We start from the raw sequence: 111,952 nt of genomic DNA on the forward strand, positions 1-111,952 counted from the left end.
GTGAGGTTGTGAACGCGGTCGGCGGGCGTTGATCCGTCGAGTGCGGTGTGGGCGCGATGGTGATTGTAGTGATGGAGCCAGTCGTCGTAGGTGGCTGCGCGGGCGGCGTCTGAGCGGTAGGTCTGGGCGTAGGCCCATTCGGCGGCAAGGGTCCGGTTGAACCGTTCGACCTTGCCGTTGGTTTGCGGCCGGTAGGGCCGAATGCGGACATGGGTGATGTTGTCACCGAGGGCTTGAGCAAACACTCTCGAGCGGTAGCACGAGCCGTTGTCTGTCATCACGGCGGTGACGGTGATGCCATGGTCGGCGAAGAACGCGTTCGCTCGATGCCAGAACGCGGCCGCGGTCTCCTTGCGTTCGTCGGCGAGCTGTTCGGAGTAGACCAACCGGCTGCAGTCATCAACGGCGTGGTGGAGGTAGGCGTAGCCGATGCCGCGTTTGCCACTGTTGTGCCGGCCGGTCTTCTTGCCGACCTTGCGCCAGCCTCCACCGTCGGGGATCCGACCGAGCTTCTTGATGTCGACATGCACGAGTTCGCCCGGGGTGTCCTTGACGTAGTGGACGGGCTTGGGCTTGCGCACCGCCAGCCCGGTGGCCTGGTCCAGGTGATGCAGCAGCGGCATCCGATAGCGGGCCAGCACCCGCCCCACGGTCGAGCGGGGGATCCCCAGGTGATAGCTGATGCGGTGGGGACCCCAACGGCGGTTGAACCGCAGTGCAATGATGCGTCGCTCGCGCCTGAGCGACAACCGGCCCGGACAATGGCCGGGCCGCGACGACCGGTCAATCAGTGCCAGCCCGGCACGATACCTGCCAGCCCACCGCGACGCGGTGGCCGGTGACACCTGGAACCGTTCAGCCGCTCGCCGCACCGTCCAATGGTCATCAACGATCAGTGAAGCAAGCCTGCGACGCCCCTCGGGCGTCAAGGGAGCGTTAGCGTGGGTCACGAAGGCCTCCGTGGAACGAAGTGAGTGTGGTAACCCACATCGTCCCGGAGGTCTTCGCTTACTTCACGCGTTCACAACCTCCCAGGGAAGAACAGCTAAGGCGGGAAAGAGGTGGCGACCTGCGTGCGTGCTGTGCCTCGCGGGGAAGTGCAGGCGACCTGCGCGAGTGCACCTTCGCGCGGGGGTGTTTGGGCGACCTGCGCGCGCGAACCTCCGCGCCGGTAGGTGCTCGTGGCCCTCGAGCGCGCACTCGCAGCGCTCGAGGGCGGCGCGGGGAGCCTCACGGGCTCACGCGTAGACTCGGGACCATGACCGACACCGTCCACGCCACCGATGTCGAGGCCGCCGTCCTCGAGGCCTGCCGCCGCGCCAAGGTCGCCTCGCGCGCGCTCGCGACCGCGACCCGAGCCACCAAGGATCAGGCGCTGCACGCGATGGCGGACGCGCTGGTCGCCCAGTCCGACCGCATCGTCGCCGCGAACGCCGCGGACCTCGAGCGCGGACGAGCGAACGACATGTCGCCCGGGCTGCTGGACCGGCTCGAGCTGACCGCCGAGCGCATCGGCGCCATCGCCGACGCGCTGCGCTTCCTCGCGACGCTGCCCGACCCCGTGGGCGAGGTGCGACGGGGATCGACGCTGCCCAACGGACTGCGCCTGGTGCAGAAGGCGACCCCGATGGGCGTCGTCGGCATGATCTACGAGGCACGCCCGAATGTCACGGTCGACGCTGCTGGTCTCGCGCTGAAGTCCGGGAACGCCGCGGTGCTGCGCGGCGGCTCCGCGGCGGCGAGCTCGAACGAGGTGATCGTCGCCGTCCTGCAGGATGCCCTCGAGACCGCGGGCCTGCCGCGCGATGTGGTGCAGTCGATCGACGCCTACGGCCGCGAAGGCGCCCGCGTGCTGATGAACGCGCGCGGGCTCGTGGACGTGCTCGTCCCTCGCGGTGGCCGTGAGCTGATCCAGGCGGTCGTGCGCGACTCGACGGTGCCCGCGATCGAGACGGGGGAGGGCAACTGCCACGTCTACCTCGACGCCTCCGCACCCGTCGAGCGGTCCGTCGAGATCGTCATGAACTCCAAGACGCAGCGCGTCGGGGTGTGCAACGCGGCCGAGACGCTGCTCGTGCACCGCGACGCGGCGGCGACGGTGCTGCCCGCGGTGCTCGCCGCCCTGAGCGGGGCCGGCGTGACCTTGCACGCCGATGCGCGCGCATCGGCCCTCGCTCCGGAAGGCTCGACGACGGTCCAGGCGACTGAGGAGGACTGGGCGACCGAGTACCTCAGCCTCGACCTGGCGGTGCGCGTCGTCGACTCGCTCGACGAGGCGATCGAGCACATCCAGCGCTACAGCACGGGCCACACCGAGGCGATCGTCACCGAGTCGCTCGCAGCCGCGGACGAGTTCGTCGCGCGCCTCGACACCGCCGCGGTGCTCGTGAACGCCTCGACGCGCTTCACGGACGGCGCTCAGTTCGGGCTGGGCGCGGAGATCGGCATCTCTACCCAGAAGTTGCACGCGCGCGGCCCGATGGGGCTGGGTGAGCTGACCACCACCAAGTGGATCGCCTACGGCGACGGCCACGTCCGCGACTGACGCGCCCCCGAGCGTGGAATAATCGTCAACCAAGTCCGAGGAGAGGATCCCGCGTGATCACCGAAGCCGCTGAGACCACGACCCACGTGGTCAACGAGCTGCCCATCCCCGCCGAGGCCTTCGGCCTGCTGGCCTTCACCGGCCTCATGGCGCTGCTGTTCGTCACCTACGCGTTCCGGAGCATCGGCAGCCGCCACTGACGTGAGCGCACCGCTGTCGCGGATCGGCGTGCTCGGTGGCACGTTCGACCCGGTCCACCACGGCCACCTCGCGGCCGCGTCGGAGGTGTGCGCGGCCCTCGGTCTCGACCAGGTGCTGCTCGCGCCCACGAACGTGCAGCCCTTCAAGGACGGCTTCGACTCCGCGCCCGCGGAGCATCGCCTCGAGATGTGCCGCCTGGCGGTCGCCGGGGACGAGCGGCTCGCGGTGACGCCGGTCGACGTCGAACGTGGCGGCATCACCTACACCGTGGACACCCTGACCGATCTCCGTGGTCAGCTGCCGGGCGCCGAGCTGTACTTCATCACAGGCGCCGATGCGCTCGCGAGGCTTCCCGAGTGGAAGGACTCCGAGCGGCTCACCGAGCTCGCCCGGTTCGTGGGAGTGACTCGGCCGGGCCACGCGTTACCCCAGTTGGATACCGCACACGCGTTGGTGGAAGTTCCCGCCATGGCGGTATCCTCAACCGATGTCCGCCGCCGGGTGAGGGCCGGAGCGCCTGTCCGCTACCTGGTACCTCGCGCCGTCGCCGACTACATCGCGCAGCACGATCTCTACGCCGGAGGATGGGATGACTGACGAGAGCCAGCCGCTCTCGCGCCGGGAGCGCCGCGTTCGCGCCGAGCGCGACGCCAGCCGCCAGGCCGAGGACACGGCCTCTCTCGACCTCGGGCCGATCTCGGACTCGATCCCGACCATCGGGCCCGACGGTCGCGCCCTCAGCCGCCGCGAGCGGCGCCGCATCGAGCGGTCCGAGCGGCCCATGGAGACGTGGACCGCCGAGGAGGAGATGCTCGCCACCGGGCAGATCCCCGCGATGACCCCCGCTCGGATCGCCGAGCAGGAGCAGATCGCTCGCGAGAAGGCCGAAGAGGCGCAGCGGGACGCGATGAGCGCGAGCCAGCAGCTCCCGACCGTCGCCGAGGAGCCCGCAGGGGCCGATGCGCCCGCGACGGCCGCTGAGGACGCCGGGGTGGTCGAGCCGCAGGACGAGCCGTCCGCGCCGAGCGTGCCGCAGCGTGCCTCGCTCATTCCCGGTGCCGCGACCGCGAAGCCGGAGGCCGACGCGCCCGAGGCGGACACTGCGTTCGAGCCCGAGCCCGAGCCCGAGCCCGAGCCCGGCCCTGCCGAAGGTCTCGATGTCAGCGCGGACAGCGCCCAGGAGACCACAGACGTCTCAGAGGACGCTCCCGAGACTGACGGCTTCGGCCCGGCCGATGCGGTCGACGCGCCTGCGGAGCCGGCAGCGCCCGCGACGCAGGGATGGGCGCCGATCTTCGCTCCGGGCGTCGGCGCGGCTGCGGGAGCCGCAGCGAGCGCGCCTGCGGATGCTGCGGAGGCCCAGCCGAGCCCGGTGGTCGAGTCCGCCGCAGACGTCGACGAGCAGGTTGAAGCCGCAGCAGACGCCGCTGATGCCACGCCCGTCGCCGTCGCCGAGCCGGACGTCGCGCAGATCGACGTCGTCGAGGCTGACGCCGCCGAGGACGAGCAGGCGACCGAGCCCGAGCCGGCGGCCGACGCGCAGGCCGACGACGACACTGATGTGACCGACGCTGAGCCGGCCGCCGCTGAGCCTGAGGCATCCGACCAGCCCTCGCCGATGGGCATGCCGCCTGGCATGTCGCCCGAGATGTTCGCCGCGCTGTTCCCCCCGGGTTCTCTGCAGCGCCGCCTCATGGAGCAGCAGAACGCTGCCGCGCAGGAGGCGGAGGCCGCGGCGACCGACGAGGACGTCGACGACGACGAGATCCGTCGCCTGAGCCAGGAGGCGGCCGCGGGCATCGACTCGGTGGCAGCCGCGCCCTCCACCCCGGAGGCCGAGGCCGAGGCCGCACCTCAGCCCGACCAGGAGCCCGAGCCCGAGCCGCCCGCCTCGCCCTGGGACCAGGTCTCGGCGCCGAGCGTGCCGCTGCCCGAGGCGCCCCCGGCGCCCGAGCAGTCCGAGCCGTCCGCCACCTCGGTGGAGCGTCCCTCGGTGTGGGCCTCCCAGCCGTGGGACCGCGCGCCCTCGGCCGCCAGCGCTACCGAGGCCCCCGGATCGGCCCCGTCGTCCGACGCTGGCAGCGCCCCGAGTGCTCCGTCGGCATCCCCGATGACGTGGCGCACCGCACCCAGCGCGACCTCGGCTGGTGCCGATCCTGCGCCGTTCAGCGGACCGATCCAGCTCGACGCGGCGGACTTCCACGAGCGTGCCGCTGCGCGCCAGCCTTCGTTCGACGCGATCCTCGGCACCGCGGACCACGAGCAGACTGCTCTGCTGGACGAGGCATCCCTCGAGAGCGTCGACTCGACCGGCATCGACTTCGACGCCGTCGACCAGACCTCGGAGCCCGCCGCCGAGGCAGCGTCCTCCGCCGCGACGACCGCCACCGGGGGCGCCGACTGGAGCGCGCTGCCGCTCAGCCAGGTCGACCACGCCGCGCGTGAGCTCCCCGAGGTGGCGCCGCAGGACGACATCGAGCACCCCGACCTCAGCTCCGTCGGCCGGCACACCTTCTCGCCGCAGAACGTCGAGCCGGTGCCCACGGGCCAGATCGAGGTGCCCCCGCGAGAGAAGCCGGAGCTCAATCCGGCCGGTGGAGCCAAGCACTTCCGCTGGGTCCACGTCATGGTGATCGGCGCCGTCGCCTTCCTCATCGGCGTCGTCGTGTGGAACGTCTGGCAGGGATCATGAGCGCATCAGAGCACGCCGTCGAGCTGACGAGGGTCGCGGCCCGCGCCGCCGATGACAAGAAGGCCACCGAGCCCGTGGCCCTCGACGTGAGCGCCCGCATGCCGCTCGCGGATGTCTTCCTGGTCCTGTCGGGCTCGAACGAGCGACAGGTCGTCGCGATCGCGGAGGCCGTCGAGGAGGCCCTGCACGAGCAGGGAGCCAAGGCGCTGCGCCGCGAGGGCGTCCGCGAGGGACGCTGGGCGCTGCTCGACTTCAACGACGTCATCGTTCACGTCATGCACCAGGAGGATCGGGCCTACTACGAGCTCGAGCGCCTGTGGAAGGATTGCCCCGTCGTCGCTCTCGACTAGGAGGTCCCCATGCGCGTCTTCGTGGTCCGCCACGGTCAGACCACGTGGAACGTGGAAGGCCTCCTCCAAGGGTCCTCGGACGTCCCCCTGACGGCGCTCGGCCACTCCCAGGCCGTCGCGAGCGCGAAGGTCCTCGGCCGCATCGTCGGCCCGGGCGCGACGATCGCCTCCTCGCCGCTCACGCGCGCTCTGCACACCGCGGAGGCCATCGGCCAGGTGCTCGGAGTCGCGCCGGTGCCGGACGACCGGCTGCGGGAGCGCGCGTACGGGGTGTGGGAGGGGATCACGCCCGAGGCGCGCCTCGCGGGGTGGCCCGACGAGGTGCGCGAGTGGCGCGCGCATGGCAACCCGCACCTCGAGGGCTTCGAGCAGCACGACAGCGTCCGCGCCCGCATGGTCGAGGCGATCGAGGAGTGGGCCGATGCCGCCACGGGCCCCCTGGTCATCGTCACGCACGGCAGCTCCGGCCGCGTGGGGCTCCAGGGGCTGCTCGGGCTGTCCCTTGAGCACCGCACGCTCGGCAACCTCGGCAACGCCGCCTGGTCGCGGCTCGCGCGGCGCGGGCGCGGGGAGTGGACCTTGGAGCGTCACAACGTGACGCCGGACCTGGTGGGCACGGCCGCATGAGCGCCATGCTGCTGTGGCGCCACGCCCACACCGAGTACAACGCCGACGGGCGCCTCCAGGGGTCCCTCGACGTCCCGCTGGGGGAGGAGGGGCGTTCGCAGGCCGAGCGCGCCGCCCGCAGGATCGTCGCGCGTCACGGTGATCAGCTGCGCATCGTCTCGTCGCCGCTGTCTCGCGCCGTGGACACGGCGGACGAGCTCGCGACGCTCGTGGGCACGGACGTCACCGTCGACCCAGGCCTCACGCAGCGTCCCTACGGCGTCTGGGAGGGCCTCACCTGGGCCGACGTGCAGGCGCGCTGGCCCGACGAGTTCGCGGTCCGCCGGCAGGGCCTCGACCCCGACATCCCCGGCTGGGGTCGATCGGCCGACGTCGCCGCCCGGGTCGGTGCTTCGCTGTGCGCTCACTGGGACGACGAGGCGGTGACGGTGATCGTCAGCCACGGCAGCGCCATCCAGCTGGGCCTGCTCGACGTCCTCGGGCTCGACCCGCTGTCGCGCACGTTCGGGTCGCTCGCGCACGCGGCCTGGCACGAGGTGCGTCAGGTGGACTCGAAAGCCTGGCACGTCGACGCCTTCGGGCTCGGGGCGGATTAGCGTGACGGGGCCCGAGTGGGTTATGCTGTCAGTCGCTCTTCGGAGCACCGATGCTCGTCAGAGCATGGGGCTGTGGCGCAGCTGGTAGCGCACCTGCATGGCATGCAGGGGGTCAGGGGTTCGAGTCCCCTCAGCTCCACGATGTGTTGAGACAGCATCACGAAAGCCGCTCCTGAGGGGGCGGCTTTCGGCCTTTCCGGGCGTCGTTCGCGTCGGGTCGCAGAGGCCCTGCCCCGAGCGTTGAGGAGTTCCTGTGTCCGGTCGGCGTCGCTGGTTCGCCCTCATCACCGTGTCGGTCGCGGTCTCGCTCATCATCGTGGACTCGACCATCGTCAACGTCGCGATCCCGTCGATCGTCGACGACCTGGGCATCAACTCGACCCAGGTGCAGTGGGTGCAGGAGTCCTACACCCTCGTCTTCGCGTCGCTCCTGCTCGTCTTCGGCGTCCTCGCCGACCGCGTGGGCAGGCGCCGCATCATGCTCATCGGCGTCGTCATCTTCGCGGTGGCCTCCGTCCTCGCGGCGCTGTCCCCGAACGGCGGCATGCTGATCCTCGCGCGCCTGCTCCAGGGACTCGGCGGCGCGATGATCCTGCCGACCACGCTGTCGATCATCAACGCGACGTTCCGCGGTCGCGAGCGGGGAATCGCGTTCGCCGTCTGGGGATCGACCATCGGCGGCATGGCCGCCATCGGTCCACTGCTGGGCGGATGGCTCACGACGGACTTCTCGTGGCGGTGGGCGTTCGGCATCAACCCGCCCATCGCGGTGGCGATCCTCATCGCCGGCCTGCTGGTGATCGACGAGTCCCGCGCCGAGCACCGCCGCGGCACCGACCCCGTCGCCGCCGTGCTGTCCGTGATCACGTTCGGCGGCATCGTGTTCGGGCTCATCGAGGGGCGGTCGCTCGGCTGGTGGGCGACCCTCGATGATGCGGCGTCATGGTGGCCGTTGCCCATCTCGCCGGTGCCGGTCGCCATCGCCGTCGGTGTGGGCGCCGGCGCGTGGTTCATCCGTCGCAGCCTCGTGCGGGCGCGTCGCCAGCGCCCCACCCTGATCCCGCTCGACCTGTTCACCATCGCGTCCTTCCGCAACGGCAACGTCGCCGCCCTCGTCGTGTCTCTGGGGGAGTTCGGGCTGCTGCTGTCCCTGCCGATCTGGCTCCAGAACGTGCTCGGCTATGACGCGCTCGCGACGGGGTGGATCCTCGTCGGGCTCGCCGCCGGATCCTTCGTCGCGAGCGGCGCCGCGCACGCGCTGACGACCCGCTGGGGAGCGATCACCGTGGTCCGCATCGGCATCGCGGCGGAGATCGTCGGCGTGGTGGGCATCGGCGTCGTCGCGCGGCCCGACTCGACGTGGCCGTCGATCGTCGCGCTGCTGGTCGTGTACGGCTTCGGTGTGGGCCTGGCTACCGCGCAGCTGACCGGGGTGGTGCTTGCCGAGGTGCCCGTCCAGGAGTCGGGCGCTGCGTCCGGGACGCAGAGCACGGCGCGCCAGGTGGGCTCGGCGCTCGGCATCGCGATCCTCGGCACGGTCCTGTTCGTGTCGACCGCGCAGGTGCTCGACTCGCGGCTGGAGACGCAGGGCGTCCCCGCAGAGCAACGTGACCAGGTGGTGACGGCGGTCGTGGACTCCGCCGGGGGAGCGATCGCCGGACTCGACGGCGATCCCGCCACGGCAGAGGCGGCCGACGCCGCGCGTGAGGCGCTCACGGACGGGACACGCTTCGCGGCGTGGACGGCCGGCGGCTTCCTGATGCTCGGCCTCGCCGCCACTCTCACCCTGCGCCGCCGGGAAACCGCGACGACCGCAACGACCGGACGACCTGACGACGTCACGACCTGACGACGGAGGGCCGATGCGGTCGCGACGACCGCATCGGCCCTCCTTCTCAGTGGGGGTGGGGCGTGGCAGCGCTCACGGCGCGGCGAGCGCCGCCACCTCGTCGGGGGTGAGCACCGCGGTGGAGATGAGGAGCTCGTCGACGTCGCCTTGGAACGGGGCGTCCCAGTAGTTCACGCCCAGCGCGAAGGTGGCCGCCGGGCTCGTGAGGACGTCGGGGAACCCGGTGCCGCTGTGGACGGCTGCTCCGTCGAGGTACAGCGTCACGTCGCCCTCGTCGACCGTGAATGCCACGTGGGTCCATTCGTCGAGCGGCAGGGTGGTCCCGGAGAGGCCGTCGTACCAGTGGCTGCCGGTCGCCCACAGCATCGTGTCGCCGTTCCAGCCGCGCGGCACCACGCTGAGCCAGGTGTTCGCGTCGGACGCCGCGAAGAACGCCGTCGTGAACTGCGTGATCGCCGAGGGGCGCAGCCACATGCTCACCGAGTACGTGTCGCCCTGGACGAGGCCGTTGGGCAGTCGGATGCCCGAGGCGCCGTCGAGCCGGACGGCAGAGCCCACTGCGCCGTCGGGGACGTAGGAGACGGCCCCGCCCGTGGTGTCGGCACGGTTGCCCGTGACGGTGGGCGTCGCGAGCGCGCCCGCGTCGTCCGCGAGCGTGTCCTCGAACGACCACGAGCCGACGAGGCCACCGATCGGCCGCGCGACGACCGTCACCTCGAAAGCGACCTGCTCGGAACGCTTGCCGTTCGCGACGGTCGCGGTCAGGGTGACCGTCGCATCGGCCTCGCCGGCGATCGGACGGGTGACCGACCCGTCGGTCGCGAGCACCGACGGGTCGCTCGACTCCCACGCGATCGTCGTGCCCGAGGTGCCGGTCGTCGGCAGCGCGAGGTTCGCGGTGACCGACGAGGTGTCCCCAAGGTCGAGCTCGTCCACGACGGCCTCGACGGCCTTCTTCGGCGCCAGCACGTCGACGGCACGTCCCCACAGGGTGACCCCGCCGTCCGACACGACCGAGAGCGTGGCGGTCCAGTCCTGCGTCTGCTCGTCCCAGCCGCGGGAGATGACCCCCTCGTAGGTGACGCCGTCGATCCTCAGCTCGACCGCATCGGCCCCGCGCAGGCGCCACGTGCCTGAGACCTCGCCGATGACCTTGCCGAGCGCCGTGAGGCGCACGTCCACGGGCAGCGCGGGCTCGGCGGTGATGTCCTTGCCGAGGTCGACCAGCTGCCAGTCGCCGATCATCTGCGTCAGGCGCGCGCGCAGCTCGCCCTCGCCCGCGTAGCGCGTGGGAAGGACGACAGGCCAGCCGTCGCGTGTCATCTCCATCCGGTGGACGCGCACCTCGTGCATCTCGCCCGTGCCGGGGAATCGCGAGTGCAGCACCATGAAGGACTGCCCGGTGTCGGGGTCGTCGTACCAGGAGGTGTGGCCGGGGGAGACGTAGCCGGTGCCGGCGCCGGACCCGGGGTCGCCGAGCTCGCGGGGGAACTGGTAGCCGCCCATGAGCTTGACGCCGTACGGCTGGATCGAGGCGTCGTCGAAGATCGTGCCGGGCGCGCCCTTCACGTCGGCCATGTCGTTGCCCTCGGCGTCGAGGTACGGCCCCTCGGGGCTCGTCGCCCGCGCGACGCGGACGTCGTAGCCGCCGTTCGCGTCGAGCCCCCCGAAGGACAGGAACAGGTAGTAGTAGCCGGTCTCCTCGTCGTACCGGATCGAGGGCGCCTCGATGCGCGAGTGGTTGCCGCCGACGAGGTGGGTGCCGTAGCCCTGGCCGGGCAGCGGCTCACCCGTGGCCTCGTCCATCTCGAGGATGAAGATGCCGCCCGAGTAGGAGCCGTAGACCATCCAGAGGTCGCCCTCGGCGTCGTAGAACGCGTCGGGGTCGACGGCGTTCGGGTGGACGGTCGCGTCGTAGATCTCGCCAGGGTTCTCGGACTCCTCGTCCCACATGCCGGACTTAAGCAGGATGCCCTGGTCCTCGTACGGGCCGTCGACGTCAGCGGAGGTCGCGAGGCCGAGCGCGCTGCGCGGAGAGTCGCCCTTGCAGGCGTTGTAGTACATCGCGAACTGGCCGTTCGGCAGCTGGACCACGTCGGCGGCCCACAGCGTGGAGGTCTGTGCCCACGCGAACGTCTCCGCGAGCTCGGTGTAGATGTCCTCGAACAGCGGGTTGTCGGACTGCTGGGAGAGGTCGACCGAGTGCTGGGTCCAGCTCACGAGGTCCTCGGTGTGTGCTGAGGCGCCGTGCGAGCCGAACACCCACACGTCGTCGCCGTCGGCCACCACAGAGGGGTCGTGCACCGTCACGTCCTCGAAGGTGGGGTCTGCGGGGGTGCGGTAGGGGTCGAGCCAGCGGCTGATCGCGTCCTTGGCTCGGGAATCGCGGGAGTCGTCGCCTGCCTGGGCGGCGGTCGCGCCGGTGATGCCGGCGGTGAGGGCGAGCGCTGCGACCGCTGAGGCGGCGGTGACGCGGCGCGTGCGCGGCGAGAGGGGTGCCACGGAAATCTCCTGTTCGTCGTTGGACAGAGATGAGGACGAGGTGAACGTTCACCTGAGTTCCTCGCGAGCGACTGTACAACGATGTAAACGGCATGCGCAACAGAGGACGCAAGAGCAGTCGCGTGCGACTCGAGCCACGGCGTACCGTGGCGGGCATGAGCACGCGCGACGTCCCCGCCCAGGTGGGCGACCTGCCGCCCATCGGACGCCCGGCGAACAGTGCGCTCATGGCGCTGGGCGTGACGACGCTCGAGGGCGTCGCGTCCCTCGGCAGGACGCGTCTGCTCGCTCTGCATGGCGTCGGGCCCAAGGCCGTGCGCCTCCTCGAGGAGGAGTGCGAGCGCCGGGGCGTCGCCTTCCGGGAGTGACGACTGAGGAGGGCCGATGCGCGAGCCGGCCCGCGCATCGGCCCTCCTCGGCGTGTGGTCAGGCCTCGGGGATCTCGCGCGCCCAGTCGGTGCGGTTCACCGTGGACGGGTCCGGGCCGCCGCGCGTGCCCGTGTCGAGAGCGTCGATGGCCTCGAGCTCGCGCTCCGACAGCTCGAATCCGAAGACGGCGATGTTCTCCGCGATGCGCGCGGGCGTCACGGACTTGGGGATCACCTGGCGCCCCTGCTGCACGTGCCAGCGCAGCATGACCTGGGCCGGCGTCGCGTCGTGGGCGCGGGCGATCTCGCCGATGGTCGCGTCGTCGAGGGTGCTGCGGCCCTTGTCGCCCCAGCCGGGGTAGAAGGTGATGCCGCCAAGCGGCGACCACGCCTGCGACACGATGCCCAGGGCGTCGTGCTTGGACAGCAGCTCGGTGTTGCGGAAGTAGGGGTGGATCTCGACCTGGTTGACGGCGGGGACGACGTCGCGAAGGTCGAGCAGGCGGTCGAGGTGGTGCGGGAGGAAGTTGGAGACTCCGATCGCCCGGACCTTGCCGTCCGCGAGCAGCGTCTCAAGGGCGCGGTAGGCCTCGAGAGCGATGGACTCCTCGTCGCCGTTGAGCGGCTGATGCAGGATCAGCAGGTCGAGTTGGTCCACTCCGAGCTTGCCGGCTGCCTTGTCGAACGCGTGGAGGGTCGCGTCGTAGCCGTAGTCGGTGATCCACACCTTGGTCTCGAGGAACACGTCCTCGCGCGCGACGCCGGAGCGGCGCAGGCCCTCGCCCACGCCTGCCTCGTTCGCGTAGGCCGCGGCCGTGTCGATCATGCGGTAGCCGGCATCGAGCGCGGTGTGCACCGCGGTCGCCGTCTCGTCGGGCGGGGTCTGGAAGACGCCGTAGCCCACGGAGGGCATGGTGACGCCGTTGTTCAGGGTGATGGTGGTGGTCATGCAAGCACCGTAGGCACGGCTCGCCCGCCGGAGACAGGTAGCGCTGGTACCTGTCTCACGCGGAACTCCCGCGGCGGCTGTGCGGTTGACACGATGGCGAGGTACCGAACCCCGATCTCCGAGGAGACGCAGTGAAGAGCACCATCATGTACAAGGCAGGAGATGTCCGCATCGAGGACCGTCCCGCCCCGCGCGTCGAGCTGCCCACGGACGCGATCATCCGCACCGTGCGCGCCTGCATCTGCGGGTCGGACCTGCACCCGTATCACGGGCTGCCCGAGATCGATGGCGGCAACCCCATGGGCCACGAGGCCATCGGCGTGGTCGAGGAGGTGGGCGCGGATGTCGCCCGAGTCAAGCCGGGCGACTTCGTCATCGTTCCCTTCGCCTTCTCCGACAACACCTGCGCGATCTGCCTCGACGGGTTCCAGACCGCGTGCCCGCACGGTGGGTTCTACGGCAACGTGGGTGACCGCAGCGCCCTGCAAGGCGAGTACTCGCTCATTCCTCAGGCGGACGGCTCTCTGGTGAAGGTCCCGGACGTGAACCCCGCGGACGCCTCCGATGAGCTGTTGGCCTCTCTGCTGACCCTGTCCGACGTGTACCTCACGGGATACCACGCGGCCTTCATGGCTGACGTGAAGCCCGGCCAGTCGGTGACCGTGGTCGGTGACGGCGCGGTCGGCCTCGGCGCCGTCCTCGCCGCGAAGCAGATGGGTGCCGAGCAGATCGTCCTCATGGGCCGCCACCAGTCGCGCACCGACCTGGGGCGGGAGTTCGGCGCCACCGACGTGGTCGCCGAGCGCGGCGACGAGGGCATCGCCAAGGTCCTCGAGCTCACCGGTGGGCTCGGCTCGCACGCCGTGCTCGAGGCGGTGGGCCACATGCCCGCGTACGAGCAGTCCTATGGCGTCGTGCGTCCCGGCGGAGTCATCTCGCGTGTGGGCGTGCCGCAGTACGAGAACGCTCCTGTCGGCTTCCGATCCCTGTTCGGCAAGAACGCGCGACTCGCGGGTGGCCCGGCACCGGTGCGCGCGTACCTCGAGGGCGCGATCGAGCAGGTGCTCTCGGGTGAGATCAACCCCGGCAAGGTGTTCGACCTGACGGTGGGCTTCGACGGCGTCCCGGACGGATACAAGGCCATGGACGACCGCGAGGCGCTCAAGGTGATGATCGACCCGAGCCTGTGACAGGCGCCGCCGCAGCTCGCCGGGAGGCGACCGCCACGCGGCGGGTCGAAGAGAGGAGAACCACATGGCACAGGAGTTGAAGCGCGGTGACACGGTTCTGGCCGTCGGCGCCACAGGCTCGATCGGACGCCTCGTCGTGGACGAGCTTCTCGTGCGCGGCTACACCGTTCGCGCGCTCGTGCGGGACGCGGCGCGAGCGCGCGCGACGCTTCCCGAAGCGGTCGACCTCGTCAAGGGCGACCTCGCCGCCGGCGCTGGTCTCGCCGACGCGGTGGCCGGAGTCGACGGCATCGTCCTCACTCACGGGGGCGACGGCCGTACCGTCGACTACGAGGGGGTGAGGAACCTCCTCGAGGCGCTCGGCGGGAGCCGGCCGCGCATCGTCCTGATGACGTCGATGACCACGTCGCGCGGCTCGGATGCCTTCGGAGGCGTGCTGCACTGGAAGCGGCGAGCCGAGCGGCTGGTGCGCGCCCACGGAGCCGAGTGGACCATCGTGCGGCCGGGCTGGTTCGACAACGAGGCTCCCGGCGACACCGGGGTGGTGCTCGAGCAGGGCGACGCGACGGCCTTCAGCGAGCACCGCGGAGTGGCGCGGACCCAGATCGCCGCGACGCTCGTCGCGGCACTCGAGCAGGAGGCCGCAACGCGCGTGACCCTTGAGCTCTTCGCGGCTCCTGGAGACATGCCAGCCGACTGGGCGGCCGCGTTCGGCCGCCTCGACAAGGACGACATCGACGCGAACGCTGGTGCTCACGACGCCGGCATCGTGCTCGCGGACGAGCCAGCCGAGGTGCTGGCAGACATCACGCGGCTGCGCGCTTAACCACATCGAGCCGCGCACACGAGCTCGCCGGGAGGCGACCTCTGTGCAGGCTCACCACACGGATCGACCGCAGGAGGCATCATGCACACCAGGACCCTGGGCCAGGGGCTCGAGGTCTCGGCCATCGGGCTCGGAGCCATGGGCATGTCCATGAGCTACGGCCCCAACCCCGGCGACCGGGACGACATGATCGGCGTGCTGCGCCACGCGATCGATCACGGCACGACGTTCATCGACACCGCGGAGGTCTACGGGCCGTTCGTCAACGAGGAGCTCGTGGGCGAGGCCATCGCGCCGGTCCGCGAGCAGGTGGTGCTCGCGACCAAGTTCGGCTTCGACGTGAGCAGCGGTTCGATGGGCGGCACCGACTCGCGCCCGGCAACCATTCGTGCCGCGGTGGAGGGCTCGCTGCGCCGCTTGAAGGTCGACGCGATCGACCTGCTCTATCAGCACCGCGTCGACCCCGACGTGCCCATCGAGGACGTCGCCGGCACCGTCGGCGAGCTCATCGCAGAGGGCAAGGCGAGGCACTTCGGTCTGTCCGAGCCGGGCGTGGCGACGCTGCGTCGGGCCCACGGCGTCACGCCGGTGACGGCGGTCCAGAACGAGTACTCCCTCTGGACCCGCGACCCCGAGGCGGAGATCCTGCCCGCCTGCCGCGAGCTGGGGATCGGCCTCGTGCCGTTCAGCCCGCTCGGCAAGGGTTTCTTCACCGGCACGGTCAAGCCCGGCGACACCTTCGGCTCGGGCGAGATCCGTGCGAACGTGCCGCGCTTCAGCGAGGCGAACCTGGCAGCGAACTACGGCCTCGTCGAGCACGTGACGGCGCTCGCGGAGTCCAAGGGCGGCACCCCCGCCCAGGTCGCCCTGGCCTGGCTGCTCGCCCAGGACGCGCGCATCGTCCCCATCCCGGGCACCCGCAAGCGCGAGCGGATCGACGAGAACGCGGGCGCCACGGCGCTCGCCCTCAGCGCGGACGAGGTCGCCGACCTCGACGGGATCGTCGACCGCCTGGGCGTCGCGGGCGACCGCTACAACGAGACGCTGATGAGATCGGTGGGCCGCGACGCGGCCGAGAGGAGCACGTCATGAGCACTGAACGCCAGCAGCAGGGGCCGACCGTGAAGGGTCCGGCCGAGTGGTTCACCGGGGACGTGTACTTCAACGCGTACTACGCGGGCCAGGAGCCCTCGCGCGCGAGGCTCAACCTGGTGCGCTTCACGCCCGGCGCGCACACCGCCTGGCACCGCCACGCGGTAGGGCAGACGCTCCATGTGACCGAGGGGCTCGGCTACGTCCAGTCCCGCGGCGAGGAGCTCATCGTCCTGCAACCCGGCGACACCGTGCACACACCCGCAGGGGAGTGGCACTGGCACGGCGCGACTGCCGACCAGTTCATGTGCCACCTCGCACTGTGGGAGGGCAATGGGCCCGACGACGACGAGCCGGAGACCGAATGGGGCGAGCTGCTGACCGATGACGAGTATCCGTCCGGGCCTACGGTGGAGTCATGAGCCCGCGCAATGCCGATGAGGTCAAGGCCTTCCTGTCGTCCCGCCGCGAACGGGTGACGCCGGACGAGGCGGGTTTGCCCGCGTACGGCTCGCGTCGGCGTGTGAAGGGCCTGCGTCGCGAGGAGGTGGCGATGCTCGCGGGCGTCTCGGTCGACTACTACGTGCGCCTAGAGCGCGGCAACCTCTCGGGCGCCTCGGACAGCGTGCTCGACGCGCTCGCGACCGCGCTGAGGCTCAACGAGGCGGAGCGGGAGCACCTGTTCGACCTCGCCCGGGCCGCGGGCCCCGCCCGCGCATCGGCACGCCGCGCGCCCGCGTCAGTGCCGTGGTCCGTCCGGAGCCTGCTCGACGGCATGACCGCGGTCCCCGCGTGGGTGCGCAACGATCGCCACGACATCGTGGCCGCGAACCTGCTGGGCCGCGCGCTCTACTCGCCGGTGTTCGACGGCTCGGACGTGAGACCCGTCAACACCACGCGCTTCACGTTCCTCGATCCCGCCGCGCGGGAGTTCTGGCGCGACTACGACCAGATCGCGCACGACGGCGTCGCGATGCTGCAGATGGAGGCGGGCCGCCATCCTCACGACAAGGCCCTCACGGCCCTCGTGGGCGAGCTGTCGATGCGCTCCGAGACCTTCCGCCAGTACTGGGCGACGCGCGACGTGAGCCTGCACCGCAGCGGGCTCAAGCGCCTGCGCCACCCCGTGGTCGGCGACCTCGACCTGACCTACGAGTCGCTGCCGCTCGCCAGCTCGCCTGGGCTCACGCTCAACGTGTACGTGGCACCCGCGGGCTCGCCGACGTTCGACGCGCTCGCGATGCTCGGGTCCTGGGCGGCGACGCAGGAGGCGGACTTCCTCGAGCTCGACGCGCCCGTGCTGGGGGTCAGCACGGACGCGTGACCGCGGAGCGCCGATGCGCGCTCAGGCGCCGCGCCCGCCTCACCGCGGGTGCGGCGAGGCGGTGTCGCCAGCTTGTGTCGTCAGGTCGTGTCGTCAGGTCGTGTCGGTAGGCGGCGTCGTCAGGCCGCGACGGAGCGTCCCTCGCGGGACCGGGATACGAGGGCGACGAGCTCCGCGTCGCCGACGTTCGCGCCGAAGGCCGGGGTGCCCGGCTGTAGGTGCCGTCCCGATCGCAGGCCGCCGATGTGCACGGGGTCGAAGCCGAGGGCGTCGACGACGCGCGCCACGGTCGCAGCCGCGCCGTCGTCGTCCGACGCGATGGCGATCGCGCGGCGGCCCTGCGCTCCGGCGGGCAGGCCGCCCTCATCGAGGTCGTGGTAGCCCATGTGGTTGAAGGCCTTGACGAGTCGGGCGCCCACGAGGTGGCGCGCGACGATCTCGGAGGACGTCGTGCGCTCGTCCGTGAGGTCGTCGCGCTCGCCGTCGACCTCCCACCAGTAGTTCATCGCATCGACCACGACCGTGTCGCGGAAGGCCTCCGCGGGAAGCTCGAGGTGCCGGCCGAGCGGCAGCGCCAGGATGACGAGGTCGGCGTCGCGGGCGACATCCTCGCCCGTCGCCACGCGCGCCCCGGGGGCCAGGACGTCGACGGTGAGAGCGATGCGCTGCGGGTCGCCCGAGCCGGCGACGACGACGTCGTAGCCCGCGGCGACGGCGATACGCGCGAGCACGGTGCCCAGCTTGCCGGCGCCGAGGATGCCGACGGTCCGCACGGTCTGCGGGGTCATCGCGCGCCTCCGTCCGCGAGGATGTCCTTGACTCGGGGGATCACCTCGGTGCCGAACAGCTCGACGGCGCGCATGCGCGCGCTCGCGGGCATGGCCCCGCCTCCGGTGTAGACCAGGTCGAAGCGCCCGGCGTCGACGGCCGTGATCCCGGCGGCCATCTTGGCCGCGACGGTCTCGGGCGAGCCGACGTACAGCGACCCGTGGTCGATCTCGCCGTCGTAGTCGGCGCGAGACATGGGAGGCCACCCGCGCTCCGCTCCGATCCGGTCGCGCATCGCCTTGTAGCCGGGGAAGTAGACCTCCCGGGCCTCCTCGTCGGTCGGGGCGATGAAGCCGTGGCTGTGCATGCCGACGGGGTGGGCCGTGGTGCCGAGCTGCTCGGTCGCGCGGCGGTAGAGGTCGACGTAGGGGGCGAAGCGCTCGGGTGCACCGCCGATGATCGCGAGCATGAGGCGGAAGCCGTAGTGCGCGGTGCGGATCACCGACTGCGGCGAGCCGCCCACGCCCACCCAGGTCGTGAGGGAGCCCGAGTCGGTCTTGGGGTAGACGTCCGCGTTGGTGAGCGGCGCTCGGGTCGTGCCCTCCCACGTGACGGGCTGCTCGGTCAGCAGGCGAGAGAACAGCTCGATCTTCTCCTCGAACAGCACCTCGTAGTCGGCGAGGTCGAAGCCGAACAGGGGGAAGGACTCGGTGAACGAGCCGCGGCCGAGGATCACCTCGGCGCGCCCGCCGCTGACCGCGTCGAGGGTCGAGAAGCGCTGGAAGACGCGCACGGGGTCGTCGGAGCTGAGCACGGTGACGGCGGACCCGAGGGTCACGTGCTCGGTGCGCGAGGCGATCGCCGCAAGGACCATCTCGGGGGAGGAGATGGCGAAGTCCGCGCGGTGGTGCTCGCCGAGCGCGACCGCGTCGATGCCGATCTGGTCGGCCAGCGCTGCCTCGTCGACCACCTGACGCAGCGAGGCGGCGTGCGACATCGGCTCGCCCGAGTCGTGCAACGGCAGGTCGCCGAACGTCTCGATGCCGAACGTCACGTCTGTCATGGGGTGCTCCTTCGTAGGCTCCAATTCATTGAAGCGTCAACGAAGTAGCGTACGGGATGCCGTGAGTATTCCCGCGCGGGACCGGCGACTCAGGCGGCGAGCGCCGCGCGCACGTCGTCCGCGATGTCCGCGGGCTCGGTGTTGGAGCCGTAGCGCCGGATCACGCGACCGTCGCGGCCCACGAGGAACTTGGTGAAGTTCCACTTCACCGCCTTGCCCAGCGGCGTGGGCGCCTCCTTCTTGAGCCACGAGAACAACGGGTGCGCGTGCTTGCCGTTGACGTCCACCTTCGCGAACATCGGGAACGTCACGCCGTAGTTGGCCTGGCAGAAGTCGCCGATGTCCTCCGCGTCCGCGAGCTCCTGCTTGAACTGGTTCGAGGGGAAGCCCAGCACCACGAAGCCGTCCTCCTTGAACTGCCCGTAGAGCGCCTCGAGCCCCTCGAACTGGGGCGTGAAGCCGCACTTGGACGCCGTGTTCACCACGAGGGCCACCTGACCCGCGTAGGCGGACAACTCGCGCTCCTCGCCCTGGAGGGTGGCCGCGGTGAAGTCGGAGATCGTCGTCATCCCTCCATCCTGACACGGTCGACGTGTGGTGCACCATGGGCTCATGGCGCGCGTGGTGGTGATCGGGGCGACGGGCTCCGTCGGGCGCGTCGTCGTGCCCGCGCTCACCGCGGCCGGCCACCACGTGGTCGCGTACGTGCGCGACCCGGCCCGCGCATCGGCGCTGCTGGGGGAGGTGACGGTCGCCGTGGGCGACCTCGACGACCAGCCGGCGCTGGCCGCGGCCGTGGGTGGGGCCGATGCGGTGGTCATGGTCCACGGCGCGGCGGGCTCCACCCCTCCCGAGGAGGTCGACTACGGGGCCGTGCCCGCGGTGCTGCGGGCCGTCGGCGCTGCGCGACCGCACGTGGTGCTCATGACCTCGATGGCGGTGACCCATGCGTCCGGCAGCTGGCGGGAGGCGATGCACTGGAAGCGACGGGGGGAGCGCCTGCTGCGCGCGAGCGGCCTGCCCGCGACGGTGATTCGGCCCGGGTGGTTCGACCTCGAGCCCGAGGGGCACCGCGCTGTCGCGCTCGAGCAGGGTGACCGCACGCCGGTGGACTCGCGCCGGCCCGTGGCGCGGGCGCAGATCGCCGATGCGGTGGTGGCGTCGCTCGCCTGTCCCGCCGTCGTCGGGGTCACCTTCGAGCTGTTCGCCGCGCCCGGCGAGCCCGAGCGCGACTGGTGCGCGCGCCTCGCGGGCCTGGTGCGCGACGAGCCCGGGTCGCTCGACGCCGCTCTCGACCCGCGAGAGCCCGCCCTGGCCGACGAGCCTGCCCGGCTGCGCCGCGACATGGAGGATCTCAGGCGACGCCGGGGTTAGGCTCGCTCTCATGCGTTTCGCGGCGATCGGTGACAGCTTCACGGAGGGTGTTGGCGACGACCTGCCCGACGGCTCCGTGCGCGGATGGGCGGACCTGGTGGCCGCCGGCCTGGCGGCAGGGCTCGACGAGCCCGTCGACTATGTCAACCTCGCCATCCGCGGCCGACTCATCGAGCCGATCGTCCGCGACCAGCTCGAGGCAGCGCTGGCGTTGGACCCGCTGCCTACGCTCATCAGCTTCAACGGCGGCGGCAACGACATGATGCGGCCAGGCTTCGACCTCGACCGCATCGTCGGGCTGATCGAGCACGCGATCGACCGGTGCGCCGAGTCTGGCGTCGGGTTGCTGCTGCTGTCGGGCGGCGACCCCACCATGCGCTTGCCACGAGGGGCGATGATGTCCGAGCGCGGGAGGATCTACCTCGACGCCATGGACGGCGTGTTCGAGCGTCGCCCCGGACAGCTGTTCGTCGACAACTGGTCGGATCAGGAGCTGCGTCGGGCGCCGTACTGGTCGGCCGATCGGCTGCACCTCGGGCCGCTGGGTCACGAGCGGGTCGCGGCACGCGTGCTCACCGCGCTCGGCGTGGAGACGGCGCTGCCGACGTCCTCGGACACGAGCCCCGAGGCGCGCGGCGCGCTCGTCGAGGCGCGCTACTACGGCCGCTACGTCCTGCCCTGGATCGGGCGGCGCCTGACGCGCCGCTCGTCCGGCGACGGCCGCACGGCCAAGCACCCGGACTGGGTGCGCATCGACCCGACCGCCGTGCACGAGGCTGCCGACTCGGCTCGCTAGCCTGGAGGCATGCCCACCCCTGACTTCGTCCTCGCGCTGCGTGAGCGCATCGGCACCGACCTGCTGTGGCTTCCTGGCGTGACCGCGGTGATCCTTCGCGACGCGAGCGACGGCCAGGAGGTGCTTCTCGTCAAGCGCGCCGACAACGGTGCGTGGACGCCGGTCACGGGCATCATCGACCCCGGCGAGGAGCCCGCGGGCGCGGGCGCGCGCGAGGCGCTCGAGGAGGCAGATGTCGTCGCGGTGCCGGAGGCGCTCGTGCGGGTGCGGGCGCTCGAGCCCATCACCTACGACAACGGCGACCGGTCGCAGTACCTCGACCTGACCTATCGCTTCCGCTGGGTCAGCGGCGAGCCCCACCCCGCCGACGGCGAGAACACCGAGGCTCGGTGGTTCCCGACCACGGACCTGCCCGACATGAGCGCCGAGATGGCCGAGCGCATCGGCGCGGCGCTCAGGGGCGACGACCGAGCGGACTTCCTTCCCGCCTAGACCGCGAAAGTGGACCCACTTTCATCCTCTGCGCACCGTAGGCGATGAGAGTGGGCCCACTTTCGTGGACGGGGAGGGGGCGGGGAGGGTCAGTGAGCAGCCACCGGGGCCGCCCCGTCGACCTTCGCGGGCTGGCGGACCAGCGTCGCGAGGCCGATCCCGAGCGTCGCGAGCACGGCTCCCACCAGGAACGCGGTGCGGATGCCCGCGGCCTCGGCCGCCACCTCGGTGGCGCCGGCGTCGACCTCGGTGATGGCCACCGCCGTCATGGTCGACACGAACAACGCGGTGCCGGCCGCCGCCGCGACCTGCTGCAGCGTCGAGATGGTCGCGGAGCCGTGCGAGTACAGGTGCCGGGGCAGGGAGCCCAGGCTCGCGGTGAACAGCGGCGTGAAGATCAGCGCGAGGCCCGCGCTGAGCGTCATGTGGCACGCGAGGATCATCCACGGCTGCGTCGACTGCGACAGCGTGAGCGCCAGGACCCACAGCGCGGTCGCGACGAGCGCCGTTCCGGGGATCAGCAGCGGGCGCGGGCCGATGCGGTCGTACAGCCGTCCCACCGGCCGCGCCATGAGGCCCATGAGCAGGCCCCCGGGCAGCAGCATCAGGCCGGTCTGCAGCACGCTCAGCTCGAGCACGCCCTGCGTGAACAGCGGGACCAGGATGATGGTGCCGAACAGCGCCATCATGGCCACGACGAACATGGCGGTCGCGACGGAGAAGGTGCGCTCGCGGAACACTCGCAGGTCCAGCAGGGGAGCGTCGCGGCGCTGCAGGGCGATCTGGCGCCAGGCGAACGCGGCAGTCCCGACCACGCCGATGATCACGTAGGTGAGCGCCGCGGCGATCGAGCCCTCGGCGGACTCGCCGATCTGCGACAGCCCGAACACGAGCGACCCGAAGCCGAGCGCGGCCAGGAGCACCGACCAGCCGTCGAGCGGCGCGGGGCGCGTCTCGTTCGTCGAGCGCATCTTCAGGAAGCCGAAGACCAGCACCGTGATGGCGACGGGAAGGACGAAGACGAACAGGTAGCGCCACGGCAGGAACTGCAGGATGATCCCGGAGATCGTCGGCCCGAGCGCGGGCGCGACGGAGATGACGAGGCCGATGGTGCCCATGCGCTTGCCACGCTCGTTCTCGGGCACCAGGCTGATGACGGTCGTCATCAGCAGCGGCAGCATCACGGCCGTGCCGGACGCCTGGATGACGCGCGCGCCGAGCAGGACCTCGAAGCCCGGCGCCACCGCGGCGAGCGCGGTGCCGGCCACGAACGTCGACATCGCCGCGAGGTAGAGCGGGCGGGTCGGGAACCGCTGCAGCAGCCAGCCGGTGATGGGGATGACCACCGCCATGGTCAGCAGGAACGCGGCGGTGAGCCACTGCGCGTCCACCGCCGTGATGTCGAGGTCCTCCATCAGGTGGGGGATCGCGACGCCCATGATCGTCTCGTTGAGGATCACCGTGAACGCGGACACGATGAGCACGAGGATGACGATGTTGTCGCGCCGGCTCGTGGTCTCCGCCTCGGTCGCGGAATCGGTCGCGACGGTGGTCGTCTTGGGCGCAGTGCTATCGGACATGATGCCTCCGGGGGTGCGCGTCAGACGAACAGAACCCTCGCGGCGGGACGGCGCGGTGCACACGCGGGGACGGACCATTGTCGCACCTCGCGAGCGGTCCGGAAAGGGCAACCGCGCGGTCCGGGCGGAGATTCCCTACCGGGCGGTCAGATGAGTCCGACGCGCTCGAACCCCTGGACGAGGCCCGCGTGGTCGGGGCCCGGGACGACGACATCGGCGTTCGCGAGCACGTCCGAGTGTCCGCCCTCGATGCCGATGGCCGTGCCGGCATAGCGGATCATCTCGATGTCGTTGGGCCCGTCTCCCGCGGCCACCACGTCAGCGGCGGTGAGCCCCAGGCGGTCGACGACGGCGCGCATGCCCACCTCCTTGGTGATGTGGGCGAGGTAGAGCTCTCCCGCACCGCGGCCCAGGTCGCGGATGGAGGTGTCGACGGCGGCGACCTCGGGGCCGATCTCGGCCGCGATCTCCGACAGCGGCACGTCCGCGCTGAGCGTGACGACCTTGCAGAACGCGAGCCCGTCGAAGGTCTCGACGACGCGGCGCCCGGCGAGCAGATCCCGCCACACCTCCTCCTGGCTCGAACCCGAGCCCGGGGCGCGGGAGTCCATCGCCTCGCGACCCTCGGTGCGCACGTACATCGCCTCGGTCGCCTCGACGAGGCTCACGGCATGGTGGCGGTCGAGCGCCGCGATGGACTTGGCGGCGACGTCCGCGGGGAAGGTCTCGTCGCGCAGCACCTCGCCATCGAGCTCGGCGTAGGCGCCGGCGCCGGCCACCACCCCGTCGAATCCCGCCGCGAGCAGCCGATCGGAGACCGTGGCGCGGGGACGCCCGGTGCACAGCAGCACCCGGTGGCCGTTCGAGCGCGCGGCGCGGACGGCGTCCACGTGCTCGGGCGGCACCGCGCCGTGGAACGCGTAGGTGCCGTCGATGTCGAGGAAGACGAGGCGGGGGCTGGGCATGCGCCCCAGCCTAGGAGGGATCGGAGACGGCCGATGCGCGCTCGAGCCCGCGCAGCATGACCGTCAGCATCGCGGCGAGCTCGGCGCGGTGAGCCTCGTCGAGCTCGACGGACCAGTCGACGTCCTGCGGCAGCCAGGACATGGCGTACATGAGGTCGCGCACGTCCGTGCCGCCGAAGCCCCAGCGGGTGCGTCCGGGGGAGGGCTCGGTCGAGCCGTCTGCCCACACGCCCATGTGCGCCTCGAACGCGGCGATCGAGGTCTCGAGGACGGCGAACGCCTCCACCGGCTGACGCTGGGCGGAGCTCGCGACGAACACGCGCTCGTCGATCTCCTCGCGGGTGAGCGGCCGGGGCGCGAAGCGCACGCCCGTCGCCGTCAGCTCGCTGAGGCGGTCGAGCCGGAAGGTGCGCCAGTCCTCGCGCTCGAGGTCCCAGGCGACCAGGTACCAGCGTCCGCGCGCGGGGGCGAGGGCGTGGGGCTCGACGCGTCGGCGTGACGCCCGTCCCTGCGCATCCTCGTAGGCGAAGCGCACACGCTCTCGATCGCGGCAGGCGAGCGCCACCTGGCCGAGCACGGCGGGAAGCACGTCCGCGCCGCGACCCTGGGACGGCGCCGTCATCGCCTGCGCGAGCGCGGTCACCTTGCGGCGCAGCTGGGGCTCGAGCACCTGCTCGAGCTTCGCGATCGCCGACAGCGCCGTCGCCGTGCCGTCGACCAGCTGCTCGGCGGCCGCGACGCGCAGCCCGACCGCGATGGCGACGGCCTCGTCCTCGCTCAGCAGCAGCGGGGGCAGGGTGCCGCCGGACTCGAGCCGGTAGCCGCCTTCGCGTCCCGTGGAGGAGCCGATGCGGTAGCCGAGCTCTCGCAGGCGCTCCACGTCGCGGCGGATGGTGCGCTCGGTGGTGCCGAGGCGTTCGGCGAGCTCGGGCCCGCTCCAGTGCCGGTGGCGCTGCAGCAGGTCGAGGAGCGCGAGGGTTCGTGCGGTGGTGTCGGCCATGACTCCACATTCTCATCCATTGCGGACGGAAACTGTCCGCAAAGGGTCGTAACGTGGCCGGCATGACCAACCCGATCATCGAGGCCGAGGGCCTCACCAAGCAGTTCAGTCGCGGCAAGACCACGGTCGATGCCGTCACCGACGTGTCCTTCTCCGTCGACCCTGGAGGGCTCGTCGCCTTCCTCGGGCCCAATGGCGCTGGAAAGTCCACCACCATCCGGATGCTCACCACCCTGATCCCGCCCACCTCGGGCGGAGCGCGGGTGGTCGGGCACGACATCGCGCGAGCGCCGCACGAGGTGAGGGCCCGCATCGGCTACGTCGGCCAGGGCACCTCGGGCTCGTTCGCGCAGCGCGTGCGTGACGAGCTGCTCAGCCAAGGCGCGTTCTACGGCGTGCCCGCCCGCGAGGCCAAGCAGCGCGCGGAGTCGCTCATCGAGTCGCTCGACCTCGCGGGGTTCGCCTCGCGCACCGTGCAGCAGCTGTCGGGCGGCCAGAAGCGGCGCCTCGACATCGCGCTGGGGCTCATGCACGCGCCGCCGCTGATCTTCCTCGACGAGCCGTCGACGGGCCTCGACCCGCAGAGCCGCGCGAACCTCTGGGAGCACATCCTCGACCTGCGCACCCAGCACGGCACGACGGTGTTCCTCACCACGCACTACCTCGATGAGGCGGACCGGTACGCCGAGCGCGTCATGGTCATGGACGCCGGCCGCGTCATCGCCGACGACACGGCGTCCGCGCTCAAGGCGACGCTCGCGGGCGACGCCATCACCCTGGGGTTCGGGTCGGCGGCCGACGCCGACGCCGCGGAGCCGGCGATCGCGCGCCTGGCCGACCGTGCGACCACCCGGCCCGACCCGACCACCGTCGCGGCGAACGTGGAGGACGGCGAGAGCTTGCTGCCGCGACTGATCCGCGAGCTCGACGCCCAGGGCCTCGCCGTGGAGCGGGCGACCGGCGTGCCGCCCACCCTCGACGACGTGTTCCTCGCGCTCACCGGGCGCACCCTGCGGGAGGCCGACGCCGCCCACGACACCACCCCGGCCGCCGAACCGGCCGCCGCGACCGAAGGAGCCCCGTCATGAGCGCCGTCGACACCACCGCCGCATCGAGCCGGGCCGCTGGGCGCTCCGGCGCCCGCGACACCGTCAACGTGATGATCCGCGAGCTGCGGCCCGTGGTCCGCGACCCGTTCTCGGTGATCTTCTCGCTCGTCCAGCCGCTCGTGTTCCTGGGCCTGTTCACGCCGCTGCTCATCGGCACCTCGGGGGAGTCCACCGCGGACACCCTGGCGTGGTTCGTCCCCGGCGTCCTCGCGATGATCGTGCTGTTCGGCACCGGCGCGACGGGCTCGAACCTGCAGTACGAGATGATGACCGGCTCGCACGAGCGCACCCTGGTCGCGCCCCTGTCGCGCGCCTCGCTGCTCGCCGGGCGCGCCCTCAAGGAGGTCGTGCCCATCGTCGTCCAGGTGCTCGTCATCGTCGCGATCGCGTGGCCCTTCGGCTTCCGGCCGAACCTGCTGGGCCTGCTCGCGGGCCTCGTGATCCTCGCGGCGTTCGGTGTGGGACTCGGCTCGTTGTCCTACGCGCTTGCCCTCAAGACCAAGGATCGCGAGTGGGCGTTCTGGGCGGTCCAGCAGACGCTGATCTTCCCGCTGCTGATCCTGTCGGGGATGCTGCTGCCGCTCGACGCCGGACCGCGGTGGATGACCGTGGTGTCCACCTTCAACCCGGTCAACTGGGTCGTGCAGGCCGAGCGCCACCTGATGGCGGGCGACTTCGCGGCAGCCGCGGTCGGGTGGGGCGTGCTGGCCGCGGCCGCGACCGCTGCGGTCGGGCTGGTGGTCGGCATCCGCGCGATGAAGGTCAGCGAGTAGGGCCGATGCGCGCAGGGGCTCCCGCCCGGGCCGTCACCTGACGTACGGTACGGGCGTGAGCCCCGCGCCCCCGCCCTCCCTTCGCACGCTCGGCATCGTGGGCGCCGGGCGAGTAGGTCTGGCGATCGCGAGGCGCGCGGTCGCGGCGGGCCTCGACGTCGGCGTCGCGGCACGGCGCCCGCCGGAGGAGATGCGCGCGGTCATCGAGGCGGGCGCGCCCGGCGCGAGCTCGATCTCGGTCGCCGACGCGGCGCGCAGGGACGCCGTGCTGCTCGCGCTGCCGCTCGGCAAGATCGCGTCCCTCGACGCCGCGCTGTTCGCCGGCGCCCTGGTGATCGACGCCAGCAACCACTGGTGGGAGATCGACGGCCGCCTGCCGCAGTTCGAGGACCTCACGACCTCGACCTCCGAGCAGGTCGGCCGGCACCTGGCGGGGGCCCGGATCGTCAAGTCGCTCAACCACGTGGGCGCCTATGTGCTCGAGGAGCTTCACGCGCCGCCCGGCGACCCCGCCCGCATCGCCGTCGCCGTCGCGGGCGACGGCGCGGACGACGTCGACGCGGTGGCGGGGCTCGTCGATGCGCTCGGCTACGACCCCGTGGTCGCGGGTTCGTTGGCGGAGGGCATGCGGTTCGAGCCGGGGACGGAGCTGTTCGGTGCCGAGGGCGACGCCGCCGAGGCGCGGGCGATGCTCGACAGGTTCTGGGACTCGCAGCGCGGGCGCGTGGTGGCCCGTGCAAGGGCCGCGCTGTAGGCTCCTTCCGTGCCCGATTACAACGATGTAGATCCAGCCCCGGCCGGCCACATGCTGGTCGCCTACGACCGCAAGCCGACCACCGAAGCCGAGGCCAACAACGCGGACATCGCGCTCAGCCTCCACCTCGCGCTCGACGGCGTGCCGCTGTTCGACGGCTATGGCGTGCACTTCGCACGCGTCGCCGCGGTTCCTGGCCCCGACGGCACGTTCGACCCAGACCTGCGCTCGCTCAAGGACCCTCACCTCGCGCGGCTCGCGGACGGGTCGTTCGGCCTCATGGCGACGCGCACGGCGCGCGGCGGCGGTGACGACGGCACGCGAGCCTCGTGCGTGCTGCTCGCCCGCAGCGAGGACCTCGTGGAGTTCGCGGAGCTCGGCATGCTCGACCTCGGCGTCGCCCACGGTGTCAACGATCCCGCCTTCGCCGTGGCTGACGGCGCGTGCATCGTGCGGTGGCGCGACGACGAGGGCGCACCGTGGCACGCGACCCTCGACCGCTTCGCCGCCGACGCGACCGTCGGCGAGCCCGTGCGTGGTGACATCGCCATCCCCGGTGAGCTCGATGCGAACGCTGCGGACGCATCGGCGCTGCCCGACCTCAACACGGGCAGCACGGTCGAGATCGACCCGGCCACGGCATCGGCGCTGCGCGAGCGGTTCGGGCCGGTGACCAACACCGGCACGGCGGACCTGCCCGCGGTCGAGGTGCCGCGCGGAGCCCGCCTGACCGAGGACCTGCTCCCCGGGCGCGTCGGCCTCGAGTACTCGGACGGCTCGCGTGGGTCGCTCGCGCTGGCGTGGGACGCCGCCGCGGTGGCCGCTGTCGACACCGGCGCGCCGGGCGATCACGTGGTGACGGCGACGGTCCGCCAGCCGGTCTACCCCACACCGTTCGCCGACGAGCGCGCGGATCCGAGCATCGTGCCCTTCGACTGGAACGGCCGTCGGGTCTTCCTCATGATCGCGACCAAGGATCTCCGCATGGACCCGATCGCGAACAGCGGCGACCCGATCGGGATGCCTGTTCGCATGGCGGACACCATCGCCGCCCTCGCGGACGCGAACGGCGGCGCCGCGCTCGAGCGGGACCTGCTCGTCGCGGGCGACCGCGACGCGGACGACGACGTCATGACGGGCTGCTTCTGGGCGCCCGAGATCCACACGATCGGCGGCGAGCTGTCGATCCTCTTCATGCCCTGCTACGACGGGGCGGACGGGCGGCCGGACATGTGGACCGGGCGGGCGAGCATCATCCAGCTGCGGCGCGACGCCGATGGACGTCATCTCGACCCGACGGACCCCGCGAGCTGGACGCCCACGCGCCACGTGACCCGCGCGGACGGCTCGGCGCTGAACGACCGGTCCGGGATCTCGCTCGACATGACCTACCTCGAGGACGGTGGGCGGCACCACTACGCCTGGCAGATGCTCGGATCTGTGTTCATCGCGACCATGGACCCCGGGGATCCGACCCGGCTCACGAGCGAGCCGGTGCGGATCATCGCGCCGGAGTACGCGTGGGACAACACCATCGCGGAGGGCCCGAACTTTCACGTGCGCGACGGCCGTGTGCACCTGCTGTACTCGGGATCGACCGTGGGCGACACCTACACGACGGGCCTCGCGACCGCGCCGTCAGGAGCGGACCTCACGGACCCGGCCGTGTGGACGCGACTCGGCATGCCCCTGCAGAAGTCGGGCCCCTTCAACGGCGAGATGCAGCTGGGCACCGGGCACGGGATGTGGTCCTGGGACGAGGACGGCAACCAGCTGTACGTGTTCCACGCCCGCACCGACCACCTGGGCCTCACCGGACGCGACACGTTCGTGCGCCGCGTCCACTGGACGGCCGACGGGCTGCCGCGCCTCGACATGGAGACCGAGGAGGAGCTCGCGCCGGAGCGGCGTCACGTCGCGGTGGTCGTGCGCGTGACGGAGGTGGACGGATGACCGAGCGCTACGGGTACCTCATGGTGCACTTCGTCGAGGATTCGCACGGGTATCGCGAGAAGGTGCACCTGTCGATCTCGCGCGGCGACGACCCGACCGCCTGGGACCGGCTGAACGGCGGCGAGCCCATCCTCGCCTCAAGCATGTCGACCACGGGCGTGCGCGACCCGTTCCTGCTGCACCGCCCCGACACGGGCCGCTACTACCTCATCGCGACGGACCTGCGGGTCTTCGGAGCTGACGAGGCGGGCTGGTCCGTGTGGGGCTCGGAGTACTCCACGAGGATGAACGTCTGGGAGTCGGAGGACCTCGTCACCTGGGGCGAGCAGCGTCAGATCGACGTCGCGCTCGGACCCGACGGGATGCCGGACCCTGCGGCGCCGCACATGGGCATGATGTGGGCGCCCGAGGCGCTGTGGGTGGACGAGTACGACGCCGACGGCGGAGCCTTCGTCGTCTACTGGGCCTCTGCGGGCGCCGACGGGCGGCAGCGGATCATCTGGGGAGCGACCAGGGACTTCACGCAGTCGGGGTGGCTCACCGGCGGGGTGCTCATCGACGCCCCGGGCGACGTCATCGACACGACGATGATCCGCGAAGGGGGCCGGACGTACCGCGTCACCAAGGACAACGGGACCGCGCGCGGCCTGTTCATGGAGCACAGCGACGATGCGCGCTGGTGGCTTCCCGAGGCGACCTGGACGCAGACGCAGATCCACCTTGGCGCGGGCTACGTGGGCGGCGACCCGGGACTCGTCGAGGGGCCCGCGCTTTTTCGCGTCCACCGCGAGGACCTCTGGTACCTGCTCGTCGACGTGATCCCCGACGTCGGGTACCGGCCCATGGTCGCCACCGATCTCGACGCGCCCGAGCCCTGGTCCGAGGTGGCGCAGGCGGACTTCGACCTTGCGCCGGCCACCAAGCATGGCGGGGTCATCCCGCTCACCCGCGAGCGCTACGACGCCCTCCGCCGCGCCGATGCGGCGGCCGTGGTGCAGGTGCACGTCGCCACCGTGCGGGTCGAGGTGGGCGCGGACGAGGCGTCTGTGCGAGCGGCGCTGCCCGCCACCGCGCGGGCGCGGCTCCACGGCGGGGGCGAGAATGACTTCGAGGTCGCGTGGAACCTCGATGGGCTCGACGTCGCGGAGCCCGGCGAGGTGGTCGTCGAGGGGCGGCTCCTGGGTACGCTCGGGGCGAATCGGGACGACTGGGTCGCGGCGGACGGATCGCGCCGGTGGGACGCCGAGGGCAAGGTCCCGAGGGCCTCTCGCGCGCTCGCGGTCACGGCGACCGTACGCGTCGCCTGACGACGGGCGCCACGGCCGGCGGCGTGTCACGTCCGCGCAGCCCAGGCGCCCCAGGGTGCCGCGCGGAGGGTGCTCGGCGTCAGTCGAGCGCGCGCCGTCGTCGAGGCGTCAGGCGCACCGCCGGCAATGGGGGAGCCGGGATGCGCACGCCGTGGGCCTCGGGAACGATCCCGAACCGTTCGTCGTGCGACTCCCAGCCCGCCCGCGCCTCGGCGATCTCGTCGTGGCTGCGTCCCACGAAGTTCCACCACATCACGAGGTCGTCGGGGAACGGCTCCCCGCCGAGGACGAAGACGCGGGCACCGTCGACCGTCCGCAGCGTCACCGCGGACCGGTCGGTGCCGAGGTAGAGGATGGCGCTGTCGCGCGGGGAGCCCAGCGGCGTGCCGTCGTGGTCGATCACCTCGACGTCGCCGTCGATGTGGAGGATGCCGTGCTCCCAGGCGCTGTCGAGCGGCAGGGGCACCGCCGCACCCGGCGGCAGCTCGACCTGCGCTCCGACGATGGGCGTGTGGACGGTCGCGGGGGAGCGCACGCCGGCGAGCTCGCCGAGCACCACCGTGACGTGCGCATCGGAGCCGTCACCGGGCAGCGTGAGCTGAGGCAGCGCGGGGTGAGTCTCGAAGGCCGCGTCGCCGTGGCGCGTCTGTTCGGGAAGCGCGACCCAGAGCTGGATGGCGTCGAGCAGCGAGTCCGGCGTGACGGAGTGCTCGGTGTGGGCGATGCCGTGCCCCGCCGTCATGAGGTTGAGGGCGCCGGGCTGCAGCACGACGTGTGATCCCAGCGAGTCGCGGTGACGGGCCTCGCCGGTGAGCGGCCACGTCACGGTCTGCAGCCCGGTGTGCGGGTGGGAGTCGACCGTCATGGTCGTCACCTGTGGCCCGAATCGGTCCACGAAGCACCACGCGCCGATGGTCGGCAGCGCGCGCTGCGGCAGCGCGCGCCTCACCGTCATCGCGCGCAGGCCGCCGAGCGGCACGTCGCGGGCCTCGAGCAAGATCGCCCGGGGGCCCGGACGGCAGTCGCGGGACGCGGCGTCGTCGGCCACCTCGTCGGTGACGTCGGATCCCGCGTCCAGGCGAGTCATCCCTGCTTGTCCACGAGTTGGAGCCCCGGGACGTCGTTGCGCTCGACGTAGGCGGCGACCGCGCCGCACAGGGGAGCGACCGTCAGATCCTTGGAGGTCGCGTCCTCAAGGGCCGCCCTGATGAGCGGCTTGGACAGCCCCTTGCCCTGGAACTCCTCGCGGACCTCCGTGTGCGTCAGCGCGATGACGTCATCGTTGGTCCGCGTCTCGATCCAGCCGGCGAGCTCGCCGTCGACGCGAAGCTCGTAGCGGCTCGCGTCCTCGTTCCACGTGGTCTCGGCCATGGTCATCCCTTCGTCGTGCGGTCGCCCATGCCAACACGGGCGCCGGGCGTCGTGTTCCTCAGCTGTCGCGCAGGTCGAACGGGTCCGCGGCGGCGTCCCGCAGCGAGCCTCCGGTGGCCAGTCGCATCATGTCCGAGTCGAGGTCGATGTCGAGCTCGGTGCCGCCGGCGGAGCCGTAGGTGTGCTGATAGCGCGCCCATGAGTCGTCGCGGACCTTGCGGGCGAAGCCGGACTCGACCAGGATCGCGAGCTCGGTCGCGGCGCGGTCGATACGGGTCCCGAGCGCCTTGTCGGTCCAGTCCTCGGTCGACGCGAACAGGCCGGTGGGAACGGGCAGCGCGCGCAGGTACGCGAACAGGGAGCGCATCTCCTCGTCCACCACGAGGGCGTGGCGGGCGGTGCCCGCAGTCGCGGCCAGGATCACGGGCTTGCCGATGAGCAGGTCGTTGTCGAGCACCTGGAAGAAGCTCGAGAACAGTCCGGACGCGGCGGCCTTGTAGACCGGGGCGGCGGCGATGATGCCGTCCGCGGCCTGCAGGTGCTCGATCGCCTTCGTGAACCGCGGGCCCATGAGCTGGCTCGACAGCGCCTGGGGGAGCTCCGGCAGGAGCTCGCGCAGGTCGATCGCCGTGACGGTCACGGTGTGGCCGCGGGACTCGAGGATCGCGACCGCGCGCTGGGTGGCGCGGTCGGCCAGCAGTCGCGTCGAGGACGGGTCGGACACGCCCGCGCTGACGACGACGAGACGGTACGTCTCTGGGGTGACGGGGGTGGTCATGATGCCTCCAAGGCAAGCTTGCGTGAGAGCGACTCGAGGAGCGCGAGCTCCTCGTCGGTGAGCGCGGCGGTCATGGTCGCCGCGACGTCGCGCCCGTGGGCGCGGCCCACGCGACGCTGCAGCTGGCGCCCCTCCTCGGTGAGCGAGAGGTGAGCCGCGCGGGCATCGGCCGGATCCGCGCATCGGCCCACGAGGCCCTTGTCGACCAGCCGGTCGACCAGGCGGGATAGGGCGGGCTGGCTCAGCAGGACGTGCCTGCCGACCTCGCCCAACCGCTGCGGCGCGTCGCACTTCGAGAGCGTGTAGAGCACGTCGTACTCGCGCATCGACAGCCCGTGCCACACGTCCTCGGCGCTGAAGCGGCGCATGAGCGCCGCGTGCGCGGCGAGGGAGGCCTCCCACGCATCGTTGGCGAGGTGCGTGCGGGACCTGACCCGCGCATCGGCGCTCGTGGTGGTCATGGCCCGGCTCACATCGACGGGTAGGCGGCGACGCTGGACTCGGAGTCCTGGTACGGGGAGCCGCCCGTGACGTTGTCGCCGCGGTTGGCGTTGGGGCGTGGCTGGCGCGGCTCGGCGTCGCCGTACTTGGCCTTGACAAGGGCGGCGTGCGTGGGAGCCTCGGCGGTGCCGGGCTCGCGCTTGGCGTCGAGCTCCTTGCGCAGGACGGGCACCACCTCGCCGCCGAGCAACTCGAGCTGCTCCAGCACGACGTTGAGCGGCAGGCCCGCGTGGTCGACGAGGAAGAGCTGGCGCTGGTAGTCGCCGAACGCCTCGCGGAACGTGAGGGTCTTGTCGATGACCTCCTGCGGGCTGCCGACGGACAGCGGCGTCATCTCCTCGAAGTCCTCCATGCGGGGGCCGTTGCCGTACACGGGGGCCTCGTTGAAGTAGGGCCGGAACTGGTCGCGCGCGTCCTGGCTGCTCTTGGCGATGAACGCCTGGCCGCCCAGGCCGACGATGGCCTCCTTCTGGGCGCCGTGGCCGTGGGCCTCGAAGCGGCGACGGTAGAAGTCGATGAGGCGCTTGTAGTGCTCCTTGGGCCAGAAGATGTTGTTGGCGAAGTAGCCGTTGCCGTAGTACGCGGCCTGCTCCGCGATCTCCGGGGTGCGGATCGAGCCGTGCCACACGAACGGCGGGACGTCGTCCAGGGGGCGGGGCGTGGACGTGAAGCCCTGGAGCGGGCCGCGGAAGTTGCCCTCCCAGTCGACGACGTCCTCGCGCCAGAGCCGGTGCAGCAGGTTGTAGTTCTCGAGCGCGAGCGGGAGCCCTTGGCGGATGTCCTGACCGAACCACGGGTACACGGGAGCGGTGTTCCCGCGGCCGAGCATGAGGTCCATACGGCCCTTGGTGAGGTGCTGGAGCATCGCGTACTCCTCAGCGATGCGCACCGGGTCGTTGGTCGTGATGAGGGTGGTGCTCGTGGTGAGGATCAGGCGCTCGGTGAGCGCGCCGATGTGCGCGAGCAGCGTGGTCGGGGAGGAGCTGAAGAACGGCGGGTTGTGGTGCTCGCCGATGGCGAAGACGTCGAGGCCCACCTCCTCGGCCTTGACGGCGATCTGCCGGATCGCGTCGATGCGCTCAGCCTCCGACGGGGTGTAGCCGGTGACCGGGTCGCGGGTGATGTCCGAGACGGACATGATGCCGAACTGCATGGGGTGCCTCCTGGGTGGGCGGATCGTCTGGCGACGATTATATGCGTTTGCATCTATCAACGCGAGCCGGACGGTTTCATTCCCGCCCGGCCCCCGCCGCGGCTCCCCGCCCTCGCGCCCCGCCGTCGCCCCCGGCCCCGCCCAGCACCCTGGAGGAAGGATCTCTGCGCGCTTCGTCGTGGCGGTGCGCGCTGCGGGACGAGAATCTGTCGAGGCGGCGCGTCAGGCGAGTCGGAGGGTCGCGCGCGCTGCTGCTGCGAGCTCGACGCCGTAGGCGCGGCCGTGGCCCGCAGCGTGCACCGCAAGCGGATGGAGTTGATGCAGGGGCACGCGGTCGCGCCAGCCGCTCTCGAGCGTGCCGGCCTCGGAGTAGCCCTCGAGGATCTGGTCGAGGTGAGGCGCCCCGAACAGCGCCAGCATCGCGAGGTCCGTCTCGGGATGGCCGCCGTGCGCGGCCGGGTCGATCAGCACGGCGCCATCGACGTCGAACAGCAGGTTCCCCGCCCACAGGTCGCCGTGGATGCGTGCGGGCGTCGCGCCGTCATCGAAGGCTCCTGTCGCGATGAGCTCGCACGCCTCATTCACGAGGTCCTGCTCGTCGGCGGACAGGTGGCCGTTCGCGACCGCGGGCGCGAGGAACGGCTCGACACGATGCTTCGCATAGAACGCGCCCCACGACGCCTCTGTCTCTCCAGGCATCTCGCGCGAGCCGATGAACAGCGGCCCGTCCCACCCCGTAGGCGCCGTACCCCAGGAGTGAGCCCCCGCCGCGTGGGTGGCGGCGAGGGAGCGTCCGAAGCCACGCGCCGCGTCGGCCGTGGGCTGCACAGTGGCGATGCGCTCGAGGACGATGCGCCCCGCGGAGACGTCGATGACGCGCGCCACGCGCGCACCGCGCGCTTCGGCAAGCCACTGCAAGCCGGCCGCCTCGGCCTCGAAGAAGCCGGTGGGCGCGCCCGGGCGTGACTTGGTGAAGGGTTCCATCACGCACCACGGTCCCACAGCGCGCACCCTGACGACGAAGCGCGCAGAGAGCCTTCCTACAGGGTGCTGGGCGAGGCGGGCGCTGGCGCGGGCTGGAGCCGCTTGGGCTCCATCACCCCCGCGAGCAGGACGACGAGCAGGCCCATGAGCGGCATGATCGCGAGGCCCACGCGCAGGGACGTCGCGTCCGCGATCGCTCCGACGATGGGCGGCGACAGCAGGAACGCGAGCCGCAGCATCCATCCCACGATGGTGAGGCCGCTGCCGGACTTGAGCCCGGGCAGCTCGTCGGCAGCGTGGAAGGCTCCTGGGATGAGGGTCGCGATGCCGAGGCCCGCGGCGGCGAAGCCGAGGATCGTGCCCCACACGCTCGGGAACGCCAGCGCGAGACCCATCCCGAGGAACATGAGCGCGCCGCCGGCGCGCGCCACGGCGCGCTGGCCGAAGCGATCGATCATCCGGTCGCCCGTGAGGCGGCCGATGAACTGGAAGCCCTGCAAGGAGATGAAGCCGAAGGCGGCGATCGCCGCGGGCGCGGCGAGCTCGTCGCGCAGGTAGCTCGCCGCCCACGTGGAGGCGGCGTCCTCGGCCCACGCGCCCGCGATCGCGATGAGCGACAGCGCGCCCAGCAGCAGCCACATCCGGGCCGAGCCGGCGCGGCCCGGGGCCTCGTGGGGCATGGCGGCCTCGTCCGCGCCGTCGTCGGCCGTGGACTGCGGCTCGGGGCCCTTGAGCAGCATCGGGTAGCTCACGACGTTCAGCACGATCACGAGCGCGACCATGCCGGCGAACTGCCACCGCACGGCGATGTCGAGGCCGGCAGCGGCCGCGCCGATGAGCCCGCCCGTGACGGCGCCGATCGACCACATCGCGTGGAAGCCGTTGTTGATCGAACGCTTGTACAGCCGCTGCACGCGGAGGCCGTGCGAGTTCTGCGCGACGTCGACCCACGCGTCCGTCGCGCCGACGACGAACAGCGCCGCCGCGAAGGCGTACACGTTCGTCGCGAGGCCCGCGCCCATGAGCGCGAGGGCGCACAGCACCATGCCGGCGATCGCGACGCGCGAGGAGCGGAAGCGACGGATCAGCACGCCCGACACGAGGCCGAGCAGCAGGGCTCCCACGGGCCACATAGCCATCGCGACGCCCAGTTGGCCGTACGAGAGGTCGAGGCCCACGCGGAGCTCGGGAAGGCGCGGCGCGAGGCTGCCGAGCAGCACGCCGTTGGTCGCGAAGATCAGCGACACACCGAGCCTGGCCCGGCGCAGCTCCGGGGCGACGCTCGCGGCGGGGACGGAGGTGGTCACGGACTACCCGATCCGGAACCGGACCGAGAGCAGGTCGTCGAGGCGGGACGACGGGCCCACGAGCAAGGTGAACGCCCCCGGCTCGACCTCACGCTCGCCGCGCGCGTTGACGATCGAGCACGCCTCGACCGGCAGCTCGAGCTCGACCGCGACGGACTCGCCGGGTTCGACGGAGACCTGGCGGTGGGCCTTGAGCTCGCGGTCGGCCCAGGTCGCCGACGTCACCTCGTCGCGCAGGTAGACCTGCACGGTCTCGAGCGCGGGCCGTGAGCCGGTGTTGGACAGCGTCACCTCGGCGCGGATCACGTCCTCCTCGGTGGGCGGCAGCAGGCGCAGCCCGCTGTACTCGATCGAGGTGTAGCTGAGGCCCTGGCCGAACACCCACTGAGGCTCCTGCGAGAGGTCCGCATAGCGGTGGCCGTGCTGGGCGTCGATCTGGTTGTAGTAGGTGGGCTGCTGGCCCACGTGGCGCGGCCACGAGATCGGCAGCCGGCCGCTCGGCTCGATCGCGCCGAGGATCAGCTCGGCGATCGCCTGGCCGCCGTGCATGCCGGGGTTGGCGGCCCAGATGACGGCCGATGCGCGCTCGGCGGCGGGAGGCAGGACGTGCGGCTTGGAGGCGAGCACGACCAGGATCACGGGAGTGCCGGTCTCGACGAGGGCGTCGAGCAGCGCGATCTGGCCGCCCAGCAGCTCAAGGGTCGCCGTCGAGCGACCCTCGCCGATGACCTCGATGCGGTCGCCGAGCACGGCGACGACGACGTCGGCGGCCCGGGCCGCCTCGACCGCCGTGGCGATCTCGTCTGCGTCGGGCGCTGCCGGGTGGACCACGTGCGGACGGGGCTGACCGTCGGGGAACAGCTCGCCCTCGGGGTCGGGGCCGGTGGTGAGGATGTCGGCGCCGCGGGTGTAGGTGACCTCCCAGCCGTCGGGCACCTGCTCGCGCAGGCCGTCGACGGTGGTGAGGATCATGTCCCGTGGCTGGCCCGCAGGGAGCCAGTCCGCCTGGCCGGAGCTGCCGGCCCAGTCGCCCAGCTGGGTCTGCGCGTCGTGGGCGTTCGGGCCGACGACGGCGATGCGCCTCGCGGTGCCGCTCGCGTCGAGGGGCAGCAGCCCGTCGTTCTCGAGCAGCACGAGGCAGCGGCGCGAGGTCTCGAGTCCGAGCTCGCGGTGCGCCGGCTGGCCGATGACCTCCCGCTGACGATCGGGGTCGGGCAGGCGCGGGTCCTCGAAGAGACCCAGGTCGAACTTGAGCGTCAGGATGCGGGAGACGGCCTCGTCGATGCGCGCCTCGTCGAGCAGTCCGAGCGAGACGGCCTCCTGCGCGCCCTCGAAGAAGGCGGGAGTCGTCATGATCATGTCGTTGCCAGCGTTGACGGCCGCGGCCGCCGCCGTCGCGTAGTCCGGGTACATGCGCTGCTCGCGCACGAGGTTGCCGACGTTGTCCCAGTCGGTGATGAGGGTGCCGGTGTAGCCCCACTCGCCCCGCAGGACGTCGCCAAGGAGCCAGTCGTTGACCGTGATGGGCGTGCCGTCGATGGCCTGGTACCCGAGCATGAACGTGCGGCAGCCCTCGCGGGCGACGCGCTCGAACGGCGGCAGGAACCACGAGCGGAGCTTGCGTCGCGACAGGTCGGCCTCGGACGCGTCACGCCCGCCCTGGGTCTCGGAGTAGCCGGCGAAGTGCTTCGCGGTGGCGAGGATCGCCGTCGCGTCGCCGAGGCCGTCGCCCTGGTACCCCGCGACCATCGCGGAGGCCAGCTCGCCGATGAGGTACGGGTCCTCGCCGAACGTCTCGGACACGCGGCCCCAGCGCAGGTCGCGCGTGATGCACAGGACGGGGGAGAAGGTCCAGTGGATGCCGGTCGCGGACACCTCGACGGCGGTGGCGCGCGCCACGCGCTGGACGAGGTCGCGATCCCAGGTCGCGGCGAGGCCGAGCTGGGTCGGGTAGATCTCCGCGCCCTCGAAGAAGGAGTGGCCGTGGATGCAGTCCTCGCCCACGAGCAGCGGGATGCGCAGGCGCGAGCCGCGCACCGCGGTGTCGGCCTCGAGCATGGCCTCGGGGGAGGTGTGCAGGATCGAGCCCACGTGGAAGTCCTCGATGAGGCTCGTCACGCGCTCCTTCGCGTTGAGCTGCATCATCTGCCCGACCTTCTCCGGCAGGGTCATCCGCGACACGAGGTCGGCGACCCGCTCGGAGGTGGTGAGCGACGAGTCGAGGTAGGCGGGAGCGTCCACGGGTGTCCTTTCGCGGTGAGGCGATCTGCGGTGAGGCCGGATCGATGCTACCAAGTTTCCTTACCGCATGGTAAGTTTCGGCGCATGTCCGAACCGGAGGTCCTCGACGGGCGCCAGCAGCGCGGGCGCGACACCCGCGCGCACATCATCGCCGCTGCGACGGAGCAGTTCTGCGAGTCAGGCTACCGGGCCGGATCGCTTCGCGACATCGCGGCCAGAGCAGGGATGACGCACCCCGGCGTGCTCTACCACTTCCCGACCAAGGAGGCGCTGCTCATGGCGGTGCTCGAGCGCCGCGACCAGATGGGCGCCCTCGACAACCCGGTGCGCAGCGAGCTGGGTCGCGAGGCGCTGCGGTCCATGGTCGGGGCGGCGGAGAAGAACGAGACCCAGCGCGCGCTCGTCGAGCTGTTCGCGACGCTCTCAGCCGAGGCGACGAACGCCGACCACCCGGCGCACGACTACTTCGTCGGCCGGTACGAGCGCTTGCTCGCCAGCCTCATCGGCGCCTATGAGGTGGCTCGCGATGCCGGGGACCTCGTGGAGGGCGTCGACCCGGAGGTGGCGGCGGCGCAGCTGATCGCGCTGCTCGACGGTCTCCAGGTGCAGTGGCTGCTGGGCACGCTGCCCGCGCCCATGGGGCGGATCGTCACCGCCCACCTCGACGCGCAGCTGCGCGAACCGCTGCACTGAGCCGCGCGGCAGCTGACGAAAGGAGATCCCTCCCTCCCCTTGCGTCGCGTTTCCGCATCGTTCGCGCAAGTAGAGCAAAGAAATGACAGAAGTGCGCAAGAAGAGTCTAAAGGCTTGGCAATCTTCGACGCGCGCGCTACGGTGACGCCTGTCGCAATGAGGCGACAGCCGGTGCGAAGGCGCGCCGGGGCGACGAGAGGTCGATGCGATGAACCCACTCACTCACCACCACCGTCGAGAGCGCGCTCGTGCTGTCGTAGGCCTCGTCGCGTCATTCGCGATCGTGGTGACAAGCTCCCTCGCTGCGGCCGCGGCACCGCCGTCACGTGTGTCTGCAGAGCCTGTGGTCACCCGCGCCGCGCTCGATCCGAAACTCGTGGAGGGTCGTGGCGCCGACGTGGCGTTCTTCGAGCAAGAGGCCGAGAACGGCGTCACCACGGGGGAGGTGATCGCAGGGCGCGATGCCTACACGCTGCCCTCCGAGGCGAGCGGCCGGGCCGCAGTGATGCTCGACCCTGGCGAGCACGTCGAGTTCGTTCTGCCCGAGGCGGCGAACGCGGTCACCATTCGGTACGCGATCCCGGACGCTCCCGGCGGAGGCGGCATCACGGCGCCGCTCGACCTGTGGGTCGATGGTGGGCACCGACACAAGGTGACTCTCACCTCCGAATACTCGTGGCTCTACAACACCTACCCCTTCACCAACGACCCGGATGCGAGTGTCCTGCAGCCTGACTGGTGGATCGCCGAATGCGCGTGCGTGCCGTCTCAGACCGACCCCACGCCGGCGTTCGATACGCCCTTCCGCCCGCACCACTTCTATGACGAGCAGCGCGTTCAGTTGAAGAAGACCTTCGCTGCGGGGTCCGTCCTCCGGCTCGAGGTGCCGCGCAAGTCCAACGCGGAGTGGACCGTGATCGACCTGGTGGACACCGAGCTGGTCGCCCCACCCGTCGTCGTCGACGGTGCGGTGAGCGTGACCGACCACGGTGCCGACCGCACGGGACGGCGCGATTCCGCTGGCGCGTTCGATGCCGCGATCGTCGCGGCGCGTGATCGCGGCGTGCCCGTCTACGTCCCCGCCGGCACGTTCCGAGTGGACCGCCACATCATCGTCGATGACGTGACCATCATCGGCGCCGGCAGTTGGCACTCGATCATCCGTGGCAGCGAGGTGGAGCTGGCGGAGCCGGCGTCCGACGGCTCGACGCACACCGGGGTTGGCTTCTACGGCAAGCCGGCGAACGAGGGCGGCAGCTCCAACGTGCATCTTGAGGGATTCGCCATCGAGGGCGATGTCCGCGAGCGCATCGACGACGATCAGGTCAACGGGATCGGCGGAGCGATGAGCGACTCGACGATCACGGGGCTCTACATCCACCACACGAAGGTCGGAATCTGGTTCGACGGTCCGATTGCGAACACCCATGTGACCGACACGGTCATCGCTGATCAGATCGCCGACGCCGTCAACTTCCACCGGGGCGTCACGGACTCGTCCGTCTCGAACACGTTCGTGAGGAACACCGGCGACGATGGTCTCGCGATGTGGTCTCTAGCGGAGGCCGATGCGCGCAACACCTTTGCGTTCAACACCGTTCAGTCACCGGTGCTCGCCAATGGCATCGCGTTGTACGGCGGTAGCGACCTCACCGTAGAGGGCAACCTGGTGGCGGATCCGGTGCGCGAGGGCAGCGGCCTCCACCTGGGCGCGCGCTTCGGCGCCGAACCCTTCGCGGGCGCCATCACGTTCCGCGACAACACCGTCGTCCGTGCCGCCCCGCTGGATCTCAACTGGGACATCGGGCTCGGTGCCATCTGGCTCTACGCGCTTGACCGCAGCATCGACGCCGACGTCCTCATTGAGGGCGATCACTACCTCGACTCGACCTACAACGCGTTGATGCTGGTGACCGAGTGGGGCGTGAAGGACCTGTACGCGATCGAGAACGTCACCGTCCGAGATGTCCGCGTCGACGGCACCGGCACGTCGGTGGTGAGCGCACGCTCGATGGGCTCAGCGGCGTTCGAGAACGTCGACGCCAGGAACGTCGGCGCACGTGGCGTCAACAACTGCGGTGCGTTCGGATGGGACTGGGTCAACGGCTCGGAGTTCTCGCTGGTCGACCTCGGCGGCAACGACGGGCTCGCGCCGACCCCGTGGGAGCCGGATCTGCACCCGTGGCTCGGGCGGTACGTGCCGAACATCATCTCGTGTGAGGACCGACCGGCGGTGGTCGCGCCGCCTGCGCCTTCACCGTGGGGTCCGTAGTGTCCGTCAACATGCCAGACACCAGCGATTTCACCGTGCGCAGCACCCGCGACAGGAGTACGGTCGAGAGCGGGTCGTGGGTGACCCTCCCCCCGGCAGGGGGCGTCGATCAAGGAGCGAACCATGGCAGCCACTGACCAGACGGTGACAACGACGACAGAGGGGCCCGTCGGGTCCCGCGCGGGCTGGGTGATGCTCTCCATCACCCGCATCGTGATCGGCTTCTACTTCTTCTGGGCCTTCATCGACAAGCTGTTCGGCCTGGGGTTCTCGACCTGCCGCCAGGACGACGGCTCGATCGAGGTCATGTGCGACCGTGCCTGGCTCAGCGGCGCACGCATCACCGAGGGCTACCTCGGATCGTCCAGCGGCCCCATGGCCGACTTCTACGCCAACCTCGGCACCCAAGCCTGGACCGACTGGCCCTTCATGATCGGACTGTGCGGCATCGGCCTCGCGCTCATGCTCGGCATCGGCACACGCGTGGGCATGTGGTCCGCGATCCTCATGCTCGCCATGATGTGGACCTCGCACTCGTGGCCCAACCAGGGTGGCAACACCACCAACCCCTTCGTGGACGACCACATCATCATGATCGTCGCCATCGCCGCGGCGGTCCTGCTCGAGGTCCGCTACCAGGCCGTCGGCTTCGGGGAGCCCTGGAAGCGGCTCAGCGTCGTCGAGAAGAACCGCTGGCTCATCTAGCCGCGTTCTTCGGGCGGGGCTGCGCACTCGGCGCGGCCCCGCCTTTCCGCGTCAGGCGCGTGCCGCCCCTGACATGCGCGCCCGGCGGTCCTCGAGGAGCTCGTGGGTGACCACCTGAGCCACCTGCGGGATCAGATCGCGGCTACGTCGCACCGCCCAGGGCGCGCCGTTGCGCATCAGCCACCAGGCGCGCGCGTGCAGCCGCGGGGGAGCGGGAGCGGCGGCGATCGGCGTCACCTGCGGCCACTCGGGCGCGAGGCTCGCCACCGCGGCCTCGGCCAGGCGGCGGTGGCCGAGCGGGGACGGGTGGATCCGGTCGATGTGCCACGCGCGAGCGCCGGCGGCCCGGAACACGGCTCCGCCGTCGACGAGCGTCGCGCCCGCGGCCGCGGCCGACGTCACGATCGCGGCATTCGCGGCGCTGACGCGCCGCGCCATGACGGCGGTGACCGCTCGGGGAAGGGCGTCGAACAGGCCGATGCGGTCGATGCCGAGCACGACCACTCGCCGGTCCGCTCGGCTCACGGCGCGCAGCACGGCGGTCAGCTCGCGTTCGACCTCGTCTGGGTCGAAGTCCCCGCGCAGCACGTCGTTGCCGCCCGCGCTCGCGAGGATGATGCCAGGGTCCGCGGCGTTCGCACGCTCGACCTGCGTCGCTGCGAGGTCGCGGGCTCGCGTCCCGTTCGCGGCCAGGTTGACGAAGGCCGAGGCGCCGAGTGCGTGAGCGGTGTGCGCCGCCCACCCCACGTCGCCGCGCGGATGCTGCGTGCCATCCCCGACGCCGAGCGTGAGCGAGTCGCCGATCGCCACCACGGAGGGACCCCGGTGCATCGGCCGACCTCAGCTCGCCGAGGTCGCCTGGCTCGGACTCGACGCGCCGGCGAGGGCGCTCGCGTGGACCTGAAGCATCGCGTCGACGGTCGCGGACCACGGCATCGTCTCCGCACGGCGCCGTGCCCGCGCCCGGGAGGTGGACGGATCGTCGTCGAGCACCGCCTCCAGAGCGTCGGCGAAGTCCGTCGCCGACCCGGCCGCGGCGACCCCAGCTTCGCCGACCACGCTCGGAAGCGCCGACGCGGCGTTGACGACCACCGGCGTGCCCGAGGCGAGCGCCTCGAGCGCGGCGAGGCCGAAGGTCTCGATCGGTCCCGGCGCGACCACCGCATCGGCGCTCGCGAGGAGGCGTGCGAACGCCTCGCGGCCATCGACGAACCCGAGGAACGACACGGGAAGGTCGGCTGCGCGCTCGCGCATGCGTGCCTCGAGCGAACCCGTGCCAGCGCTCACGAGCCGCACGCGGCGTCCCCGGGCGAGGAGCGCTCTGACCGCGTCGATCGCCAGGTCCGGTCGCTTCTCGGGTGACAGCCGGGACGCCATCACCAGCAGCGCCTCGTCGTCGGCGGCGTGCGCGCGGCGTGTCGGAGCGTCGCGCCGGCCGGGCCGAAAGGTGTCGAGGTCGACCCCGAGCGGCACCGTGACGCTCGGGGCGCCGATGCGCTCGAACTCGTGCGCCGCATAGGGCGTGGTGGCGACGAGGGTGGTGAAGCGGCGGCGGGTGCCGCGGTTGTGGGCGTCCGCCAGGGCCTCGACCGGCAACACGCGAGCGGCCCACGACGGCACGTTGGCGGCGATCACGCCGTCGGCGCGCTCGTGGGCGAAGAAGGCGCTCGGCACGCCGCGCTCGCGTGCCCATGCCCCGAGGCCGCGCAGCGTGGTCCGGTCGGAGACCTCGAGCACGTCGGGGTCGAAGCCGGCGAGGACCTCGCGCACCTCGGCGACGCGGGAGATCACGCGGTACCCGCCCGACAGCGGCAGCACGGGGCTCGCGATCTGCACACGCCGGCCGTGCGGCGTCTGCTCGTCGGCGTCATGGGCTCCGGGCACGACCATGAGGAACTCGTGGCCCCTCGCCTCGTACCCTCGGCCGAGCTCGTGCATCGCGGTGCGCAGCCCTCCAGAGGTGGGGCCGTAGAAGTTGGCGACGTGCGCGATCCTCATGGCCGCATCGCCTCGTGGTCGAGGACGTCCCAGGGTCGTTCGGGCTGGCGCTGATCCGCGCCGATCGCCTCGGCGTAGTGGCCCATCAGGGCCTCGCACACGCTCGACCAGGTGCGCCCGGCGACGCTCGCCCGCGCTTGCGCGGCGAATCGCTCGCGTCGCTCGGGCTCCTCGACGAGGGTGCGGACGGAGGCGACCATCTGGTCGAGTCGGCCCGGCTCGTAGAGGTACCCCGTGTGATCCGGGTCCACCAGGTCGATCGGGCCGCCCCGCCGCGGCGCGACCACCGGCACGCCTGCGGCGTGGGCCTCCTGGATGCCCTGGCAGAACGTCTCGAGCTCCCCGCAGTGCAGGAATACGTCGAGGCTCGCGAGGGCTCGCGGCAGGTCGTCGCCGCCCAGGAACCCCGTGAACGTCGCGTCGGGCATCAGCGCCTCGAGGCGCGAGCGCGCCGGGCCGTCCCCGATGACGACCACGCGGATGCCGTCGATCTCGCTCAAACGCGTGAGATCCTCGACGCGCTTCTCCGCGGCAAGCCTGCCCGCGTAGCCCACGATCACCTCGCCCGCCGGCGCCCACGCGCGGCGCAGCTCGGCGTCGCGCTTCGCGGGGTCGAAGCGTGCGGTGTCGACGCCGCGCGGCCACAGCCGCAGGCGCGGCACCCCGAGGGAGTCGAGCTGGCGCATGGCGTAGGTCGACGGGGCGAGCGTGAGCCCCGCGCGGCGGTGGATGTTGAGGACGCGGTCCCACAGGATCGGCTCGCCCCAGCCCACGCGGTAGCGGTCGGCGTAGCTCGGCACCTCGGTCTGGTAGACCGCGACCGTAGGGATCGACAGCTCGTCTGCCGCTCGGATCCCGGACCAGCCGAGCATGAAGGGCGAGGCGAGGTGGACCACGTCGGGGGAGTAGTCGTCGAGGATGCGGCCGATGCGCGCGCTGCCGGACAGGGACACGCGGACGTCGTCGTAGCCGGGCCACCCCATCGCCGGTAGGCGCTTCACCTGGGCGACGCCGTAGCGCACCGGGCCGGTGGAGCCCTTCGCCTCGGGTGCGATGACGAGCGCCTCGTCCCCGCGCTCGGAGAGGTGCTCGATGACGCGCAGGAGCGAGTGCGTCACGCCGTTGGCGTGCGGCAGGAACGACTCCGCGATCAGGGCGACCTTCACGGCTCCATTGTGGCCGTGGCGGGCCGCGGCGCCAGCGGCGGCGCGTGCAAAGGTCCTGTGAACCTTGCGTGTCACGCGAGTAACACCTTCTCCGCCATGACGGCGCGCCCACCTTCGCGGAGGCGGAGGTGTGGGACCGGGCCACTCGCTCGCGCTGAGACAATGGAGGCATGCCTGCCGCCCTCACCCGGTCGATTCGCGTCGGCCTCGTCCTGCTCGCCCTGTCCGTCTCGGTCGTGCTGCCCGCACCTCAGGCGTCCGCGCACACCGAGCTGCGCGCCTCGACGCCCGAGCAGGGTTCGACGGTCGACGAGCTCACCGAGGTGCGACTCGAGTTCTCGGGTGCGCTGCTCGACATCGGCGCCGAGCTCGCGATCGAGGATGCGGACGGCGCGAGCCACGCGCTCGTCCCGGAGTTCCCAGAGGACACCGTGGTGACGGCCCCCGTCGACGCCGCCGTGGCCGCCGGCGAGACCACGCTCGTCTGGCGCATCGTCGCCGAGGACGGCCACCCGATCGAGGGCACCGTGACCTTCACCTACGCGCCCGAGCCCGTGGCGCCCGCCGAGCCCACGACCGAGCCGAGCGACACCGCGGTGCCTGAGCCGAGCGCATCGGCCGTCGTCACCCCCAGTGCGAGCCCGAGCGCCGTGCTGCTCGACGCGCCCGCGACCGCCGAGCCCGAGCCCGCCACGCCCGGGTGGGTGTGGCCGGTCATCGGGGTCGCGGCGCTCGGAGCGGCAGCGGCCGCGGTGATCGCCGCGGTACGTCGGCGCGGATGACCGACCTCCCGTCCCTCATCCCGGCGGGCACGCCGCGATGGCGCCTGCCCCGCTCCGCGCGCGATCCCCACGCATGGCACGTGCTCGCTGCGTTCGCGGCGGTCGGGTTCGGCGTCGGCCTGACCCAGAACGGCGCCGCGGGGGTGGTGCAGGACCAGGTCGCCGACCTCGGCACCACCGTCGACGCGCTCGGCTGGACCATGGTCGCCTACTCGCTTGGCGTCGTCGTCGGAGCGCCGCTGCTCATGGTCGGGCTGGGCCGCATGGGCCGGCGGCCCCTGCTGCTGTGGATGTCAGGCACCTTCCTCGTGACCACCGTCGCCACGGTCCTCGCGCCAACGGTCGAGGCGCTCATGGCGATCCGCTTCCTCGCGGGGCTCCCGCACGGTGCGCTGCTGGGCACCGCGTCGTTCGTCGCGATGACCGTCATGGGCGCGGAGCGGCGAGGACGCGCCGTCGCGATCATCATGCTGGGGCTGACGTCCTCGCTCGTCGTGGGCGTGCCCTTCATGCAGTGGATGTCCAACGCGGCCGGCTGGCGCGCCGCCTACGGCGTGGTCGCCGCCGTGGCGCTCATCGCCGCCGTCGGCGTGTGGGCGTTCACGCCCGACGTCCCGGGCAACCCGCACGCCTCCCCGCGCGCGGAGCTGCGCGCCCTGCGAGGAGCGCGGCTGTGGACCGCCATCATCGCCACCACCGTGGGCTTCTCGGGGCTCGGCGCGGTGTTCTCGTACATCGTGCCGCTGCTCGAGGTCAGCAACGGCCTCGAGGCGGGTCAGGTGACCTGGGTCCTCGCCATCTGGGGCGCGGCGATGACCGCCGGCGCCTACCTGGGCGGACGGCTCACCGATCGGTCCCACGTAGGCGCCGGCCGTCTCGGGCTCGCGGGAGCGGCCCTCGCGCTCGCTGGGATCGGCCTGGTCGGGGACGTGCCGGCGCTGACCATCGGTTCGCTCGTGCTGCTCGCGGCCTCGATGCAGGTCTTCTCGCAGTCCTCTCAGGTCCACCTCATGGACGTCATGCACGGTTCCCCGTCGCTCGGCTCGGCGCTCGCGCACGCCGCGCTCAACGCCGCCACCGCCGTCGGAACGGGGCTAGGTGCCATCGTGATCGGCGCCGGACTGGGCTACCAGGCGCCCGCCTGGGTCGCCCTCGGGCTCGCGGCCGTCGCGATGGTGATCGTCGTGCTCGGGCCCGGCTACCGCGGGCGCGGCGGATGGCGCCGGCCGGCGACCTGACGGCGATCGCGACTGTGAAACGATGGAGCCCATGAGAATCCGGCTCGGCACCCGCGGCTCGACGCTCGCGCGCACCCAGTCCGGCATGGTCGCCGACCAGATCACCGCCGTCGCGCGCGAACGCGGCGTGGACCTCGAGGTCGAGCTCGTCGAGATCACCACCCACGGCGACATCTCCCGCGGCTCCCTGGTGGGGCTCAGCGAGGTGGGCGTCTTCGTCGCCGCGCTGCGAGAGTCGCTGCTGCGCGGCGAGTGCGACCTCGCGGTGCACTCGCTCAAGGACATGCCCACGCAGGCGCACCCCGAGCTCGAGGTCGCTGCGATCACGGAGCGCGTCGACGTCCGCGACGCCCTGTGCACGGGCGGTGCGCCGCTGCGCGAGCTGCCCGAGGGCGCGCGCATCGGCACGGGATCGCCCCGCCGTGCAGCCCAGCTGCTCGCGCTGCGACGCGACGTCGTCGTCGAGCCGTTGCGAGGCAACGTCGACACGCGTCTGGGCAAGGTGGGTGCGGAGCTCGACGGCGTGGTCCTCGCGGCGGCAGGTCTGCAGCGCCTCGGGCGTCTCGATGAGGCGACCGAGCTGCTCGACCCGACGGACATGCTTCCCGCACCCGGTCAGGGTGCGCTCGCGATCGAGATCGTCCCAGGCGCAGACCCCGCCTGGGCCGACCACGTGCGCGCGCTCGACCACGCGGACACGCGCGCGGCCGTGACCGCCGAGCGCGCGCTGCTGGGCGTGCTCGACGCCGGCTGTGCTGCTCCGGTCGCCGCCTACGCCACCGTCGACGCCGGCATGCTGACGCTGCGGGCGCGGGTGATCGACACCAGCGGCCAGCTCGCGCTCAACGAGCACGCCACCGGTCCCGCCTCCGAGCCCGCCTCCCTGGGCCGCTCGACGGGCTGGACCCTCATGAGTCGCGGCGCGGGCCGCCTGATGGGAAGGACCTGACATGGATCTGTCAGCGCTCGAGGGACGCCACGTGCTGGTGCCCGTGACCGCCCAGCGCCGCCACCTCGCGGAGCGCCTGGCCGAGGCCGGCGCGATCGTCGAGGAGGTCGAGTTCATCGCGATCGAGCCGACCTCCGAGCCCGATGCGCTCGAGGAGGCCACCCTCGCGTGGTGCGCGGGCGACTACGACTGGCTCGCCGTCACCAGCCGCAACGCGCTGTCCGCCATGGACGCGATCGCCCGCCGCCACTCGATGAGCCTCGCGGCGCCGCAGCCCGCGGCCCAGGTGGCGACCGTCGGCGAGGCGACCCGCGCCGTGTGCGCCGACCTGGGCTTGGAGGCCACCCTCGTGCCGGCGGCTCGGCAGAACGCCCGGGGCATCGTCGAGGAGTTCCCCGAGGGCCCCGGCAAGGTGCTCGCGCCCCTGGGCAACCTCGCGGCCCCCGTGCTCGCCCGCGGCCTCGAGCGCAAGGGCTGGACGGTGACCACCGTCGAGGCATACCGCACGGTCGACGGCTCGGGCGTGGGCAAGCAGCTGCGTGATGAGCTCGAATCAGGCCGCTTCGACGCGGTGCTGCTCACCTCGGGCTCCGTGGCGCAGCGCCTGGCCGACTCCGGCGCTCAGCTCCCGCCCGAGACGCTTGTGGTCGCGATCGGCGACATGACGGCCGCCACGGCGCGCGCCGCGGGCATCGAGCTCGCCTCCGTCGCCACCGCGCCGTCGTACGACGGCATCGTCGCGGGGCTGCTCGAGGCGCTGAACCCCGATCGGCTCGAGGAGTACGACGGCGACGACGCGGCGGTCGAGGACGCAGCCGTTGAGGACGCCGGGGTCGCGGCCGACGGCGACCTGGACGCCGCCGCAGAGTCCGCTGTGGGCGCCGATGCGGTGGCCGAGGACCCGTCCTTCCTCGCCGAGTACCCGGTCGACGAGGCGGCGGAGACGGACGGCGAGGCGCGACAGCACGCGGAAGTCACCGACGCGGCCGAGTACGACGCGGAGCCTGAGCCTGAGCCCGCAGACGAGGACTCAGGCACCGACGCACCCGAGGTGGCCGACGACGCCGAGGACGACGCCAGCGAGGGCTCCGATGGCGCCGTGGACGAGGCGGACACCGATGCCACCGATTCGGACACGGACGCCGACGAGTCCGACACGGACGCCGACGAGTCGGTGGACGCCCCGCGCGAGCCCGCGCAGTCGTTCGACGACATCATCGCCGGCACGCCCAGCGCCGCCTCACCCGCGACAGTTGACGGGAACACCAGCTTCGACGACATCGTGGCCGGCGCGGCGGAGAACACGGGGGACAAGCGGTGACGTTCACGCCGCACCGCCGCCCGCGACGCCTGCGCACGAGCCCGGCGATGCGCCGCCTCGTGCGCGAGACGCGGGTCCACCCTGCGCAGCTGGTGCTGCCGCTGTTCGTCCACGAGTCGCTGACCGAGCCCCGCGAGATCGCGTCGATGCCGGGCGTCTCCCAGCTCCCGCTCGGCGGCCTCGCCGCGGCCATCGACGAGGCGGCCGCGGCCGGCATCGGCGGCGTCATGCTCTTCGCGATCCCCGCCGAGCGAGACGCGACGGGCTCCGCCGCGTGCGAGGCGGACGGAATCCTCAACCGCGCGATCGAGGTCGCTGACGAGGCGGCCGACGGCCGCCTCGTCGTGATGGCTGACCTGTGCCTGGACGAGTTCACCGACCACGGCCACTGCGGCGTGCTGGCAGCGGACGGCTCGGTCGACAACGACGCGACGCTCGAGATCTACGGGCGGATGGCCGTCGCGCAGGCCGACGCCGGCGCGACCGTGCTCGGGCTGTCAGGGATGATGGACGGCCAGGTGGCCGCGGTGCGCGCGGCGCTCGACGACGCTGGTCACCAGGACACGAGCATCCTCGCCTATGCCGCGAAGTACGCGTCGGCCGCCTACGGTCCGTTCCGCGATGCGGTCGAGTCCGAGCTTGAGGGCGACCGCCGGACCTACCAGATGGACCCCGCGAACCGGGTCGAGGGCTCCCTCGAGGCGGCGCTCGACGAGGCGGAGGGCGCGGACATCCTCATGGTCAAGCCCGCGCTGCCGTACCTCGACGTGCTCGCGGACGTGGCGAGCGAGGCGACCGTGCCCGTCGCCGCCTACCACGTGTCGGGGGAGTACACCCAGATCGAGGCGGCCGCCGCGAACGGCTGGATCGACCGTAAGGCCGCCCACCTCGAGGCCGCCACCAGCATCGTCCGTGCGGGCGCGTCCATCGTGCTGACCTACGCCGCGCTCGACCTCGCCCGCTGGCTGCGCGAGGACTGACCCAGATAACTCGGGCGCCGCGGCGCCCCGTCAGGAGGCATCCGTGACCACCTTCACCGAACGCGCATCGGCGATCCTGCCCGGCGGCGTGAACTCTCCCGTGCGTGCGTGGAACGGCGTCGGGGGCGACCCCGTCCCGCTGGCCAAGGCCAAGGGATCGCGCGTCACCGACGCCGACGGCACGGAGTATGTGGACCTGGTCGGCTCGTGGGGCCCTGCCATCTTGGGCCACGCCCACCCGACGGTCGTGCAGGCCGTCCAGGAGGCGGCCGCCGACGGCCTGTCCTTCGGCGCGACCACCACCCGCGAGGTCGAGCTCGCGGAGGAGATCCGCGCCCGCTACGCGCCCGCCGAGCGCGTGCGCCTGGTGTCCACCGGCACCGAGGCGACCATGACGGCCATCCGCCTCGCGCGCGGCGCGACCGGCCGCGACGTCATCGTCAAGTTCGCCGGCTGCTATCACGGCCACTCGGACTCGCTGCTGGTGGCTGCCGGCTCGGGGCTGGCGACCTCCGGTGTCCCGGACAGCGCCGGCGTGACCAAGGGCACCGCCGTCGACACCATCGTGCTGCCGTATGGCGACGAGGAGGCGCTCACGGACGCCTTCGCCGAGCACGGCCAGTCGATCGCCGCGGTCATCACCGAGGCGGCGCCGTGCAACATGGGCGTGATCGCCCCGCCGCGGGGCTTCAACCGCCTCATCTCGCACCTGTGCACCGCCGAGGGCGCCGTCATGATCCTCGACGAGGTGCTCACCGGCTTCCGCGCGGGCCCGTCCGGGTACTGGGGCGTCGAGCGCGACGAGGACCTCGCGGCGGGCGTCGAGCCCTGGCAGCCGGACCTCGTGACGTTCGGCAAGGTCATCGGCGGCGGCATGCCCGTCGCCGCTCTCGGCGGACGCGTGGAGGTCATGAGCCAGCTCGCGCCGCTCGGTGCGGTCTACCAGGCGGGCACGCTGTCGGGCAACCCGGTCGCGACCGCGGCGGGGCTCGCGACGATGCGCCTGCTCACCGAGGACGTGTACGCGCGGGTGAGCGAGAGCGCCGATGCCCTGGCTGGCGGCGTGAGCTCGATCCTCGCCGAGGCGGGCCTCGGGCACGCGGTGGGCCGCGCGGGCACCCTCTTCTCATTCTTCCTGGGCCTCGCCGATGCGCCCGTCTCGTTCGAGGACGCGTCGGGTCAGGACACGGCGGCCTACGCACGGCTGTTCCACGCGCTGCACGGGGCGGGGGTCTACCTGCCGCCGAGCGCCTTCGAGGCCTGGTTCGTGTCCCAGGCCCACCGTGAGGAGGACCTCGCGCGCGTGCTCGACGCGGTCGCCGTGTGGGCCGCGACCGAGGCCTGAGGAAGGCAGAGCCCGCGGCTGCCAGGCCCGGGAGCGTCGGGACATGCGTAGCCGACGAGCGTCACGTCGTCACTTCGACCGGGTGACGTGTCGCGACGTAGGACAAGTGCCAGATCACGTAGCCCGCTGCAAGCGCGAGCACGAGTCCGATCGCCCACCACATCCACCGCTTCATTGATCGAAACTCCCTAACCAGTTCTCAGCGCGCCGCCGAAGTCCTGCGCAACATAGGAGATCGGCGTGTAGTAGTTCCGGCAGTTGGTTGCTCCGCTACCCCCGTTATTGGTCCCGGAGGTCACGCCGATGGCGTTGGCCGCCCCGTCGCTTCGCTGTGTATAGAAGGCACCGCCAGAATCACCTTGTCTGACGCACTGAGCGTTGTGTTCGGCGAAGGTGAGGCTCTTGTAGGTTCGGCCAGATGTATACGTGACCGTCTGGTTGACAAGGGAGATCCAATCGGGGTCTATCTCGCCATCACCGTTGCCGATGCGTGGACCTGCTCCAGACGTACGGAGGGTCGATAGGTGCATGCCTTGGGGGATCGACGATGGAGCCCGTACGATTCGAGACAAATCCGTGTTGTACGTGCCAACATACACTCGCGCGCTCGTCGAGCCAGAGTTCACCTTGACCACCGCAACGTCGCCGTGGAGTCCACTGTAGGTGCCCAGAGCGCCGCCACTGCGCCACGTGACGGCACCGTGGTAGTGAACGCTCTGGTTGCTCGCAATGCGCCTCGCGTTCGCGTATGAATCGCCCGAAGTGGACATGGTGCAGTGAGCGGCTGTGACGAGATACTGACTCGATCCCTTGCTCCAACTGAACGCCGTGGTGCACGGCTGGGCAGGTGAGGCGTGACCTGGTCGCGTGAACTCGACGGCTGCTCCGCCTTTGTATGGCGACGTGTCGTAGTAGCGGCTCGCGGTCGTCTCTGGCCGCCCGCCGTCGTAGTAGGCGACATCGATCCCGGACTCGCCCAGACCAATGGTCGCCCCACTGAACCGATCGATGGCGTCGTCGATCGCGCCGGTGCTCTCGGCTCCATCGAGGCCCACCACGAGGCGTTCCTGAGAGTAGTCTGGCCCGACGCTACCCACGGTGCCGGATGTCGCCATGTCCTCGGCGATGGCGGTAGTCGCGCGATCGAAGTCCGCGAGTGACGTGGACGTCTCGAGCACTTCGAACCCCGTGGTGAACCCGAGGTCGTTGATGCGGCGCGTTGCCTCCTGCGTAGAGATGCCGACGGCGTTGACGTAGAGCGTACGCCCCTCCACGTAGGCCCCGCCCCAGAGCTCGGGCTCCACAAAGAACAGGTTCGACTCGATCGCCGTGTACATGCTCGCAGGGTCGAAGGTGATGTCCCCACGTGGCAGGTCGAGTTCGTCCAGGTCCGGCAGGCGGTATTCGCCCTCGCCTGCCGGCGCCAACCCTGTGCCGAAGAGCGCCGCCAGCGCGATGCCCAAGAGCATCCCTGATCTAGTCGGTAGCGATGATCCCACGGTGGACTCCCCTCATGTGCTTGATCGACACGCTAGGCCGCGCACATCAGTCGCGTCCCCGTGTTCACACGACGTTCATGAAGTCTTTGAATCGCCCCGGGTTTCGTGGAGGCTCTCAACTCATGGAGGATGAGAGTCATGTCAGCACCCAGGAAGTACCCCGACGAGTTGCGTGAGCGGGCGACTCGGATGGCTGTCGAGCTGAGGCAGGACCCCGCAACCAAGACGGGCGCGATCGCGCGCGTGGCCGACCGGCTGGGCATGCATCGCGAGACTCTGCGCGGCTGGGTCCGCCAGGCCGAGATCGACGGTGGCGTCCGCCCGGGCACCACGACGGCCGACGCGGACCGGATCGCGCAGCTCGAGCAGGAGGTCCGCGAGCTGCGGCGAACGAACCACATTCTGCGCACGTCAGCGGTTTTTTTCGCAGCGGAGCTCGACCGCCCCACCATCAGGTAGCCGCCTACCTCGACGCCCATCGCCATGACGTGGTCGATGGGCGTGAGGTCGGGGTCGAGCCGATCTGCAAAGCACTCAGCGATGCTGGCGTGCAGATCGCCCCGAGCGGCTACTACGCAGCGAAGAACCGTCCCCCGTCCGCGCGCGCGGTCCGTGACGCCGAGCTGGTCGAGGACATCAGGACGGCCCACCGGGCGAACCTCGGCGTCTACGGGGCGCGCAAGATCTATGCGGAGCTCAACCGGGAAGGCGTGCCCGTCGCGCGGTGCACGGTCGAGCGTCTGATGAGACAGATCGGCTTGCAAGGCATCCGTCGCGAGAAGACTCGCAAGACGACCTTCGGTGACGGTGCGGAGACCGACCGGCCGCTGGACCTCGACAACCGCCAGTTCACGGCCGACGGCCCGAACCAGCTGTGGGTGGCGGACCTGACGTACGTGCGCACCCATGCCGGCTGGACGTATGTCGCGTTCGTCCTGGACGTCTTCTCGAGGATGATCGTGGGCTGGCAGGTGTCGACCAGTCTGCGCACGGATCTGGCGCTCGACGCCCTCGACATGGGCCTGTGGGCCCGCCAACGCGCAGGTCAGGACGTCTCCGGGCTGGTCCATCACAGCGACCGTGGAGTCCAATTTCGAGCTATCCGCTACAGCGAGAGATTGGCCGAGGCGGAAGCCGTCGCATCGGTCGGTAGCAGGGGCGATAGCTTCGACCATGCGATGGCCGAGGCGCTCAACTCGCTATTCAAGGCCGAATGCATCCGCAATCCCGTGATGCGTCCCAAGGGCGGCTGGAAGTCCGTCACCGACGTCGAGATCGCCACCGCAGAGTACGTCGACTGGTTCAACCACCGACGCCTCCACGGCGAGATCGGCATGGTCGCGCCCGCCGAACTCGAGGCCTTCCATTGGGCGACCGTCAGATCCGACCACTACCCTGAAGCACCCGTCCCCGTCGGGGCCGGAACCAATTAACCGGGCCTCTACGAAACCCGGGGCGCACCACAACAGCTTCTACTCGCTGTTGCACGCCCGTGTCGTCATCAGCGACTGGAAGACCGAGTACAACACGGTGCGACGCCACTCGGCCCTGGGCTACCGTGCCCCGGCCGACTATGCTCGCCACTGCACTCACGAAATGGAAACCGACGACTCACGCACAGGCCGGACCTAACGACGGCGGCGGCCCATGTCCCCAGAGCTCGGGCTCGACAAAGAACTGGTTCGACTCGATCGCCGTGTTGATGGTCGCGGGGTCGCACGCGCACGGCATCCAGCGGCCGCGGCTGAGGCGCGCGAAACATCACGGAGGGGCGCCGCGGCCCGTGAGAGTCCGCGCCGCCCACAGCGCGCCCCGCACGGATCACGCCGATCTCACGCCCTCTCGACGGTCCCTGCAGGACTTCTCACTCTGCGCCAGCCTGCCGCGTGAGAAAGAGTTCGCGCACCCTTCACAGGGCGACGGGCTGGGCGAAACATCCCCTCCCTAGCGTGAGTGGTGTCCGATGGAGCGCTGTGCGGGGCGCTCGAGGCCGACGGCGGCCCGGACTTCATCCACGCGATGAATCAACCACTGAGTGAACCCTGGGGAGGGGTCTCATGACCGTGCAGGACAAAGCAGGCGTCACCGACGTCGAGCCCGGTGTCATCGGCAAGGGCCGATGGATCGAGCGCTGGACCCCGGAGAACGAGCTGTTCTGGGAGTCCAAGGGCAAGTCGATCGCCTTCCGCAACCTCGTCTTCTCCATCGTCGCCGAGCACATCGGCTTCTCCGTCTGGCTGCTGTGGTCCATCGTCGTGGTCCGCATGTACGGCACGTTCGACGACTCGGGCGCCCTGGTCGCGGCCGGCGCGAACGGCTGGGCGCTCACCGCGAGCCAGGGGCTCACGCTGCTGGCCGTCGCCTCGGGCGTCGGCGCCTTCCTGCGCATCCCCTACACCTTCGCTGTGCCGATCTTCGGCGGCCGCAACTGGACGGTCATCTCCGCGCTGCTGCTGCTCGTGCCGACGCTCGGCCTCGCGTGGGTCGTCGGCCGACCGGACACCCCTTTCGCGGTGCTCGTCCTCATCGCCGCGACCGCCGGCTTCGGCGGCGGCAACTTCGCCTCCTCGATGTCGAACATCTCGTTCTTCTACCCGGACAAGGCGAAGGGCTGGGCGCTCGGCCTCAACGCCGCCGGCGGCAACATCGGCGTCGCGGTCGCCCAGAAGCTCGTGCCGATCGTCATCGGCATCGGCGGCGTCGGCCTCGCGATGGCGGGCCTCGTCTACGTGCCGCTCGCGCTGGCCGCGGCCGTCCTCGCGTTCCTGTTCATGGACAACCTGCGCGAGGCGAAGGCCGACCCCAAGCCCACCGCGCGGTCGCTCCGACACGGCCACACGTGGCTCATGGCGTTCCTCTACATCGGCACGTTCGGCTCGTTCATCGGGTACTCGGCCGCGTTCCCGACGCTGCTCACCGTGGTCTTCGAGCGCCCCGACATCGCCTTGACCTGGGGCTTCCTGGGCGCGCTAGTCGGTTCGATCTCACGGCCCTACGGCGGCAAGCTCGCCGACAGGTTCGGCGGCTCGATCATCACCGTGATCGCCTTCGTGTCGATGGCCGCGGCGGGCTGGGCGGCGGTCACGGGTGTGCAGAGCGAGAACCTCGCGCTGTTCTTCGTCAGCTTCATGGCGCTCTTCGCCCTCACCGGCATCGGCAACGGGTCGACCTACCGGATGATCCCGTCGATCTTCAACCGCCTGCGCGAGGACAAGGGCGACGGCTCCGACGCCTCGTTCCTCGACTTCAAGCGTCAGGCGGCGGGAGCCGTGGGCATCATCTCCTCGGTGGGCGCCTTCGGCGGCTTCGCGATCCCGTTCGTCTACATGTGGTCCCGCGAGACCTTCGACGGATCGATCGTGCCGGCCCTCCAGATCTACATCGGCGTGTTCCTCGTGATGGCCGTCCTGACGTGGGTGTTCTACCTGCGCAAGGGCGCCCGGATGGCGAACGTCTGATCGTGCCCGCACAGCACGGCGCCGCGTCGCCCGGGTCACAGCACCCGGGCGGCGCAGCTGCGCCCGCGATGACCGAGCGGCCCGCCGGCGTGGCGACGCACTGCCCGTACTGCGCCCTGCAGTGCGCGCAGACACTGACCCCCACGCCCCGCGAGCGCCTGCCGCTCGAGGTCGCCGGGCGCGACTTCCCCACCAACAGGGGAGGGCTGTGCCAGAAGGGCTGGACCTCGGCGGAGGTGCTGCGCGCCCGCGACCGCATCACCAGCCCGATGATCCGCACCGCCGACGGCGGCTTCCGCAAGGCCGGCTGGGACGAGGCGCTGGACCTCATCGCGGGCCGCGTCGAGCAGCTCCAAGCCGAGTCGGGTCGCGAGGCGATCGCGATCTTCGGTGGCGGGGGACTGACCAACGAGAAGGCCTACGCCCTCGGCAAGTTCGCGCGAGTCGTGCTGCGCACGCCGTTCATCGACTACAACGGCCGCTTCTGCATGTCGTCGGCCGCCGCGGCCTCGAACCGCGCGTTCGGCATGGACCGCGGCCTGGGCTTCCCCCTCGCGGACCTGGGCGGCGCCGATGCGGTGCTCATCCTGGGCTCGAACATGGGGGTGACCATGCCGCCGTTCGTCCAGCACCTCGCCGGGGCGCGCGAGCGCGGCGGGCTCGTGGTGGTGGATCCCCGCGAGACGGTGACCGCGAAGCTCGCGAGCGGCGACCAGGGCGAGCACCTCGCTCCCGTGCCCGGAACGGACATGGTGGTGCTCCTCGCCCTCACGCACATCGTGCTCGCCGAGGGCCTGGCGGACCTCCAGTACCTCGAGAAGCGCACCTCCGGGCTCGACGATGTGCGCCGCTCCGTCGCGGGATGGTGGCCCGAGCGCGCCGAGGCGGTGTGCGGGATCCCGGCCGAGCAGCTGCGGAGCACCGCGAGGCTGCTGGCGCAGGCCTCGCCTGTCCACGGCGGCCGCGGCGCGTACGTGCTCACCGGGCGCGGCATGGAGCAGATGAGCCAGGGCACCGCGTGCGTGACGGCCGCGATCAATCTCGCCCTATGCCTGGGCCTCATCGGCCGCGAGGGCTCGGGGTTCGGGCCCGTCACGGGTCAGGGCAACGGCCAGGGCGGCCGCGAGCACGGCCAGAAGTCGGACCAGCTGCCGGGCTACCGGATGATCACCGACCCAGCGGCCCGCGCGCACGTGGCCGGCGTCTGGGGCGTCGACCCCGAGACCCTGCCCGGACCGGGCGTCCCCGCCGTGAGGCTTCTCGACTCGCTCGGCCGCGACGGCGGCCCGCGCGCGCTGTTCGTGCACGGCTCCAACGTGGTGGTCTCCGCCCCCAACGCCGATGCGGTCGTCGAGTCCCTGCGCCGGCTCGACCTGCTGGTGGTGAGCGACCTCGTGCCGTCGGAGACGGCGCTGCTCGCCGACGTCATCCTCCCCATCACCCAATGGGCGGAGGAGGAGGGCACGATGACCAACCTCGAGGGCCGCGTCATCCGCCGCCGCAAGGCGACGGACGCGCCCGGCGAGGCCCGGTCCGAGCTGTGGATCCTCGGCGAGCTCGCCCGCCGTCTCGGCGTCGACCGCGGCTTCCCGGAGGACCCGGCGACGGTGTTCGACGAGATGGCGCGCGCGTCGGCCGGCGGTGTGGCCGACTACTCGGGCATCACCTACGCGCGGCTCGACGCCGGCGAGGAGCTCCAGTGGCCGTGCCCCGCCACCGACGGCACGCCGCACCCGGGGACGCCTCGTGTCTTCCTCGAGCGCTTCAACACCCCCGACGGACGCGCGCGGATGATCGCCGTCGATCACCACGCCCCGGCGGACGACGTCCGCCCCGGCGCTCGCACGTATCTCGTCACCGGCAGGGTGCTGCAGCACTACCAGTCGGGCGCGCAGACCCGGCGCGTGGACGAGCTCAATGCGGCCCAGCCCGAGTCGTTCGTCGAGGTCCACCCCCTGCTCGCCGAACGCATCGGCCTGGCAGAGGGCGAGGACGCGATCCTCACCACGCCCCGTGGCGAGGCCGTCGCGACCGTCCGCGTCACCGAGGCGATCAGGCCAGACACCGTCTTCATGCCGTTCCACTGGGCAGGCGCCGGCAGCGCCAACCGGCTGACCAACGACGTCACCGACCCCATCAGCGGCATGCCCGAGTTCAAGGTCACCGCGGTCACGATCGCGCGGGCCTCCGTCCCTGACAGCACCGTTCCCCTGGGGGTGAGCGTCTCGTGAACGTCGTCGTGATCGGCAACGGCATGGTGGGGTCGCGCTTCGTCGACGACCTCGTCGCCCGCGACCCCGAGGCGCGGGTCACCGTGCTCGGCAAGGAGCGCCACCTCCCGTACAACCGCGTGCTGCTGTCGAGCGTCGTGGCGGGCAAGACCGTGCCCGAGTCGCTCGCGATGGCGACCGCGGACTCCGATCGGGTGCGCACCCTCACCGGCGTCCCTGCGATCGACGTGGACCGCGAGGCGCGCACCGTCACCGACGCGGCGGGCGGCGTGCACCCCTACGACCGGCTCGTCTTCGCGACGGGCTCGCAGGCGCGCATCCCCAGCATCCAGGGCGTGGCCACCGACCGCGGACTGCTCCCCGGCGCGAGCGTCCTCAAGGACCTCGACGACGCCCAAGGCATCGTCGGCGCGCTGCCCAAGGCACGCCGCGCCGTGGTGCTCGGCGCGGGAGTGCTGGGCCTCGAGGTGGCCACCGGACTCGCCGCCCGCGGCCTGGCCGTGACCCTCGTCCACCACGCGGACCGGCTCATGGAGCGTCAGCTCGGCTCCGCGGCGTCGCAGATCGCCGCCGGCTCCCTCGAGCGCCTGGGCGTCAGGGTCGTCACCGAGACCTCGGTGGCTCGCGTGCTCGACCGCCGCGGCGTGCTGAGCGCCGTGACCCTCACCGACGGCACCGAGGTGCTCACCGACCTGCTGGTGATGTGCGCCGGCACCATCCCTGAGGCCGCGCTCGCGCGACGCGCGGGCCTGCCGTGCGAGCGCGGCATCCTCGTCGGCGCCGACCTCGGCTCGCCGATCGACTCGCACGTGTTCGCCATCGGTGACTGCGCCCAGCCGCCCGAGGGCGGCTCGGGCCTCGTGGCCCAGGGTTGGGATCAGGGCAAGCGCCTGGTCGACGCGTGGGTGAGGGCCGATGCGCCCGTCGCCGCCTCGACGGACCTGGGCGAGGCGGACGACGACGAGCTGGACCCCACCAACGTGGTGCGCGTCAAGGCTCTCGGGCTCGAGGTCGTGACGATGGGGCTGTCGGGCAAGTTCGACCACGGCGAGCGCGAGCTGCGCGCCGTGCGCATGGCCGACCCGGCCATCGGCCGCTTCGTCGAGGTGGTCGTCAGCCACGGCCTGCTCGTGGGCGCGACCATCGTGGGCGACAAGCAGTGCGCGTCCGAGCTGTCGGCGATGTACACGCGCATGCTGCCCGTGCCGAGCGACCCGGCCCACCTCATCATCCGGCCACTCGCCGGCGCTGGCCGCCCCGCCGCGGTGGCCGTGGAGGACATGGCCGACGACCACACCGTGTGCCAGTGCAACTCCGTGCCCAAGGGTCGCATCGTCGCGGCCGTGGCGGACGGCTGCACGAGCGTCGATGAGGTGTCGCGTGCGACGCGAGCCAGCACCGGGTGCGGCGACTGCCGCTCGCTGGTCGGCGACATCATCCGTACCTGCGGTGCCGCGGCCGAGGCTGGAGCCTCCGCCGACGCCGAGGGCAAGGTTCCCGCGCTGGCGGGGAAGTGAAGGGAGAGGCCATGACCGAGACGAAGAGGATCGTGGTGGTGGGCGGCGGCATGGTCGCGCACCGGTTCACCGAGGCGATGCGCGACCGCGACGCGGACGGCCAGCACCACATCACCGTGCTGGGCGAGGAGCCGCGGGCGCCGTACGACCGCGTCGCCCTCACCAGCTACTTCACCGGCAAGGACCCCGAGGAGCTCTCGCTGGGCACGCCGGAGCTCTGGGACGACCCGCGCGTCACCCTGCACCGCGACGCGCTCGTCACCCGCATCGACCGCGAGGCACGCGAGGTCGAGGACGGCGCCGGACGCCGCTTCCCCTACGACCACCTGGTCATGGCGACCGGCTCGTACGCGTGGTCGCCTCCCATGGAGGGTGCGGACCTTCCGGGTGTCTTCGTCTACCGCACCATCGACGACGTCGCGGCGCTCCGCCTCTACGTGGAGGCCCGTGCCAAGGAGCTGCGCCGGCCTGTCCGCGGCGCGGTGATCGGCGGCGGACTGCTCGGGCTCGAGGCCGCGGGCGCGCTGCAGGGGCTCGGCGCGACGAGCACCGTCATCCAGTTCGCCGACCGCCTCATGAACCTGCAGGTCGACGAGGGCGGCGGCCACGCCCTGAGCCGTCTCATCGAGAACCTGGGCGTCAGCGTGCGGTGCAACACCGCGACCCAGGCGATCAAGCCCGACAAGTCCGGCCGTGCTGGCCGACTCACCTTCGCCGACGGCGGCGAGATGCTCGTCGACGTGGTCATCTTCGCCACGGGTGTCCGCCCCCGCGACGAGCTGGGCCGCGAGGCGGGCCTCGCGATGGGCGAGCGTGGCGGCGTCGTGGTGGACGACACGTGCCTCACCGACGACCCGGCGATCTCCGCGATCGGCGAGGTCGCATGCATCCAGGGCGCTTGCATCGGCCTCATCGCCCCCGGCAACACGATGGCCGAGATCGCCGTCGACCGGCTGCTCGGCGGGCAGTCGACCTTCCCCGGAGCCGACACCTCGGCCAAGCTCAAGCTCCTCGGCGTCGACGTCGCGAGCTTCGGCGATGCCTTCGCGCAGACGCCCGGCGCCCTCGAGCTGGTCTACGCGGACCCGGTCGCCGGCGTGTACAAGAAGCTGGTGCTCACCGACGACGCGCGCACCCTGCTCGGCGGCATCCTCGTGGGCGACGCGAGCGCGTACGCGTCGCTGCGGCCCATGGTGGGCTCCGACCTGGGCGAGGACCCCGCCGCGTGGCTGCTGCCCGAGGGATCGGGCGAGCGCCCGAGCGTCGAGCTGCCCGACGAGGCCAACGTGTGCTCGTGCAACAACGTGTCCGCCGGCGCGATCCGCTGCGCCGTCACCGATGAGGGCTGCACGGACATCGCCGGGGTGAAGGCCTGCACCAAGGCCGGCACCAGCTGCGGCTCCTGCCTGCCGCTCGTGAAGAAGATCATGGGCACCGAGCTCGAGAAGGCCGGCATCGAGGTCTCCAACGCGCTGTGCGAGCACTTCGACATGAGCCGCGCGCAGCTCTTCAGCGCGATCCAGGTGTCCGAGCTGCGCACCTTCTCCGAGATCATCGAGCGGTTCGGCGTCGGACGCGGCTGTGACCTGTGCAAGCCCGCCATCGCGTCGATCCTCGCGTCCCTGTACAACGAGCACGTGCTCGCCCAGGACCGCGCGGCGCTGCAGGACACCAATGACCGCGTGATGGCGAACATGCAGAAGGACGGCACCTACTCGGTCGTGCCGCGCGTGCCCGGCGGCGAGATCCTGCCCGAGCACCTCATCCTCATCGGCCAGATCGCCCAGGACTACGGGCTCTACACGAAGATCACCGGCGGCCAGCGCATCGACCTGTTCGGCGCCCGCCTCGAGCAGCTGCCGAGCATCTGGAAGCGCCTGGTCGACGCCGGGATGGAGTCCGGACACGCCTACGGCAAGAGCCTGCGCACCGTGAAGTCCTGCGTCGGCTCGACCTGGTGCCGCTACGGCGTGCAGGACTCGGTGGGCATGGCGATCGCGCTCGAGCTGCGCTACCGGGGCCTGCGCAGCCCGCACAAGCTCAAGCTCGGCGTCTCGGGCTGTGCGCGCGAGTGCGCGGAGGCCCGCGGCAAGGACGTGGGCGTCATCGCGACGGACAAGGGCTGGAACATCTACGTGGGCGGCAACGGCGGGTTCACCCCCAAGCACGCGCAGCTGCTCGTCGAGGACGTCGACGGCGCGACCGTCTTCCAGGTCATCGACCGCTACCTCATGTACTACATCCGCACCGCCGACCGTCTGCAGCGCACCGCGCCCTGGCAGGAGGAGCACGAGGGCGGCCTCGAGGCGATCCGCGAGGTCATCATGGAGGACTCGCTGGGCATCTGCGCCGACCTCGACGAGCACATGGCCCGCCACATCGACTCGTACGAGGACGAGTGGAAGGCCGTGCTCAACGACCCCGAGCGCCTCGCGCAGTTCACGAGCTTCGTCAACGCTCCCGACCAGCCCGACCCGTCGCTCGCCTACGTCGAGCAGCGCGGTCAGCGTCGCCCGGCCACGGCGTCCGAGCGCGAGTCCGGTGCCGTCCTCATCGCCCCGTCCACCCTGGAGGTCCGGTCATGACGACCACCGCATCGGCGCCCACCGATCAGGCCACACGCGTGCTCGTGTGCGCCTACGACCGGCTCACCCCCGACCTGGGGGTCGCCGCGCTCATCGGAGACACCCAGGTCGCGCTCTTCCGGCTCGCCGACGGCTCCGTCCACGCGGTCCAGAACCTGTGCCCGTTCTCGGGAGCGTCCGTGCTCTCGCGCGGGATCACGGGTACCAGGGGAGACGTGCCGACGATCGCGTCGCCCATCTACAAGCAGGTGTTCTCGCTGATCGACGGCACGTGCCTGGTGACCATGGACAAGGAGCCCCAGGCCGGGATCGCCCCCGACTTGGTCGTCCACCCCGTGACCGTCGACAATGGCCAGGTGTACATCGACCTGGCTGGTGGCCCTTGACCGCACTCTTCGGACTTGACCTGCGCGGCAGGTCCGTCCTCGTCGCCGGCGGCGGCGCCGTCGCCGCGCGTCGGGTCCGTCGCTTCGTATCCGAGGGCGCCCTCGTCACGGTCGTCGCGCCGCAGATGCACGAGGACCTCGAGCGCCACGCGCTGCACGGGGACGTCGTGCTCGAGCGGCGCGGCGTCGCCCCGCACGATCTCGACGGCGCGTGGTTCGTGCTCGCCGCCACCGACGATCGCGAGCTCAACGACGCGATCGCGGGCTGGGCGGAGGACCGTCAGGTGTGGTGCATCGACGCCTCGGACGCGTCGCAGGGGTCCGCTCGGCAGGCGGCGATGTCCAAGCACGGGGACCTTGCGATCGGCGTGCTGTCGCTGGACGCCCCCGACCCGGGGCGCATCCGCGCCGTGCGTGACGCCATCGCCGCCCACCTCGACGCGGGCGAGGTCGACCTGCGCCGGCGCCGTCCCGGAGCGGGACGCGTGATCCTCGTGGGCTCCGGACCCGGCGACCCGGGGCTCATCACGGTGCGGGGCCGCCAGGCGCTGTCGGAGGCCGACGTGGTCGTCACCGACCGGCTGGGCGCCACCGAGCTGCTCGTCACCGTGCCGTACGACGTCGAGGTCGTCAACGTCGGCAAGTCGCCCGACAACCACCCGGTCCCGCAGCACGAGATCAACCGGATCCTGGTGGACCGCGCGCTCGCGGGAAAGACCGTCGTCCGGCTCAAGGGCGGCGACCCCTACGTGTTCGGCCGGGGCGGCGAGGAGGTCCACGCGTGCATCGAGGCCGGCATCGACGTGGAGGTGGTCCCCGGCATCACCTCCGCGCTCGCCGTGCCGGCACGCGCCGGCATCCCCGTGACGCAGCGCGGCGTCGCGACCTCGCTGCTCGTGACCACCGGGCACGCGGGCGCCGACGCCGCGTCGGTCGCGGCGATGGCGGCCGGCGCGACCGTCGTGATCCTCATGGGGGTGACGGCGCTGCCCGACATCGTCGACGCCGCGCTCGCCGGCGGATGCGACCCTGAGACGCCGGTCGCGATCGTCGAGAACGGCACGACCTCACGGGAGCGGATCACGCGAGGTGCCATGACGGACATCGTTCGTATCTGTAGCGAAACAGGGGTGAAACCTCCGGCGATTATCGTCGTCGGTGAGGTCGCGAGGCCGGGGCTCCTCGCTGGTGCCCTGGCCGCGACCCCGGAGCCATAGGAGGACGGACGTGAGCCACGTTGGGGAGCCGCTGGCGGGGTGCGTGATGGTCATCACCGCGGACCGCCGCAAGCGCGAGCTGGCGTCGGCGCTCGAGCGCCGAGGAGCCCTGGTGCGCTTCGCTCCCGCGCTGTCGACCGTCCCGCACCTCGACGACGAGCAGCTCATCGCCGACACCCGTGCGCTCATCGCGAACCCGCCGGACATCGTCGTCGCCACCACGGGAATCGGCTTCCGCGGCTGGGTCGAGGCCGCCGACGCGGCGGGGCTTGCCGACGACCTCCTCGAGGCGATGGCAGGAGCCCGTCTCATCGCACGCGGTCCGAAGGCCCGCGGCGCGATCCAGCAGAACGGCCTCGAGGCCGACTGGGTGGCGGAGTCGGAGACCGCGGCGGAGCTGCGCGACTACCTGCTCGCCGAGGGCGTCGAGGGGCTGCGCATCGCGGTCCAGCACCACGGCAACGGCTCGGACGGCCTCGACGAGGCCTTCATGGACGCCGGCGCGTTCGTCCAGAGCCTCGTGATCTACGGCTGGGGCCCGCCCGCGGATCCGGCCCCGCACCGCGAGTGGATCGACAACGCCGCCTGCGGCGGGGTCGACGCCGTGCTCTTCACGTCCGCACCGGGAGCCGAGGCGTGGATCGAGGGCGTGCGCGAGGCAGGTCTGCTCGACGCGATCCGGCTGCGGGTCGCGTCCGGCGACCTGGTCCTGGCCTCGGTGGGGCCGGTGACGGCCGCGCCGTTCGCCGCGGTGAACCTGCCGACGTGCTATCCCGACAGGTGGCGTCTGGGAGCCCTCGTGAGGGAGCTCGTCAAGCACTACAGCGAGAACCACACCGGGATCCAGACTCCCGATGGTCCGCTCGTCATGCGCGCATCGGCCGCAGTCCTCGATGGACGGGTCCTGCCGCTCACACCCACGGGGCTGGAGATCCTCCGGGCCCTCGCGAAGGCCGGAGGCAACGTGCTCACCCGAGAACAGCTCAGCGAGCTCCTGCCGGGAGCCCAGGCGGGCCCGCACGCCGTCGAGGCCGCCATCAACCGCCTGCGCGAGAACTCGGGCTCGCGGACCCTCGTGCGGACCGTCGTGAAGCGCGGATACGCGCTGGCGGTGAGCGTCGCATGAGCGCGATCCTCGTCGGCTGCGCGCACGGCACCAGGAGCCCCGAGGGGCAGGACACCATCCGTGCGCTGCTGGACCAGGTGCGCGAGGCGATGGACATCGAGGTCCGCGAGGCCTACGTCGACGTCCAGGAGCCCACGATCGACGAGATCGTCGACGGCGTGCCCGCGCGTGACGGCGGCCCCGCGGCCGTGGTGGTGCCGCTGCTGCTCGCCGGCGGCTACCACGTGCATGTGGACATCGCGCGGGCGGTGAAGGACCGCGTCGACATCCCCTCAGCGCCGGCGCTCGGGCCGGACCCCCGGCTCATCGACATCGTCCTCGACCGCGTCGCTGAGGAGGGCGTGCCCGAGGACGCGACGCTCGTGCTCGCGGCAGCAGGCTCGTCCGACCCGCGATCCCAGGCCGACACCGACGCCGCCGCGGAGATGCTGCGGACCCGGTGGGGCGGACCCGTGCGGGTCGGCTTCGCGGCCGGGCCGACGCCGTCGGTGGCCGATGCGGTCGCGTCGGCGCGCGCGAACGGCGAGGATGGGGTGGTGGCCGTCGCGTCCTACCTCCTCGCCCCCGGGCTGTTCCAGCAGCGCCTGCACGAGGCTGGCGCGGACTTCGTGACGGCGCCTCTCGCGCCGCACCCCACGCTGCTGGAGATCATCTCGGACCGTTTCCATGACGCGCTCGCTCTCTGACGACGCCGCCGGCGACATCGCGGGGCTCGACCCGTTCGTGCGCCAGCGCGCGCTGACCGGCTTCGGGGCACGCGGCCAGCGCGCCCTCGCGGGCGCCTCGGTCGCGCTGGTGGGCGTAGGAGGCCTCGGGTGCCCGGCGGCGCAATACCTCGCCGCCGCTGGCGTCGGACGCCTCACCCTGATCGACGGCGACCACGTCTCCGTGACGAACCTGCACCGCCAGATCCTCTTCGGCCCGGACGCGGTCGGACGGCCCAAGGTCCACGCGGCCGTGCGTGCGCTGCGCCTCATCGCGCCGGGCGTCGACGTGCGCCCTGTGCTCGCGCGCCTCGACGCCGCGAATGCTCGGGAGCTGCTGGCCGGTCACGACGTGATCGTGGACGGCACTGACACCTTTGCGGCGCGGCACGTGATCGCCGACGCGGCCGAGGACCTCGACATCCCCGTCGCCTGGGGTGCGGTGAGCGGATGGCACGGACAGGTGACGGTGTTCTCGCGCGCGTCCCGCATGCGCGACCTCTTTCCCGACGAGCCGGGCCCCGACCTCGACACGTGCGAGGGAGGGGCAGTGCTGGGCACCCTGTGCGGGCAGGTGGGTGCCGCGCTCGCCACCGAGGCGCTCAAGATCGTCTCCGGCACGGGCAGCGCGTTGATCGGCACCCTCGCGGTGGTCGATGCCCGGACGGGCCGCTGGCGCGAGATCGTGCTCGCCCCGGCCGTCGCTGCCGCCGAGGCGACGGGTGCGTGATCTCGACGACCACGTCGCGCACGCGCTGACGCTGGTCGCTCCGCTCGCGCCGCGCACGATGGCGCTCGCCGCCGCGCACGGCGCGGTGACCGCGGCGGACCACGTGGCGCTGAGCGACAGTCCGCCCTTCGACAACTCCGCGATGGACGGCTATGCCGTCCGAGCAGCCGATGCGCGCGCTGCCTCCGAGCGACGTCCCGTCGCGCTCACGGTGGCGGGGGAGACCGCGGCGGGGGCCGCGCCTGCCGTCCTTCCTGAGGGCAGGGCATGGCGAATCATGACCGGAGCCCCGCTGCCCGACGGGGCCGACGCGGTGATCCCCGTGGAGCTCACCGATGGCGGCCTCGAACGGGTCGTGGTGCTGCGGGCCGTGGAGCCCGGTCGCCACGTGCGGCGGGCAGGGGAGGACTGCCGCGCCGGCGACATCGTGGTGCCGGCGGGCGTCGAGCTCACCGCGGCCCGTCTCGCGTCCCTCGCGGCGGCCGGCGTGGGCGAGGTCGCGACGCTCGGGGCTCCGACGGTCGCCGTGCTCGCCACCGGCGACGAGCTGGTGGACCCCGGTGCGCCGCTCGGCCCAGGCCAGATCCACGACTCCAACGCGATCCTGCTCACGGGGCTCGTGCGGGAGGCCGGTGCGGCGCCGGTGGTGCTCGACCGGGTCCCGGACGAGCCGGCGGCGCTGCTCGAGCGCCTCGCGGACGTCGACGCGGATCTCCTCGTGACCACCGGCGGCGTCTCGGTGGGCGCCTACGACGTGGTGAAGGCGGCGCTCGCGCCCCGCGGCATCGCGTTCGTGAAGGTGGCGATGCAGCCCGGCAAGCCGCAGGGCCTCGGGATGCTCGACGGCACGCCCATCGCGTGCCTGCCCGGCAACCCCGTGAGCGTGCTCGTGAGCTTCGCGACCATCGTCGCGCCCATGATCAGGCGGCTCCGAGGCGTCACCGCCGAGCCCGAGACCGAGACCGCGGTGGTCGCCGCCGGTTGGCGTACGCCGCCCGAACGCCGTCAGCTCATGCCGGTGCGCTTCGTGAGCCCGGGTCACGTCGAGCCGGCCACCGCGGGAGGCTCGGGCTCTCACCTCGTCGCGAGCCTGGCGTCCGCGGAGGCGCTCGCTGACGTTCCCGTGGCTGTCGCGGAGGTCCAGGCGGGAGATACGGTGAGCATCGTGAGGTGGAGCCGATGAGCGAGTTCACGCACCTGGACCAGGCGGGTCACGCCCGGATGGTCGACGTGACGCACAAGCAGCCCACGGTGAGGGCCGCGGTCGCAGAGGCGTTCGTGGCGTGCGCGCCGCACGTCGTCGAGTCGCTGAGGGACGGCTCCGTCCCCAAGGGCGACGTCCTCGCCGTCGCACGCATCGCGGGGATCGCGGCGGCGAAGCGCACCCCCGAGCTGCTGCCGCTCGCTCACGTCATCGGCGTGCACGGCGTCACGGTCGACGCCGTCGTCACGGACGACGGCGTCCGGATCACGACCCGCGCGCAGACGGCCGACCGCACCGGTGTCGAGATGGAGGCGCTGACCGCGGCCTCCGTCGCGGCGCTCAACGTCGTGGACATGGTCAAGGGCCTGGACAAGGCGACCAGCATCCGCGAGGTACGGCTGCTGTCCAAGGAGGGCGGCAAGTCCGGCGACTGGACCCGCGACACGCCATGACGGCCTTCGACGCGATCATCCTCAGCGGCGGCCGCGCCGAGCGGCTCGGTGGCGTCGACAAGGGCACCATCGAGATCGGCGGCCGGACGTTGCTGTCGTACGCGTTCGACGCCGCGGCCGAGGCGAGGGCGATCGCGGTGGTCGGCCCGCCCGTCGAGCGGTTCGGCGTGATCTCGACGCGCGAGGATCCGCCCGGCGGCGGTCCCGTCGCGGGGATCGCGGCCGGGCTCAAGGCGCTCGCCGGGGGCGTGAACCGGGTGCTCGTGCTGGCGGTCGACACGCCTCGCGGCGGGGCGGCGATCCCCGATCTGCTCGCCGCGGTCGAGCCGGCCGAGGCCGCGATCGCTGTCGATGAGGACGGCCGCGACCAGCCGCTGCTCGGGGTGTACAAGCGTGCGGCTCTCGAGTCCGCGCTGGCCCGCCTGAGCTCTCCGGATGGAGCGTCGATGCGCTCGCTGCTGCGGCGGCTCACGATCGCGCGTGTGCCCGTGGCGGCCGGGGTGTCGCTCGACGCCGACACGTGGGACGACGTCCGCAGGCTGCGCGAGCAGTGGTCCTGAGGGTGCGGCCGCGCGCGACACACGCCACGATGGACTGGTGACGGGAGAGAGGACGCGATGAGCGACACGACGCAGCTCGAGGCATGGGTGGAGGCGCTCGCCGGCGAGCTCGGGATCGACACGGCCGACGTGGACGTGGAGGCGCTGCTGGACATCGCCCGCGAGGCCGCGCACTCCGTGGCGCGGCCCGCCGCCCCGGTCACGACGTTCCTCGTGGGCTACGCGGTGGCCCAAGGGGCGAGCCTCGAGGACGCGGGGGGCTCCGCCCAGGAGCTCGCGCGGCGCTGGCGCGAGGAGATGCCCGGCTGATGGCGACCGTCAGGCTGTTCGCCGCCGCGGCCGAGGCCGCGGGCACCGAGCAGACCACAGTCAAGGCCGGCACCGTCGGCGACCTGCGCGCGGTGCTCGCCGAGCGTCACGGCGACGAGCTCGCGCGCGTGCTGCGCCAATGCGCGATCGTGGTGTCGGGCCAGCGGGTGAGCGACGAGCACCCCCTCGGCGACGAGCTCGTCGACGTGCTGCCGCCCTTCGCCGGAGGGTGAGCGGCGCTCAGGGTCGGTAGGCGACGAGTCCTTGCGGCACGGTGAAGCGCACGGCGTCGCCGACGCCGACCGCGAGATCCGCGACGGCGACGTCCGCCGCGAGGAGGCGCCCGCGCACGCGGACGACGTCGCCGCGTGGCTCGAGCGCCGCCACGACGTCGTGCACCACGCCATCGCCCGCCTTGCCGGTGTCGACCGCTCTGCCAGCCGGCGCCCGGGAGGTGAGCGCCGTGGGCTCGGAGGAGTCCGGTGTGCGCGCGGTCATGCCCACCGCAGCCGGCGCCACGGCGACCACGGCTTCGGAGCCGTCCGGTACGCCGGAGGAGTCGGCAGGCACGCGCAGGCCGTCGGCGGTGACGAGAGCGCCGGGTGCCGCGCGCCCGGCCACGAGCACCCTCCCGGCCACGGCGGCGGCGAAGCGCGTGCGCGGGCGGGTGAGCACCTCCGCCGTCACACCTTGCTCCACGACTCGGCCTGTCTCGAGGACAGCGACCTCGGAGGCGAGCAGGTGCGCGTCGAGCGCGTCGTGGGTCGTGATCACGGTGGTGACGTCCGCGGCAGCCTCGGCGACGAGCAGGCGCAGCGCGGTCGCAGCCTCGACGTCGACGCCCGCGAAGGGCTCGTCGAGCAACAGCACCCGTGGCTGGCTGGCAAGGGCACGCACGATCGCGACGCGCCGCGCCTGACCTCCCGAGAGATCGCGCGGCAGCCGCTCCGCGAGGTCACCGAGCCCCGCCCTCGCGAGCCAGTGCTGGGACTCGTCCCGCGCATCGGCCCTGCGCACGCCACGTGCGCGCACGCCGAAGGCCACGTTGTCGAGCACCGTGAGCGCGGGGAACAGGTCGTGGCCCTGCGTCACGAGCGCGATGCCGCGCCGACGTGGCGGCGTCCACGCGGTGCGCCGCGCGTCGAGGTCGTGGAGCGGGAGACCGTCCAGCGCGACGCGGCCCGCGTCGGGCCGCACCGTGCCCGCGATCGCCGCGAGCACCGTGGACTTCCCGGACCCATTCGGCCCCAGGAGCGCGAGCGTCGAGCCGGCGTCGATCGCGAGGCGCGCGTCCACGCCGCGCGACGCCACCGTGACCTGCGCCTCGAGGCTCATCGGCCCGCTCCGGCAGGCGTCCGTGCGGACAGCGGCCGGTACGCGAGCGCGACCACCGTCACCGCGACCGCGACGAGCAGGACCGCGAGCGCCACCGCGGCATCCGCGTCGGTCTCGCGCTGCAGGTAGATCTCGAGCGGCAGCGTGCGGGTCACGCCGGGCATGGAGCCCGCGAACGTCAGCGTCGCGCCGAACTCGCCGAGCGCCCGTGCGAACGCCAGCACGGTGCCGGTGATGAGGGCCGGTCGCAGCGCCGGGAGAGTGACGTGCCACAGAGTCGTCGATCGCGACGCGCCCAGCGTCCCGGCGAGCGCCTCGTGGTGGCCGGCTTGGGCGCCGAGCGCCGACTCCGTCGCGAGCACCATGAACGGCATCGCGACGAACGTCTGCGCGACCACCACCGCGGCGGTGGTGAAGGCGAGGGACAGGCCGGCGTCCTCGAGCGCACCTCCCAGCAGACCTCGGCGCCCGAACGCGTAGAGCAGCGCGAGGCCGCCGACCACGGGCGGCAGCACGAGGGGAGCGAGCACGAGCGCCCGCACGGCGGGCTTGAACCGTGATCGCCACGTCGCGAGCGCGTACCCGAGCGGAAGTCCCAGCATCAGGCACAGGCACGTGGAGATGGCCGCGGTGGCGAGGCTCAGGCCCAGGGCGTCGAGCGCCGCGGGAGCGGTGAGCAGCTCGGGCAGCCGCGACCAGTCGAGGCGCGCCACCGTCGCGACGATGGGCAGCAGCACCACGGTCGCGGCGAGCACCGCGAGGGGCGCCATCCAGCGCGGCATGGTCCCGGTCACGGCGATCCGAATCCGGCCTCGGCGAGGACGCGCTGGCCCGCGTCGCCGAGCACCAGGTCGACGAAGGAGGCGGCGAGGTCGAGGCTCTCGCCGCCGGACATGGGCGCGATCGGGTAGCTGTTCACCACTGCCGCCGCGCCGTCGATCTCCACCTGCTCGACGCCGCTCGCCCGGGCGACGTCGGTGACGTAGACGACTCCCGCATCGGCCTGGCCGGCCGCGACCTTGCCGAGCACGTCGGTGACCGAGCTCTCCTGCGAGGACGGGGCGAGCGTGGCTCCCTCGGCGGCGGCGAGCTCGAGGGTGGCCGCGCCGCAGGGCACCTGCGGGGCGCACACGACGGACACGACGTCCTCCCGCGCCAGGTCGTCGAGTCCCGCGAGCCGCAGGGGGTTGCCGTCCTCGACCACGAGCGTGAGGGTGTTGGTCGCGAAGATCGTCGGCGGCGCGGCGGTGAGCTCCTGGACCGCCTCCATCTGTGCCTCGTTCGCGGACGCGAACACGTCCGCCGGGGCGCCCTCGACGATGGTGGCCGCGAGCTCCGCCGAGCCGCCGTGGACCACCACCACGTCGACGTGCGGGTGCTCGGCCTCGTAGGCCTCCTCGAGCTGCGCGAACACGTCCGTGAGCGACGCCGCCGCGTAGACGGTCAGGACCCGGTCGTCTCCCGCGCTCGCCGTCGAGCATCCGGCGAGGACCAGCGTCATCGCGGCGACCGCCGCCGCGCCAGCCGTCGCGCGACGGGACGAGGTCGCGCGCGCTGGACGAGGGGGTGGCGTGTGCGGGCTCCTCCTGAGCAGGGCCGATGCGCTCGTCACGAGCGCTCAGCGCGCTCGACGATGACGGTCGTGGCCTTCACGACGGCGGTGGCGACGGAGCCTGGCACGAGTCCGAGCTCACGCACCGCCTCGGTGCTCATGAGGGAGACCACGCGGTGCGGTCCGCACTGCAGCTCGACCTGGCTCATCACGGCGTCCGAGGTGACGGCCGTGACGATGCCGACGAACTGGTTGCGAGCGGACCGGGCCACGCCGGACGCGTCCGTCGCGACGCGGGCGCGCTCGCGCGCCAGGCGTGCGACGTCCTCGCCGTCGATCAGCGTCCGGCCCGCCGAGTCGACCGCCGTGACGAGGCCTTCCGCGTCGACCCAGCGGCGGACCGTGTCGTCGGAGACGCCGGTCAGGACGGCGGCCTCGGAGATTCGCAGATGCGGCATGAAGGCCACTGTAGTGGCGCATCTGCGTCAGAACGAGGGCTTCGTCCAGCAAACTCTCCGCCGCCGCGCAGCCATGCAGGTCCGCCCGATCAGTTCACGGCCGCACCCGCGCCCGTCGTGCGAAGGGCGCGACGCAGGCCACGCTGAGCGTCGCCATGAGCCCCACCACGAGGACGACGAGCCACGCCCCGTCGGGCGTGGTGACGGGCATCTCGGCGATGAGGGCGGGCGTCGCGGCGAAGCCGGCGAGCGCGAGCGCCCACAGCGCGCCGACGAGCAGCCTCACCCACCGCCGACCGCGAGAGCCCAGGGCGTAGCCGCCGGCGAGGCCCACGAGCACCACCCCGATCGCGCCCCCGCCGAGCCCCTGCGTGAGGAGGTCGGCGAGCGCTCCTGGCTCGAGCATCGGCGCGACGGCGAGGACGGCGGGTGCCAGCGCGAACCACGCGCTGGGCCTGCCGAGTGTCGCCCTCGACCACGCCCAGCCCAGCAGCCCGCCGGCGACCGCGCCGGGAAGGAGGATCGCTCCGAACGTGCCCCACCAGGTGAAGGTGGACACCGGGCCCGCGAGCTCGATCATGTACGCCCGCAGGGCGGCCGCCCACGTGACGCCGGTCACGGTTCCGACCGCCACCAGCAGTCCAGCGCGCGGCGCCCGAGCGACGGTCCGCGTCGCGTCGGGTGCGGGGAGCGGCCCTGGCGTGGGCACTCCGACCTCCATCGCACCAGTGTGCTCCTGGGGTCGCTCGAGCGCGCGCCTCAGCCGCCGATCGCGCTCATCGGCCGGTCGGGCTGCAGGAAGGCGGGGTCGTCGATGTCGTGGCCGGGGCGCTTGAGGCGCAGGCAGGCGGCGACGGCGTCGGCGAGCTCCTCGTCGGTGGCGCCGCCGCGCAGGAGGCCGCGCAGGTCGGACTCCTCGCGCGCGAACAGGCACGCGCGCAGCTGGCCGTCGGCGGTGAGGCGCACGCGGTCGCAGGTGCCGCAGAAGGGGGCGGTCACGGACGCGATGACCCCGACCGACGCGGCGGTGCCGGCGATGTCCCACACCCGGGCGGGAGCCGCGCCGCGGTCCGAGCGTTCGACCAGCGTCCACTCGGCCCGCAGCTGCGCGAGGATCTCCTCGCCGGTGACCATCTGCTGACGGTCCCAGGTGTGGCCGGCATCGAGCGGCATCTGCTCGATGAAGCGCATCTGGTAGCCGTGGTCGACGCAGAAGCGCGTGAGGTCGACGATCTCGTCGTCGTTCACGCCGCGCATGGCCACCGCGTTGATCTTGATGGGCTCCATCCCGGACGCGTCTGCGGCGGTGATCCCGGCGAGCGTCTCGGTGAGCTTGTCGCGCCGGGTGAGCTCGTGGAAGCGCTCGCGGCGCAGGGTGTCGAGCGAGATGTTGACCCGCACGAGTCCCGCGTCGTGCAGCTGGTCCGCGAGCGCGGGCAGGCGCAGCGCATTGGTGGTGAGGGAGAGCTCGGGCCGCCCCGCGGGACCCTCGAGCCTCGCCAGACGCGACACCACGTCCACGACGTCGGCGCGCAGCAGCGGCTCGCCGCCCGTGAGGCGGATCTCGTCGATCCCCATCTCCACGGCGATGCGCGCGATCCGGACGATCTCGTCGGTCGACAGCATGGTGTCGCGTTGCAGCCACGGCACGCCGTCGGCGGGCATGCAGTACGTGCAGCGCAGGGAGCAGCGGTCGGTGAGCGAGATGCGCAGGTCGCGGTGCTCGCGGCCGAAGCGGTCCGTGAGCCCGGGGTGCCGCGGCGCCGTCACGAGATGCCCACCCACGTGTGCGTGCCGTCGCGCAGGATCTCGCGCTTCCAGATGGGCGCCTCGGCCTTGACGCGCTCGACCAGCTCGCGGCACACGTCGAACGCCGCCGCCCGGTGGGCGCTCGCGACGGCGACCACGATCGCCGCGTCGCCGACGGCGAGGAGCCCGACGCGGTGGGACACGGCGACCGTGACGTCCTCGGGTGCCGCTGCGCTCACCTCGCTCGCGATGCGCTCGAGGACTGACGCGGCGTCGGGGTGTGCGCTGTAGTCCAGGTGGGTGACCTCGCCCGCGACCGAAGGGTCGTGATCGCGCACCTGACCCAGGAAGGTGGCGACCGCGCCGTCGCGGGGACCCGAGACGGCGGCGACGTGGGAGTCCAGGCCGATGCGCGCATCGGCGATCCGTGCGAACGCGACGCTCATGCGTGGTCACCGCCCTCGAGCTGGGACAGGGCGTGGGGGAGCACGGTCAGCAGCGTGGCGACGCCTTCTCGGGCGGCGCGCTCCGAGCCGGGAAGGTTGACGACGATCGCGGGGTGCGGACCAGCGGTGACGCCGGCGCGGCCGCGGCTCAGCGCTGCCGCTGGCGTCGTCGTCGAGCCCTCGCGACGCAGCAGCTCGGGCACGCCGGGCAGATCGCGGTCGATGACGCCTCTCGTCGCCTCGGGGGTGAGGTCGCGCGGCCCCACGCCCGTGCCGCCCGTGGTGACCACCAGGCGCGCGCCGTCGGCGAGCGCCGCGTCGAGCGCCGTGCGGACGGAGTCGAGGCCGTCAGGTACGAGCCATGTCGTGACGACCGCGCCCGCGCTGGCCAGGGAGTGGGCGATCGCGGGACCCGCGGTGTCCTCGGCCTCGCCGGCCGCGCGGCGGTCGGACACCGTGATGACGGCGACGCTGACGCCTGTCAGATCAGCCACGGTTCCTCCCTCCGGTCGGTCGGGACCAGTGTAGGAAGGCGCGGGTTTCCGAGGTGTTGCGGCCGGCTCGCGCCGTCCGTGAGGACCGCGTGAGTCAGGCGTCGCGACGGTCGTCGGTGCCGCGGTCGTCGTGCGCCTCGGGTGCGGCCGAGTCGCGACGATCCGAGCGGGTGTCGTGCGGGTCGTCCCACAGCTCGTTGTAGAGCATCGAGTGGACCTGCTCCACCTCGGGGATGTCGTCGAACTCGAGCGGGTCGTCCGAGGCGGACTCGATGATCAGCGTCCCGGTGCGGAAGATGCGGTCGATGATGCCGTGGCGGAACTGGATCGACGCGATGCGGGCGATCGGGATGTCGATCCCTGTACGCGTGATGACCCCGGTGCGGAACAGGATCCTTCGGTTGGTGATCACGAAGTGGGTGGTCGCCCAGCGCACGAGCGGCGCGAGGCTCAGCCAGCCCAGCAGCGCGACGGCGGCTATCGCCACGGCGCCCGTCGCCACGGTGCCGCCGACGCCCTCGAGGCCGGACGCCCAGATGAAGCCGAACACGGCGGCGACGACGATGACGATGAGCCACAGGCTCGCGCCGATCAGCACCTTCCAGTGCTGGTGGCGGTGCAGCAGCAGACGCTCGTTCGGTGCGAGCAGATCCTCGGGGTAGCCCATAGCCAGACTCTAGCCCTCGTGGGCCCGCGCCACCCTTCTTCCTTTCCGCGAAAGTGGGCCCACTCTCATCGTGAATCGCCTTGTGGCGAGCACAGTGGGCCCACTTTCGCGGAAGAGGGGGTGGACACGCGGCGGATGCGCCGTCGAAACGCATCCGCAAAGAACCCCCGTTAACGTGGGCCTATGGCATCGACGGATGATCCGACCCCCTGGACCGGCTACACGCCTGTCGCCGCGTGGGACGAGGCGATGGATGTCGAGGGAAGCGTGCGCGATCCCTACGCCCGGGTGTACGCGGAGATCGAGCGCATGTCGGGCGACGACCTGTACTCCCGTGCCGAGGCGCTCGCGAACACGTACCTTGCGCAGGGCGTGACGTTCGACCACGCCGGCGAGGAGCGGCCGTTCCCGCTCGACATCGTGCCGCGGGTCATCGGATCGGACGAGTGGGAGATCATCTCGCCCGGAGTCTCGCAGCGCGTCAAGGCTCTTGAGGCCTTCCTCGCGGACGTCTACGGCTCGCAGCACTGCGTGCAGGACGGCATCGTGCCGCGCCGGCTCATCGCGACGTCGCAGTACTTCTACCGCTCGGTCGCCGGCGTCGAGCCCGCGAACGGCGTGCGCGTGCACGTGTCCGGCATCGACCTGGTGCGCGACCAGCACGGCATCTGGCGGGTGCTCGAGGACAACGTCCGCGTGCCCTCCGGCGTCAGCTACGTGCTGTCGAACCGGCGGGCGATGTCGCAGATGTTCCCGGAGATGTTCGGCGCCATGGGCATCCGCCCGGTGCTCGAGTACTCCCGCCGCCTGCGCGCCTCGCTCGCCAAGTGCGCGCCCGAGGGCGTCGACGACCCGACCATCGTCGTGCTCACCCCCGGCGTCTACAACTCGGCGTACTACGAGCACTCGCTGCTCGCGCGCACCATGGGCGTCGAGCTCGTGGAAGGCCGCGACCTCGAGACCGTCAACGGCCGCGTCTACATGCGCACCACCGCCGGCCGCCGCCGCGTGGACGTCATCTACCGGCGCGTCGACGACGACTACCTCGACCCCGTGGTGTTCCGCCCCGACAGCTCGCTCGGCGCACCTGGACTCGTCAACGCGGCCCGCCTGGGCAACGTCACCATCGCCAACGCGATCGGCAACGGCGTCGCGGACGACAAGCTCATGTACACGTACATGCCCGACCTCATCCGTTACTACCTCAACGAGGAGCCGATCCTTCCGAACGTCGACACCTGGCGACTGGAGGAGGCCGATGCGCGCGAGGAGGTGCTCGACCGGCTCGACGAGCTCGTCGTCAAGCCCGTCGACGGCGCAGGCGGCAAGGGCGTCACCATCGGCCCCAAGGCCTCGCGCGAGGAGCTCGACAAGGTCAAGGCGCAGATCACGGCGGACCCGCGCGGGTGGATCGCGCAGCCCGTGATCCAGCTGTCGACCGTGCCGACGCTCACGGACGACGGACTCGAGCCTCGCCACGTCGACCTGCGCCCCTTCGCGATCAACGACGGCGACGACGTGTGGGTGCTGCCCGGCGGCCTCACGCGCGTCGCGCTGCAGCGCGGCCAGCTCATCGTCAACTCGTCGCAGGGCGGCGGGTCGAAGGACACGTGGGTGCTCGGCGGCGTGCGCCACCGGGCGTCCACGCAGCCTCCGCCCGAGGCGCGTGTGGAGTTCGGCGGGATCGGTTCGGTGCCGCAGACGGCGCACCCCGAGGACTACGTCGCGGGCCAGCAGCAACAGCAGCAACAGCAGCAGCGCGAGCAGCCAAGCGCGGAACCCGCGACCCATCCCGACGGCCCGGCCGAGGAGGCGTCATGCTGAGCCGCATCGCGGAGTCGCTGTTCTGGATCGGACGCTACGTCGAGCGCGCGGACAACACCGCCCGCCTCCTCGACGTCCACCTCAACGTCCTGCTCGAGGACCCGTGGGTCGACGAGCCGAGCGCCAACGCATCGCTGCTGTCCGTCATGAGCTGCCCGGTGGACGGCCCCGTGTCGCGCGGCGACGTGCTGCGCCACCTCGCTTTCGAGGACGACTCCGCGACCTCGATCGCCGGCACGCTCGCCGCCGCGCGCGAGAACGCGCGCCGCGCCCGCGAGGTGATCTCGACCGAGGTGTGGGAGTCGCTGAACACCACCCGCATGGACCTGCGGCGCTGGAGCCGCGCCTCGCGTCCCCACGAGTACTTCGTCTGGGTGCGCGAACGTGCCGCCGTCGTGTGGGGCCTGTCGAGCGCGACCACCTCGCGCGACGACGCGTGGCACTTCATGGAGCTGGGCCGCTCGCTCGAGCGGGCCGACATGATCGCCCGCCTGCTCATGACCCGCAGCCTCGAGGGCACGACGGGACCCAACTGGACCACGCTGCTGCGCACCTGCTCGGCGCACGAGGCCTACCTGCGCACCGTCCGGGCGCTCGTGACCGAGGAGCGCGCCGCGGAGTTCCTGCTCATCGACCGACTGTTCCCGCGCTCGATCGCGTACAACCTCGACCGCGCGGAATCCATCCTCAGCCAGATCGAGGGCTCGGAGTCCAACCGCGCGCTCGCGGGCCGCGCGCGGCTCGCGCTCGGCCGTGCCCGCACCAACCTCGAGTACAGCCCCGTGCGCGACATCCTCGACGACCTCGTCACCCAGATGCACGAGGTGCAGCGGGCGTGCGCGACCGCATCGGACCTCATCCGCGACCGCTACTTCCTGCCCGCGGCGACCGTCACGTGGAACCAGGAGGCGCTGTGACCACGCTCAAGATCGAGCACCGTACCCACTTCCGCTACGACGCGGAGGTCGTGTCCTCGTACAACGAGGCCCGCCTGATGCCGGCCTGGCTGCCGCGCCAGCGCGTCCTCGACTCGAAGGTGGACGTGTCTCCCATGACGTGGTCGACCACGTACCGGGACTACTGGGAGTGCGACGTCATGGCGTTCGAGGTCCTCCAGCCGCACCGCAGCCTCACGGTCGTGGGATCGTCGCTGGTCGAGATCCTCGCGCAGCCCGCTCGCGCCGAGCGCGCCTCGTGGGACACCTTGCAGGGCCCCAAGTTCCAGGACCTGCTGTGCGAGTACCTCGACAACTCGGCGATGACCGACCCGCCCGAGGAGCTCGCGGAGTACGCCCGAGAGGCCTCGCACAAGCTGTCACCCGACGCCACGGCACGTGCGCTCTGCGAGCACCTGCACGACCAGATGCGCTACGTGCCGGGCGCGACCTCCGTCCACACGGCGGCGCGCGAGGCGTGGGAGGCGCGCTCGGGCGTGTGCCAGGACTTCGCCCAGCTCGCCGCGGGCACGCTGCGTCAGATCGGCATCCCCGCCCGCTACGTGTCCGGCTACCTGCACCCCAAGCGCGACGCGGCCGTCGGCGAGACCGTCAACGGCGAGTCGCACGCGTGGGTCGAGTGGTGGACGGGGGAGTGGACGGGCTTCGACCCCACGAACGACCGCGAGGTGGGCGACCACCACGTCATCGTGGGACGGGCTCGCGAGTACTCGGACATCCCGCCGCTGTCGGGTGTCGTGGCCGGGTCCACCGAGGACCTCGACGTCACGGTGTCGGTCACTCAGGTGTCGTGACCGCCGGGGAGTCGGCGGGCACCGTCCCGCCGTGCTCGAGGTGCCACGGCTCTGGCTTCGCTCCCCACGGCGACGCCCAGCCCGGGAGCGCCCAGTCGTACGCGGGCCCGTTCGCTATCAGCCAGGCGTAGGCGTCTCCCGAGAAGCCGCCGGGCAGCCCGCCCACGTCGAGGTCGATCGCCGCGCCCCACCCGTGCATCGAGGTGCCGGGGGTGGCGGCCATGCGCCCGTGCGCGGCCTTCGCACGCCACTGTCCGGCGAGGTCTCGATAGGCGTCCGACACGGGGATGTCCGTCGAGAAGAGCTCCTCGAACCCCGCGTTGAGGGTCTCGAGGTCCGCCGCCGCGGGGCAGTTGAGGCGGAGCTGCGGGGCCCACGACAGCGCGCACAGCGAGCCGTCGGCGACGCGCCCGTTGCTCTGGCCCTCGAGCGTCGAGGGAGCGTCCGGCACGCCGAGCGCGTCCGCCAGCGATGGCGCGACGTCGAGCACCACACCCGCCTGGATCGCCTCGAACAGCAGGCTCGCGAGCTCGCCGCGGGACAGCGGTGCGAGCAACGCCTCGTCCTCGGCGCCGTCCGGCAGCGGCACCTCGATCCCGAGCGTCACGAGCCACTCCGTGGCATCCGCGAACTCTGAGCGCGCCGGCACCTCCTCGAAGCTCAGCCCGGGCGCGAGCACCACCCGAGGCCCGTCCGCGAGGGCATGCAGCGCCACGGCGGCGTCTCCTGTCGACGCCGGATCGTCGGGTGCGAAGGTAGCGCCGTCGCCAGCAGCGTCCCGCGAGGCCAGCCACGAGATCTCCGTGAGCGCGGGGTGTTCGAGGGCGACGTCCTCGAACGGCGGCTCCGCCGCCAGGACGTGCACGGGCAGCCCCGCGGCCCTGTAGGCGAAGGCGGCCAGGTCCGCGCGGGTCGCGGGCGAGTCCGGCTCGAAGCGCGCGGCCTGCTCGGCGAGCCCCCACCCGAGGCCAGCGCCGATCGACGCGAGCCACTCGATCGCCTCGCCCTGGGGCGAGTACGCGGCGTCCTCCGGGTCGGAGGAGACGTCGAGGAAGGTGGTCCTCGGGGGCAGTGGTGTCGCCGTGTCCGGGCGAGGGGCCGATGCGCTCGGATCCTCCTCGCCTTCCGTCGCCGGCTCGGCGGTGGGGCTCGCGACGGGCTCCTGGTCTCCCGGGGCCGGCGCACGCGGTGACGTCGGCTCGGCACGCGGGGTGGCGCTGGGACGCGTGGGTGCTGGAGGTGTCGGAGCGGGTGTCACCGTCGGTGGAGCTGCTGACGGCGTGGGTGTCGGCGAGGTCGCAGGGCTCGGCGCCTCGTCCGGCACCGCGGAGGGATCGGGCGCAGGGCTCGGGCTGGGAGCGGGGGAGGTCGCATCCGCGCTCGCGTCGAGGGGCGCCAGCGCACCGGGCGCGGCTTCGCCGTCAGCGTCGGCGGCCGCATGCGCGGCAGCGGGCGCGGAGAGCATCAGCAGCGCGCACAGGGCACCCGCGGATGCCGTCGCACCCGCTCGGCGCCTCGCGCCTGGTCGCCCCCACCGCATGAGCCGTTCCCGTCCCGGCGGCGCACGCCGCCGCCGTGCCGCGCGGGCGCTCGATGGCACTCGCGCGGTGCCATGCACTCAGCATCACACGGCGCCGTGCGCTTGTCAGCGCGAGCGGGTCAGCCCGTGTACTCGAAGTGCCACGGCTCGGGCTTGGACCCTCCGGGCCGCGCCCAGGTCGGCAGCTTCCAGTTGTAGCCCGTCAGCTGCTGCAGCAGCCACTGGTACGCGGCGCCGTCGTACCCGCCGGGCAGGGACGCTCCGGCGATGTCGATCGCCGCCGCCCAGCCGTGGTTCGACGTCCCAGGGATCGCGGCGAGGTTGCCGTGGACCACGCGGGCGGCGACCTGCTCGTCGTAGGTGCGATAGGCGTCGTTGATGGGGATGTTGCGCCCGTAGCGGGACTTGAACGTCGAGTTGAGTCGCTCGAGGTCGGCCGCGGCGGAGCACAGCAGCAGCTCGGCCTTGTCCCACGACAGCGCGCACAGGTGCGAGGTGGGGATCACGCCGTTGGAGTACGTCGCCTTGATCCGGCTCACCGCGGCGCCGTCGCCGCCGGCGAGGTAGTGGCCCGAGGCCCACACACGCGCGCCGTCCACCACGATCTCGATCCAGCCGCCGGAGGAGACCTTGCCCGTCGGGGTGACCGCGGTGCCTGACGACAGCCGTGTGACCACCGCGTTGCCGGTCGACGGGCCGGAGCGGACGTTGAGCGTCGAGGCGCCGTACACGTACAGCGTCGAGTGGCGCAGCAGCGGGCCGACGGTGCCCGCGGGGGAGTAGCCGATGCCCGCGCGGTCCAGGCGGTACAGGAACGCCGCCATGGCCTCCCGGCTGATCGACTCGTCCGGCCGGAACTCCGCGCCGCGGTCGGTGCGCCAGCCGGTGGACACGCCCGTCTGCGCCAGCCACACGATCTGCTTGTAGAACTGCGACGACGTCGGCACGTCGCGGAAGGGAGAGCGGGAGGGCAGCGTCACCTTCGGCGATCCCGCGAAGCGATACAGGAACGCCGCCATCGCCTCGCGGGTGATCGCGCTCTGCGAGCGGTAGTCGTGCCCGCCGCTGACCTTCCAGCCGGTCGAGATCCCGGACTCCGAGGCCCAGGTGATCTCGCGGTAGAAGGCGGTGCGCGAGGAGATGTCGAGGAACGGCGACCGCGAGGGCGCGTAGTGGGCGGGCTGGCCGGCGTAGCGGTACAGGAACGCCGCCATCGCGTCGCGCGCGACCGACGCGGTCGGGCGGAACTCGCGCTTGCCGTTGTCGAGCAGCCAGCCGCGCGTCACGCCCGACTGGGCGAGCCACGCGATCTCCTTGGTGAAGTGGGTGTAGGAGGCGCTTCCCACGCGGCTCGACACGTCCGTGAAGGTGATCGTGGGCGCGGCGAGGGTGGACAGGGCCGATGCGGTCGCGGGCACGGGCGCGGCCAGCGTCCTGAGGGAGGGGATGGGCTCGTCGAGGGGAGCCTCGACCTCGGGCGTCGCCTCCGGCTTCGGAGCCACCGTGGGCTCGGGCGTCGGGGCCGGAGTCGGTGTGGCGGTCGGAGTCGAGCTCGGCGTCACGCTCGGCTCGGGCGTCGCCGAGGGCGTCGGCTCGGTGCTCGGAGCAGTGCTCGGCTCGGTGCTCGGGGAAGCGGTCGGCTCGGAAGACGGCGAGGCGGTCCCGGCGAGCGTGGGCGAGGGTTCGTCGCCCGGGTCGGCGGCGTGCGCGGGCCCAGCGCCCAGCAGGACGGTCGCGGCGAGCAGGAGCGCGCCTGCCGCGGCGGCCAGGGACTTCGGGCTGCGAGCGTGGATGGTGCGAACTCCTTCGATGTGCTCCGCCCCTCAGCTGCGGGTGCGTAGGTCACGGGGGGCGTACACCGCGATTATCGGCCGCTCGGGACCGGCGCTGAAGCCTGTGTGACCGATGACACGACCACCAGGCACGACGGCACGGAAGCCGGCGAGCGCATCGGCCCTTCGGGGTCGTCGCGGCGACGCGGGCGCGCGCGTCTCCCGCGCGGGGGAGCGCGCGTGCCCAGCGCCGATAGAATCCTCTGGTGACTTCCGCGAGCCCCGAGACCGACGAGCACCGCTACGACTTCCGCGTGATCGAGGAGCGGTGGCTCCCCGTGTGGCAGGAGACGCAGCCCTTCCGCAGCGGCGACGCCGCAGACGAGCGCCCGACGAAGTACGTGCTGGACATGTTCCCGTACCCCTCGGGCGACCTGCACATGGGCCACGCGGAGGCGTACGCGCTCGGCGACGTGATCGCGCGGTACTGGATCCAGCGCGGCTACAACGTGTTGCACCCCATCGGGTGGGACTCGTTCGGCCTGCCCGCGGAGAACGCCGCCATCCAGCGCGGGCTCGACCCGCGCGGCTGGACCGAGGACAACATCGCGCAGCAGCGGACCTCGATGGAGCGCTACGCGTGCTCGTTCGACTGGGACCGCGTGCTCGCCACGCACCGTCCGGACTACTACCGCTGGAACCAGTGGATCTTCACGCGCCTGCACGAGCGCGGCCTCGCGTACCGCAAGCACTCGAACGTCAACTGGTGCCCCAAGGACCTCACCGTGCTCGCGAACGAGCAGGTCGTGGGCGGGCTGTGCGAGCGGTGCGACACCCCGGTCACCAAGAAGAAGCTCAACCAGTGGTACTTCAAGGTCACCGACTACGCCGACCGGCTGCTCGACGACCTCGACACGCTCGCGGACACGTGGCCCTCGAAGGTCATCGCCATGCAGCGCAACTGGATCGGGCGCTCTACCGGCGCGGACGTGGTGTTCGCCATCGAAGGCCGCGAGGAGCCCGTCCACGTCTACACGACCCGTCCGGACACGCTGCACGGCGCCACCTTCATGGTGGTCGCCGCGGACTCCGACCTCGCCGCCGAGCTGGCCGAGGGCGCCGAGGCGTCCGTCCAGGACGAGTTCTCCTCGTACGTCGAGCAGGTCAAGGCCGCGAGCGAGATCGACCGGCTCAGCACCGAACGCCCCAAGACCGGCGTGTTCCTGCAGCGCTACGCCGTGAACCCGGTGAACGGCGAGCGGCTGCCGATCTGGGCATCCGACTACGTCCTGGCCGACTACGGCCACGGCGCGATCATGGCCGTCCCGGCGCACGACCAGCGCGACCTCGACTTCGCTCGCGCGATGTCGCTGCCGGTCCGCCTGGTGCTCGACGTGCGTGGCGAGGACGGCGAGCCCGTGGAGGACCCGGCGACGTCCGGCGTCGCCGCCGCGGGCGACGGCACGCTGATCAACTCCGGCGACCTCGACGGGCTGTCGAAGGCCGAGGCGATCGCTGCCGTCGTCGAGCGACTGGCCGGCGACGGCGTGGGCGAGGCGTCGACCAACTACCGCTTGCGCGACTGGCTGATCTCGCGTCAGCGCTACTGGGGCACGCCCATCCCGATCGTGCACTGCGAGGCGTGCGGCGAGGTCCCCGTCCCCGACGACCAGCTGCCCGTCGAGCTGCCCCCGGCCGAGGGCCTGGACCTCAAGCCCAAGGGCACCTCGCCGCTGGGCGCCGCGACCGAGTGGGTCAACACGACCTGCCCGTCGTGCGGCGGCGCCGCGACGCGCGACACGGACACGATGGACACGTTCGTCGACTCGTCCTGGTACTTCCTGCGGTTCCTGTCGCCGGGCAAGACCGACGGTCCGTTCGACCTCGACGAGGCGAAGAGGTGGGCGCCCATCGACCAGTACGTCGGCGGCGTCACCCACGCGATCCTGCACCTGCTGTACGCGCGGTTCTTCACCAAGGCCCTGCACGACATGGGCATGATCGACTTCGAGGAGCCCTTCAGCGCGCTGCTCAACCAGGGCATGGTTCAGATGGACGGTTCCGCGATGTCGAAGTCGCGCGGCAACCTGGTGCGCCTGTCGGAGCAGCTCGATGAGTTCGGCGTCGACGCCGTGCGCCTGACGATGTCCTTCGCCGGTCCCCCCGAGGACGACATCGACTGGGCGGACGTGTCGCCCGCAGGCTCGGCGAAGTTCCTCGCCCGTGCCTGGCGCCTCGCTCGCGACGTCGACTCCTCGCCTGGCGTCGACCCTGCGACGGGCGACGCCGCGCTGCGTGCCGTCACTCACCGCACCCTGCACGACTGCGCAGACCTGGTCGAGGGCTTCCGCTTCAACGTGGTCGTGGCGCGCACCATGGAGCTCGTCAACGCCACCCGCAAGGCCATCGACTCCGGCGCCGGCCCGGCCGACCCCGCCGTCCGTGAGGCAGCGGAGGCCGTCGCGGTGCTCCTGAGCCTCTTCGCTCCCTACGTCGCCGAGGACATGTGGTCGATGCTCGGCCACGAGAACGTCGCGCGCGCGGGCTGGCCGGCCGTGGACGAGTCCCTGCTCGTCGAGGAGACCGTCACGTGCGTCGTGCAGGTCAAGGGCAAGGTGCGCGACCGCCTCGAGGTGCCTCCGGGCATCGGCGAGGACGAGCTGCGCGAGCTGGCGCTCGCCGCGCCGGGTGTCGTGCGCGCGATGGACGGCGCCGCGGTCCGCACCGTCATCGTGCGCGCACCCCGGCTCGTGAACATCGTCACGGTCTGAGGCCGCGCCTCGTCAACGTGAGTAGTGTCGGCCGTATGACCGGTCACGTCGCCGTCGTCACGGACTCCGCCGCGTCGCTGCCCCCAGCGCTCGCGGCGAAGTGGGGCATCCGCGTGGTGCCGCTGCACGTGATCGTCGAGGGTGAGGCGCGTCTCGAGGGCGAGGAGATCACCTCCGAGGAGGTGCTGCAGGTCCTCTCCTCGGGAGCCGCCGCGACCACGTCGCAGCCGTCGGTCGCGCAGTTCGAGCAGGCGTTCGGAGATGCCGCACGGGACGGGGCGGACCACGTCGTCGCGATCCTCATCTCGGGGAAGATGTCGGGGACCGTCAACGGTGCGGAGGCTGCCGCGAGCGCCGTGGACGTGCAGGTGACCGTGATCGACAGCGGCACGCTCGCGATGGGCACGGGCTTCGCCGCCCTCGCCGCAGCGGCCGTGGCGCGGCGTGGCGGCGCCGTCGACGACGTGGTCGCGGCGGCGCGAGGCGTGTGCGACTCGGCGAGCGTCACCTTCACCGTCGACACCCTCGAGTTCCTCCGCCGCGGCGGACGGGTGTCTCCCGCGATCGCGGCGGTCGGCAAGGTGCTCGGTGTGCGGCCCGTGCTCGAGATGGACCGCGGCGAGGTGGCGATGATCGAGCGCGTGCGCTCCACCCACCGGGCACGCGCGGCGGTCCTCGCGCGCGCCGAGAGGGCCGTCGCGAGGATGGCGAACCCGGCGGCGGCCGTCATGGTGCTCGGCGAGGGAGAGTACGGCGACGAGGCAGCCCGCGCGCTCGAGGCGAGGCATCCGCACCTGGCGATGCTGGTGCGCACCCCAGTGAGCGCGGTGCTGGCGACGCACACCGGACCCGGGACGCTCGCGGCCGTCGTGGTGGATCTGCCCGAGGGCATCGCCTAGGAGCGACCCTTCAGGTCTCCGCGTCCCCAGGACGTGACACCCCGATCGCCGTCCACGTCCCCGACGGACCCCGCTGACCCGGCGAGCGCATCGTCCCTACCGTCGGGCGCATGAGCGAGACAGCGCGCACCGCGTCGACGTCGGAGGACGGTCCCGATCGGGAGGGCCCCGCACCGGCGCCGGAGCCCGCCGAGGCAGGGGACGGCGGCGCCCACTGGCGTGAGAGCGCCGCGCGAGCGGCGGCTCGCGCGTACGAGGCCGCGTACGGCCGCGAGATCCCCGACGCTGCGAGCGGCGCCCGCTTGCTCGTGCGCGGTCGCACCGCGGTCGCGGCGGCCCTCGCGATCCTGGTGGCTGGGGGCGTCGGGCTGTGGATGACGGAGCGCGTCACCGCGACGGTGCCGGGCGGGCCCGAGGCCGCGCTCCACACCTCGATGCCCACGCCGTCGCCGTTCGCTCTGACGGGGACCGACGGGGGAGCGCTGGTGATCCAGGTCAGCGGCGCGGTCGCGAGTCCCGGACTCGTCGAGGTGGGCGCAGGCGCGCGGGTCGCGGACGCCGTCGAGGCCGCCGGCGGACTGACCGCCGAGGCCGATCTGACGGGCGTGAACCTGGCGCGAGCGGCGGTCGACGGAGAGCACGTGAGCGTGCCCGCGGTAGGCGAGGAGCCGGCAGGCGGAGGCCTGGTGTCCCTCAACTCCGCGAGCGCCGAGGAGCTCGAGGAGCTGCCCGGCGTCGGTCCGGTGTTGGCCGGCCGCATCGTCGCCGACCGTGACGCCCAGGGCCCCTTCCAGAGCGTCGAAGACGTGCAGCGCGTCAGCGGCGTCGGTCCCGCGATGGTGGCGGGCTGGGAGGGGCTCGTCCAGGTGTGAGCACCCTTCACGATGCGCGCCTCGTCCCCGTGGCCGCGGCGGCATGGTGCGGGGCCGCCGCGGCCACCCACGGCGCGCCGTGGCTGGCGTGGGCAGTCGCCGCGCTGGCGGTGCTGGCGGGAGTGGCGGCCGGCGCTGTGACCAGCGCGAAGCTGAGCCTCGCCGGTTCCGCGCCCGTGCGGCACCGGCGGCACGCGTCGGCGCAAGGGCAGCGCGCCGCGGTGCGCCGTGAGAGCGACCGCGGCAGGTCCCGCGTCGTCCGAAGGGCGGCGCTCTCGGGGCCCACCTGCGCGCTCGTGGCGCTCGTCGTGGCGGCGATCGCAACGGTCTCGACCGCGCGCTCGGGTGTGAGCGAGGCCAGCGCCGCGGCGATGGCGGGCGCGGAGAGCATCACCGCGACGGTGCGCGTGGACGGCGAGCCCCGACCCCGGGGAGGCGACGCTGGCTGGATGGTCCCCGTGGCGGTCGTGCGATGGGAAGCCGCCTGCGACGCGGCACCGTGCGCCGCGGGACGCGGCGGCGGGCTCTCCGTCGTCCTCGACCACGCGGCCGTGCGCGGCGCCGTGTACGAGGTGGGCGGCAGCGTGTCGCGCGCCGACGGCGAGGAGGCCGTCATGTGGCGGCCTCGCGAGGTGCGGCCTGAGGATCCGGACGTGCTCACGGGCTGGCGGATCTCCTTCGCCGCGGCCACCGAGCACCTCGAGCCGCGCACACGCGGGCTGTTGCGCGGGATCATCGTGGGAGACACGACGTCGATGCCGCCGTCGCAGGTCGCGGACGTCCGCACCGCCGGGCTCGCGCACCTCACCGCCGTGTCCGGGGCCCACTTCGCCGTCGTGCTGGGCGCGATGGCCGCGGCCCTCGGCGCCGTGAGGGCGCGCGGCATGGCGCGGGCGGCGGTTTTGCTCGGGGTTGCCCTCGGGCTGGCCGCGATCGTCGGCCACGAGCCCTCCGTGGTGAGGGCTCTCGCGATGGCGTGCGCCGTGGCGCTCGGCGCTGCGTGGGGAAGACCGGCTCGCGGGCTCGCGGCGCTGTGCGCGGGCATGATCGCGCTGCTGATCCTCGACCCCACGCTCGCCGCCTCGTATGGCTTCGCGATGTCGGTGAGCGCCGTCGCGGCGATCGTGCTGTGGGCGCCGGTCCTCGCCCGAGCCATGGCGAGGAAGGTGCCGCCTGGCCTCGCGCGCGTCGCCTCCATCCCTCTCGCCGCATCCCTCGCGGTGCACCCGATCCTCGTCCTGATCGAACCCGTACTGGCGCCCTACACCGTGCCCGCCAACGTCGTCGCCGGCGTCGCCGTCCTGCCCGCGATGCTGGTCGGGCTGCTGACGCTCCTGGTCGCTCCCGTCAGCCTCGCAGCGGGTCAGCTGCTCGCCGACCTGGGTGGGGTCGTGGTCGGGGCGATCGATCTGGTCGCTCGCGTCGCGGCGAGCGCACCCGGTGCGCGCCTGGACTGGCCCGCAGGTCCCGCGGGAGCGGCACTCGCGGGGCTCGTGCTGGCGGGCGCGATCATGGCGACGATGCAGCTGCCGGGCCCGGCGAGGACCCGTCGGGCGCTGGCGGCCGTCGCGGCGGTGGTCGCGAGCGCGAGCCTCGTGGCGGGGATCTCCGCCGGCCCGACGGGCGACCCTGTGCTGCCTCGCTGGGACGTGGTCGCGTGCGACGTCGGCCAGGGGGACATGCTGCTGCTCCGAGCCGGACCCTCGAGCGCGGTGGTGATCGACACGGGCCCATCGGCGACGGCCGCGCGTGCCTGCCTCGACGCGCATGGTGTGGTGGCGGTGCCCTTGCTCGTCGTCACGCACCCACACGCCGACCACGACGGGGGTGTCGCTGGCGTCCTCGCCGTCGCACGGGTCGACGAGGCGTGGGTCGGGGCCGGCTCTCGCGATGCGCGCTCGACCGCTCTGCTGAGTATGGAAGGGGTGGGCGTGAGCACCCCACGTTTCGCCGCGACGGCGACTCGCGGCACCGTGGCGATCACGGTGGTCAGCCGCCTTCACGCCGACGCGGGGACCGAGGGCAACGACGCGAGCATCGCCGTGCTCGGGACCGCCGCAGGTGCGACGGTGCTCGCTCTCGGCGACCTCGAGTCGCGGGGCCAGGCGGAGGTCGCCGACGCGTTAGGGGATGGCGTGACGGTCGACGCGGTGAAGGTGGCGCACCACGGCTCGGCCGACCAGGACCCGCGCTTGGCGTCGCTCGTGCGGGCGCAGGTGGCGCTCGTGAGCGCCGGCGCCGACAACCGCTACGGCCATCCGTCCCCGGAGGCGCTCCGCCTCTACGGCGCGGACGCGGTGATCCTCCGCACGGACACGTGCGGCACCGTCGCGGTCGCGCGTGATGCAGGCGAGATCGCGTGGTCCGAGTGTCCGACCGACGTGGCACGCTAGTGCCATGCCGCCACGCTCCCGCGCTCCCGAGGCCACCTGGCACCGCGCCAAGCCCGCCCCGCTGGTCCTCGTGAGCGGGCCCGAGGCGCTGCTGGCTTCGCGCGCCGTCGAACGCATCCATCACGCGATGGGCGCGGGCATCGCGACCACCACGCTCGACGCCGGCGCCTACACGTCTGGCGCGCTGCTCGCGGCGGCGAGCCCGTCGCTGTTCGACGAGCCCGGACTGGTGGTGGTCGAGGGCGCCGAGGCGATGAACGACGCGTTCCTGTCCGACGCGCTCGCGTACGCGGCGGCGCCGGAGCAGGACGTCGTCGTCGTGATCCGCCACGGCGGAGGGGTGCGCGGCAAGAAGCTGCTGGACACGCTGCGCAAGGGCGGAGTGCCGGAGTACACCTGCCCGGCGGTCAAGCGCGACGGCGAGTTCGCGGACTTCGCTGCCGCGGAGTTCGAGCGCGCGAAGCGCCCTGTGCAGGCGGCCGTGGTGCGCCGCCTCGTCGACGCCGTCGGCCCGGACCTGCCCGAGCTCGCCGCCGCCTGTCAGCAGCTGATCGGCGACGTCGAGGGCACGATCGACGCGGACGCGGTGACGCGCTACTACGGGACTCGAGTCAACGCCACCGCCTTCTCCGTCGCCGATGCCGCGGTGGCTGGCGACGCCAAGGAGGCGGTGTCCCTCGTGAGGCACGCCCTCGCCGCCGGCGTCGATCCCGTCCCGCTCAACGCGGCGCTCGCCGCCAAGCTCCGCACGCTGGCCAAGGTGGGAGCCTCTCGCGGCAGGGGATTGGACCCCACACGCGACCTCGGGGTCCCGCCCTGGCAGGTCGACCGTGCCCGCCGCGAGCTGCGGCGGTGGAACGCCGAGACGCTCGGCCAGGCGATCGAGGTGGTCGCCCAGGCGGATGCGGAGATCAAGGGTGCGGGCCGGGCGCCGGCCTTCGCCTTGGAGCGAGCCGTGCGCACCATCGCGCAGCTCGCGAGCGGCTGACGCAGTCCCGCGCACGCCGCCTCCACCGGGGAAAGCAGAAGCCCCGACCACGCCAGCGGCGTGTCGGGGCTTGAGCTGAGCGAGGCGCGCTTAGAGAGCGGCGACCTGCTTCGCGAGGGCCGACTTGCGGTTCGCGGCCTGGTTCTGGTGGATGACACCCTTCGAGACGGCCTTGTCGAGCTTGACGCTGGCGTTCTTGAGGGCGGTCTCGGCGGCGGACTTGTCGCCGGCGGCGATGGCCTCGCGCACCTTGCGGACGTTCGTCTTGAGCTCGGACTTGACGGCGACGTTGCGCTGGCGAGCCTTCTCGTTGGTGCCGATGCGCTTGATCTTGGACTTGATGTTAGCCACGTGGGATCCTTCTGCGATGGTGAAAGTTGGTCAGTGGAGCGCGAGCGCGCGCTCACACACGGCTTCCCATCCTACCAGTGATGGAGCTCGGAAAGCGAATGGCTGACCTCGTCGAAGCGACGGCGATCCAGCACGGCGCCCTCTCGGCGCACGGCGCCGGGGTCGACACGCACGATTCTATCGAGTCTCACCTCTGACGGACGCCGCTGCCGATCCCAGGCGCCCGTACCGATGTCCATCCAGTAGCGACCCCACCGCGCCTCCTGGGCGGCGTCGAGATCGTGGTCCTTGCTCGTCAGCTGCAGCGCGAGCAGCCAGTCGCCCTCGCGCCCGATGAGCAGCACCGGCCGATCCTTGCCGCGGGAGTGGTCCTCCTCGAATGGGACCCATGTCCAGACGATCTCGCCAGGATCGGGCCGGCCGTCGGGGCGCGGGGCGTAGCGGACGTCGACGCGGCCGGTGAAGTCGCCGGGGTAGTGGTGTTCGGCGCCGGGCCGACGCGCGGGCGCGCGGCGCTTGGCTCGTCGGGTGGCCCGGGCGGCTGCCAGGCCGACGGCGCCGGCGGCCAGGATGGCGAGTATCAGCGGTTCCACAGCGCGACCCTAGCGCGTGGCGACGCAGCGGCGCGGAGCCGCGAAGCGGGGCAGGGGATCAGGCGGACGTCGTCGCGCCGCGGTGGCGCAGCGACGTGAGATGCGCGACGCCGGGAGCGGTGAAGGTGATCTCCTCGGGCGGGAGCGGGTGGCCGAAGAGGTAGCCCTGCCCGAGCGCCCAGCCGTGCTCGCGTGCGCGTCGGTACTGGGCCTCGGTCTCGACGCCCTCGATCACGCCGTACATGCCGAGGCTGTCCGACAGGTTCGCGATGGCGGTCGAGATGCGGTCGCCGGTGGACCGGTCGCCGAGGCGCAGGGTGAACTCGCGCGCGAGCTTGAGTCCCGCCACCGGGTTCTGGAGGACGGAGGACAGTGCCGAGTAGCCGGTGCCGAAGTCGTCGAGGATGAGGTCGACGCCCATCGACGCGAGCGCCTCGAGGTCGCTCGACGCCGCCTGGGTCGCGAGCAGCATGCCCGACTCGGTGATCTCCAGGCCCAGACGCGACGGGTCGACCCCCGTGTCGTCGAGGGCGCCCCGGACGACCCGCGTGAGGTCGGCTCCGCCGATCTGACGCGTGGACACGTTCACGAGGACCTTGCCCTCGAAGACCGGGTTCGCGGCGATGAACCGGCACGCCTCGTGGATCACGAACGCGCCGAGCGGCACCACGAGGTTGGCGTCCTCGCAGATCTCGATGAAGTCCTGGGGCAGCAGCAGGCCGCGGTGGGGGTGCTGCCAGCGCACGAGCGCCTCGAAGGCCACCGTCTCGCGCGTGGCGAGCTCGACGACGGGCTGGTAGTGCACCACCAGCTCACCCTCGTGGATCGCGGTGCGCAGCTCCGTCTCGATGGACAGGCGCACGAGCGCGCTGTCGCGCAGACCCGGGTGGAAGGTCGCGACGCGGTTGCGGCCCGAGCGCTTGGCGCTCGACATCGCGAGGTCCGCGTTGCGGACGAGGGTCTCGGCCGTCATGCCGTCCTCGGCCATGGCCAGTCCGGCGCTGACGGTGGGGGCCATGCGGTGGCCGTCGACCGTGATCGGCGCCTGGATGGCCGCCATCACGACCGCGAGCAGACCCTCCGCCGCGCTCTGGCCCGCGATGTTCTCGAGGATCACGACGAACTCGTCGCCGCCGAGCCGCGACACGGTGTCGACCGGCCGCACGGCGTCGCGGATGCGCTGCGCGAGCGCGACCAGCATGCGGTCGCCGGCGTGGTGGCCGAGCGAGTCGTTGACGAGCTTGAAGTGATCGAGGTCGAGGAACAGGCACGCCATCGTGGCGTCGGTGGTCTCGTGGCGCGTCAGCGCGTGCTGCGTGCGCTCGAGCAGCAGCGACCGGTTGGGCAGGCCGGTGAGGTGATCGAACTGCGCGCGGCGCTCGAGCAGGTCCTTCGCCTTGCGCACCTCGGAGACGTCCTCCATCTGCACGAGGCAGCGGAAGGGGGCACCCGGGTCGCCGATGCGCGTCACGGTCGAGCGCGTCCATACGGTGTCGCCGGACTTGTGCAGCACGCGTGCCTGCAGCTGGAAGTAGGGGAGGTCGCCGGAGGCGAGACCCTCCCGCAGCTCGGCGTCGCGGCCGGCGTCGTCGGGGTGGATGAGGGACTCGGCGACCGCGCCGGCGACCTCGTGGACCGCGTAGCCGAGGATCGCGGCGAAGGGTGCGTTGGCCTCGACGATCAGCCCCTGCTCGTCCACGATCGCCATGCCGATCGGGGAGCTGCTGAACGTCTGCCGGAACAGCTCGTCGTCGTGCGTCACGTCGTACGCCTCCTGAGACCTTGCCTTGCGGCGGGCCATCTCCGCCGTCACCAGGCTTTATCGGCAGGTTCGGCGCACGCATGAGGATGGATGGGGACGTGGGATGATGGAGCCTGCCCTGTCACCCGACCCCGAGGGAACCTCTCCCGTGTCTTCCGACCCCCGCATCGAGCCTGCCGCGACGGCGCCGGACCTCATCCGCAACTTCTGCATCATCGCGCACATCGATCACGGCAAGTCCACCCTTGCCGACCGCATGCTCGGCATCACCGGCGTGCTCGAGGCGCGCCTGCAGAAGGCGCAGTACCTCGACCGCATGGACATCGAGCGGGAGCGCGGCATCACCATCAAGTCCCAGGCCGTGCGCATGCCGTGGGCCGTGGACGGCGAGCCTTACGCGCTCAACATGATCGACACCCCCGGCCACGTGGACTTCACCTACGAGGTGTCCCGCTCGCTCGCCGCGTGCGAGGGCGCGATCCTGCTGGTCGACGCCGCCCAGGGGATCGAGGCGCAGACCCTCGCGAACCTGTACCTCGCCATGGAGAACGACCTGGTGATCATCCCGGTCCTCAACAAGATCGACCTGCCCTCGGCTGACCCCGAGCGCTACGCCGCCGAGCTCGCGCAGCTCATCGGCTGCGAGCCTGAGGACGTGCTGCGCGTGTCGGGCAAGACCGGTGAGGGCGTCGAGGCGCTGCTCGACCGCGTCGTGCGCGACATCCCCGCTCCCGTCGGCGACGCGTCCGCGCCGACCCGCGCGATGATCTTCGACTCCGTGTACGACACGTACCGCGGCGTCGTCACGTACGTCCGCGTGGTGGACGGCTCGCTCAAGCCGCGCGAGAAGATCGCCATGATGTCGACGCTCGCGACGCACGACCTGCTCGAGATCGGCGTCATCAGCCCCGAGCCCAAGCCCACCAAGGGTCTCGGCGTCGGCGAGGTCGGCTACCTCATCACGGGTGTGAAGGACGTGCGCCTGTCGAAGGTGGGCGACACCGTCACCACGGCCGCGCGCCGCGCCGAGACCTCGCTTGGCGGGTACCGCGACCCCAAGCCGATGGTCTACTCGGGCCTGTTCCCGCTCGACGGCTCGGACTTCCCGATCCTGCGCGACGCCCTCGACAAGCTCCAGCTGAACGACGCGTCCCTCGTGTACGAGCCCGAGAGCTCGGTCGCCCTCGGCTTCGGCTTCCGCTGCGGCTACCTGGGCCTGCTGCACCTGGAGATCGTGCGTGACCGCCTCGAGCGGGAGTTCGGCATCGAGCTGATCTCGACCGCTCCGAACGTGGTCTACGAGGTGGAGATGGAGGACGGCAAGATCGTCACCGTCACGAACCCCTCCGAGTTCCCGGGCGGCAAGATCGCCCAGGTGCGCGAGCCGGTCGTCAAGGCGTCCATCCTCGTGCCCAGCGAGTTCATCGGCACCGTCATGGAGCTGTGCCAGGAGCGTCGGGGCCAGATGGGCACCATGAACTACCTGTCCGAGTCGCGCGTCGAGATGCACTACACGCTGCCGCTCGCGGAGGTCGTCTTCGACTTCTTCGACCAGCTCAAGTCGCGCACCCGCGGCTACGGCTCGCTCGACTACGAGCCCGCCGGCGACCAGGCTGCGGACCTCGTGAAGGTCGACATCCTGCTGCAGGGCGAGCCCGTCGACGCGTTCAGCGCGGTGGTGCACAAGGACGCCGCCTACTCGTACGGGTTGTCGATGGTGACCAAGCTGAAGGACCTCATCGACCGACAGCAGTTCGAGGTCCCCATCCAGGCCGCGATCGGCGCGCGCGTCATCGCTCGCGAGACCATCCGCGCCATCCGCAAGGACGTCCTGGCCAAGTGCTACGGCGGCGACATCTCCCGTAAGCGCAAGCTGCTCGAGAAGCAGAAGGCCGGCAAGAAGCGCATGAAGAACATCGGCTCCGTCGAGGTGCCGCCGGAGGCGTTCATCGCCGCGCTGTCCACGTCCGACGACGGCTCGGACAAGGGCAAGAAGAAGTAGCGGTGACCCGGGCCTCGGCCGTCACCACGCCGATGCGCGACTTCGGCGTGTACATCCACGTCCCGTTCTGCGCGGTGCGGTGCGGGTACTGCGACTTCAACACGTACGCGCCGGGCGAGGGTGAGTTCTCCTCGCGCGACGACTACGTGGGCGCGGCACTCGCCGAGATGGGCCTCGCGCGCGAGTCCATGGTGGGTGACGGGCGCCCCGCGCGGACCGTCTTCTTCGGTGGCGGCACGCCGACCATGCTCGACGCGTCTGCGCTCGTCGCGATGCTCGACGGGGTGCGGGCGACCTGGGGCCTCGCCCCGGATGCCGAGGTGACCACCGAGGCGAATCCCGACTCGGTGACCCGCGAGTCGCTGGCGACGCTCGCGTCGGCGGGCTTCACGCGGGTCTCGTTCGGAATGCAGTCCGCCGTGCCGCACGTGCTCGCGACGCTCGAGCGCACCCATCGCCCGGAGAACGTCGCCAAGGCGGTCGCGTGGGCGCGTGAGGCCGGTCTCGCGGTGAGTCTCGACCTCATCTATGGCACGCCGGGAGAGACCCTCGAGGACTGGCACGCGTCGCTGGACGCGGCCATCGCGCTCGCGCCCGACCATGTGAGCGCCTACGCCCTCGTCATCGAGCCGGGCACGAGGATGGGCCGCCAGCTGCGCTCCGGCGAGATCGAGCCTGTGGACCTCGATACCCAGGCGGACATGTACGAGGCGGCCGACGCGCGCCTCGCCGCGGCGGGCTACGCCTGGTACGAGGTGTCCAACTGGGCCAGGGTGCCCGAGCAGGAGTGCCGCCACAACGTCGCCTACTGGACGAGCCAGGACTGGTGGGGCGTGGGGCCGGGCGCCCACAGCTACCTCGGCCCGCGCATCGGCGCCGCGGGCGAGGAGGCGCCGGCCGAGCGCTGGTGGAACGTGAAGCTGCCGCGTGCCTACGCGGCGCGGCTGGCAGCGGGGGCGAGCCCGGCTGCGGAGCGGGAGCCGCTCGACGCGGACGACCTCGCTCTCGAGGCCGTGATGCTGCGGCTGCGCCTGGCGGACGGCATGCCGGTGGCGGACCTGCCCGCGCCGCGCCCCGAGGCGATCGCCGCGCTGGTCGGCGACGGCGTCCTCGACGGGAGGGCGGCGCTGGCTGGCCAGCTGAGGCTCACGTTGCGAGGCCGGCTCCTGGCCGACGCCGCCGTGCGGGCGCTCACCTGATCGCCACGACCGGTCGCGACTGGGTTCGTGTAGACGTCGCCCATCCTGAGGCCGCGCCGGCGCGCAGCGCGTCGATGCGGGTTCTGGTCCGCGTCACCTGACGAACCCGCATCCACACGCAGGAGTCATCGAGCGCCCGCGTGTGGGCGACGTCTACACGAACTCAGGGGGAAGAGTCGTCAGCGGACGAACGGGATGATGAGCGGCACCTTGTAGTACTGGCCGCCGTGCGCCTTGACGCCCGCGACGATCGAGATGATCAGCGCGTACAGCGCGTAGAGGCCCCACAGCGGCAGCGTCACGAACAGGCCGACGCCCAGCAGCAGCAGCCCCACGATGAAGGCGGCCGCGCCGGACACGAGCACGGTGATCTGGAGGTTGAGGTTCTGCTTGCCGTGGAAGTCGACCAGCGCGCTGCGCTCGCGGTAGATGAGCCACAGCACGAGGGGCACGACGAAGCCGAGGAAGCCTGCGCTCAGCACCATCGCGCCCGCTGCCACGACGTGGATCAGCATGGACCACATGCGGGCCTCGGACTCGAGCATCGGCTGCGGCGCGTACGGCTGCTGGGGGGCGGGCTGGACCGGCGCGGTCGGCGCGTGCTGCTCGTGCTGCGGGGACGTGTTCTCGCTCATGGCTCAAGAGTCCCAGACATGCCGAGGGCCCGTCATCGGCCACACGACCGATGACGGGCCCTGAGCGTCGTCAGGGAAGCGCCTCAGGGGGTCACTTCACCAGGCGCAGCGCGAACGGGTAGCGGTAGCGCTGGTGCTTGTTCGCCGCCATGCCTCCCATGATCTGGAACACGAGGGCGACCACCCACACGAGGAACGGCAGGAAGAACAGGATGCCGAACGTCACGGCCATGAGGATGTAAGAGACGACGTACGCGATCGCGACCGTGATGTTGAAGTTCAGCGCCTCCTTGCCCTGGTCGTTGAGGAAGTCGGAGCGCTCCTTGTAGATCAGCCAGAAGATCAGCGGGCCGAAGAGGCCGATGAGGATCGCGGACAGGTGGGTCAGGAGACCCATCGTGCGCTCGTCGGACTCCGAGACGGGCGCCGGACCGGCTCCCGCGGGCTGAGGGTTCGACGGCTGCTCGGGAGGAGGCGGGGGCATCGTGCTGTCGTCAGTCATGTTCTCTCACCACTTTGATGTCGTAGGGATATGACGCTGGCAAGCCACCCCGCACAGCGCGGAAGGCCTGGTAGCACAGGACGACCGCAACAATGAGGACTGCCAACTGTGCCAATGTACCGACAAAGGCCACCAACGGCACGAACATCCTCACGAGCGAGGCGACCACGAGGATCGCCAGCACGAGCATCCCGAAGTTCACCGCCTTCGCGGACTCCCGTGCGACCCAGGGGTCGTCGCGGCGGCGCGCGAGCCACACCACGAGAGGGATGATCGGGCCCACGACGGCGCCCAGGTGGGCGATGCCGGCCATGGTCGAGTCGACCTGCTCGTGCGATGCGTACGTCATCGGACCTCCCGCGGCCCACGCTACCTGTCGGCGGCCCGCGTTAGGATTAGCACTCGGACCCCACGAGTGCCAGATACGAGACCCGGCGGAAGGAGAGGCCGTGAGCGAGGACCGTCGCCGCGCCGTCCTGCGCGCGATCGTCGAGGGCTACGTCGCGACCTCCGAGCCCGTCGGCTCGAAGGCGCTCGCCGACGCCTCTGCCCTCGGGGTGTCCTCGGCGACCATCCGCAACGACATGGCGGTGCTCGAGGAGGAGGGGCTGATCGCGCAGCCGCACACCAGCGCCGGGCGGATCCCCACCGACGCCGGCTACCGATCCTTCGTCGACAACCTCGCGGCCACGGCGCTGCAGGACCCCCACAAGCGGGCGATCACGACGTTCCTGTCCGACGCGGTCGACCTCAACGACGTGGTCGAGCGCTCGGTGCGCCTCCTGAGCCAGCTCACGCGCCAGGTCGCGGTGGTGCAGTACCCGAGCCTGCGGGAGTCCGCGGTGCGCCGCGTCGAGCTCGTGCGCATCGGCGCCGACCGCGCCCTCGTGGTGGTGGTGTCGGCCGATGCGCGGGTCGAGCAGTCGACCGTCGCGCTGGGCGACGCCGTGGGCGACGAGGAGTTCGAGCGGGTCGCCCGCGACCTCAACGAGGCGTCGGTCGGGCGGACGCCGGCGGCCTTGCTGGCGTCGCTGTCCGACTGGGCAGCGCGCCCAGGTCAGGTCGCGTGGGCCGCTCCCGTGGCCGAGGCGGTGGTCGCCGCTGCGCGCGGGGGCACGGTCGAGCGCGTGGTCTTCGCTGGCGCCGCCAACCTGGCGCGCGCGGGCGCGGACTTCGAGTCCGACGCGATCGGATCGGTCCTGGACGCGCTCGAGGAACAAGTGGTGCTGCTCCGGCTGTTGCATGAGATGGCCGGTGAAGGCCAGGACGTCGCCGTGCGCATCGGCGCGGAGACCCGAACGGATGCGCTCGCCCGCACGTCCGTGATCGCTGCGGGCTACGGCCCGGGGGGCGACGCTGTGTCGCTGCTCGGAACCCTGGGCCCCACCCGCATGGACTACCCCGGGACGATGGCCGCCGTGCGCGCCGTCGCCCGCTACCTGTCGAGAGTCGTGGAGAACGAGTGAAGGACTACTACGCCACCCTGGGCGTCGACCGCAATGCCACCGAGGCCGAGATCAAGAAGGCCTACCGCAAGCTCGCGCGCGAGCTGCACCCCGATGTCGCCGGGCCCGAGTCCGCGGACCGCTTCAAGGAGGTCGCGGCGGCCTACGAGGTGCTGGGGAACGCCGACAAGCGCTCGCAGTACGACCGCGGCGTCGACCCGCGCAGCCGCAACGGCGCGCAGGGCGGGGCCCAGGGCTTCGGGTTCGAGGACATCTTCGAGCAGTTCTTCGGCGGAGGAGCGTCGCCGTTCGGCGGAGGGGCGCAGCGAGGTCCCGCGTCGCGCACGCAGCGCGGCGGCGACACGCTCGTGCAGACCACCGTCAGCCTCGAGGAGGCCGTCTTCGGCGTCAGTCGCGAGGTGCAGGTCGACCTCGCTGACGTCTGCGCGACCTGCTCCGGGTCGTGCTGCGCGCCCGGCACCTCGCCGCAGCAGTGCCGCCAGTGCAATGGCTCCGGCGTGATCCAGCGCACCGCGCGCTCGCTGCTCGGCCCGGTCATGACGCAGTCCCCGTGCCCCGGCTGCGGCGGCTACGGCACCATCATCGCGAGCCCGTGCTCGGACTGCTCCGGCCAGGGCCGGACCCACTCGCGCCACACCATCACCGTCGACATCCCCGCGGGCGTCGAGACCGGCACCCGCATCCGGCTCGCGAGCGCCGGCGACGCCGGCACCGGCGGCGGCCCCAAGGGCGACCTGTACGTCGAGATCCGCGAGAAGGCGCACCCGACGTTCGAGCGGCGCGGCGACGACCTGCACTGCAACCTCGAGGTGCCCATGACCGCGGCGGCGCTCGGCGCCGTCATGGCGGTGGAGACGTTCGACGGCGAGCAGAGCGTCGAGGTGCGGCCGGGCACGCACGCCGGAACCACCGTGAAGCTCAAGGGTCTTGGCGTCGGGCGCCTGCAGCGCTCGGGCCGAGGAGACCTCATGGTCCACCTCGACGTGCACACCCCCACGGACCTCGACTCCGATCAGGAGGAGCTGCTGCGCAAGCTCGCCGAGCTGCGTGGCGAGGAGAAGCCGGCGGCCAGCCTCGCGCCCATCGGCGGCGGCGTGTTCTCGCGCCTGCGCGACGCGTTCAAGGCGCGCTGATCGCGTGAGCGCGCCCGTCTTCCTGAGCGTCGAGGCGGCCGATGCGCGTGCCGGCGACGTGCTGACTGTCGCCGGGGACGAGGGTCGCCACGCCGTGACGGTGCAGCGGCGCGGGGTGGGCGAGCGCGTCGACCTGGTGGACGGTCTCGGGCGGCGTGCGAGCGGCGTGATCGCCGAGGCGGCGGACGGGGTGATGCGCGTCCGGATCGACGCCGTGCGCAGCGATGACGATCCGGAGGTCGTGCTCGTGCAGGCCCTCGCCAAGGGCGGACGCGACGAGCAGGCGGTCGAGGCCTCGATCGAGCTCGGCGCCACGCGCATCGTCCCCTGGCAGGCGGGTCGGTCGATCGTCCAGTGGCGCGGTCCCAAGGCGGCGAAGGCGCGCGAGCGGTGGGCTTCGCTGGTCATCGCCGCGACCAAGCAGTCGCGCCGCGCGCGCGTCGCTGCCGTCGACGACGTCGTGACGACCCGCGAGCTCGCGGTCGAGGTCGCGCGTGCCGTGGCGGACGGGGCCCGGGTGCTGGTCCTGCACGAGTCCGCCTCTCGGCCGCTCACCGCGCTCGAGTGGGCCGACGCGCGACAGCCGGTGTGGCTGATCGTCGGACCCGAGGGCGGCATCGCGGACGACGAGGTGGGCGCGCTCGCAGATGCCGGAGCTGAGGCCGTCGTCCTCGGCCCCCACGTGCTGCGCGCCTCGAGCGCCGGCCCCGCCGCCATCGCGTCGCTCGCCGCCGCGCGCGGCACCTGGGGCGACGGCGCAGCGGAGGCTGACGGGCCCCGCGGCGGGGGCCTACGCTAGCCGTATGAGTGACGACTGCCTGTTCTGCTCGATCGTGGCCGGGGACATCCCGGCGGAGAGGGTCCTCGAGAACGACCTCGTGGTGGCCTTCCGCGACATCGCGCCCAAGGCCGCGACGCACGTGCTCGTCGTGCCGCGCACCCACGCGCCCGACGTCGCGGCGCTCGCCGCATCGGCTCCCGAGCAGCTCGCGGCGATGGCGCTCGCCGCGCAGGAGATCGCCGACGCCGAGTGCGGCGGCGAGTACAAGTGGATCTTCAACACGGGCGCCGGTGCCGGCCAGACCGTGTTCCACGCGCACGGCCACGTGCTCGGCGGAGACCTCAGCGGGAGCCTGGTGTGAGCGCGAACCGCGTCGTCGTCATCGAGGACGCCGACCGCATGCCGGAGCTCATGGGCTCCGGCGACGCGGTGATGAAGGAGATCGAGCGTGCGTTCCCGAAGGTGGACCTGCACGTGCGCGGCAATCGCATCTCGCTCACCGGCGACGAGGTCGAGGTGGCGGCGGCGGCCACCGCGATCGAGGAGCTGCGGTCCGTCATGGCCGCCGGCGTCCCGCTCACGCCTGACGTCGCTCGGGAGTCCGTGCGGATGCTCGGCGCCGCCCGCGGCGTGGCCGCCGCTGCGGCCGAGGCGGGGGAGAACGGCGCGGCGGCGCGCCCCGTCCAGGTCCTGTCGCGCTCGATCCTGTCCACCCGCGGACGGACCATCCGACCCAAGACCCAGGGCCAGGCGGACTACGTTGCCGCGATCGAGACGCACACCGTGACGTTCGGGATCGGGCCCGCGGGCACCGGCAAGACGTACCTCGCGATGGCGCAGGCAGTCGCCGCGCTGCAGGCCAAGAAGGTCAACCGCATCGTCCTGACCCGCCCGGCCGTCGAGGCGGGCGAGCGGCTCGGCTTCCTCCCCGGCAGCCTTAACGAGAAGATCGACCCGTACCTGCGACCGCTGTACGACGCGCTGCACGACATGGTCGACCCCGAGTCGATCCCGCGCCTGATGGAGGCCGGCACCATCGAGGTCGCGCCCCTCGCGTACATGCGCGGCCGCACGCTCAACGACGCGTTCGTCATCCTCGATGAGGCCCAGAACACCACGCGTGAGCAGATGAAGATGTTCCTCACGCGCCTGGGCTTCGGCTCGACCATGGTGGTCACGGGCGACGTGACGCAGGTGGACCTGCCTGGCGGGACCCAGTCGGGCCTGCGCGCGGCGTCGAGCATCCTCGAGGGCGTCGACGACATCGCGTTCTGTCGCCTCAGCGCCCAGGACGTCGTGAGGCACCGCCTCGTGAGCGACATCATCACGGCCTACGAGCGCGCGGACGCGTCCCGCGAGGCGCCCACCGGCCAGCAGCGCCGCTTCGAGCGTCGCGACCGCCACGACAGCCACGGGCGCGAGCGTCGCGACCGGCCCGGGACCGACAAGCCCGCCCAGGAGGATGCCGAGTGATCGACGTCAACAACGAGACCGACGCCGCGATCGACGAGGTCGAGTTCGCGGAGCTCGCCACCTATGTGCTGAAGGAGATGCACGTCGCCGATGGCGCCGAGCTCGCGATCCTCTTCGTCGACGAGACCGCGATGGAGCAGCTGCACATCCAGTGGATGGACGAGCCTGGTCCCACGGACGTCCTCAGCTTCCCCATGGACGAGCTTCGTCCGGGCACCGCCGACGAGCCCACGCCGCCCGGCCTGCTGGGCGACATCGTCGTGTGCCCGAGCGTCGCCGCGCGCCAGGCCGAGACTGCCGGGCACACGGCCGAGGAGGAGATGCTCCTGCTGACGACGCACGGCATCCTGCACCTGCTGGGCTACGACCACGCGGAGCCCGAGGAGGAGAAGGAGATGTTCGCGCTGCAGCGCCGCCTGCTGCTCACGTTCCTCGCGGATCGGGCCTAGGGGCCCCGTGACCGGATCCACGCTGCTCGCGCTCGCGCTGGTCGGCGCCTTCAGCGTGCTCGGGGCCGCGGTGCTGCATGCCGTGGTCGCCGCGCTGGAGCAGCTGCCGCACGCGGAGGAGCGGGAGGTGGCCGCGCGCCGTCGCCCCGACGGCAAGCCCACCTCCGCCGCGCGAATCGCCGCGATCCCGTCCCAGACGGACGACGCGGCGTCCGTGGCGTACGCCACCCTCGAGGCGGTCGGCGTCGTGTGCCTCACGTTCATCGTGGCCGAGCTCGCCGTCGACCTCGACTGGCCGCTGCTCGCGGTCGTGCTGCTCGCGGCGGCGCTCGCGGTCATCGCGTCGCTGCTGCTCGTGCGCGCCTTCCCACGCCAGCTGGCACGCGCGCACCCGCTGACGACGCTCGGACTCGTGTCGCCCGTGGCGTGGCTGCTCATCCGCCTGACCACGCCCATCCGCGCGATCGTGCCCGCTCTGCAGATGCCGCCGCTCGCCGAGCCCGAGGACCTCGTCGAGCAGGCGCAGGACGCCCTCGAGGAGGAGGATGCGCTGCTGCTGCGCTCCGTCGTCAGCCTCGGCGACACCCTGACGCGCGAGGTCATGGTGCCGCGCACCGACATGATCACCATCGCCTCCGGCACCGCCGCCCGCAAGGCGATGGTCCTGTTCATGCGCTCGGGCTTCTCTCGCGTCCCGGTGATCGGCGACGGCGTCGACGACACCGTGGGCGTCGTGTACCTCAAGGACGTCGTGAAGCAGACCTGGGACGATGCGGCGGCCCTCGAGCATCCCGTCGACGAGTTCATGCGCGAGCCCGAGTTCGTGCCCGAGTCCGTCCCCGTGGACGACCTGCTGCGGCGCATGCAGGACGAGGTCTTCCACATGGCGATCGTGGTCGACGAGTACGGCGGCGTCGCCGGCCTGGTGACCATCGAGGATGCGCTCGAGGAGATCGTGGGCGAGGTGGTCGACGAGCACGACCGTTCTGCGCCCGACGTCGAGGACCTGGGCGACGGTCGCTACCGGGTGCCCGCGCGCTACCCGCTCGACGAGCTCGGCGAGCTGTTCGACATCGAGATCGACGACGAGGACGTGGAGACCGCCGCGGGCCTGCTGTCGAAGGCGCTCGGCAAGGTGCCGATCCCCGGCGCACGCGCCTCGGCGCATGGCCTTGGCCTGACGGCTGACCGCGTCGAGGGTCGGCGCCGGCGTCTCACGGCGGTGATCGTCGAGCGCGAGGATGATGAGGAGGATGAGGATGACTGAGTCGAACGGCAGCGAGCCGACGCACCGCAGCGGCTTCGCGTGCTTCGTGGGCCGGCCCAACGTGGGCAAGTCGACGTTGATGAACGCGCTGGTCGGGGAGAAGGTCGCGATCATGTCGTCGCGACCCCAGACGACCAGGCGCGCCATCCGCGGCGTGCTGAACCGGGACGACGCGCAGCTCGTGATCGTCGACACCCCGGGGCTGCACCGGCCGCGCACCCTGCTCGGCGAGCGCCTCAATGACCTCGTGCGCGAGACCTTCGCAGAGGTCGACGTGATCGGCTTCTGCCTGCCTGCCGACCAGAAGGTCGGGCCGGGCGATCAGTGGATCGCGCGTGAGCTCGCTGACGCGCGCGCGCCGGTGGTGGCGATCGCGACGAAGGTGGACAAGGTCGCGCGCGACAAGGTCGCCGAGCACCTGCTTGCCGTGTCGCAGCTGGGCGAGTGGGCGGACATCGTCCCGGTCAGCTCCCTGAAGGACATCCAGATCGACACGCTGGTGGACGTCCTGGCGAAGCACTTGCCGGAGGGTCCGCCCCTGTACCCGGAGGGCGCCGTCACCGACGAGCCTGAGGACGTGCGCGTCGCCGAGCTCATCCGCGAGGCCGCCCTCGAGGGTGTGCGCGACGAGCTGCCGCACTCGATCGCGGTGGTGATCGAGGAGATGGTGGAGCCCGACGAGGAGACCGCCTCGCGCGACGTGCTCGAGATCCGCGCACAGCTGTTCGTCGAGCGTGAGTCCCAGAAGGGCATCATCATCGGGCGCGCCGGATCGCGCCTCAAGGAGGTCGGGGCGACCGCGCGCGAGGGGATCGAGCGGCTGCTCGGCCGGCGGGTCTACCTGGACCTGCACGTCAAGGTCGCGAAGGACTGGCAGCGCGACCCCAAGCAGCTGGGGCGCCTGGGGTTCTGACGTGGGCTACGACTCCCATGACGATGCCCTTGAGGCGCTCGGCGCGCCCCGGGATGAGACGCGGCGTCTTCGTTGTCAGGTGTGCGGCTTCGCCAACGCAGGCCACGCCGCTCGGTGCGCGAGCTGCCACGCCGACCTCTCTCCCGCGACTCGCACCGAAGATGCGTTCGCGGGTCGCGCTTCGGAGTACGCGGCGGCGGACTTTCGCGAGCGGGCATGGCGCGCGGGGATCTGGGGACACCACAACCGGTACGTCGGCTTGCACCGCCGTGCGTCGGCGCAGGCGTGGACGTCTGGCGCAGGGCTGCTTCTGCTCATCTGCGCCCTCGTGGCAGTCGGCGCAGGTGCCGTGGACGCAGGCACAGCGCTGGGGGTCGTCGGCGGTACGGTGGTGCTCGCGGTGGGACTGTGGGTCTGGGTCGACGTGAGGACCGTCCACGCCGACGGTGAGGGGCGCGAGCTCCGCTGACACCTGGAGCACGCCCGGGTCCGTGGCGGCAGGGAGGGCGGCGCATCGGCGGTCAGAGACATCGCCAACAGAAGGAAGGCCCCGATCACCGCACGGTGATCGGGGCCTTCGTCGGTTGTGGGGGAGCGTCACGCGCCCGAGAGGATCGCGATGCCCTGCGCGATCATCAGGAACATGCCTCCCGCGCTGAGCATGAGGATGCCGAGGATGGCCGGGACGGTCCACAGGGGCTGACCCTCGAGCTGGTCGTTCTTCGCCATGATTCTCTCCTTGATCGTTTCGTACTTAGTACTGGTGACGAGGAAGACACTACCGTACTTAGTACGAAAGTCAAGGGGCAGTCGACGGACCAGGGGAGGCGTGACCCGCGCATCGGCCGTCCGCTATGGTGAACGCATGCGTGCACGCTCGCTGCTCCTTCGCCGCCGCGACGAGGCCTAGAGGCCGGCTCCTCGTCGCGGAGGCTGTCGCGCCGGCTGACATCAGCCACAGACCCCGACGAAGGAACCCCACGACATGAGCGAGCACTACACCTCCGGCGACCAGACCGCGTCGCCGATGCCGATCCACAAGTACCAGCCGTTCCACGAGCAGATCGTCGTCGACCTGCCCGACCGCACCTGGCCCGCGCAGCGCATCACCGAGGCGCCGCGCTGGTGCGCCGTCGACCTGCGCGACGGCAACCAGGCCCTCATCGAGCCCATGAACGTCGAGCGCAAGCTGCGCATGTTCGACCTCCTGGTCCGTATGGGCTACAAGGAGATCGAGGTCGGCTTCCCGTCGGCGAGCCAGACCGACTTCGACTTCGTGCGCACCCTCATCGAGGAGGAGCGGATCCCGGACGACGTCGTCATCCAGGTCCTGACGCAGGCCCGTGAGCACCTCATCGAGCGCACCTACGAGTCGCTCAAGGGCGCCAAGAACGCGATCGTGCACCTGTACAACTCGACGTCGGTGCTGCAGCGCGAGGTCGTCTTCCGCGCGGACAAGGACGAGATCAAGGACATCGCCACCCACGGCGCGATGCTGTGCCAGAAGTTCGAGGAGACCATCCCCGACACCCAGGTGTTCTACGAGTACAGCCCGGAGTCGTACACCGGGACGGAGCTCGAGTACGCCGTCGAGGTGTGCAACGCCGTGCTGGACGTGTGGAAGCCCACCCCCGACCGCAAGGTGATCATCAACCTGCCTGCCACGGTCGAGATGGCGACGCCGAACGTGTACGCGGACTCCATCGAGTGGATGAACCGCCGCCTCGACTACCGCGACTCCGTGGTGCTGAGCCTGCATCCCCACAACGACCGCGGGACCGCCGTGGCGGCTGCCGAGCTGGGCTACATGGCCGGCGCGGACCGCATCGAAGGCTGCCTGTTCGGCAACGGCGAGCGCACCGGCAACGTCGACCTGGTGACGCTCGGCATGAACCTGTTCTCGCAGGGCATCGACCCGCAGATCGACTTCTCCGACATCGACGGCATCCGCCGCACCGTGGAGTACTGCAACCAGATCGACGTCCACCCGCGCCACCCGTGGGGCGGAGACCTGGTGTTCACGGCGTTCTCGGGGTCGCACCAGGACGCGATCAACAAGGGCTTCGATCACATGAAGGCGCGCGCCGACGCGCAGGGCGTCACCACCGACGACATCGTCTGGGGTGTGCCCTACCTGCCGATCGACCCCAAGGACGTGGGCCGGTCCTACGAGGCGGTCATCCGCGTCAACTCGCAGTCCGGCAAGGGCGGCGTCGCGTACCTGCTCAAGACGGAGCGTAATCTCGACCTGCCCCGGCGCCTCCAGATCGAGTTCTCCCGCGTGGTCCAGGTAGCGGCGGACTCGACGGGTGCGGAGCAGACCGCTGACGACATCTGGCGGATCTTCCACGACGAGTACCTGCCCGCCGAGGACCCCTCGCGTGTCTGGGGGCGCTTCGCCCTGCGCGGCACGCGGACCACGTCGTCGGACAGCGGGCCCGACACGCTCGCGGCAGACATCCGCGACGGCGAGGCCGCGGTCACCGTCGAGGGATCGGGCAACGGACCCGTCGACGCGTTCGTCGCGGCGCTCGGCACCCGCGGCGTGAAGGTCGAGGTCCTCGACTACCACGAGCACGCCATGACCGGCGGCGGCGACGCCCAGGCGGCGTCGTACGTGGAGTGCGCGATCGGCGACGAGATCCTGTGGGGCGTCGGGATCGACCCGTCGATCACCACGGCGACGCTCAAGGCGATCATCTCCGCGGTCAACCGCGCCGGGCGGTGACGCACGCGTGAGCACGGTCGCGGTGCGTCGCTTCCAGCGCGGCGACACCGAGGCCGTGGTCGCGCTGTGGACCGAGTGCTTCCCCGGCGATCCCGCGCGCAACGAGCCGCGCGGCGTCATCTCGCGCAAGCTCGACCGCGACCCTGACCTGTTCTGGGTCGCGGTCGGGAGCGCCGATGCGCGCGCCGGGTCCGCGGGCGACGAGGCCGAGTCTCGGGTCGGGTCAGGTCAGGCGCGCGTGGTGGGGGCGGTGCTCGCAGGCTACGACGGCTACCGCGGCTGGCTCTACCACCTGGCCGTCGCGCCGGGGGCGCGCCGGCACGGAGTCGCGCGGGCATTGGTGGAGCACGCCGTAGGTGAGCTCCACGCGCTCGGCTGCCGCAAGGTGAACCTGCAGGTGCGGGAGACCAACGCCGAGGTCATCGCCATGTACGCATCGCTCGGCTGGTCCGAGGACCGGTCCGTGTCGCTCGGACGCGTGCTGCCCGAGGCGTGGGGCGAGCCGGGCTGAGCGGTAGCGGCGGGGCGGGCCCTGCGGTGGCGACGGCGCCGGAGAAAGCGCTGGGCGCCACCTATCGCGCCTGGCACGCATCCCCCGCGTACGTTCCGGCGCGACGGTGACGCCGTCGCACTTCACACGCTAGCCACGGGCCTGCGCGAGCGGTATCCCCACTTGTGGGGGGTCGAGATGAACATTCGTGCGGCCCGCGACGGTGACGAGCCAGATCGCCAGCCAGAGCTCGGCCACCATCGACGCCGCGGCGACGGCCACGAGCATCGCCGGCGCGATCGCCTCGTAGTCCGCGAGGCCGAGCTGCGCGAGCGTGTCCGCCAGGTACAGGGCGCCAGCGACGGCGACCAGCGCGCCGAGTGCGCGCGGCGCGGCGCGGCGTGACGCGAGCACCGCGCCGAGCACGAGCAGGTGCAGCCCGAACAGCGCGAGGCCCACGAGCCAGATGGCGTCGAACGCGGCGAGGGAGAGGCCGACGAGCCCGTGACGATCGTCGGTGGACAGGCCGCCGAAGGGCTCCCCGCCCGCGGCGACCATGCCGCCCACGTGGAGGAAGCCGACCGCGACCGTGAGCACGGCGCCGTACGCGACGCGCAGCCAGGCGGCGAGGCGGGACGCCGCCGCGTGCACCTCGACCAGCACCACGTGCAGGGCCCACGCGATCACGACGTCGAGCGCCGCGATGGCGAGGAACGCGACCGTCGCCAGCCGGAACGCGCCGTGATCCGCCGCGATGGCCTGGGCGGACTGCGCGGGATCGACCGGGTCGATCAGCCCTTCCATCACGACGAAGTTCGCCACGATCGCGAGGACGAACATCGCGAGGTAGGCCACTCCCGCGACGATCGCGGCGCGGCGGCGTGCGCCGTTCATCGCTGATCCTCGAGCGTCACGACAGCCTTGCCTGCCACGCGGCCTGCGGCGAGGTCGCTGATCGCGTGCGCCGTGCGCTCGAGCGGGTACGTCGCGGTGACGATGGGACGCAACTGGCCGCGGGCGATCCTGCCAGCGAGCTCGTCGAGCGTCCGCTCCGTCGTGGTGGACATGACGAACGCGAGGCGCTGGCGCACGACCAGCGACAGCGCGGCCGCCTTGAGCTGACGGCCGAACCCGCCCGTGACGCCTCCGCCGCCCTCGCCGCCGACGATGACGAGCGTGCCGCGCGGGGCAAGGATGCGCCGCAGCGCGCGCAGCGGCGTGAGTCCGCCGGTGTCGACGATGAGGTCGAAGCGCCCGTCGAGCGCGGTGACGTCCACCGTGCGGTAGTCGAGCACGACGGCGGCGCCGGCCTCCGTCGCGACGTGCGCCTTGGCTGACGAGCACACACCGGTGACGTGGGCGCCGGCGGCGACGGCGAGCTGGACCGCGCTGGATCCCACCCCGCCGGAGGCCCCGAGCACGAGGACGCGCTGGCCCGCCTCGACCTGGCCGATCTCCATCACGGCTGCCTGCGCGGTAACGCCGGACACGGGCGCGGCGGCGGCGACCTCGAGCGGGACGCCTTCCGGTACCGCGGTGAGCCGCGAGGCGTCCGCGATGGCGTGCTCCGCGAAGGAGCCGCGCGCGGAGCCCATGACGACGTCTCCGACCTCGAACCGGGTCACCTCCGTGCCCACGGCGACGACCGTGCCGGCCACATCGGACCCCTGGATGGGCTGCGAGGGCCTGCGCAGCCCGAAGCCCATGGCGCGCATGATGAACGGACGGCCCGTGGCCATGTGCCACACGCCCCGGTCGACGCCAGCGGCGGCGACCCGCACGACGACCTCGTGGGGCGCGGGGGAGGGAAGGGGCAGCGTGGCGACCGTGATGGTCTCCGGCGGGCCGTACTCGCGCTGGACCGCGGCGGCGGTGGTGGCCGGAAGCGCTG

The 111,952-nt window shown here is 71.9% G+C and carries 106 protein-coding genes, 1 tRNA gene and 2 pseudogenes (1 of these 109 cut by a window edge); 68 read left to right on the forward strand and 41 right to left on the reverse strand.

Annotated features, from left to right (window positions below):
* On the reverse strand, window positions 1–950 hold a 950-nt coding region (locus tag B7K25_RS00010), incomplete at its 3' end, for an IS481 family transposase (protein ID WP_084104460.1).
* Window positions 951–1,258: 308 nt separating this feature from the next.
* Here B7K25_RS00010 and B7K25_RS00015 point away from each other — a divergent pair.
* From B7K25_RS00015 to B7K25_RS00050, 9 genes are all read left to right on the forward strand, one after another.
* On the forward strand, window positions 1,259–2,545 hold the full coding sequence (locus tag B7K25_RS00015; protein ID WP_084103187.1) for a glutamate-5-semialdehyde dehydrogenase: 1,287 nt from the start codon (window positions 1,259–1,261) through the stop codon (window positions 2,543–2,545).
* 53 nt (window positions 2,546–2,598) lie between these two features.
* On the forward strand, window positions 2,599–2,745 hold the full coding sequence (locus tag B7K25_RS13810; RefSeq protein WP_200807811.1) for a hypothetical protein: 147 nt from the start codon (window positions 2,599–2,601) through the stop codon (window positions 2,743–2,745).
* Between the two features lies 1 nt (window position 2,746).
* A complete protein-coding gene (gene nadD, locus B7K25_RS00020) occupies window positions 2,747–3,343 on the forward strand; it encodes a nicotinate-nucleotide adenylyltransferase (RefSeq protein WP_084103188.1) in 597 nt (198 codons plus the stop codon).
* Window positions 3,336–5,438, forward strand: a complete 2,103-nt coding sequence (locus B7K25_RS00025; RefSeq protein ID WP_084103189.1) for a hypothetical protein — start codon at window positions 3,336–3,338, stop codon at window positions 5,436–5,438. The genes nadD and B7K25_RS00025 overlap by 8 nt, the downstream gene beginning before the upstream one ends.
* A complete protein-coding gene (gene rsfS, locus B7K25_RS00030) occupies window positions 5,435–5,788 on the forward strand; it encodes a ribosome silencing factor (RefSeq protein WP_084103190.1) in 354 nt (117 codons plus the stop codon). The genes B7K25_RS00025 and rsfS overlap by 4 nt, the downstream gene beginning before the upstream one ends.
* 9 nt (window positions 5,789–5,797) lie before the next feature.
* The gene (locus B7K25_RS00035) at window positions 5,798–6,415 is read left to right on the forward strand and encodes a histidine phosphatase family protein (RefSeq protein WP_084103191.1); all 618 of its coding nucleotides are present in this window, start codon (window positions 5,798–5,800) and stop codon (window positions 6,413–6,415) included.
* Window positions 6,412–7,011 carry a histidine phosphatase family protein gene (locus tag B7K25_RS00040; protein WP_084103192.1) on the forward strand — a complete coding sequence of 200 codons (600 nt, stop codon included), beginning with the start codon at window positions 6,412–6,414 and terminating at the stop codon, window positions 7,009–7,011. Before B7K25_RS00035 ends, B7K25_RS00040 begins: the two co-directional genes overlap by 4 nt.
* A 66-nt stretch (window positions 7,012–7,077) precedes the next feature.
* A tRNA-Ala gene (locus tag B7K25_RS00045) sits at window positions 7,078–7,150 on the forward strand.
* Between the two features lie 114 nt (window positions 7,151–7,264).
* On the forward strand, window positions 7,265–8,860 hold the full coding sequence (locus B7K25_RS00050; protein WP_084103193.1) for an MFS transporter: 1,596 nt from the start codon (window positions 7,265–7,267) through the stop codon (window positions 8,858–8,860).
* A gap of 72 nt (window positions 8,861–8,932) precedes the next feature.
* Here the strand turns inward: B7K25_RS00050 and B7K25_RS00055 are convergent, their stop codons facing one another.
* The gene (locus B7K25_RS00055; RefSeq protein WP_234988002.1) at window positions 8,933–11,362 is read right to left on the reverse strand and encodes a LamG-like jellyroll fold domain-containing protein; all 2,430 of its coding nucleotides are present in this window, start codon (window positions 11,360–11,362) and stop codon (window positions 8,933–8,935) included.
* A 155-nt stretch (window positions 11,363–11,517) separates the two neighbouring features.
* Here B7K25_RS00055 and B7K25_RS00060 point away from each other — a divergent pair, with 155 nt between their 5' ends.
* A complete protein-coding gene (locus B7K25_RS00060; RefSeq protein ID WP_084103194.1) occupies window positions 11,518–11,730 on the forward strand; it encodes a hypothetical protein in 213 nt (70 codons plus the stop codon).
* Between the two features lie 58 nt (window positions 11,731–11,788).
* Here B7K25_RS00060 and B7K25_RS00065 read toward each other — a convergent pair whose 3' ends face one another.
* The gene (locus B7K25_RS00065) at window positions 11,789–12,679 is read right to left on the reverse strand and encodes an aldo/keto reductase (RefSeq protein WP_084103195.1); all 891 of its coding nucleotides are present in this window, start codon (window positions 12,677–12,679) and stop codon (window positions 11,789–11,791) included.
* A 131-nt stretch (window positions 12,680–12,810) separates the two neighbouring features.
* On the opposite strand from B7K25_RS00065, the gene B7K25_RS00070 reads away from it, so the two are divergent.
* The 5 genes from B7K25_RS00070 to B7K25_RS00090 all read left to right on the forward strand — a co-directional run bounded on the left by B7K25_RS00070 (window position 12,811) and on the right by B7K25_RS00090 (window position 17,111).
* Window positions 12,811–13,869 carry a zinc-dependent alcohol dehydrogenase family protein gene (locus B7K25_RS00070; RefSeq protein WP_200807812.1) on the forward strand — a complete coding sequence of 353 codons (1,059 nt, stop codon included), beginning with the start codon at window positions 12,811–12,813 and terminating at the stop codon, window positions 13,867–13,869.
* Between the two features lie 64 nt (window positions 13,870–13,933).
* A complete protein-coding gene (locus B7K25_RS00075) occupies window positions 13,934–14,695 on the forward strand; it encodes an NAD(P)H-binding protein (RefSeq protein ID WP_084103196.1) in 762 nt (253 codons plus the stop codon).
* Between the two features lie 81 nt (window positions 14,696–14,776).
* Window positions 14,777–15,787: an aldo/keto reductase gene (locus B7K25_RS00080; RefSeq protein ID WP_084103197.1), complete on the forward strand. Its 1,011-nt coding sequence runs from the start codon at window positions 14,777–14,779 to the stop codon at window positions 15,785–15,787.
* Window positions 15,784–16,209, forward strand: coding sequence for a cupin domain-containing protein (locus tag B7K25_RS00085; protein WP_084103198.1), 426 nt, complete (start codon window positions 15,784–15,786; stop codon window positions 16,207–16,209). Before B7K25_RS00080 ends, B7K25_RS00085 begins: the two co-directional genes overlap by 4 nt.
* Window positions 16,206–17,111 (forward strand): helix-turn-helix transcriptional regulator, encoded by a 906-nt coding sequence (locus tag B7K25_RS00090; RefSeq protein ID WP_084103199.1) that lies wholly within the window; start codon window positions 16,206–16,208, stop codon window positions 17,109–17,111. Before B7K25_RS00085 ends, B7K25_RS00090 begins: the two co-directional genes overlap by 4 nt.
* Window positions 17,112–17,230: 119 nt before the next feature.
* On the opposite strand, the gene B7K25_RS00095 is transcribed toward B7K25_RS00090, so the two are convergent.
* The 3 genes from B7K25_RS00095 to B7K25_RS00105 form a co-directional block, all read right to left on the reverse strand.
* On the reverse strand, window positions 17,231–17,899 hold the full coding sequence (locus tag B7K25_RS00095; RefSeq protein ID WP_084103200.1) for an NADPH-dependent F420 reductase: 669 nt from the start codon (window positions 17,897–17,899) through the stop codon (window positions 17,231–17,233).
* Complete coding sequence (locus B7K25_RS00100) at window positions 17,896–18,942, reverse strand: LLM class flavin-dependent oxidoreductase (RefSeq protein WP_084103201.1); 1,047 nt, start codon at window positions 18,940–18,942, stop codon at window positions 17,896–17,898. Before B7K25_RS00100 ends, B7K25_RS00095 begins: the two co-directional genes overlap by 4 nt.
* Before the next feature lie 89 nt (window positions 18,943–19,031).
* The gene (locus tag B7K25_RS00105) at window positions 19,032–19,511 is read right to left on the reverse strand and encodes a glutathione peroxidase (protein WP_084103202.1); all 480 of its coding nucleotides are present in this window, start codon (window positions 19,509–19,511) and stop codon (window positions 19,032–19,034) included.
* 43 nt (window positions 19,512–19,554) lie between these two features.
* Between B7K25_RS00105 and B7K25_RS00110 the strand changes: the two genes are divergently transcribed.
* Genes B7K25_RS00110 through B7K25_RS00120 form a run of 3 tightly spaced genes read left to right on the forward strand, consistent with a single transcriptional unit; the run spans window position 19,555 to window position 21,604 of the window.
* Window positions 19,555–20,316, forward strand: coding sequence for an NAD(P)H-binding protein (locus B7K25_RS00110; protein ID WP_084103203.1), 762 nt, complete (start codon window positions 19,555–19,557; stop codon window positions 20,314–20,316).
* Between the two features lie 10 nt (window positions 20,317–20,326).
* Window positions 20,327–21,112 (forward strand): SGNH/GDSL hydrolase family protein, encoded by a 786-nt coding sequence (locus tag B7K25_RS00115; RefSeq protein ID WP_084103204.1) that lies wholly within the window; start codon window positions 20,327–20,329, stop codon window positions 21,110–21,112.
* Window positions 21,113–21,121: 9 nt separating this feature from the next.
* The gene (locus B7K25_RS00120; RefSeq protein ID WP_084103205.1) at window positions 21,122–21,604 is read left to right on the forward strand and encodes an NUDIX domain-containing protein; all 483 of its coding nucleotides are present in this window, start codon (window positions 21,122–21,124) and stop codon (window positions 21,602–21,604) included.
* Window positions 21,605–21,693: 89 nt separating this feature from the next.
* Here the strand turns inward: B7K25_RS00120 and B7K25_RS00125 are convergent, their stop codons facing one another.
* The 3 genes from B7K25_RS00125 to B7K25_RS00135 form a co-directional block, all read right to left on the reverse strand.
* A complete protein-coding gene (locus tag B7K25_RS00125; protein WP_084104463.1) occupies window positions 21,694–23,184 on the reverse strand; it encodes a DHA2 family efflux MFS transporter permease subunit in 1,491 nt (496 codons plus the stop codon).
* A 146-nt stretch (window positions 23,185–23,330) separates the two neighbouring features.
* Window positions 23,331–24,149 (reverse strand): HAD hydrolase family protein, encoded by an 819-nt coding sequence (locus B7K25_RS00130; RefSeq protein ID WP_084103206.1) that lies wholly within the window; start codon window positions 24,147–24,149, stop codon window positions 23,331–23,333.
* A 10-nt stretch (window positions 24,150–24,159) separates the two neighbouring features.
* Window positions 24,160–25,149: a YafY family protein gene (locus tag B7K25_RS00135; RefSeq protein WP_084103207.1), complete on the reverse strand. Its 990-nt coding sequence runs from the start codon at window positions 25,147–25,149 to the stop codon at window positions 24,160–24,162.
* Window positions 25,150–25,211: 62 nt separating this feature from the next.
* Between B7K25_RS00135 and B7K25_RS00140 the strand changes: the two genes are divergently transcribed.
* Genes B7K25_RS00140 through B7K25_RS00160 form a run of 5 tightly spaced genes read left to right on the forward strand, consistent with a single transcriptional unit; the run spans window position 25,212 to window position 31,045 of the window.
* Window positions 25,212–26,237: an ABC transporter ATP-binding protein gene (locus B7K25_RS00140; RefSeq protein ID WP_200807813.1), complete on the forward strand. Its 1,026-nt coding sequence runs from the start codon at window positions 25,212–25,214 to the stop codon at window positions 26,235–26,237.
* On the forward strand, window positions 26,234–27,031 hold the full coding sequence (locus tag B7K25_RS00145) for an ABC transporter permease (protein ID WP_084103208.1): 798 nt from the start codon (window positions 26,234–26,236) through the stop codon (window positions 27,029–27,031). The genes B7K25_RS00140 and B7K25_RS00145 overlap by 4 nt, the downstream gene beginning before the upstream one ends.
* 55 nt (window positions 27,032–27,086) lie before the next feature.
* A complete protein-coding gene (locus B7K25_RS00150) occupies window positions 27,087–27,785 on the forward strand; it encodes an NADPH-dependent F420 reductase (RefSeq protein ID WP_084103209.1) in 699 nt (232 codons plus the stop codon).
* A 9-nt stretch (window positions 27,786–27,794) separates the two neighbouring features.
* Entirely contained in the window at window positions 27,795–29,738 is a 1,944-nt protein-coding gene (locus tag B7K25_RS00155) for a family 43 glycosylhydrolase (protein ID WP_200807814.1), read from the forward strand.
* A complete protein-coding gene (locus B7K25_RS00160) occupies window positions 29,735–31,045 on the forward strand; it encodes a glycoside hydrolase family 43 protein (protein ID WP_084103211.1) in 1,311 nt (436 codons plus the stop codon). Before B7K25_RS00155 ends, B7K25_RS00160 begins: the two co-directional genes overlap by 4 nt.
* A 79-nt stretch (window positions 31,046–31,124) precedes the next feature.
* Here the strand turns inward: B7K25_RS00160 and B7K25_RS00165 are convergent, their stop codons facing one another.
* The 8 genes and pseudogenes from B7K25_RS00165 to B7K25_RS00200 all read right to left on the reverse strand — a co-directional run bounded on the left by B7K25_RS00165 (window position 31,125) and on the right by B7K25_RS00200 (window position 39,380).
* Complete coding sequence (locus tag B7K25_RS00165; RefSeq protein WP_084103212.1) at window positions 31,125–32,132, reverse strand: pirin family protein; 1,008 nt, start codon at window positions 32,130–32,132, stop codon at window positions 31,125–31,127.
* Window positions 32,129–32,452: pseudogene (locus tag B7K25_RS00170) on the reverse strand (GNAT family N-acetyltransferase); the annotation flags it as partial. The pseudogene B7K25_RS00170 and the gene B7K25_RS00165, both read right to left, overlap by 4 nt.
* Before the next feature lie 22 nt (window positions 32,453–32,474).
* Window positions 32,475–33,194 carry a CE1759 family FMN reductase gene (locus tag B7K25_RS00175; protein ID WP_084103214.1) on the reverse strand — a complete coding sequence of 240 codons (720 nt, stop codon included), beginning with the start codon at window positions 33,192–33,194 and terminating at the stop codon, window positions 32,475–32,477.
* Window positions 33,191–33,655, reverse strand: a complete 465-nt coding sequence (locus B7K25_RS00180; protein ID WP_084103215.1) for a MarR family winged helix-turn-helix transcriptional regulator — start codon at window positions 33,653–33,655, stop codon at window positions 33,191–33,193. Before B7K25_RS00180 ends, B7K25_RS00175 begins: the two co-directional genes overlap by 4 nt.
* 8 nt (window positions 33,656–33,663) lie before the next feature.
* On the reverse strand, window positions 33,664–34,848 hold the full coding sequence (locus B7K25_RS00185; RefSeq protein ID WP_084103216.1) for a CE1758 family FMN-dependent luciferase-like monooxygenase: 1,185 nt from the start codon (window positions 34,846–34,848) through the stop codon (window positions 33,664–33,666).
* Window positions 34,849–35,070: 222 nt separating this feature from the next.
* Window positions 35,071–35,832 (reverse strand): fructosamine kinase family protein, encoded by a 762-nt coding sequence (locus tag B7K25_RS00190; protein WP_084103217.1) that lies wholly within the window; start codon window positions 35,830–35,832, stop codon window positions 35,071–35,073.
* 56 nt (window positions 35,833–35,888) lie between these two features.
* A complete protein-coding gene (locus B7K25_RS00195; protein ID WP_084103218.1) occupies window positions 35,889–37,139 on the reverse strand; it encodes an MFS transporter in 1,251 nt (416 codons plus the stop codon).
* 3 nt (window positions 37,140–37,142) lie between these two features.
* Window positions 37,143–39,380, reverse strand: a complete 2,238-nt coding sequence (locus B7K25_RS00200; protein WP_234988003.1) for a glycoside hydrolase family 3 N-terminal domain-containing protein — start codon at window positions 39,378–39,380, stop codon at window positions 37,143–37,145.
* A gap of 84 nt (window positions 39,381–39,464) precedes the next feature.
* Here B7K25_RS00200 and B7K25_RS00205 point away from each other — a divergent pair, with 84 nt between their 5' ends.
* The 3 genes from B7K25_RS00205 to B7K25_RS00215 all read left to right on the forward strand — a co-directional run bounded on the left by B7K25_RS00205 (window position 39,465) and on the right by B7K25_RS00215 (window position 43,050).
* Entirely contained in the window at window positions 39,465–40,073 is a 609-nt protein-coding gene (locus B7K25_RS00205; RefSeq protein ID WP_084103219.1) for a TetR/AcrR family transcriptional regulator, read from the forward strand.
* Window positions 40,074–40,401: 328 nt separating this feature from the next.
* Window positions 40,402–42,345, forward strand: a complete 1,944-nt coding sequence (locus B7K25_RS00210) for a glycosyl hydrolase family 28-related protein (RefSeq protein ID WP_234988004.1) — start codon at window positions 40,402–40,404, stop codon at window positions 42,343–42,345.
* Between the two features lie 123 nt (window positions 42,346–42,468).
* Window positions 42,469–43,050, forward strand: coding sequence for a hypothetical protein (locus B7K25_RS00215; RefSeq protein ID WP_084103221.1), 582 nt, complete (start codon window positions 42,469–42,471; stop codon window positions 43,048–43,050).
* A 51-nt stretch (window positions 43,051–43,101) separates the two neighbouring features.
* Here the strand turns inward: B7K25_RS00215 and B7K25_RS00220 are convergent, their stop codons facing one another.
* The 3 genes from B7K25_RS00220 to B7K25_RS00230 are packed head-to-tail and all read right to left on the reverse strand — an operon-like array spanning window position 43,102 to window position 46,214.
* Entirely contained in the window at window positions 43,102–43,881 is a 780-nt protein-coding gene (locus B7K25_RS00220; protein WP_084103222.1) for an SGNH/GDSL hydrolase family protein, read from the reverse strand.
* Between the two features lie 9 nt (window positions 43,882–43,890).
* Window positions 43,891–45,048 carry a glycosyltransferase gene (locus tag B7K25_RS00225; RefSeq protein WP_084103223.1) on the reverse strand — a complete coding sequence of 386 codons (1,158 nt, stop codon included), beginning with the start codon at window positions 45,046–45,048 and terminating at the stop codon, window positions 43,891–43,893.
* Window positions 45,045–46,214: a glycosyltransferase family 1 protein gene (locus tag B7K25_RS00230; protein ID WP_084103224.1), complete on the reverse strand. Its 1,170-nt coding sequence runs from the start codon at window positions 46,212–46,214 to the stop codon at window positions 45,045–45,047. The genes B7K25_RS00225 and B7K25_RS00230 overlap by 4 nt, the downstream gene beginning before the upstream one ends.
* A 170-nt stretch (window positions 46,215–46,384) precedes the next feature.
* Here B7K25_RS00230 and B7K25_RS00235 point away from each other — a divergent pair, with 170 nt between their 5' ends.
* From B7K25_RS00235 to B7K25_RS00260, 6 genes are read left to right on the forward strand one after another with little or no spacing between them, the layout of a single operon-like run.
* Window positions 46,385–46,996, forward strand: coding sequence for a copper resistance protein CopC (locus B7K25_RS00235; RefSeq protein WP_084103225.1), 612 nt, complete (start codon window positions 46,385–46,387; stop codon window positions 46,994–46,996).
* The gene (locus B7K25_RS00240) at window positions 46,993–48,234 is read left to right on the forward strand and encodes an MFS transporter (protein WP_084103226.1); all 1,242 of its coding nucleotides are present in this window, start codon (window positions 46,993–46,995) and stop codon (window positions 48,232–48,234) included. Before B7K25_RS00235 ends, B7K25_RS00240 begins: the two co-directional genes overlap by 4 nt.
* Window positions 48,235–48,265: 31 nt before the next feature.
* Entirely contained in the window at window positions 48,266–49,183 is a 918-nt protein-coding gene (hemC, locus tag B7K25_RS00245; protein ID WP_144018776.1) for a hydroxymethylbilane synthase, read from the forward strand.
* 1 nt (window position 49,184) lies between these two features.
* Window positions 49,185–50,504, forward strand: a complete 1,320-nt coding sequence (locus tag B7K25_RS00250; protein WP_084103228.1) for a uroporphyrinogen-III synthase — start codon at window positions 49,185–49,187, stop codon at window positions 50,502–50,504.
* Window positions 50,501–51,484 carry a porphobilinogen synthase gene (hemB, locus tag B7K25_RS00255; protein WP_084103229.1) on the forward strand — a complete coding sequence of 328 codons (984 nt, stop codon included), beginning with the start codon at window positions 50,501–50,503 and terminating at the stop codon, window positions 51,482–51,484. Before B7K25_RS00250 ends, hemB begins: the two co-directional genes overlap by 4 nt.
* 43 nt (window positions 51,485–51,527) lie before the next feature.
* A complete protein-coding gene (locus B7K25_RS00260; protein WP_084103230.1) occupies window positions 51,528–52,829 on the forward strand; it encodes a glutamate-1-semialdehyde 2,1-aminomutase in 1,302 nt (433 codons plus the stop codon).
* A 188-nt stretch (window positions 52,830–53,017) separates the two neighbouring features.
* Here the strand turns inward: B7K25_RS00260 and B7K25_RS00265 are convergent, their stop codons facing one another.
* Complete coding sequence (locus tag B7K25_RS00265) at window positions 53,018–54,292, reverse strand: trypsin-like serine protease (RefSeq protein WP_159450072.1); 1,275 nt, start codon at window positions 54,290–54,292, stop codon at window positions 53,018–53,020.
* A gap of 174 nt (window positions 54,293–54,466) precedes the next feature.
* Here B7K25_RS00265 and B7K25_RS00270 point away from each other — a divergent pair.
* The 16 genes and pseudogenes from B7K25_RS00270 (at window position 54,467) to B7K25_RS00340 (ending at window position 71,040) form a co-directional block, all read left to right on the forward strand.
* Window positions 54,467–55,761 (forward strand): IS3 family transposase gene (locus B7K25_RS00270; RefSeq protein ID WP_371328268.1). Its coding sequence is split into 2 segments (ribosomal slippage): window positions 54,467–54,737 and window positions 54,737–55,761, totalling 1,296 coding nucleotides; the frame shifts between segments, so codons are not numbered across the junction.
* 31 nt (window positions 55,762–55,792) lie between these two features.
* Window positions 55,793–55,960 (forward strand): annotated as a pseudogene (locus B7K25_RS00275) (integrase core domain-containing protein); the annotation flags it as partial.
* Between the two features lie 425 nt (window positions 55,961–56,385).
* Window positions 56,386–57,786 carry an MFS transporter gene (locus B7K25_RS00280; protein WP_084103232.1) on the forward strand — a complete coding sequence of 467 codons (1,401 nt, stop codon included), beginning with the start codon at window positions 56,386–56,388 and terminating at the stop codon, window positions 57,784–57,786.
* A 68-nt stretch (window positions 57,787–57,854) separates the two neighbouring features.
* Entirely contained in the window at window positions 57,855–60,017 is a 2,163-nt protein-coding gene (locus B7K25_RS00285) for a molybdopterin oxidoreductase family protein (protein ID WP_084104466.1), read from the forward strand.
* A complete protein-coding gene (locus tag B7K25_RS00290) occupies window positions 60,014–61,534 on the forward strand; it encodes an FAD-dependent oxidoreductase (RefSeq protein ID WP_084103233.1) in 1,521 nt (506 codons plus the stop codon). The genes B7K25_RS00285 and B7K25_RS00290 overlap by 4 nt, the downstream gene beginning before the upstream one ends.
* Before the next feature lie 11 nt (window positions 61,535–61,545).
* Complete coding sequence (nirB, locus tag B7K25_RS00295; protein WP_084103234.1) at window positions 61,546–64,119, forward strand: nitrite reductase large subunit NirB; 2,574 nt, start codon at window positions 61,546–61,548, stop codon at window positions 64,117–64,119.
* Window positions 64,116–64,505 carry a nitrite reductase small subunit NirD gene (gene nirD, locus B7K25_RS00300; protein ID WP_084103235.1) on the forward strand — a complete coding sequence of 130 codons (390 nt, stop codon included), beginning with the start codon at window positions 64,116–64,118 and terminating at the stop codon, window positions 64,503–64,505. Before nirB ends, nirD begins: the two co-directional genes overlap by 4 nt.
* Window positions 64,502–65,722: a uroporphyrinogen-III C-methyltransferase gene (gene cobA / locus B7K25_RS00305; protein WP_084103236.1), complete on the forward strand. Its 1,221-nt coding sequence runs from the start codon at window positions 64,502–64,504 to the stop codon at window positions 65,720–65,722. Before nirD ends, cobA begins: the two co-directional genes overlap by 4 nt.
* A 10-nt stretch (window positions 65,723–65,732) precedes the next feature.
* Window positions 65,733–66,848, forward strand: coding sequence for a uroporphyrinogen-III synthase (locus tag B7K25_RS00310; protein ID WP_234988006.1), 1,116 nt, complete (start codon window positions 65,733–65,735; stop codon window positions 66,846–66,848).
* Window positions 66,845–67,534: a sirohydrochlorin chelatase gene (locus tag B7K25_RS00315; RefSeq protein ID WP_084103237.1), complete on the forward strand. Its 690-nt coding sequence runs from the start codon at window positions 66,845–66,847 to the stop codon at window positions 67,532–67,534. Before B7K25_RS00310 ends, B7K25_RS00315 begins: the two co-directional genes overlap by 4 nt.
* Complete coding sequence (locus tag B7K25_RS00320) at window positions 67,515–68,282, forward strand: HesA/MoeB/ThiF family protein (protein WP_084103238.1); 768 nt, start codon at window positions 67,515–67,517, stop codon at window positions 68,280–68,282. Before B7K25_RS00315 ends, B7K25_RS00320 begins: the two co-directional genes overlap by 20 nt.
* Window positions 68,275–69,465, forward strand: coding sequence for a gephyrin-like molybdotransferase Glp (gene glp, locus B7K25_RS00325; RefSeq protein ID WP_234988007.1), 1,191 nt, complete (start codon window positions 68,275–68,277; stop codon window positions 69,463–69,465). The genes B7K25_RS00320 and glp overlap by 8 nt, the downstream gene beginning before the upstream one ends.
* Window positions 69,462–69,938 (forward strand): cyclic pyranopterin monophosphate synthase MoaC, encoded by a 477-nt coding sequence (gene moaC / locus B7K25_RS00330; RefSeq protein WP_084103240.1) that lies wholly within the window; start codon window positions 69,462–69,464, stop codon window positions 69,936–69,938. The genes glp and moaC overlap by 4 nt, the downstream gene beginning before the upstream one ends.
* Window positions 69,935–70,498: a molybdenum cofactor guanylyltransferase gene (locus B7K25_RS13465; protein WP_144018777.1), complete on the forward strand. Its 564-nt coding sequence runs from the start codon at window positions 69,935–69,937 to the stop codon at window positions 70,496–70,498. The genes moaC and B7K25_RS13465 overlap by 4 nt, the downstream gene beginning before the upstream one ends.
* A 57-nt stretch (window positions 70,499–70,555) precedes the next feature.
* Window positions 70,556–70,807, forward strand: a complete 252-nt coding sequence (locus B7K25_RS13470) for a DUF6457 domain-containing protein (RefSeq protein ID WP_144018778.1) — start codon at window positions 70,556–70,558, stop codon at window positions 70,805–70,807.
* Complete coding sequence (locus tag B7K25_RS00340; protein WP_084103241.1) at window positions 70,807–71,040, forward strand: MoaD/ThiS family protein; 234 nt, start codon at window positions 70,807–70,809, stop codon at window positions 71,038–71,040. The genes B7K25_RS13470 and B7K25_RS00340 overlap by 1 nt, the downstream gene beginning before the upstream one ends.
* 7 nt (window positions 71,041–71,047) lie before the next feature.
* Here B7K25_RS00340 and B7K25_RS00345 read toward each other — a convergent pair whose 3' ends face one another.
* From B7K25_RS00345 to B7K25_RS00385, 9 genes are all read right to left on the reverse strand, one after another.
* Window positions 71,048–72,142 carry a sulfate/molybdate ABC transporter ATP-binding protein gene (locus B7K25_RS00345; protein ID WP_084103242.1) on the reverse strand — a complete coding sequence of 365 codons (1,095 nt, stop codon included), beginning with the start codon at window positions 72,140–72,142 and terminating at the stop codon, window positions 71,048–71,050.
* The gene (locus tag B7K25_RS00350) at window positions 72,139–72,936 is read right to left on the reverse strand and encodes an ABC transporter permease (RefSeq protein ID WP_371328269.1); all 798 of its coding nucleotides are present in this window, start codon (window positions 72,934–72,936) and stop codon (window positions 72,139–72,141) included. Before B7K25_RS00350 ends, B7K25_RS00345 begins: the two co-directional genes overlap by 4 nt.
* The gene (gene modA / locus B7K25_RS00355; RefSeq protein WP_084103244.1) at window positions 72,933–73,643 is read right to left on the reverse strand and encodes a molybdate ABC transporter substrate-binding protein; all 711 of its coding nucleotides are present in this window, start codon (window positions 73,641–73,643) and stop codon (window positions 72,933–72,935) included. The genes B7K25_RS00350 and modA overlap by 4 nt, the downstream gene beginning before the upstream one ends.
* 107 nt (window positions 73,644–73,750) lie before the next feature.
* On the reverse strand, window positions 73,751–74,152 hold the full coding sequence (locus tag B7K25_RS00360; RefSeq protein WP_084104468.1) for a molybdopterin-binding protein: 402 nt from the start codon (window positions 74,150–74,152) through the stop codon (window positions 73,751–73,753).
* A 94-nt stretch (window positions 74,153–74,246) separates the two neighbouring features.
* Complete coding sequence (locus B7K25_RS00365; RefSeq protein ID WP_084103245.1) at window positions 74,247–74,873, reverse strand: hypothetical protein; 627 nt, start codon at window positions 74,871–74,873, stop codon at window positions 74,247–74,249.
* Window positions 74,874–74,911: 38 nt separating this feature from the next.
* Entirely contained in the window at window positions 74,912–75,922 is a 1,011-nt protein-coding gene (gene moaA, locus B7K25_RS00370) for a GTP 3',8-cyclase MoaA (RefSeq protein WP_084103246.1), read from the reverse strand.
* A complete protein-coding gene (locus B7K25_RS00375) occupies window positions 75,919–76,347 on the reverse strand; it encodes a molybdenum cofactor biosynthesis protein MoaE (protein WP_084103247.1) in 429 nt (142 codons plus the stop codon). The genes moaA and B7K25_RS00375 overlap by 4 nt, the downstream gene beginning before the upstream one ends.
* Complete coding sequence (locus B7K25_RS00380) at window positions 76,344–76,841, reverse strand: molybdenum cofactor biosynthesis protein B (protein ID WP_234988008.1); 498 nt, start codon at window positions 76,839–76,841, stop codon at window positions 76,344–76,346. The genes B7K25_RS00375 and B7K25_RS00380 overlap by 4 nt, the downstream gene beginning before the upstream one ends.
* A gap of 94 nt (window positions 76,842–76,935) precedes the next feature.
* Window positions 76,936–77,508 (reverse strand): PH domain-containing protein, encoded by a 573-nt coding sequence (locus tag B7K25_RS00385; RefSeq protein WP_084103248.1) that lies wholly within the window; start codon window positions 77,506–77,508, stop codon window positions 76,936–76,938.
* Between the two features lie 183 nt (window positions 77,509–77,691).
* On the opposite strand from B7K25_RS00385, the gene B7K25_RS00390 reads away from it, so the two are divergent.
* The 3 genes from B7K25_RS00390 to B7K25_RS00400 are packed head-to-tail and all read left to right on the forward strand — an operon-like array spanning window position 77,692 to window position 81,082.
* Window positions 77,692–79,332, forward strand: coding sequence for a circularly permuted type 2 ATP-grasp protein (locus B7K25_RS00390; RefSeq protein WP_084103249.1), 1,641 nt, complete (start codon window positions 77,692–77,694; stop codon window positions 79,330–79,332).
* On the forward strand, window positions 79,326–80,249 hold the full coding sequence (locus B7K25_RS00395; protein WP_084103250.1) for an alpha-E domain-containing protein: 924 nt from the start codon (window positions 79,326–79,328) through the stop codon (window positions 80,247–80,249). The genes B7K25_RS00390 and B7K25_RS00395 overlap by 7 nt, the downstream gene beginning before the upstream one ends.
* Entirely contained in the window at window positions 80,246–81,082 is an 837-nt protein-coding gene (locus B7K25_RS00400; protein ID WP_084103251.1) for a transglutaminase family protein, read from the forward strand. Before B7K25_RS00395 ends, B7K25_RS00400 begins: the two co-directional genes overlap by 4 nt.
* On the opposite strand, the gene B7K25_RS00405 is transcribed toward B7K25_RS00400, so the two are convergent.
* Together B7K25_RS00405 and B7K25_RS00410 are read right to left on the reverse strand one after the other, a co-directional pair.
* The gene (locus B7K25_RS00405) at window positions 81,066–82,340 is read right to left on the reverse strand and encodes a M15 family metallopeptidase (protein ID WP_144018779.1); all 1,275 of its coding nucleotides are present in this window, start codon (window positions 82,338–82,340) and stop codon (window positions 81,066–81,068) included. The genes B7K25_RS00400 and B7K25_RS00405 overlap by 17 nt on opposite strands.
* Window positions 82,341–82,741: 401 nt before the next feature.
* Complete coding sequence (locus B7K25_RS00410) at window positions 82,742–84,124, reverse strand: SH3 domain-containing protein (protein WP_144018780.1); 1,383 nt, start codon at window positions 84,122–84,124, stop codon at window positions 82,742–82,744.
* Window positions 84,125–84,660: 536 nt separating this feature from the next.
* Between B7K25_RS00410 and leuS the strand changes: the two genes are divergently transcribed.
* The 5 genes from leuS to holA all read left to right on the forward strand — a co-directional run bounded on the left by leuS (window position 84,661) and on the right by holA (window position 92,317).
* Window positions 84,661–87,165 (forward strand): leucine--tRNA ligase, encoded by a 2,505-nt coding sequence (gene leuS, locus B7K25_RS00420; RefSeq protein WP_234988009.1) that lies wholly within the window; start codon window positions 84,661–84,663, stop codon window positions 87,163–87,165.
* 35 nt (window positions 87,166–87,200) lie between these two features.
* Window positions 87,201–88,064: a DegV family protein gene (locus B7K25_RS00425; protein ID WP_084103256.1), complete on the forward strand. Its 864-nt coding sequence runs from the start codon at window positions 87,201–87,203 to the stop codon at window positions 88,062–88,064.
* A gap of 110 nt (window positions 88,065–88,174) precedes the next feature.
* The gene (locus B7K25_RS00430) at window positions 88,175–88,936 is read left to right on the forward strand and encodes a ComEA family DNA-binding protein (RefSeq protein ID WP_234988010.1); all 762 of its coding nucleotides are present in this window, start codon (window positions 88,175–88,177) and stop codon (window positions 88,934–88,936) included.
* Window positions 88,933–91,329, forward strand: coding sequence for a ComEC/Rec2 family competence protein (locus B7K25_RS00435; RefSeq protein WP_084103257.1), 2,397 nt, complete (start codon window positions 88,933–88,935; stop codon window positions 91,327–91,329). Before B7K25_RS00430 ends, B7K25_RS00435 begins: the two co-directional genes overlap by 4 nt.
* A 4-nt stretch (window positions 91,330–91,333) precedes the next feature.
* Window positions 91,334–92,317, forward strand: coding sequence for a DNA polymerase III subunit delta (gene holA, locus B7K25_RS00440; protein ID WP_084103258.1), 984 nt, complete (start codon window positions 91,334–91,336; stop codon window positions 92,315–92,317).
* Between the two features lie 90 nt (window positions 92,318–92,407).
* Here the strand turns inward: holA and rpsT are convergent, their stop codons facing one another.
* From rpsT to B7K25_RS00455, 3 genes are all read right to left on the reverse strand, one after another.
* On the reverse strand, window positions 92,408–92,668 hold the full coding sequence (rpsT, locus tag B7K25_RS00445) for a 30S ribosomal protein S20 (RefSeq protein WP_084103259.1): 261 nt from the start codon (window positions 92,666–92,668) through the stop codon (window positions 92,408–92,410).
* A gap of 71 nt (window positions 92,669–92,739) precedes the next feature.
* Window positions 92,740–93,252 carry a type II toxin-antitoxin system PemK/MazF family toxin gene (locus B7K25_RS00450; RefSeq protein WP_371328279.1) on the reverse strand — a complete coding sequence of 171 codons (513 nt, stop codon included), beginning with the start codon at window positions 93,250–93,252 and terminating at the stop codon, window positions 92,740–92,742.
* 67 nt (window positions 93,253–93,319) lie between these two features.
* Entirely contained in the window at window positions 93,320–95,023 is a 1,704-nt protein-coding gene (locus B7K25_RS00455; protein ID WP_159450073.1) for a bifunctional diguanylate cyclase/phosphodiesterase, read from the reverse strand.
* A 106-nt stretch (window positions 95,024–95,129) separates the two neighbouring features.
* Here B7K25_RS00455 and lepA point away from each other — a divergent pair, with 106 nt between their 5' ends.
* Together lepA and hemW are read left to right on the forward strand one after the other, a co-directional pair.
* A complete protein-coding gene (lepA, locus tag B7K25_RS00460) occupies window positions 95,130–97,025 on the forward strand; it encodes a translation elongation factor 4 (protein WP_084104471.1) in 1,896 nt (631 codons plus the stop codon).
* 32 nt (window positions 97,026–97,057) lie between these two features.
* Entirely contained in the window at window positions 97,058–98,224 is a 1,167-nt protein-coding gene (hemW, locus tag B7K25_RS00465) for a radical SAM family heme chaperone HemW (RefSeq protein WP_084104472.1), read from the forward strand.
* 179 nt (window positions 98,225–98,403) lie between these two features.
* On the opposite strand, the gene B7K25_RS00470 is transcribed toward hemW, so the two are convergent.
* The 3 genes from B7K25_RS00470 to B7K25_RS00480 form a co-directional block, all read right to left on the reverse strand.
* Window positions 98,404–98,859 (reverse strand): DUF4870 domain-containing protein, encoded by a 456-nt coding sequence (locus tag B7K25_RS00470; protein WP_084103262.1) that lies wholly within the window; start codon window positions 98,857–98,859, stop codon window positions 98,404–98,406.
* Between the two features lie 91 nt (window positions 98,860–98,950).
* Window positions 98,951–99,361 (reverse strand): DUF4870 domain-containing protein, encoded by a 411-nt coding sequence (locus B7K25_RS00475; RefSeq protein WP_084103263.1) that lies wholly within the window; start codon window positions 99,359–99,361, stop codon window positions 98,951–98,953.
* Window positions 99,354–99,710: a DUF4870 domain-containing protein gene (locus tag B7K25_RS00480; RefSeq protein WP_084103264.1), complete on the reverse strand. Its 357-nt coding sequence runs from the start codon at window positions 99,708–99,710 to the stop codon at window positions 99,354–99,356. The genes B7K25_RS00475 and B7K25_RS00480 overlap by 8 nt, the downstream gene beginning before the upstream one ends.
* A gap of 100 nt (window positions 99,711–99,810) precedes the next feature.
* Here B7K25_RS00480 and hrcA point away from each other — a divergent pair, with 100 nt between their 5' ends.
* From hrcA to era, 8 genes are read left to right on the forward strand one after another with little or no spacing between them, the layout of a single operon-like run.
* Entirely contained in the window at window positions 99,811–100,827 is a 1,017-nt protein-coding gene (gene hrcA / locus B7K25_RS00485; RefSeq protein ID WP_084103265.1) for a heat-inducible transcriptional repressor HrcA, read from the forward strand.
* On the forward strand, window positions 100,824–101,960 hold the full coding sequence (dnaJ, locus tag B7K25_RS00490) for a molecular chaperone DnaJ (protein ID WP_084103266.1): 1,137 nt from the start codon (window positions 100,824–100,826) through the stop codon (window positions 101,958–101,960). Before hrcA ends, dnaJ begins: the two co-directional genes overlap by 4 nt.
* A gap of 4 nt (window positions 101,961–101,964) precedes the next feature.
* Window positions 101,965–102,759, forward strand: coding sequence for a 16S rRNA (uracil(1498)-N(3))-methyltransferase (locus tag B7K25_RS00495; RefSeq protein ID WP_084103267.1), 795 nt, complete (start codon window positions 101,965–101,967; stop codon window positions 102,757–102,759).
* Between the two features lie 4 nt (window positions 102,760–102,763).
* The gene (locus tag B7K25_RS00500; protein ID WP_084103268.1) at window positions 102,764–103,102 is read left to right on the forward strand and encodes an HIT domain-containing protein; all 339 of its coding nucleotides are present in this window, start codon (window positions 102,764–102,766) and stop codon (window positions 103,100–103,102) included.
* On the forward strand, window positions 103,099–104,214 hold the full coding sequence (locus B7K25_RS00505; RefSeq protein ID WP_371328270.1) for a PhoH family protein: 1,116 nt from the start codon (window positions 103,099–103,101) through the stop codon (window positions 104,212–104,214). The genes B7K25_RS00500 and B7K25_RS00505 overlap by 4 nt, the downstream gene beginning before the upstream one ends.
* Window positions 104,211–104,663, forward strand: a complete 453-nt coding sequence (ybeY, locus tag B7K25_RS00510; RefSeq protein WP_084103269.1) for an rRNA maturation RNase YbeY — start codon at window positions 104,211–104,213, stop codon at window positions 104,661–104,663. Before B7K25_RS00505 ends, ybeY begins: the two co-directional genes overlap by 4 nt.
* A gap of 7 nt (window positions 104,664–104,670) precedes the next feature.
* A complete protein-coding gene (locus tag B7K25_RS00515) occupies window positions 104,671–105,930 on the forward strand; it encodes a hemolysin family protein (protein WP_084103270.1) in 1,260 nt (419 codons plus the stop codon).
* The gene (gene era, locus B7K25_RS00520; protein ID WP_084103271.1) at window positions 105,923–106,843 is read left to right on the forward strand and encodes a GTPase Era; all 921 of its coding nucleotides are present in this window, start codon (window positions 105,923–105,925) and stop codon (window positions 106,841–106,843) included. The genes B7K25_RS00515 and era overlap by 8 nt, the downstream gene beginning before the upstream one ends.
* 597 nt (window positions 106,844–107,440) lie before the next feature.
* Here the strand turns inward: era and B7K25_RS13990 are convergent.
* Entirely contained in the window at window positions 107,441–107,572 is a 132-nt protein-coding gene (locus B7K25_RS13990; protein WP_255376112.1) for a hypothetical protein, read from the reverse strand.
* Window positions 107,573–107,828: 256 nt separating this feature from the next.
* On the opposite strand from B7K25_RS13990, the gene leuA reads away from it, so the two are divergent.
* On the forward strand, window positions 107,829–109,571 hold the full coding sequence (leuA, locus tag B7K25_RS00530) for a 2-isopropylmalate synthase (RefSeq protein ID WP_084103273.1): 1,743 nt from the start codon (window positions 107,829–107,831) through the stop codon (window positions 109,569–109,571).
* A 7-nt stretch (window positions 109,572–109,578) separates the two neighbouring features.
* Window positions 109,579–110,082, forward strand: a complete 504-nt coding sequence (locus tag B7K25_RS00535) for a GNAT family acetyltransferase (RefSeq protein ID WP_084103274.1) — start codon at window positions 109,579–109,581, stop codon at window positions 110,080–110,082.
* A gap of 129 nt (window positions 110,083–110,211) precedes the next feature.
* On the opposite strand, the gene B7K25_RS00540 is transcribed toward B7K25_RS00535, so the two are convergent.
* Window positions 110,212–110,955: a DUF4386 domain-containing protein gene (locus B7K25_RS00540; RefSeq protein ID WP_084103275.1), complete on the reverse strand. Its 744-nt coding sequence runs from the start codon at window positions 110,953–110,955 to the stop codon at window positions 110,212–110,214.
* A protein-coding gene (locus B7K25_RS00545) for an NAD(P)-dependent alcohol dehydrogenase (RefSeq protein ID WP_084103276.1) crosses the window boundary here: on the reverse strand, window positions 110,952–111,952 show its 3' portion. Its footprint extends 55 nt past the window's final position; only the last 1,001 of its 1,056 coding nucleotides appear in the window; its start codon lies off the right edge, out of view; it ends in the stop codon at window positions 110,952–110,954. The genes B7K25_RS00540 and B7K25_RS00545 overlap by 4 nt, the downstream gene beginning before the upstream one ends.

Source organism: Demequina sp. NBRC 110056 (genome assembly GCF_002090155.1).
Taxonomy (GTDB): domain Bacteria; phylum Actinomycetota; class Actinomycetes; order Actinomycetales; family Demequinaceae; genus Demequina.

What these genes read in the sequence shown, in the direction of transcription:
- B7K25_RS00015 (WP_084103187.1), top strand. Translation starts at nt 1,259, where the DNA reads ATGACCGACACCGTCCACGCCACCGATGTCGAGGCCGCCGTCCTCGAG.
- B7K25_RS00025 (WP_084103189.1), top strand. Translation starts at nt 3,336, where the DNA reads ATGACTGACGAGAGCCAGCCGCTCTCGCGCCGGGAGCGCCGCGTTCGC.
- rsfS (WP_084103190.1), top strand. Translation starts at nt 5,435, where the DNA reads ATGAGCGCATCAGAGCACGCCGTCGAGCTGACGAGGGTCGCGGCCCGC.
- B7K25_RS00035 (WP_084103191.1), top strand. Translation starts at nt 5,798, where the DNA reads ATGCGCGTCTTCGTGGTCCGCCACGGTCAGACCACGTGGAACGTGGAA.
- B7K25_RS00040 (WP_084103192.1), top strand. Translation starts at nt 6,412, where the DNA reads ATGAGCGCCATGCTGCTGTGGCGCCACGCCCACACCGAGTACAACGCC.
- B7K25_RS00060 (WP_084103194.1), top strand. Translation starts at nt 11,518, where the DNA reads ATGAGCACGCGCGACGTCCCCGCCCAGGTGGGCGACCTGCCGCCCATC.
- B7K25_RS00065 (WP_084103195.1), bottom strand. Translation starts at nt 12,679, where the DNA reads ATGACCACCACCATCACCCTGAACAACGGCGTCACCATGCCCTCCGTG.
- B7K25_RS00075 (WP_084103196.1), top strand. Translation starts at nt 13,934, where the DNA reads ATGGCACAGGAGTTGAAGCGCGGTGACACGGTTCTGGCCGTCGGCGCC.
- B7K25_RS00080 (WP_084103197.1), top strand. Translation starts at nt 14,777, where the DNA reads ATGCACACCAGGACCCTGGGCCAGGGGCTCGAGGTCTCGGCCATCGGG.
- B7K25_RS00085 (WP_084103198.1), top strand. Translation starts at nt 15,784, where the DNA reads ATGAGCACTGAACGCCAGCAGCAGGGGCCGACCGTGAAGGGTCCGGCC.
- B7K25_RS00090 (WP_084103199.1), top strand. Translation starts at nt 16,206, where the DNA reads ATGAGCCCGCGCAATGCCGATGAGGTCAAGGCCTTCCTGTCGTCCCGC.
- B7K25_RS00095 (WP_084103200.1), bottom strand. Translation starts at nt 17,899, where the DNA reads ATGACCCCGCAGACCGTGCGGACCGTCGGCATCCTCGGCGCCGGCAAG.
- B7K25_RS00100 (WP_084103201.1), bottom strand. Translation starts at nt 18,942, where the DNA reads ATGACAGACGTGACGTTCGGCATCGAGACGTTCGGCGACCTGCCGTTG.
- B7K25_RS00105 (WP_084103202.1), bottom strand. Translation starts at nt 19,511, where the DNA reads ATGACGACGATCTCCGACTTCACCGCGGCCACCCTCCAGGGCGAGGAG.
- B7K25_RS00110 (WP_084103203.1), top strand. Translation starts at nt 19,555, where the DNA reads ATGGCGCGCGTGGTGGTGATCGGGGCGACGGGCTCCGTCGGGCGCGTC.
- B7K25_RS00115 (WP_084103204.1), top strand. Translation starts at nt 20,327, where the DNA reads ATGCGTTTCGCGGCGATCGGTGACAGCTTCACGGAGGGTGTTGGCGAC.
- B7K25_RS00120 (WP_084103205.1), top strand. Translation starts at nt 21,122, where the DNA reads ATGCCCACCCCTGACTTCGTCCTCGCGCTGCGTGAGCGCATCGGCACC.
- B7K25_RS00125 (WP_084104463.1), bottom strand. Translation starts at nt 23,184, where the DNA reads ATGTCCGATAGCACTGCGCCCAAGACGACCACCGTCGCGACCGATTCC.
- B7K25_RS00130 (WP_084103206.1), bottom strand. Translation starts at nt 24,149, where the DNA reads ATGCCCAGCCCCCGCCTCGTCTTCCTCGACATCGACGGCACCTACGCG.
- B7K25_RS00135 (WP_084103207.1), bottom strand. Translation starts at nt 25,149, where the DNA reads ATGGCCGACACCACCGCACGAACCCTCGCGCTCCTCGACCTGCTGCAG.
- B7K25_RS00140 (WP_200807813.1), top strand. Translation starts at nt 25,212, where the DNA reads ATGACCAACCCGATCATCGAGGCCGAGGGCCTCACCAAGCAGTTCAGT.
- B7K25_RS00145 (WP_084103208.1), top strand. Translation starts at nt 26,234, where the DNA reads ATGAGCGCCGTCGACACCACCGCCGCATCGAGCCGGGCCGCTGGGCGC.
- B7K25_RS00160 (WP_084103211.1), top strand. Translation starts at nt 29,735, where the DNA reads ATGACCGAGCGCTACGGGTACCTCATGGTGCACTTCGTCGAGGATTCG.
- B7K25_RS00165 (WP_084103212.1), bottom strand. Translation starts at nt 32,132, where the DNA reads ATGACTCGCCTGGACGCGGGATCCGACGTCACCGACGAGGTGGCCGAC.
- B7K25_RS00175 (WP_084103214.1), bottom strand. Translation starts at nt 33,194, where the DNA reads ATGACCACCCCCGTCACCCCAGAGACGTACCGTCTCGTCGTCGTCAGC.
- B7K25_RS00180 (WP_084103215.1), bottom strand. Translation starts at nt 33,655, where the DNA reads ATGACCACCACGAGCGCCGATGCGCGGGTCAGGTCCCGCACGCACCTC.
- B7K25_RS00185 (WP_084103216.1), bottom strand. Translation starts at nt 34,848, where the DNA reads ATGCAGTTCGGCATCATGTCCGTCTCGGACATCACCCGCGACCCGGTC.
- B7K25_RS00190 (WP_084103217.1), bottom strand. Translation starts at nt 35,832, where the DNA reads ATGGAACCCTTCACCAAGTCACGCCCGGGCGCGCCCACCGGCTTCTTC.
- B7K25_RS00205 (WP_084103219.1), top strand. Translation starts at nt 39,465, where the DNA reads ATGTCCGAACCGGAGGTCCTCGACGGGCGCCAGCAGCGCGGGCGCGAC.
- B7K25_RS00215 (WP_084103221.1), top strand. Translation starts at nt 42,469, where the DNA reads ATGGCAGCCACTGACCAGACGGTGACAACGACGACAGAGGGGCCCGTC.
- B7K25_RS00220 (WP_084103222.1), bottom strand. Translation starts at nt 43,881, where the DNA reads ATGCACCGGGGTCCCTCCGTGGTGGCGATCGGCGACTCGCTCACGCTC.
- B7K25_RS00225 (WP_084103223.1), bottom strand. Translation starts at nt 45,048, where the DNA reads ATGAGGATCGCGCACGTCGCCAACTTCTACGGCCCCACCTCTGGAGGG.
- B7K25_RS00235 (WP_084103225.1), top strand. Translation starts at nt 46,385, where the DNA reads ATGCCTGCCGCCCTCACCCGGTCGATTCGCGTCGGCCTCGTCCTGCTC.
- B7K25_RS00240 (WP_084103226.1), top strand. Translation starts at nt 46,993, where the DNA reads ATGACCGACCTCCCGTCCCTCATCCCGGCGGGCACGCCGCGATGGCGC.
- hemC (WP_144018776.1), top strand. Translation starts at nt 48,266, where the DNA reads ATGAGAATCCGGCTCGGCACCCGCGGCTCGACGCTCGCGCGCACCCAG.
- B7K25_RS00250 (WP_084103228.1), top strand. Translation starts at nt 49,185, where the DNA reads ATGGATCTGTCAGCGCTCGAGGGACGCCACGTGCTGGTGCCCGTGACC.
- B7K25_RS00280 (WP_084103232.1), top strand. Translation starts at nt 56,386, where the DNA reads ATGACCGTGCAGGACAAAGCAGGCGTCACCGACGTCGAGCCCGGTGTC.
- B7K25_RS00285 (WP_084104466.1), top strand. Translation starts at nt 57,855, where the DNA reads ATGACCGAGCGGCCCGCCGGCGTGGCGACGCACTGCCCGTACTGCGCC.
- nirB (WP_084103234.1), top strand. Translation starts at nt 61,546, where the DNA reads ATGACCGAGACGAAGAGGATCGTGGTGGTGGGCGGCGGCATGGTCGCG.
- nirD (WP_084103235.1), top strand. Translation starts at nt 64,116, where the DNA reads ATGACGACCACCGCATCGGCGCCCACCGATCAGGCCACACGCGTGCTC.
- B7K25_RS00315 (WP_084103237.1), top strand. Translation starts at nt 66,845, where the DNA reads ATGAGCGCGATCCTCGTCGGCTGCGCGCACGGCACCAGGAGCCCCGAG.
- B7K25_RS00320 (WP_084103238.1), top strand. Translation starts at nt 67,515, where the DNA reads ATGACGCGCTCGCTCTCTGACGACGCCGCCGGCGACATCGCGGGGCTC.
- moaC (WP_084103240.1), top strand. Translation starts at nt 69,462, where the DNA reads ATGAGCGAGTTCACGCACCTGGACCAGGCGGGTCACGCCCGGATGGTC.
- B7K25_RS13465 (WP_144018777.1), top strand. Translation starts at nt 69,935, where the DNA reads ATGACGGCCTTCGACGCGATCATCCTCAGCGGCGGCCGCGCCGAGCGG.
- B7K25_RS13470 (WP_144018778.1), top strand. Translation starts at nt 70,556, where the DNA reads ATGAGCGACACGACGCAGCTCGAGGCATGGGTGGAGGCGCTCGCCGGC.
- B7K25_RS00340 (WP_084103241.1), top strand. Translation starts at nt 70,807, where the DNA reads ATGGCGACCGTCAGGCTGTTCGCCGCCGCGGCCGAGGCCGCGGGCACC.
- B7K25_RS00345 (WP_084103242.1), bottom strand. Translation starts at nt 72,142, where the DNA reads ATGAGCCTCGAGGCGCAGGTCACGGTGGCGTCGCGCGGCGTGGACGCG.
- modA (WP_084103244.1), bottom strand. Translation starts at nt 73,643, where the DNA reads ATGACGCTGGTCCTCGCCGGATGCTCGACGGCGAGCGCGGGAGACGAC.
- B7K25_RS00360 (WP_084104468.1), bottom strand. Translation starts at nt 74,152, where the DNA reads ATGCCGCATCTGCGAATCTCCGAGGCCGCCGTCCTGACCGGCGTCTCC.
- B7K25_RS00365 (WP_084103245.1), bottom strand. Translation starts at nt 74,873, where the DNA reads ATGGAGGTCGGAGTGCCCACGCCAGGGCCGCTCCCCGCACCCGACGCG.
- B7K25_RS00375 (WP_084103247.1), bottom strand. Translation starts at nt 76,347, where the DNA reads ATGAGCGTCGCGTTCGCACGGATCGCCGATGCGCGCATCGGCCTGGAC.
- B7K25_RS00385 (WP_084103248.1), bottom strand. Translation starts at nt 77,508, where the DNA reads ATGGGCTACCCCGAGGATCTGCTCGCACCGAACGAGCGTCTGCTGCTG.
- B7K25_RS00390 (WP_084103249.1), top strand. Translation starts at nt 77,692, where the DNA reads ATGGCATCGACGGATGATCCGACCCCCTGGACCGGCTACACGCCTGTC.
- B7K25_RS00395 (WP_084103250.1), top strand. Translation starts at nt 79,326, where the DNA reads ATGCTGAGCCGCATCGCGGAGTCGCTGTTCTGGATCGGACGCTACGTC.
- B7K25_RS00425 (WP_084103256.1), top strand. Translation starts at nt 87,201, where the DNA reads ATGACCGGTCACGTCGCCGTCGTCACGGACTCCGCCGCGTCGCTGCCC.
- B7K25_RS00430 (WP_234988010.1), top strand. Translation starts at nt 88,175, where the DNA reads ATGAGCGAGACAGCGCGCACCGCGTCGACGTCGGAGGACGGTCCCGAT.
- holA (WP_084103258.1), top strand. Translation starts at nt 91,334, where the DNA reads ATGCCGCCACGCTCCCGCGCTCCCGAGGCCACCTGGCACCGCGCCAAG.
- lepA (WP_084104471.1), top strand. Translation starts at nt 95,130, where the DNA reads ATGGAGCCTGCCCTGTCACCCGACCCCGAGGGAACCTCTCCCGTGTCT.
- hemW (WP_084104472.1), top strand. Translation starts at nt 97,058, where the DNA reads ATGCGCGACTTCGGCGTGTACATCCACGTCCCGTTCTGCGCGGTGCGG.
- B7K25_RS00470 (WP_084103262.1), bottom strand. Translation starts at nt 98,859, where the DNA reads ATGAGCGAGAACACGTCCCCGCAGCACGAGCAGCACGCGCCGACCGCG.
- B7K25_RS00475 (WP_084103263.1), bottom strand. Translation starts at nt 99,361, where the DNA reads ATGACTGACGACAGCACGATGCCCCCGCCTCCTCCCGAGCAGCCGTCG.
- B7K25_RS00480 (WP_084103264.1), bottom strand. Translation starts at nt 99,710, where the DNA reads ATGACGTACGCATCGCACGAGCAGGTCGACTCGACCATGGCCGGCATC.
- B7K25_RS00500 (WP_084103268.1), top strand. Translation starts at nt 102,764, where the DNA reads ATGAGTGACGACTGCCTGTTCTGCTCGATCGTGGCCGGGGACATCCCG.
- era (WP_084103271.1), top strand. Translation starts at nt 105,923, where the DNA reads ATGACTGAGTCGAACGGCAGCGAGCCGACGCACCGCAGCGGCTTCGCG.
- B7K25_RS13990 (WP_255376112.1), bottom strand. Translation starts at nt 107,572, where the DNA reads ATGGCGAAGAACGACCAGCTCGAGGGTCAGCCCCTGTGGACCGTCCCG.
- leuA (WP_084103273.1), top strand. Translation starts at nt 107,829, where the DNA reads ATGAGCGAGCACTACACCTCCGGCGACCAGACCGCGTCGCCGATGCCG.
- B7K25_RS00540 (WP_084103275.1), bottom strand. Translation starts at nt 110,955, where the DNA reads ATGAACGGCGCACGCCGCCGCGCCGCGATCGTCGCGGGAGTGGCCTAC.